Origin of the sequence: Williamsia soli (assembly GCF_017377795.1) — a bacterium.
GTDB classification, from domain to species: Bacteria; Actinomycetota; Actinomycetes; order Mycobacteriales; family Mycobacteriaceae; genus Williamsia; species Williamsia soli.
In genome coordinates this window covers 1-115,343 of sequence record NZ_JAFRDR010000003.1, presented here as the reverse complement: position 1 = coordinate 115,343, position 115,343 = coordinate 1, and the positions used below count along the sequence as shown (strand labels likewise).

Annotated in this window: 100 protein-coding genes and 2 pseudogenes (1 of these 102 running past the window's edge); 59 read left to right on the top strand and 43 right to left on the bottom strand. The window is 63.7% G+C overall.

Annotated elements, in window-relative coordinates; all coding sequences use genetic code 11:
* Positions 1-932: the 5' portion of a TetR/AcrR family transcriptional regulator gene (locus tag J3S28_RS09075; protein ID WP_207839810.1), read on the bottom strand. It extends 382 nt beyond the left edge of the window; the window shows 932 of its 1,314 coding nt (coding positions 1-932); its start codon is at positions 930-932; its stop codon lies beyond the left edge, outside the window.
* A 150-nt stretch (positions 933-1,082) separates the two neighbouring features.
* Here J3S28_RS09075 and J3S28_RS09070 point away from each other — a divergent pair, with 150 nt between their 5' ends.
* Positions 1,083-1,847 (top strand): SDR family NAD(P)-dependent oxidoreductase, encoded by a 765-nt coding sequence (locus J3S28_RS09070; RefSeq protein ID WP_207839808.1) that lies wholly within the window; start codon positions 1,083-1,085, stop codon positions 1,845-1,847.
* On the opposite strand, the gene J3S28_RS09065 is transcribed toward J3S28_RS09070, so the two are convergent.
* The 5 genes from J3S28_RS09065 to J3S28_RS09045 all read right to left on the bottom strand — a co-directional run bounded on the left by J3S28_RS09065 (position 1,808) and on the right by J3S28_RS09045 (position 6,753).
* Complete coding sequence (locus J3S28_RS09065; RefSeq protein WP_207839806.1) at positions 1,808-2,317, bottom strand: HNH endonuclease signature motif containing protein; 510 nt, start codon at positions 2,315-2,317, stop codon at positions 1,808-1,810. The genes J3S28_RS09070 and J3S28_RS09065 overlap by 40 nt on opposite strands.
* A 16-nt stretch (positions 2,318-2,333) precedes the next feature.
* A complete protein-coding gene (locus tag J3S28_RS09060; protein WP_207839804.1) occupies positions 2,334-3,551 on the bottom strand; it encodes a DUF222 domain-containing protein in 1,218 nt (405 codons plus the stop codon).
* Positions 3,552-3,608: 57 nt separating this feature from the next.
* Positions 3,609-4,619, bottom strand: a complete 1,011-nt coding sequence (locus J3S28_RS09055) for an NADP-dependent oxidoreductase (protein ID WP_207839802.1) — start codon at positions 4,617-4,619, stop codon at positions 3,609-3,611.
* 26 nt (positions 4,620-4,645) lie between these two features.
* Positions 4,646-5,884 (bottom strand): TetR/AcrR family transcriptional regulator, encoded by a 1,239-nt coding sequence (locus J3S28_RS09050; RefSeq protein ID WP_307796985.1) that lies wholly within the window; start codon positions 5,882-5,884, stop codon positions 4,646-4,648.
* A gap of 62 nt (positions 5,885-5,946) precedes the next feature.
* Positions 5,947-6,753 (bottom strand): SDR family oxidoreductase, encoded by an 807-nt coding sequence (locus tag J3S28_RS09045; protein ID WP_207839798.1) that lies wholly within the window; start codon positions 6,751-6,753, stop codon positions 5,947-5,949.
* A gap of 202 nt (positions 6,754-6,955) precedes the next feature.
* On the opposite strand from J3S28_RS09045, the gene J3S28_RS09040 reads away from it, so the two are divergent.
* Positions 6,956-8,278: an oxygenase MpaB family protein gene (locus J3S28_RS09040; protein WP_207839796.1), complete on the top strand. Its 1,323-nt coding sequence runs from the start codon at positions 6,956-6,958 to the stop codon at positions 8,276-8,278.
* A gap of 139 nt (positions 8,279-8,417) precedes the next feature.
* Here the strand turns inward: J3S28_RS09040 and J3S28_RS09035 are convergent, their stop codons facing one another.
* Positions 8,418-9,047: a TetR/AcrR family transcriptional regulator gene (locus J3S28_RS09035; RefSeq protein WP_207839794.1), complete on the bottom strand. Its 630-nt coding sequence runs from the start codon at positions 9,045-9,047 to the stop codon at positions 8,418-8,420.
* Between the two features lie 110 nt (positions 9,048-9,157).
* Here J3S28_RS09035 and J3S28_RS09030 point away from each other — a divergent pair, with 110 nt between their 5' ends.
* From J3S28_RS09030 to J3S28_RS08985, 10 genes are all read left to right on the top strand, one after another.
* Entirely contained in the window at positions 9,158-10,342 is a 1,185-nt protein-coding gene (locus tag J3S28_RS09030; protein ID WP_207839793.1) for an aromatic ring-hydroxylating oxygenase subunit alpha, read from the top strand.
* Positions 10,343-10,346: 4 nt separating this feature from the next.
* On the top strand, positions 10,347-11,114 hold the full coding sequence (locus J3S28_RS09025) for an enoyl-CoA hydratase/isomerase family protein (protein ID WP_207839790.1): 768 nt from the start codon (positions 10,347-10,349) through the stop codon (positions 11,112-11,114).
* Positions 11,111-11,746, top strand: a complete 636-nt coding sequence (locus J3S28_RS09020) for a PaaI family thioesterase (protein WP_307796984.1) — start codon at positions 11,111-11,113, stop codon at positions 11,744-11,746. Before J3S28_RS09025 ends, J3S28_RS09020 begins: the two co-directional genes overlap by 4 nt.
* A complete protein-coding gene (locus J3S28_RS09015) occupies positions 11,743-12,987 on the top strand; it encodes a CaiB/BaiF CoA transferase family protein (RefSeq protein WP_207839788.1) in 1,245 nt (414 codons plus the stop codon). Before J3S28_RS09020 ends, J3S28_RS09015 begins: the two co-directional genes overlap by 4 nt.
* Before the next feature lie 209 nt (positions 12,988-13,196).
* Complete coding sequence (locus tag J3S28_RS09010) at positions 13,197-14,738, top strand: class I adenylate-forming enzyme family protein (RefSeq protein ID WP_207839786.1); 1,542 nt, start codon at positions 13,197-13,199, stop codon at positions 14,736-14,738.
* Positions 14,739-14,758: 20 nt separating this feature from the next.
* Entirely contained in the window at positions 14,759-16,906 is a 2,148-nt protein-coding gene (locus J3S28_RS09005) for a molybdopterin-containing oxidoreductase family protein (protein WP_207839784.1), read from the top strand.
* Positions 16,903-19,140, top strand: a complete 2,238-nt coding sequence (locus J3S28_RS09000) for a molybdopterin-dependent oxidoreductase (protein WP_207839782.1) — start codon at positions 16,903-16,905, stop codon at positions 19,138-19,140. Before J3S28_RS09005 ends, J3S28_RS09000 begins: the two co-directional genes overlap by 4 nt.
* The gene (locus tag J3S28_RS08995; RefSeq protein ID WP_207839780.1) at positions 19,140-20,789 is read left to right on the top strand and encodes an FAD-dependent oxidoreductase; all 1,650 of its coding nucleotides are present in this window, start codon (positions 19,140-19,142) and stop codon (positions 20,787-20,789) included. The genes J3S28_RS09000 and J3S28_RS08995 overlap by 1 nt, the downstream gene beginning before the upstream one ends.
* A complete protein-coding gene (locus tag J3S28_RS08990; RefSeq protein ID WP_207839778.1) occupies positions 20,786-22,945 on the top strand; it encodes a molybdopterin-containing oxidoreductase family protein in 2,160 nt (719 codons plus the stop codon). The genes J3S28_RS08995 and J3S28_RS08990 overlap by 4 nt, the downstream gene beginning before the upstream one ends.
* On the top strand, positions 22,942-24,465 hold the full coding sequence (locus J3S28_RS08985; RefSeq protein ID WP_207839776.1) for a class I adenylate-forming enzyme family protein: 1,524 nt from the start codon (positions 22,942-22,944) through the stop codon (positions 24,463-24,465). Before J3S28_RS08990 ends, J3S28_RS08985 begins: the two co-directional genes overlap by 4 nt.
* Positions 24,466-24,558: 93 nt before the next feature.
* Here the strand turns inward: J3S28_RS08985 and J3S28_RS08980 are convergent, their stop codons facing one another.
* The 4 genes from J3S28_RS08980 to J3S28_RS08965 form a co-directional block, all read right to left on the bottom strand.
* On the bottom strand, positions 24,559-27,297 hold the full coding sequence (locus tag J3S28_RS08980) for a branched-chain amino acid ABC transporter permease/ATP-binding protein (RefSeq protein WP_207839773.1): 2,739 nt from the start codon (positions 27,295-27,297) through the stop codon (positions 24,559-24,561).
* Positions 27,294-28,001 (bottom strand): ABC transporter ATP-binding protein, encoded by a 708-nt coding sequence (locus tag J3S28_RS08975; RefSeq protein ID WP_207839771.1) that lies wholly within the window; start codon positions 27,999-28,001, stop codon positions 27,294-27,296. Before J3S28_RS08975 ends, J3S28_RS08980 begins: the two co-directional genes overlap by 4 nt.
* Positions 28,002-28,074: 73 nt before the next feature.
* The gene (locus J3S28_RS08970) at positions 28,075-29,265 is read right to left on the bottom strand and encodes an ABC transporter substrate-binding protein (RefSeq protein WP_207839769.1); all 1,191 of its coding nucleotides are present in this window, start codon (positions 29,263-29,265) and stop codon (positions 28,075-28,077) included.
* Positions 29,266-29,431: 166 nt separating this feature from the next.
* Positions 29,432-30,910: an acetyl-CoA acetyltransferase gene (locus J3S28_RS08965; RefSeq protein WP_207839767.1), complete on the bottom strand. Its 1,479-nt coding sequence runs from the start codon at positions 30,908-30,910 to the stop codon at positions 29,432-29,434.
* Positions 30,911-31,328: 418 nt separating this feature from the next.
* On the opposite strand from J3S28_RS08965, the gene J3S28_RS08960 reads away from it, so the two are divergent.
* The 8 genes from J3S28_RS08960 (at position 31,329) to J3S28_RS08925 (ending at position 39,695) form a co-directional block, all read left to right on the top strand.
* On the top strand, positions 31,329-32,198 hold the full coding sequence (locus J3S28_RS08960; RefSeq protein ID WP_207839765.1) for an SDR family NAD(P)-dependent oxidoreductase: 870 nt from the start codon (positions 31,329-31,331) through the stop codon (positions 32,196-32,198).
* A 7-nt stretch (positions 32,199-32,205) separates the two neighbouring features.
* On the top strand, positions 32,206-32,436 hold the full coding sequence (locus J3S28_RS08955; RefSeq protein ID WP_207839762.1) for a ferredoxin: 231 nt from the start codon (positions 32,206-32,208) through the stop codon (positions 32,434-32,436).
* Between the two features lie 18 nt (positions 32,437-32,454).
* A complete protein-coding gene (locus J3S28_RS08950; protein ID WP_207839760.1) occupies positions 32,455-33,684 on the top strand; it encodes a cytochrome P450 in 1,230 nt (409 codons plus the stop codon).
* A 112-nt stretch (positions 33,685-33,796) separates the two neighbouring features.
* Positions 33,797-34,975, top strand: coding sequence for an aromatic ring-hydroxylating oxygenase subunit alpha (locus tag J3S28_RS08945; RefSeq protein WP_207839758.1), 1,179 nt, complete (start codon positions 33,797-33,799; stop codon positions 34,973-34,975).
* Between the two features lie 31 nt (positions 34,976-35,006).
* Positions 35,007-35,954, top strand: a complete 948-nt coding sequence (locus tag J3S28_RS08940; RefSeq protein WP_207839756.1) for an N-acetyltransferase — start codon at positions 35,007-35,009, stop codon at positions 35,952-35,954.
* A 68-nt stretch (positions 35,955-36,022) separates the two neighbouring features.
* Complete coding sequence (locus tag J3S28_RS08935; RefSeq protein WP_207839754.1) at positions 36,023-37,186, top strand: acyl-CoA dehydrogenase family protein; 1,164 nt, start codon at positions 36,023-36,025, stop codon at positions 37,184-37,186.
* Positions 37,187-37,372: 186 nt separating this feature from the next.
* Complete coding sequence (locus J3S28_RS08930; RefSeq protein WP_207839752.1) at positions 37,373-38,890, top strand: class I adenylate-forming enzyme family protein; 1,518 nt, start codon at positions 37,373-37,375, stop codon at positions 38,888-38,890.
* A 199-nt stretch (positions 38,891-39,089) separates the two neighbouring features.
* Positions 39,090-39,695 (top strand): TetR/AcrR family transcriptional regulator, encoded by a 606-nt coding sequence (locus tag J3S28_RS08925; protein ID WP_084836094.1) that lies wholly within the window; start codon positions 39,090-39,092, stop codon positions 39,693-39,695.
* 17 nt (positions 39,696-39,712) lie between these two features.
* Here the strand turns inward: J3S28_RS08925 and J3S28_RS08920 are convergent, their stop codons facing one another.
* The gene (locus tag J3S28_RS08920; protein WP_207839750.1) at positions 39,713-40,516 is read right to left on the bottom strand and encodes a crotonase/enoyl-CoA hydratase family protein; all 804 of its coding nucleotides are present in this window, start codon (positions 40,514-40,516) and stop codon (positions 39,713-39,715) included.
* A gap of 144 nt (positions 40,517-40,660) precedes the next feature.
* On the opposite strand from J3S28_RS08920, the gene J3S28_RS08915 reads away from it, so the two are divergent.
* The 7 genes from J3S28_RS08915 to J3S28_RS08885 all read left to right on the top strand — a co-directional run bounded on the left by J3S28_RS08915 (position 40,661) and on the right by J3S28_RS08885 (position 49,048).
* Positions 40,661-40,984, top strand: coding sequence for a hypothetical protein (locus J3S28_RS08915; RefSeq protein ID WP_207839748.1), 324 nt, complete (start codon positions 40,661-40,663; stop codon positions 40,982-40,984).
* Positions 40,977-41,408 carry a Zn-ribbon domain-containing OB-fold protein gene (locus J3S28_RS08910; RefSeq protein WP_207839746.1) on the top strand — a complete coding sequence of 144 codons (432 nt, stop codon included), beginning with the start codon at positions 40,977-40,979 and terminating at the stop codon, positions 41,406-41,408. The genes J3S28_RS08915 and J3S28_RS08910 overlap by 8 nt, the downstream gene beginning before the upstream one ends.
* On the top strand, positions 41,405-42,589 hold the full coding sequence (locus J3S28_RS08905; protein ID WP_207839744.1) for a thiolase C-terminal domain-containing protein: 1,185 nt from the start codon (positions 41,405-41,407) through the stop codon (positions 42,587-42,589). Before J3S28_RS08910 ends, J3S28_RS08905 begins: the two co-directional genes overlap by 4 nt.
* Before the next feature lie 54 nt (positions 42,590-42,643).
* Positions 42,644-44,095, top strand: a complete 1,452-nt coding sequence (locus tag J3S28_RS08900) for an aldehyde dehydrogenase (RefSeq protein ID WP_207839742.1) — start codon at positions 42,644-42,646, stop codon at positions 44,093-44,095.
* A 1-nt stretch (position 44,096) separates the two neighbouring features.
* Positions 44,097-46,517: a CaiB/BaiF CoA transferase family protein gene (locus tag J3S28_RS08895; protein WP_207839741.1), complete on the top strand. Its 2,421-nt coding sequence runs from the start codon at positions 44,097-44,099 to the stop codon at positions 46,515-46,517.
* Between the two features lie 193 nt (positions 46,518-46,710).
* Entirely contained in the window at positions 46,711-47,535 is an 825-nt protein-coding gene (locus J3S28_RS08890) for a mycofactocin-coupled SDR family oxidoreductase (protein ID WP_207839739.1), read from the top strand.
* A 13-nt stretch (positions 47,536-47,548) separates the two neighbouring features.
* Positions 47,549-49,048: an aldehyde dehydrogenase gene (locus J3S28_RS08885; protein ID WP_207839737.1), complete on the top strand. Its 1,500-nt coding sequence runs from the start codon at positions 47,549-47,551 to the stop codon at positions 49,046-49,048.
* Between the two features lie 75 nt (positions 49,049-49,123).
* Here J3S28_RS08885 and J3S28_RS08880 read toward each other — a convergent pair whose 3' ends face one another.
* The 3 genes from J3S28_RS08880 to J3S28_RS08870 form a co-directional block, all read right to left on the bottom strand.
* A complete protein-coding gene (locus J3S28_RS08880; RefSeq protein WP_207839735.1) occupies positions 49,124-49,768 on the bottom strand; it encodes a TetR family transcriptional regulator in 645 nt (214 codons plus the stop codon).
* A 141-nt stretch (positions 49,769-49,909) separates the two neighbouring features.
* Complete coding sequence (locus tag J3S28_RS08875; protein WP_207839733.1) at positions 49,910-50,776, bottom strand: alpha/beta fold hydrolase; 867 nt, start codon at positions 50,774-50,776, stop codon at positions 49,910-49,912.
* 39 nt (positions 50,777-50,815) lie between these two features.
* Positions 50,816-51,607, bottom strand: a complete 792-nt coding sequence (locus J3S28_RS08870; RefSeq protein ID WP_207839731.1) for an SDR family NAD(P)-dependent oxidoreductase — start codon at positions 51,605-51,607, stop codon at positions 50,816-50,818.
* 103 nt (positions 51,608-51,710) lie between these two features.
* On the opposite strand from J3S28_RS08870, the gene J3S28_RS08865 reads away from it, so the two are divergent.
* From J3S28_RS08865 to J3S28_RS08850, 4 genes are all read left to right on the top strand, one after another.
* Positions 51,711-52,640, top strand: a complete 930-nt coding sequence (locus J3S28_RS08865) for a PDR/VanB family oxidoreductase (RefSeq protein ID WP_207840744.1) — start codon at positions 51,711-51,713, stop codon at positions 52,638-52,640.
* A gap of 29 nt (positions 52,641-52,669) precedes the next feature.
* Complete coding sequence (locus J3S28_RS08860; protein ID WP_207839729.1) at positions 52,670-53,512, top strand: enoyl-CoA hydratase-related protein; 843 nt, start codon at positions 52,670-52,672, stop codon at positions 53,510-53,512.
* A gap of 141 nt (positions 53,513-53,653) precedes the next feature.
* Positions 53,654-54,262 carry a TetR/AcrR family transcriptional regulator gene (locus J3S28_RS08855; protein ID WP_237341340.1) on the top strand — a complete coding sequence of 203 codons (609 nt, stop codon included), beginning with the start codon at positions 53,654-53,656 and terminating at the stop codon, positions 54,260-54,262.
* A 29-nt stretch (positions 54,263-54,291) separates the two neighbouring features.
* A complete protein-coding gene (locus J3S28_RS08850) occupies positions 54,292-55,110 on the top strand; it encodes an SDR family NAD(P)-dependent oxidoreductase (protein WP_207839725.1) in 819 nt (272 codons plus the stop codon).
* Between the two features lie 37 nt (positions 55,111-55,147).
* Here J3S28_RS08850 and J3S28_RS08845 read toward each other — a convergent pair whose 3' ends face one another.
* Positions 55,148-55,960, bottom strand: coding sequence for an alpha/beta fold hydrolase (locus J3S28_RS08845; RefSeq protein ID WP_207839723.1), 813 nt, complete (start codon positions 55,958-55,960; stop codon positions 55,148-55,150).
* Between the two features lie 166 nt (positions 55,961-56,126).
* Here J3S28_RS08845 and J3S28_RS08840 point away from each other — a divergent pair, with 166 nt between their 5' ends.
* Positions 56,127-57,251, top strand: coding sequence for an acyl-CoA dehydrogenase family protein (locus J3S28_RS08840; protein WP_237341380.1), 1,125 nt, complete (start codon positions 56,127-56,129; stop codon positions 57,249-57,251).
* 10 nt (positions 57,252-57,261) lie between these two features.
* Positions 57,262-58,416 carry a CaiB/BaiF CoA transferase family protein gene (locus tag J3S28_RS08835; RefSeq protein ID WP_207839719.1) on the top strand — a complete coding sequence of 385 codons (1,155 nt, stop codon included), beginning with the start codon at positions 57,262-57,264 and terminating at the stop codon, positions 58,414-58,416.
* Between the two features lie 4 nt (positions 58,417-58,420).
* On the opposite strand, the gene J3S28_RS08830 is transcribed toward J3S28_RS08835, so the two are convergent.
* The gene (locus J3S28_RS08830; protein ID WP_207839717.1) at positions 58,421-59,161 is read right to left on the bottom strand and encodes a GntR family transcriptional regulator; all 741 of its coding nucleotides are present in this window, start codon (positions 59,159-59,161) and stop codon (positions 58,421-58,423) included.
* 202 nt (positions 59,162-59,363) lie between these two features.
* On the opposite strand from J3S28_RS08830, the gene J3S28_RS08825 reads away from it, so the two are divergent.
* Genes J3S28_RS08825 through J3S28_RS08815 form a run of 3 tightly spaced genes read left to right on the top strand, consistent with a single transcriptional unit; the run spans position 59,364 to position 62,104 of the window.
* Positions 59,364-60,218, top strand: a complete 855-nt coding sequence (locus tag J3S28_RS08825) for an HpcH/HpaI aldolase/citrate lyase family protein (RefSeq protein WP_207839715.1) — start codon at positions 59,364-59,366, stop codon at positions 60,216-60,218.
* A complete protein-coding gene (locus J3S28_RS08820) occupies positions 60,215-61,213 on the top strand; it encodes a MaoC family dehydratase (RefSeq protein WP_207839713.1) in 999 nt (332 codons plus the stop codon). The genes J3S28_RS08825 and J3S28_RS08820 overlap by 4 nt, the downstream gene beginning before the upstream one ends.
* A 54-nt stretch (positions 61,214-61,267) precedes the next feature.
* Complete coding sequence (locus J3S28_RS08815; RefSeq protein WP_207839710.1) at positions 61,268-62,104, top strand: enoyl-CoA hydratase-related protein; 837 nt, start codon at positions 61,268-61,270, stop codon at positions 62,102-62,104.
* A gap of 19 nt (positions 62,105-62,123) precedes the next feature.
* Here J3S28_RS08815 and J3S28_RS08810 read toward each other — a convergent pair whose 3' ends face one another.
* Both J3S28_RS08810 and J3S28_RS08805 read right to left on the bottom strand, forming a co-directional pair.
* Entirely contained in the window at positions 62,124-63,395 is a 1,272-nt protein-coding gene (locus tag J3S28_RS08810; RefSeq protein ID WP_207839708.1) for a benzoate/H(+) symporter BenE family transporter, read from the bottom strand.
* A gap of 237 nt (positions 63,396-63,632) precedes the next feature.
* Positions 63,633-64,004 (bottom strand): cupin domain-containing protein, encoded by a 372-nt coding sequence (locus tag J3S28_RS08805; RefSeq protein ID WP_207839706.1) that lies wholly within the window; start codon positions 64,002-64,004, stop codon positions 63,633-63,635.
* A 406-nt stretch (positions 64,005-64,410) separates the two neighbouring features.
* Here J3S28_RS08805 and J3S28_RS08800 point away from each other — a divergent pair, with 406 nt between their 5' ends.
* Complete coding sequence (locus J3S28_RS08800) at positions 64,411-65,877, top strand: aldehyde dehydrogenase (protein WP_207839704.1); 1,467 nt, start codon at positions 64,411-64,413, stop codon at positions 65,875-65,877.
* 63 nt (positions 65,878-65,940) lie between these two features.
* Here J3S28_RS08800 and J3S28_RS08795 read toward each other — a convergent pair whose 3' ends face one another.
* Positions 65,941-66,849, bottom strand: a complete 909-nt coding sequence (locus tag J3S28_RS08795) for a LysR family transcriptional regulator (RefSeq protein WP_207839702.1) — start codon at positions 66,847-66,849, stop codon at positions 65,941-65,943.
* Positions 66,850-67,020: 171 nt separating this feature from the next.
* Between J3S28_RS08795 and J3S28_RS08790 the strand changes: the two genes are divergently transcribed.
* The 3 genes from J3S28_RS08790 (at position 67,021) to J3S28_RS08780 (ending at position 71,461) form a co-directional block, all read left to right on the top strand.
* On the top strand, positions 67,021-68,361 hold the full coding sequence (locus J3S28_RS08790) for an MFS transporter (RefSeq protein WP_207839701.1): 1,341 nt from the start codon (positions 67,021-67,023) through the stop codon (positions 68,359-68,361).
* 130 nt (positions 68,362-68,491) lie between these two features.
* Complete coding sequence (mdlC, locus tag J3S28_RS08785) at positions 68,492-70,078, top strand: benzoylformate decarboxylase (RefSeq protein WP_207839699.1); 1,587 nt, start codon at positions 68,492-68,494, stop codon at positions 70,076-70,078.
* A gap of 27 nt (positions 70,079-70,105) precedes the next feature.
* A complete protein-coding gene (locus tag J3S28_RS08780; protein WP_207839697.1) occupies positions 70,106-71,461 on the top strand; it encodes an FAD-binding oxidoreductase in 1,356 nt (451 codons plus the stop codon).
* Positions 71,462-71,539: 78 nt separating this feature from the next.
* Here J3S28_RS08780 and J3S28_RS08775 read toward each other — a convergent pair whose 3' ends face one another.
* Positions 71,540-72,049: a DoxX family protein gene (locus J3S28_RS08775; protein WP_207839695.1), complete on the bottom strand. Its 510-nt coding sequence runs from the start codon at positions 72,047-72,049 to the stop codon at positions 71,540-71,542.
* Positions 72,050-72,180: 131 nt separating this feature from the next.
* Here J3S28_RS08775 and J3S28_RS08770 point away from each other — a divergent pair, with 131 nt between their 5' ends.
* From J3S28_RS08770 to J3S28_RS08750, 5 genes are all read left to right on the top strand, one after another.
* Positions 72,181-73,533 carry an MFS transporter gene (locus tag J3S28_RS08770; protein WP_207839693.1) on the top strand — a complete coding sequence of 451 codons (1,353 nt, stop codon included), beginning with the start codon at positions 72,181-72,183 and terminating at the stop codon, positions 73,531-73,533.
* A gap of 73 nt (positions 73,534-73,606) precedes the next feature.
* Positions 73,607-75,022 (top strand): benzoate 1,2-dioxygenase large subunit, encoded by a 1,416-nt coding sequence (gene benA / locus J3S28_RS08765; RefSeq protein WP_207839691.1) that lies wholly within the window; start codon positions 73,607-73,609, stop codon positions 75,020-75,022.
* A gap of 2 nt (positions 75,023-75,024) precedes the next feature.
* Positions 75,025-75,540 carry a benzoate 1,2-dioxygenase small subunit gene (benB, locus tag J3S28_RS08760; protein ID WP_084836190.1) on the top strand — a complete coding sequence of 172 codons (516 nt, stop codon included), beginning with the start codon at positions 75,025-75,027 and terminating at the stop codon, positions 75,538-75,540.
* Positions 75,541-75,550: 10 nt separating this feature from the next.
* Positions 75,551-78,295, top strand: coding sequence for a benzoate 1,2-dioxygenase electron transfer component BenC (gene benC, locus J3S28_RS08755; protein ID WP_207839689.1), 2,745 nt, complete (start codon positions 75,551-75,553; stop codon positions 78,293-78,295).
* Between the two features lie 40 nt (positions 78,296-78,335).
* Positions 78,336-80,999, top strand: a complete 2,664-nt coding sequence (locus J3S28_RS08750; protein WP_237341339.1) for a helix-turn-helix transcriptional regulator — start codon at positions 78,336-78,338, stop codon at positions 80,997-80,999.
* 27 nt (positions 81,000-81,026) lie between these two features.
* On the opposite strand, the gene J3S28_RS08745 is transcribed toward J3S28_RS08750, so the two are convergent.
* On the bottom strand, positions 81,027-82,289 hold the full coding sequence (locus J3S28_RS08745; protein ID WP_307796977.1) for an alpha/beta fold hydrolase: 1,263 nt from the start codon (positions 82,287-82,289) through the stop codon (positions 81,027-81,029).
* A gap of 201 nt (positions 82,290-82,490) precedes the next feature.
* Here J3S28_RS08745 and J3S28_RS08740 point away from each other — a divergent pair, with 201 nt between their 5' ends.
* From J3S28_RS08740 to J3S28_RS08730, 3 genes are read left to right on the top strand one after another with little or no spacing between them, the layout of a single operon-like run.
* Positions 82,491-83,537, top strand: a complete 1,047-nt coding sequence (locus tag J3S28_RS08740; RefSeq protein WP_207840738.1) for a glycerophosphodiester phosphodiesterase family protein — start codon at positions 82,491-82,493, stop codon at positions 83,535-83,537.
* 49 nt (positions 83,538-83,586) lie between these two features.
* Positions 83,587-84,006, top strand: coding sequence for an efflux MFS transporter permease (locus J3S28_RS08735; RefSeq protein ID WP_207839687.1), 420 nt, complete (start codon positions 83,587-83,589; stop codon positions 84,004-84,006).
* Positions 84,000-84,224, top strand: coding sequence for a hypothetical protein (locus J3S28_RS08730; protein ID WP_207839684.1), 225 nt, complete (start codon positions 84,000-84,002; stop codon positions 84,222-84,224). The genes J3S28_RS08735 and J3S28_RS08730 overlap by 7 nt, the downstream gene beginning before the upstream one ends.
* A 108-nt stretch (positions 84,225-84,332) precedes the next feature.
* On the opposite strand, the gene J3S28_RS08725 is transcribed toward J3S28_RS08730, so the two are convergent.
* Entirely contained in the window at positions 84,333-85,514 is a 1,182-nt protein-coding gene (locus J3S28_RS08725) for an EAL domain-containing protein (RefSeq protein ID WP_207840736.1), read from the bottom strand.
* Between the two features lie 229 nt (positions 85,515-85,743).
* On the opposite strand from J3S28_RS08725, the gene J3S28_RS08720 reads away from it, so the two are divergent.
* Positions 85,744-86,076: an STAS domain-containing protein gene (locus J3S28_RS08720; protein WP_207839682.1), complete on the top strand. Its 333-nt coding sequence runs from the start codon at positions 85,744-85,746 to the stop codon at positions 86,074-86,076.
* A 471-nt stretch (positions 86,077-86,547) separates the two neighbouring features.
* On the opposite strand, the pseudogene J3S28_RS28290 reads toward J3S28_RS08720, so the two are convergent.
* The 7 genes and pseudogenes from J3S28_RS28290 to J3S28_RS08690 form a co-directional block, all read right to left on the bottom strand.
* A pseudogene (locus tag J3S28_RS28290) lies at positions 86,548-86,622 on the bottom strand (MBL fold metallo-hydrolase); the annotation flags it as partial.
* Positions 86,619-87,707 carry an S-(hydroxymethyl)mycothiol dehydrogenase gene (locus J3S28_RS08715; RefSeq protein ID WP_207839680.1) on the bottom strand — a complete coding sequence of 363 codons (1,089 nt, stop codon included), beginning with the start codon at positions 87,705-87,707 and terminating at the stop codon, positions 86,619-86,621. The gene J3S28_RS08715 and the pseudogene J3S28_RS28290, both read right to left, overlap by 4 nt.
* 101 nt (positions 87,708-87,808) lie before the next feature.
* The gene (locus J3S28_RS08710; protein ID WP_207839678.1) at positions 87,809-88,336 is read right to left on the bottom strand and encodes a cupin domain-containing protein; all 528 of its coding nucleotides are present in this window, start codon (positions 88,334-88,336) and stop codon (positions 87,809-87,811) included.
* The gene (locus J3S28_RS08705; RefSeq protein ID WP_207839676.1) at positions 88,329-89,336 is read right to left on the bottom strand and encodes an LLM class flavin-dependent oxidoreductase; all 1,008 of its coding nucleotides are present in this window, start codon (positions 89,334-89,336) and stop codon (positions 88,329-88,331) included. Before J3S28_RS08705 ends, J3S28_RS08710 begins: the two co-directional genes overlap by 8 nt.
* A 20-nt stretch (positions 89,337-89,356) precedes the next feature.
* A complete protein-coding gene (locus J3S28_RS08700; RefSeq protein WP_207839674.1) occupies positions 89,357-90,592 on the bottom strand; it encodes an NAD(P)/FAD-dependent oxidoreductase in 1,236 nt (411 codons plus the stop codon).
* The gene (locus J3S28_RS08695) at positions 90,589-90,909 is read right to left on the bottom strand and encodes a 2Fe-2S iron-sulfur cluster-binding protein (protein WP_207839672.1); all 321 of its coding nucleotides are present in this window, start codon (positions 90,907-90,909) and stop codon (positions 90,589-90,591) included. The genes J3S28_RS08700 and J3S28_RS08695 overlap by 4 nt, the downstream gene beginning before the upstream one ends.
* Positions 90,902-92,092 (bottom strand): cytochrome P450, encoded by a 1,191-nt coding sequence (locus J3S28_RS08690; protein ID WP_207839670.1) that lies wholly within the window; start codon positions 92,090-92,092, stop codon positions 90,902-90,904. The genes J3S28_RS08695 and J3S28_RS08690 overlap by 8 nt, the downstream gene beginning before the upstream one ends.
* 101 nt (positions 92,093-92,193) lie before the next feature.
* Between J3S28_RS08690 and J3S28_RS08685 the strand changes: the two genes are divergently transcribed.
* Positions 92,194-93,087 carry a LysR family transcriptional regulator gene (locus J3S28_RS08685; protein ID WP_207839668.1) on the top strand — a complete coding sequence of 298 codons (894 nt, stop codon included), beginning with the start codon at positions 92,194-92,196 and terminating at the stop codon, positions 93,085-93,087.
* Between the two features lie 236 nt (positions 93,088-93,323).
* Here J3S28_RS08685 and J3S28_RS08680 read toward each other — a convergent pair whose 3' ends face one another.
* The 4 genes from J3S28_RS08680 to J3S28_RS08665 all read right to left on the bottom strand — a co-directional run bounded on the left by J3S28_RS08680 (position 93,324) and on the right by J3S28_RS08665 (position 98,494).
* Positions 93,324-94,433 (bottom strand): alcohol dehydrogenase catalytic domain-containing protein, encoded by a 1,110-nt coding sequence (locus tag J3S28_RS08680; protein ID WP_207839666.1) that lies wholly within the window; start codon positions 94,431-94,433, stop codon positions 93,324-93,326.
* Positions 94,434-94,572: 139 nt separating this feature from the next.
* Positions 94,573-96,033: a 3-oxoacid CoA-transferase gene (locus J3S28_RS08675; protein WP_207839664.1), complete on the bottom strand. Its 1,461-nt coding sequence runs from the start codon at positions 96,031-96,033 to the stop codon at positions 94,573-94,575.
* A 141-nt stretch (positions 96,034-96,174) separates the two neighbouring features.
* Positions 96,175-97,296: an alpha/beta fold hydrolase gene (locus J3S28_RS08670; protein WP_207839662.1), complete on the bottom strand. Its 1,122-nt coding sequence runs from the start codon at positions 97,294-97,296 to the stop codon at positions 96,175-96,177.
* Complete coding sequence (locus J3S28_RS08665) at positions 97,289-98,494, bottom strand: homogentisate 1,2-dioxygenase (RefSeq protein WP_207839660.1); 1,206 nt, start codon at positions 98,492-98,494, stop codon at positions 97,289-97,291. The genes J3S28_RS08670 and J3S28_RS08665 overlap by 8 nt, the downstream gene beginning before the upstream one ends.
* Before the next feature lie 417 nt (positions 98,495-98,911).
* Here J3S28_RS08665 and J3S28_RS08660 point away from each other — a divergent pair, with 417 nt between their 5' ends.
* Positions 98,912-99,832, top strand: coding sequence for a LysR substrate-binding domain-containing protein (locus tag J3S28_RS08660; RefSeq protein WP_207839658.1), 921 nt, complete (start codon positions 98,912-98,914; stop codon positions 99,830-99,832).
* A gap of 65 nt (positions 99,833-99,897) precedes the next feature.
* Here J3S28_RS08660 and J3S28_RS08655 read toward each other — a convergent pair.
* The 4 genes and pseudogenes from J3S28_RS08655 to J3S28_RS08640 all read right to left on the bottom strand — a co-directional run.
* A pseudogene (locus tag J3S28_RS08655) lies at positions 99,898-100,062 on the bottom strand (IS256 family transposase); the annotation flags it as partial.
* A gap of 153 nt (positions 100,063-100,215) precedes the next feature.
* A complete protein-coding gene (locus J3S28_RS08650; protein WP_207839654.1) occupies positions 100,216-101,214 on the bottom strand; it encodes an NADP-dependent oxidoreductase in 999 nt (332 codons plus the stop codon).
* A gap of 35 nt (positions 101,215-101,249) precedes the next feature.
* Entirely contained in the window at positions 101,250-102,095 is an 846-nt protein-coding gene (locus J3S28_RS08645) for an alpha/beta fold hydrolase (RefSeq protein WP_207839652.1), read from the bottom strand.
* Positions 102,096-102,137: 42 nt separating this feature from the next.
* Positions 102,138-103,028 carry an alpha/beta fold hydrolase gene (locus J3S28_RS08640; RefSeq protein ID WP_207839650.1) on the bottom strand — a complete coding sequence of 297 codons (891 nt, stop codon included), beginning with the start codon at positions 103,026-103,028 and terminating at the stop codon, positions 102,138-102,140.
* Positions 103,029-103,156: 128 nt separating this feature from the next.
* Between J3S28_RS08640 and J3S28_RS08635 the strand changes: the two genes are divergently transcribed.
* Positions 103,157-103,741, top strand: a complete 585-nt coding sequence (locus J3S28_RS08635; RefSeq protein WP_207839648.1) for a TetR/AcrR family transcriptional regulator — start codon at positions 103,157-103,159, stop codon at positions 103,739-103,741.
* 54 nt (positions 103,742-103,795) lie between these two features.
* Here J3S28_RS08635 and J3S28_RS08630 read toward each other — a convergent pair whose 3' ends face one another.
* On the bottom strand, positions 103,796-104,437 hold the full coding sequence (locus J3S28_RS08630; RefSeq protein ID WP_207839646.1) for a TetR family transcriptional regulator: 642 nt from the start codon (positions 104,435-104,437) through the stop codon (positions 103,796-103,798).
* Between the two features lie 120 nt (positions 104,438-104,557).
* On the opposite strand from J3S28_RS08630, the gene J3S28_RS08625 reads away from it, so the two are divergent.
* The 3 genes from J3S28_RS08625 to J3S28_RS08615 all read left to right on the top strand — a co-directional run bounded on the left by J3S28_RS08625 (position 104,558) and on the right by J3S28_RS08615 (position 107,525).
* Positions 104,558-104,716, top strand: coding sequence for a hypothetical protein (locus J3S28_RS08625; protein WP_207839644.1), 159 nt, complete (start codon positions 104,558-104,560; stop codon positions 104,714-104,716).
* Positions 104,717-104,829: 113 nt separating this feature from the next.
* Complete coding sequence (locus tag J3S28_RS08620) at positions 104,830-106,644, top strand: linalool dehydratase/isomerase domain-containing protein (protein WP_207839642.1); 1,815 nt, start codon at positions 104,830-104,832, stop codon at positions 106,642-106,644.
* Entirely contained in the window at positions 106,641-107,525 is an 885-nt protein-coding gene (locus J3S28_RS08615) for an oxygenase MpaB family protein (protein WP_207839640.1), read from the top strand. The genes J3S28_RS08620 and J3S28_RS08615 overlap by 4 nt, the downstream gene beginning before the upstream one ends.
* Positions 107,526-107,624: 99 nt before the next feature.
* On the opposite strand, the gene J3S28_RS08610 is transcribed toward J3S28_RS08615, so the two are convergent.
* Positions 107,625-108,677 (bottom strand): ferredoxin--NADP reductase, encoded by a 1,053-nt coding sequence (locus J3S28_RS08610; protein ID WP_207839638.1) that lies wholly within the window; start codon positions 108,675-108,677, stop codon positions 107,625-107,627.
* Between the two features lie 190 nt (positions 108,678-108,867).
* Between J3S28_RS08610 and J3S28_RS08605 the strand changes: the two genes are divergently transcribed.
* The 4 genes from J3S28_RS08605 to J3S28_RS08590 are packed head-to-tail and all read left to right on the top strand — an operon-like array spanning position 108,868 to position 113,128.
* Positions 108,868-109,818 carry an alpha/beta hydrolase gene (locus J3S28_RS08605; RefSeq protein ID WP_237341338.1) on the top strand — a complete coding sequence of 317 codons (951 nt, stop codon included), beginning with the start codon at positions 108,868-108,870 and terminating at the stop codon, positions 109,816-109,818.
* Between the two features lie 7 nt (positions 109,819-109,825).
* A complete protein-coding gene (locus J3S28_RS08600) occupies positions 109,826-110,698 on the top strand; it encodes an SDR family NAD(P)-dependent oxidoreductase (protein ID WP_207839634.1) in 873 nt (290 codons plus the stop codon).
* Position 110,699: 1 nt separating this feature from the next.
* The gene (locus J3S28_RS08595; RefSeq protein WP_207839633.1) at positions 110,700-111,626 is read left to right on the top strand and encodes a ferritin-like domain-containing protein; all 927 of its coding nucleotides are present in this window, start codon (positions 110,700-110,702) and stop codon (positions 111,624-111,626) included.
* The gene (locus J3S28_RS08590) at positions 111,623-113,128 is read left to right on the top strand and encodes a flavin-containing monooxygenase (RefSeq protein ID WP_207839631.1); all 1,506 of its coding nucleotides are present in this window, start codon (positions 111,623-111,625) and stop codon (positions 113,126-113,128) included. The genes J3S28_RS08595 and J3S28_RS08590 overlap by 4 nt, the downstream gene beginning before the upstream one ends.
* Here J3S28_RS08590 and J3S28_RS08585 read toward each other — a convergent pair.
* The 3 genes from J3S28_RS08585 to J3S28_RS08575 all read right to left on the bottom strand — a co-directional run.
* The gene (locus J3S28_RS08585; RefSeq protein WP_207839629.1) at positions 113,125-113,958 is read right to left on the bottom strand and encodes a sugar phosphate isomerase/epimerase family protein; all 834 of its coding nucleotides are present in this window, start codon (positions 113,956-113,958) and stop codon (positions 113,125-113,127) included. The genes J3S28_RS08590 and J3S28_RS08585 overlap by 4 nt on opposite strands.
* A gap of 6 nt (positions 113,959-113,964) precedes the next feature.
* Positions 113,965-114,834, bottom strand: a complete 870-nt coding sequence (locus J3S28_RS08580; protein WP_207839627.1) for an SDR family NAD(P)-dependent oxidoreductase — start codon at positions 114,832-114,834, stop codon at positions 113,965-113,967.
* Positions 114,831-115,343: LLM class flavin-dependent oxidoreductase (locus tag J3S28_RS08575; RefSeq protein WP_207839625.1), on the bottom strand; the 513-nt coding region annotated here is incomplete at its 5' end. The genes J3S28_RS08580 and J3S28_RS08575, both read right to left, overlap by 4 nt.

The window sequence follows — 115,343 nt, the reverse complement described above, 5'->3', positions numbered from 1 at the left end:
CCGCCGGCAATCGACACGGCGATCTCTTGGAATAGTGCGATGAACGCGGCTTCTTTGCTCCCGAAATAGAAGTAAAAGGTCGCCCGGGAAATGCCGGATCTCTCCAAGATCTTGGCAACGCTGAGGTCGTCGAGGGATGTCTCCGCGAGCAGTGCCTTCGTCGCCTCCAGGATCACCGATGCCGTACCGGGTTCACCGGCTGTGGGCGACGTCTCGAGGTGCGGCGTCAGTGGCCGTTCGGGATCCTGGGAGGGGGCTTTGACTCGTTGCGCACGCGGGCGGCGACGCAGGCGGCTCTTGGGTCGCGCTGTGCCGTAGATGGCGGCGAAGACGAGTTCGATGATGGAATCGACAGCGGATTCGGGGCCCGGAAGCCGGGGGTCCAGTCCTCTCGTTCCGACGTAGAAGGTGCGCTGGAGAGCGCACACCAGAACGGCGCCTATGGTGTCCGCGGGAAATCCCTCTGGGGCATTGCCATTTGCGCGTTCGTAGGTGATCTGCTCGGCGATGGCCGACACGAACTTGTCCAGGGTGGAATTCCATGCGGCGGCGAGCGCAGGCTCGCTGTGCATGTGTTCGATCGCCGCACAGATGACGGCCCCGTGCTGCGACCACATCTCGATCGTCCGACGAAGAGTGGCGTCCATCGCTCGCGCCCGAGACTTACCCAATTCGGCCTGCCATGGTCCCTCGGAGTAGGTCTCCTCCAAGAACCGGGACAACATGGCGATCAGTACGTCGTACTTCGAAGCGAAGTAGTGGTAAAAGTTCGCACGTGATACCCCGGCGCGGGCGATGATCTGCGCGACGGTGATGTCCTGCAGGGATGACTCACTCAGCAGCTCTTCGGTTGCTGCGAAAACAGCGACCTCGGCCTTGGTCTGGCCATCGTGGGCACGGGGGCGGCGGCGGACCGCTGAATTGTCACTCACGTTCTGAGGATAGCGAATGTCTGGACACGATGACTGGACACACACGCATCGTGGCGACGAAGAAGGCGATTTGATCGCTGCGAATTGCAGACGCAGTGTTCGGTCACTATGTATGGTTGGTTCGTATCGCAATCGGCGGCAAGGAGTGTCATGGGTTCGTTCGAGGGAAAATCGATAGTGGTGTCGGGTGCGGGAGGTGGGATCGGAGCCTCGATCGCCAGGCGTTTCGCTGCACAGGGCGCGCGTGTCGCGGTCGCTGATATCAACGAAGCAGCAGCGAAAGACCTTGCTGCCGCCATAGGCAACGACGCGGTCGGACTCGCCGTCGACGTACGAGATGCCGCGGCATTCGAAGACGTGGTCGGCGCTGCCAAAGAGCGTTTCGGCGGACTAGATGTTCTCGTCAACAACGCGGGCGTAGCGGTCCTGGCACCCATTGCTCAGATGAAGGCAGAAGACTTCGATCGGATGATCGACGTGAATCTCAGAGGCGTCTTCAACGGGATCCGGGCGGCGCTGCCGCACCTGACCGACCGCGGCGGTGGGGCGATCGTGAACGTTGCGTCGTCGGCCGGCACGAACGGTATGCCCATGATCGGCGGGTACGCGGCCACCAAGGCTGCTGTCATCAATTTGACCAAGACCGCCGCAGTGGAACTCAGGCCCCTCGGCATCCGCGTGAATTGCGTTGCCCCGGCGTTCGTGAAGACAGCACTGTCCGATGACTTGATGGACGCTTTTCAGGAGGCGTCAGGGGGTGTGGATGCGCACGCGTTCTTCACGGCGAACCAGGGTCGCCTCGGTGTTCCGGAGGACGTGGCCCGCGCTGTCACCCACCTCGCCGAGGACGCGGGTGATTGGGTGACCGGCTTGACCTATGTGCTCGATGGTGGGTTCACGGCATCCCCGATGTGAGAGTGGGGGCCCGGTGGGGCCGGTGGTTCAATTCCGAGTTCTCGGGTGCGTTGTTGGAGTTGGGCTGTGCGGCGTGCGAGCATGACTTGGCGAGCCTCGATCAATGCCTCGTCGGGATGATGGGCACGGTTGACCCGCGGCCTCTGCTCGGGATCTAGGAATGCCGGCGGTATCCAGGCGCAGCGTCCGGCGTCGGGGCCGTCGGTGATCATGATCGTCTGCCACTGATGCTCACCCGGTCCGATCAGCTTGTGGTGCTGCGGGCATGCCGGGGCCAGGTAGGTGATGTCGGTGAGCCCACCGAGCATCCACTCCACGGTGTGGTGGGCTTCGGCCCACATCGCCGGAGCTGAGCATCCCGGGCATGAGCACCCCCGGTGCGCGGCAAACATCGCCAACCGCTGAGCCTCACTCGCCAACCGCTTCGCCCGACCCAGGAACAACGGTTCGTTGCTGTGGTTGGCGAACACCGCCAATGTCTTATCGCTACGCCCGAGCAGTTTGATGGGCGTCGCTGATCGGCAACACTGCGCCGGTCGCGGTGTAGACAACATCCCGCCCGTACGGCCGCATCGGGCCACCGGTCAACGTGGGCAACCAATCCGGGTCCTCCCACTGCGTCTGCGGACCGGCATACTCCGGCTCCCGCGCCGGTTCAGATTCTTGTTCAGGTTCCGGCTCCGGCTCAGGTTCTGGCTGTGGTTCTGGTTCTTTATCGTCTACGTCGTCGGCGGCATCTGCTTCCTGCTGGCGCAGGGCGTCGTCGAGTTGGTCTTTGGTCATGGTGATGATGAGCTGCACCGGCAACCCACGATGGGTCTTGCCGAGCTGACCCGACTCGAGCAGATACAACAGCATCGCCTTGAGAGCATCATGATTGCGCTGCGACTGAGTCCGCAGGTCCCTGTCCGCCGCCGCCTGCAAGATCGCTGGATCCAGGGCGGGATCGTCCGCGGCGCCGGACGGGGACAGCTCATCGTCGGGATTGTTCATCCCCGGCGCCGCCCACACCCCCAACATCACGTCCACCAACGCCGTCGTCGTCGGATCGAGATGCCCGGACACCTTCGCCATAAAATCCGTCGCCAGCTTACCCAGACCGAAACCCCGCTTCTTCGCCCGATCAACATCGTCAGCCAAGTGTCCGTCGGGATCGAGATAGTCCACAATCCGCTCACCGATCGTCTTCACCTGCCCCGGCGGATACTTGCGGCACAGATCCGCCAACGCCACCTCAGTATTTGCCCGCGCCACCGCATCAACCTTGTGCGGGATCGACGCCATCACCTCCAGCACCACCCCGACATGATCGAGATCGATCACCCCCGCCGCCAACGCCTGCGCTGTTTCCGGGAACCGCGGGCCGATCACCACACCACTCGGAGTCACCGACGGTGTCAACGCATCCATCGCCTCCACCCGGGCCCTGGCCGCACCCGGACGCATCCGCGTCATCGACGTCAACACCGCCGCCGGAGACGAACACCCCGCCACCGAATACGCCCGCCGCACAGCCACATCCCGCAACACCGGCAAACTAGCCGACTGCAACCGCCGCGCCGCGACCTCCAACCGCTCAGTCAACCGCACACACTCAGAATCAGACAACGCCGTCAGATCCAACCCAGCCACCAGAGCGATCGCAGCATCCAACCCCGCAACCGCACCCACCACCGGCGAATCGATGACAACACCATCAGACATACAGGCCCCCCAGCCCAGAAACACACGCAGACAACAACAACCTGAAAGGATTCGTCGTCAGAAAGTTTCTCTACCACCGACAGTACCTGAAGATTTCACTTGTGTCGAACACATGTTCCCATTCTTGCAGAAAATGATGAGAGGGCGCCCCCGCAGGCCGCCGGCTTCGACGAGGCGGTGCGCCCGGGCGGCGTCCTCGGGGGTGACCCTGGCCGCGACGTCAAGAAAGTCGAACGACCCTTCCGTGGCAAGGGAACTCAGTTCGAGTAGGCCGGCGGTGTCCTCGAGGCGGGCCCGGACCCATACTTCTCGCACCGAGATGCCTCGGCCCGCCTGCTCGCGAAATGTCCGCACGGTGGCGTAGACGCCCCCATCGCGGATGGCCGGGAACACGTCGGAGCCGATCAGTGCGGTGTCGAGAACGGCGTCGACCCCGCCTGGCACCGCGTCGACCACGCGCCGTGCGACATTCTCTCCGCGTTCGACAACCAGATCCGCGCCTCTACGGCGAATCGCTTCGTGCTCTGCGGGATTTCCGTCCGCAATGACTCGGAGGCCCGCTCGTTTCGCGAGAACGATGACAAAGGAGGCGAGGTAGCCGGCCCCGCCCGTCACCATGAGTGTTGCCCCGGCAGGCTGGTCGAGGACGTCGAGTGCCTCGAGTGCGGTCAGTCCGTTCATCGGCAACATGGCCGCCTGCTCGATCGAAAGATTCTCCGGGACAGGCGCAACCGCGGCCTGCGGTACGACTATGAGCTCGGCATGTGCGCCGCCCTCCGGACGGCGCGGCATCACGATCGCCATGACGGTGTCGCCGACCCGAAATCGATCGACGCCGGGGTCTACCGATTCGATGGTCCCGGCCGCATCCATTCCGGCGATGTACGGCGGTGCGAAGTCGGCGTATGCGGCGGCCACCAGACCACTACGCGTCGCGATGTCGGTTGGATTCACTGCAGCCGCCCGCACCCGGATCCGGACCTCGCCTGCTGCCGCCGGCCGGACGGTTACGGATTGCACCGCGAGCACGTCCGGGTCGCCGAACTGTGGGATCACTACTGCGCGCATTGGGGAACCTTTCGGTGGAGGGGTTGTCATCGACCGTAGATGGCCGAGGTGAGCAGGGCGCTCAACGACGAGATCACCTGCCCGAGATCGTCCAGGTGATCCTCACCGGCGAGGGCGCCGGCAATAGATCGTTCGACAGTCCAGAGCAAGACCGCGGCGAATTGGTCCGGTGGGGGTCCGGCGAGGGCGACCCCGTCGGTTCGGTCCTGGATCAAGATCGATTCGAGGATGTCGGCCATTGCTGACATGCCTTCTCGGTAGACCGTGCGAAGCTCCGCTCGTCGTGGCCATTCATGAAGTGCGCTCCGCATGATGGCCACGGCGTGGTCGTCGATCTGGAGCCACTCGGTCAGGGTGGTTTCGACCAGGGATGCGTTCGTGCGGTCGATGGTGTGTAGCCGTCGTAACCCGGCTGCGGCGGCTTCGGCCAACCCGCGATACAGCGCAGCGAACGCCGCGTTCTTGTTGTCGAAATAGAAGTAGAAGGTCGAACGGGAGACCTGGGCCCGTGCGGTGATTTTCGCAACGCTCACCTTGTCGAGTGGGGCTTCGAGCAGTAGAGAACGCAGGGCGTCGAGGATCGAATCTGCAGTGGAATCGGTCTGTTCGGCGCGCGCAGTCGATGTGCCATCGATCGCTCTCTCCAGGTGAGGCTGCGGCGAGAACACAGCAGCCGCGGGTGCCATATTTTGTGGCTTGCGGCCTTGAACCGCTGTGAGGGTGATCCATTCGATTGCCTCGACAGCGCTTTCGGGTGCCGGCAGGCGACGGTCGAGTCCGCGGCTGCTGACGTAAAACGTCCGCTCGATGCCGCACACGAGGATTGTCGCCATCGTGGCCGAAGACGCGGGAAAGGTGATCTCCTCGTGGATCCATTGCTGTGTAAGCTGCGCGGATACGGCGGTCACGAACTTGTCGAACGTCTCCTTCCACACCTGCGCCACCACAGGTGTCGTGTGCATCTGCTCGATGACCGCCCCGACGACGTCGCCGTGATCGGTCCACATGGCGATGGTGGGCCCGATGCTGGCGTGCATCGCCCGGGCCCGCGAGCGGCCTGGCTGGGCGTCCCAGAGCCCGGGCCCGCGATACGCGTTGTCGAGAACCGATGTAGCCAAAGCGACCAGGACATCGACCTTGCCGTCGAAGTGGTGATAGAAACTCGACCGGGAATGTGGAGTACGGGTGATGATCTCGGCTACGGTGATGTCCTGGAAAGGCTTGGTCTTCAACAGGTTTTCTGTGACCGTGAAAAAGGCTGCCACTGTGTCACCGGAGTCGCGAGACCTGCGCGGTGTTCCCGTCCTTCGGCTGACTCGCATCGCCGTCAACCGTTTCTGGAGGCACCGCAGCCGACGCCGCCGCCGTCCAACGGGATGATCGTCCCGGTGAGGTACTGCCCGGCGGCGGAGGCGAGGAAGATGCTCAATCCCGCGATGTCGTCAGGACGCCCGAGTCTCCCCAGTGGAATGGCACCCTTGACTCGGGCGAGCGCGATCGGGTCATCCATGACGAACTTCATCATCCGGCTCTCGAACGGCCCGGGGGCGATCGCGTTTACCGTTATCGACTCAGGGGCAAGTCTTTTCGCGAGATGTCTGGTCAGATGGTGGAGACCGGCCTTGCTGGCGCCATAACTGAAGCTGTCCATCTCCGGCACATTGATACCGTCGGTGGAACCGATGTTTATCACGGTCGCACGACCGGACTGCTCCGCCGAACGTCTCAATCCGGGCAGCAGTGCGACGGTCAGGTGGAAGACACCCTCGAGGTTGGTGTGCATCACCTTGTCCCAGCCGGCGTCGGGAAAGTCTTCCAGCGGTGCACCCCAGGTGACTCCGGCATTGTTGACCAACACATCCAGCTCGGAGCCGGTGCGAAGAATTTCGCTTGCGAGATCCCGGGCAGACGCCGGACTCGAGACGTCCCCGACGATCCCGGTGACCGAACCATCTTTGGACAGGTGTTCTGCCGCTTCCTCGACTGCCTCTGGCTTGCGCGAGGACACGACAACGTTCGCGCCGGCCATTGCGAATCCGCGCGCGATCATGTATCCGATGCCGCGGGTTCCGCCGGTCACGAGGACTCGGCGACCGGATACGTCGAACATGGTTGCTGTTGCTGTTGTGTCCATGGGAATCCTCGGGTTGGGGTTCGAGACTTCGCTCGCTCACGGTGACCATACACCGTGTTCGAACACTTAGATCGGACACGTTGACTGTGTTCTGGGACACAACTACCGTCACACATGGAACGAGATGCAGATCTCGCCGGAGGTCGATTCTTCGGCCGGCCGTCAGACACGAGATGAACCAGCACAAGGAGTTCGGAACATCATGACAACCACACAATCGACGCCTCGACGCGAGGGCTCTCTCGATGTTCCCGACGATTTGCCCCGGGGGATCGATCTGGGTCGGATCAACAACCGCAACGAAGCCTTGTTCAAATACGGTCGTGAATACACCGAGCGCATGACCGATCACGCTCTTCTCGGTGACGACCACGCCTATCGTGCATTTCTCGATTTCAAGGACAAGTCGAAGAACGCGACGTGGAAGATGTTCGAGCAAGCTCTCGATCACGGCATCGATTCGTTGGATGATCCTTCCGACGGTCTGGTCGGTCTGTTCCGGCAGCTCGATCACATTCCGGACTGGGTCGACTTCGATCAGCTCTATCGCGGCGCCGTCGCCTACTGGCGGGTCGGATCAGTGGCCGGAATGGTGCTGACGTATTCATCGATCGGCGCGGGATTCTCGATGTACAGCTCTACCAGACCGGTGTTGTTCAGCGGTCGGCTGAAAGATGCCGGCGCGGTGGGTGGCCGTCTGACGGAGAGCTTTCGCTATGTGGTCGCTGCCCATACGCCCGGCGGTATGCGCCGCGATCAGGATGGGTTCCGGCTGACGGCAAAGGTGCGGATGATCCACGCTGCGGTGCGTCACACACTCAGTCATTCTCCGCACTGGGACTGGGAGGCGTGGGGCCTTCCGATCAGCAATCTGGACTCGATGAACACCCAGGCCGGGCAGTTCGGCACCCAGTTCGTCGATGGTGTGCGCGCTTCGGGCATCAGAATCAGCGACAGAGAAGAAGAGGACATCTTTGCCTTGTGTCGATACGTGGGTTGGGTGATCGGGGTTCCGGAAGCGGTACTGCACACCAACCCGGACGACGCGCGCATGAAGGTGAACTTCCACAAGCTCATCGAACTGCCTGCTGACGATCTGTGCCGAGACGTGGTGAAGACCATCATCGAGTACAGCACCGAGAAGCCGCCGGGTGACGTGGAGATTCTGCCGGCACCCGTGGCGGCCTTCATGACCACCGAGCGTCGCCGGCATCTGGCGTGGGGACTCATTCAGACGTGGCAGCCCGAATACGTCAACGAGATGCTGGGTGTGGAACGTACACCGTGGCGGTTTGCCTTGCCTGCGGTCCGTCCTCTGGTCTCGGCCTTCGACAAGGTGTCACGGCTGCTGCCGCACGACGATGAGGCCAAGGCCTTCAAGACCTTGCAGGTGTTCAAGGGTGCTATTGCGGTACCCGAGGGTGACGGGAAATCGGCCGAAGTGGCTGATCCGGAGACTCTGACCGCTGACATCGCGGCCAACAAGGGCAAGGTTCCCCGCCGAAACCCCCTGACAGTGAGTTGATACTGCTCGTGCTGGCGAGGCGGCGCCGCGCCCGCCTCGCCAGCACGGGTTTCTGTAGTCAATAGATAAGATCGTGGGGCCGTTGTCGAAAAGCCCACCAAGATATGGATTTACAACCGCCGGCAGCGGCTACACGAGATTATTGACCGGCCTGAGGGTTCTCGGCCTGGCCCCGAGGGAGCAGGGCGGGAACGAAAAATTCTCTGAGCTTGGTCCGAAATCGATCGATGTCGCCCGCCTCGTCGCCTTGGCTGATGTGGAGCATCTCGAGTTCGGAGATCCACTCGCAGAGCAGGGGTAGGTCCAGGTCGGCACGAAGTTCGCCACGCTCCTGCGCTGCGAGGAGAATCGGTTCCCATAGTTCGCGGGTGAGCTCGACCGCTTTGCCGGAGGTCACCAGAAGCGAGTTCGCCAGCGCCATCGCCGCCGGAGAGACCAGCATGTGCACCATGGGATCCCGGAACCCGCGAGTGACGTTGTGGCAGATGCCTTCTACGATCTGTTCGCCGATGGTCGGCCACGCGGCGATGTGGTCCCGCGCGGGTCCGAAGTTCATCCGGGCGCGCCGGGCAACCGATGCCATGATCAGGCTGTCGCGATCGGAGAAGTAGCGATAGACGGTGGCGCGCGACAGAGTGGCTGCTCGGGCGACATCCTCCATCGTGGTCTTGCCGATGCCGAATTGCTCGAAACACGATTCGGCCGCCACCAAGATCGTCGTTCGGATCTCGGCCGTCGGGTCGTTCTCCGGCTCCTTGTCGTTGGTCACGGCCCTACGGTAGCGCGAGTCACGTCGACGACCGTGAGACGAAACACGAAACCTGTCTTATGTCGCGTGAAACAATAGACACTTAATGTCTTATGTGCCACCCTCGATGTATGCAACGGGAAGACAAGATCGAACTGACCCAGCGGCTGATCGCGCATGTTGACAACAACTCGACCGACTACGCGGACGACGTTCTGCGCGTGCCGTTCTCGGCGTTCAACGATCCCGAACTCGCGGAGTCGGAACGCCAGGTCGTGCGGCGGTTTCCGCACATCGTCGCGCACCTGGACGAGTTGCAGAAGGCCGGCGACTTCATCACCACCACGCTGATCGGCACTCCTCTGCTGGTCGTGCGGCAGCCTGACGGCAGCGTGAAGGCGTTTTCGAATGTCTGCCGGCACCGAGGTGCGAAGGTCGAGTTCGCCGAATCCGGGTGCAAGCGCATCTTTGCGTGCCCGTATCACAACTGGTCATACGGCCGCGGCGGCGATCTGCGAGGGATGCCGCACGCCGAGGGCTTCGAGGGTGTGGATCGAAGTGAGTACGGTCTCGTCGAGTTCCCCTGCGAGGTGCGACACGGTTTGGTGTGGGTGGTCCCGACGGTCGGAGTCGAGTTGGATATCGCGGCGGTACTCGGCGAGAAGCACGACGCGGAGGTCATCGATACGGGAATGGCCGACTCCTACCAGGTTCGCAAGGAAACCTGGAGACTCGACATGAACTGGAAGATCGCCGTCGACGGCGTCCAGGACTCCTATCACCTGTGCCAGCTGCACACCAAGACCGTCTGCAACTACCTCGAAGGCAACATCACAGCGCTCGATGTGGTAGACCGCTCATGGCGACTGGTGGTGGCACGCAAGTCGATCACCGAGGTGCGGGATGCCGATCCGGACAGTTTCGACGTCCGCGACTACTCGCTGGCGAACTACACCGTGTACCCCGGGACCATGCTGGTCACCGAGCCGAACCACTTCGAGATCTGGACCATCGTTCCCGACACCGACGATCCGAATGTCAGCTACTGCACCATTCGACTGTTGTCCCCGAAGAAGCCCGAGACGCCTCGCGAGGTGCGAATCCTCGAGAAGAACTGGGAGCTCTTGATGGCGACCTTGCACGACGAGGATTGGTTCGTGACCAAGACGATCACGGACAACGCCGCACACGGGCAGGTGAAGGAACTGATCTACGGTCGAAATGAACTGCCCGGACAGCTGTTTCACAATATGGTGGCGAGTGATGTCGTAGAACTGGAACGAGAGCGTTCGGCGCAGACCGCGGCCACCGGGTAGGAAGATGGCTGCCGACGAACACGGTCCTGCACTGCTCGCAGAACACCCCGCGCCGGGTGTGCTCCGCCTGACACTGAATCGCCCACAGGTGCACAATGCGATGTCGGTTGCGCTGCAGCGAGATCTCGACGACGTACTCATGGCCTCGGCGGACGATGATGACGTGCGCGCGGTGATCATCACCGGTGCGGGGGCAGACGCGTTTTCTGCGGGTTACGACCTCAAAGAACTCGCTGAGATGTCCCCGGCGCACACCGCCTCGGTCATGCTCGAGCGCGATGAGTTGCTCTGGCGGTACCTGACTCTTCCCAAACCGACTGTCGCAGCCATTACCGGTGCCGCGTTCGGCGCCGGGACCATCATCGCCGCGTGCTCCGACCTCCGGGTCGGTGGACCCTCGACCCAACTCACCGTGTCGGGCGCGCGGTATGGCGGGGCGAGCCTGACCTGGCTGCTGGATGACCTCATCGGTGCGGGTCGTGCCAGGGATCTGCTCATGACGTCGCGCACCGTCGAGGGTGAGGAGGCCTACCGGATCGGGCTGCTCAGTCGCTACGACAGCGACATCGCGGCGCAGGCGCTTCACACAGCCATCGAGCTCGCCGCGCAACCGGCAGCCGGACTCCGCGACCTCAAAGCACTGCTGCTGGACCGGCACGGCCGCGATCTCCGCGCTCGATTCGACAGAGAGAACACGCTGGCGCGACGGGCCCTGGGAACCAGATCTGTCGCAGAGATGTTCGCGGGATTCTTCTCCGGTGGCGGAACGTGAACACCCCCGGCTGGGACGATCCTTTCGTGCCCTCGGCTCCGGTCCACGACGAGTTCGCAGAACTGATCGAGGCGCTCCGCGACGTGCAGGAGGCGATAACCCGATCGCGGCCGGATGCGGCCGTCGCTGAGGCGGCGGCCGAGTCTTTGCGCGCTGTTGCCGCCCGGATGCGGGATTTCGAGGTCGACGAGGATGATCAGATCTCTGGAAAGCGCTGGGATCTGCCGGGGAGTGGGCGCGCGCTGGGGCCGCCTTTGCATCTCGACACCGCGTCCGGGAGTTCTGCGGTGGGACGAGTCACGGTCGGCCGCTTCCATTCGGGTCGCTATGCCCTCAACGGCGGGATCACGCCACTGATCTTCGATGAGATCATGGCGCGACTGGCGAACAGCTCGGGCAGGCGATGGGCGCGCACCGCGTACCTGAATGTGAACTTCCGGGCGCCGGCGCCGTTGCACACCGAACTGACGGTGACCGCTGAACTGGTGGGTCAGGAGGGACGCAAGCGCCTCGTGCGCGGCGCCATCCATTACGGCGATGTGCTGGTGGCGGACGCTGAAGGTCTGTGGGTCGAGCTCAAACCCGAACAGTCACACAATGTCTCGAACATCACGGAGGTAAGCGGACGATGAGCGGATTCTCGTTGCTCAACGGCGTACGGATTCTTGAAGTCGCGCAACTGGCGCCGGCGTCCCTGGGTGGGCATCTGGCCGATCTCGGAGCCGAGGTGATCAAGGTGGAGTCGGGACCGCTCGGCGACCCGGTTCGGGTGGGTGGCAATCGCGCGGTGGGCGGCCCCGATGGCCCGGCATTCATGCATCTGCGGTGGAATCGGGGCAAGAAGTCGGTGGCTCTCGATCTGCGCACTCCCGAGGGTCGGCAGGCGTTCCTGGACATCGCCCGTTCGTGTGACGCAGTGATCGAAGGGATGCGCGGAGGTTATCTCGACTGGCTGGAGATCGGTTACGAGGCGCTGCGACAGGTCAATCCGAGAATCGTCCTGTGCACGGTGTCGGGTATGGGCACCGACGGACCATACCGCGGTCTCGGCAGCGGCGGCCCCATGTTCGACGCCTACGCGGGTCTTCGCGAGGTACGCACACCGGATGAACCCCCGACCGAGGGCATGGCCGGTTCCACCACCCCGCCGATTGCGATGTACGCACTCGGGGCCTACGCGGCGATGGGCCTCCTCGCGGCGTTGCACAAAGCGGGCACGACGGGGGAGGGGAGCCACGTCGAAGTCTCTGGAATCGACGTCGCCGCCGCCTGGATGCCGGATGGCGTTGATGCCGAACTGAACCGATCACGTTCGAGCCCACGGCCCACCTGGTTACCAGACGGGCGCCTGCCGGATTGGCCGAGACTCGAGGCCTACCGCACCAGTGATGGAGAGGCGATTCTCTTCGGATCCCACGTCGAGAAGTTCTGGCGCAATTTTCTGATCGCGGTCGGGCGCGAGGATCTCGCCGATGTCGACCTTTCGAGCGCAGACCCGGAGGCGCCGGCGCGGGCGGAGCGGGTGTGGCGCGAGCTGACCGGAATTTTCGCTCAAAGGACACGTGCGCAGTGGGTCGAGCTCTTTCTCGAGCACGAGATCGCCGGGGGCCCGGTCAACAGCACTGCCGACATGCTTGCCGACCCTCATTTTCGCGCGCGAGACAATACCTATCGCGTTGATCACCCCGACGTCGGCGATCTCGAGTTCGTGGTCAGTCCGGTGCGGGTCGACGGAGAGAAGTTTGCCCCGGCTCTCCCGCCGACGGTGGGCGCCGACACCGACGAGGTACTGCGGACGGTCGCCGGCTACAGCATGGGCAGGGCAGCGTCGACCAACGTCGCGGCGAGCGAAATGACATCCGTTACCGACTGACGGCCGGCTTGAAGAAGACACGCCCACGTGTAATCCCCTGCGTGGGTGTGTTTTTGGCGTCTGACGTAGTTCGGCACCAAGGCAGTGCCCAGTACATCGCATCTTGCGTCAATTACCTACTGATGTTAGTTTTAACCAGGCGGAAGTGAGCACGGTCACAACGCCGACGGCACGGCCGGGTGAATCGGCCGAAGACGAGGAGCGCATTGATGAACTTGGCAGACCTGACCCGGTTCTGGGGTAAGACGCGGCCCGCGCAGCAGGCCATCGTGTTCGGAGACACCGCTCAGACCTGGGCCGAGGTCGACACGATCACCGATGCCTTGGCACGCGGGCTGTCGGCACGTGGTGTGCGCAAGGGTGATCGCGTCGCCGTGATGATGCTCAACCGGCCTGAGCTCGCTCACGTCATCCTGGCAACTCTCAAACTCGGTGCGATCAGCGTGCCGCTGAACTTCCGTCTCACCGCACGAGAACTAGCACCGATGGTGGTCGATTCGGGACCTCGAGTCGTGATCGTCGAGGATGAATTCTCGTCCCTGCTCGAGGTCGCCACGACGCAGGCCGATTTCGAGACCTTCGCCATCGGCGGAAGTGATCACCCGTCCTACGATGTGCTGATCGACACGGGCGCAGCGCCGACGGTCTGGATCGACGCCGACGACCCGGCTTTCATCTGTTACACCTCAGGGACCACCGGTGTACAGAAGGGTGCATTGATCACCCACCGGAACGCGATGACCCCGGGCCTGTCCCAAACCCTCACATTCGGATTCTCCTCCACTGATCGGGTGCTGTGTTCCGCGCCTCTGGTGTACACGGGTTCGGTGCTGTCGGTCTTCATGCAGTTGGTCGTCGTTCCCGGCGCGACCATGGTGCTGCTGCGGGAGTACGACCCTCAGATCGCACTCGAAACGCTCGAGCGTGAGCAGATCACGGCCGCCACAACCGTTCCCGTGATCTGGGAGCGGATGACCACCCTCCCGGGATTCGACGGGCGCAAGCTCGCCGACTTCACCTTCGCGGGAACAGGCGGCGCGCCGGTGAGTCTCGATCTACTCGACTTCTACCGCTCGCACGGCATCCCGCTGACGCAGTGCTATGGCCTGACCGAGGCGTCGGGGATGGTGACCACCCTGCAGTACGAGGATGCTCGGTCCCGCCCAGGATTTGCCGGATTGCCGATGGTGGGAACCCACGTCCGGATCGGCGATCCCGGTGTCGATACCCCCTCCGGTGAGGTCGGCGAGATCCTGGTTCGCGGCGAGCACGTGTTGCGCGAATACTGGCGCAAGCCCGAATCGACCGCGTCGACCTTGGTCGACGGTTGGCTGCGCACCGGCGACCTGGGGTTGAAGGATGACTCGGGATTCCTGAAGATCGTCGACCGCAGCAAGGACATGCTCATCTCAGGTGGTCTCAACGTCTACCCGGCCGAGATCGAGAATGCGTTGCACGGAATCGAGGGCCTGGTCGACCTCGCGGTCATCGGTGTGAAGGACGACCGCTGGGGCGAGGTGCCGATGGTGGTCTTCCACAGCGATCGCTCCGCTGACGACATCGTGGCCGACATCGCACTGGTCGCCGGCGAGCAACTCGCAAAGTTCAAGCGCCCGAAGCACGCAGTCGCCCTGGACGAGCCCCTGCCGCGCACGTTTTCCGGAAAGTTGGCCAAACCGAAGTTGCGGCAGCGGTTTCCGGCGGTCCCACAGGAGGCACTGGCCGTCCAGGGAATACCGACGCAGGCCTGACGGCGTCGTCGAGGGTGCGCATGCTCGCCAACACGTCTCGCCACGTTTCCTACTGCCGCTTGTGCGCCTCGTCGTGCGGGGTCCTCGTCGATGTGGAAGACGGTCGGATAGGCCGGATACTCGGCGACACCCAGCACCCGATCTCCGGTGGGTACACGTGTCCGAAAGGCCGTCGGGGCGGCGATCTGACCCACAGCCCAGACCGACTGACCACCTCGCTCCGAAGATCGGACAGGACACACGTCGACGGGGCCGGACACGTGCCGATTGCCACGGCAGATGCGGTCCGCGACATCGCGGCACGCCTCGATGAGGTGATTGCCCGGTACGGACCTGATTCGGTGGCCCTGTTCACCGGGACTCAGCACAATTTTGCTGCACTCACCCCGCTGATGGCGCGCGCGTGGTTCCGTGGCACCGGATCTCACAAGCTGTTCTCCACCATGACCATCGACCAGTCGGCGAAATGGGTTGTTGCTGAACGTATGGGGTCGTACCTCGGCGGTAGGCAACGAATCGAGAATGCCGACGTTTGGCTCCTTGCCGGGACCAATCCGGTCGTCTCGGGCAACGGAGGCGATGGGGACGGAGCTGTGGTCCAGAATCCGTCCTGGACGTTGCGGTCCGCTCGCGAGCGTGGGCTCCGCCTCATCGTCGTGGATCCGCGGCGCACCGAGACCGCCGCACTGGCCGATATCCATCTGACCCCCCGCCCTGGTACCGATGCGGTCCTGTTCGCGGGGCTGTTGCACGTGATTCTCGCGGAGAGCCTGCATGACCACCACTTCACTGCGCAGTATGTTGCGGACTTGCCGCAGTTGATCGGGGCCGTCTCGCAGGTGACGCCGACTGTGGTTCAACGAATCTGCGCCGTACCCGCCGAGCAGGTCGTCGAGACGGCGAGGGTTTTCGCGGGTGGTTCGCGGGGGATGGCGACCAGCGGTACCGGGGTGTGCATGGGCCCGCACTCGAACGTGGCCGAGCACCTGCTCGCGGCCCTGAACGTGGTCTGCGGCAGGTTTCTACGGGAAGGCGAACCGGCCGACGACCGTGCGGTGCTCACCCGGCAGGTGCCGGCGCGGGCGGAGGTCGCCCCGGCCGAGCGCGCTTACCGTAAAGGCTTTCGCAGCCGAATCGGTGGGCTGCGGGCGATTCGCGGGGAACTGCCGTCGGGCATTCTCGCCGACGAGATCCTCGAACCGGGCCCAGACCGGGTCCGCGCGCTGATCGTCTCCGGCGGCAACCCGGCGGCAGCACTACCTGATCGAGACAAGACGCTCCGGGCCTTGCGGTCGCTGGACCTGTTGGTGAGCATCGACCCCTGGATGTCTGACACCGCTCGACTGGCGGATTACGTGATCGCTCCGACGACGATGTACGAGCGTGCCGATCACACCATGATCATGGAGCCGTTTTTCCCGACCCCGTTCGCCCAATTCACACCCGCTGTGGTGTCGCCGCCGGCCGGGGTGGTCGACGACTGGCGCTTCTTCTTCGACCTCGCGGCCGCGTCGGGCCAGCCGATCAAGTTCGCGGGACGGCAACTCGACCCCGGCGACCCGCCAACGGCCGATGATCTGCTGGCGATGGCGGCCGAACGGGGCCGGGTTCCGGTGAACGATCTGACAGCCGCACCTCACGGGCGTCTTGCGCCTCGCAGCGATGCGATCGTCGGCCCTGCCGACCCGGACCGGGCCGCACACCGCCTGACCCTGATGCCTGACGACGTCGCCGCCGAGTTGCGCTCGGCGTTGGCCGAAACGACTGCCGCTGTGCGGTATCCGTTCCTGCTGACCGTACGACGCATTCGCGAGGCGGTGAACTCCACCGGCACCAGGGTTCCGGGGCTGGTCCCTGGTGGGATCAATCCGGTCTCCGTCCATCCCCGCGATCTGACTGTCCTCGGACTCCGCGACGGTCAGGACGTCGAAGTCCGATCGTCGTCGGGAAAGCTTCGGACCTGCGCGCGGAGCGATGCCACCCTCACTCGCGGAACAGTGGCGATCACCCATTGCTTCGGGAGCATCGACGACGGGGAGTCCGGTGCCAACGTCAACGCTCTCACCGGTCGCGGCCAGGGTGTGCAGGCGATCAACGCGATGCCGACGCTGACCGCCGTGCCGGTAGCGATTGCAGCGATCGAAGATCACGAACGGAGGACACCGTGACCGTCTCCGTGAAAAGGCCTACTGGACATCGGATATGTCCACTCTGCGAATCGACCTGCGGGTTGCTGGTGGAGCTCGAGGGCAGAACAGTTGTCGGTGTGGCGCCGAACCCCGACGACTTGCTGAGCGGCGGACACAGTTGTGCCAAGGGTTTGGGTCTGGGCCGGATCGAGGGCGACTCGGACCGCATCCGGACGCCGTTGCTGCGCGCCGACACCGGCGGTTTCCGGGAGGCGACGTGGGATGAGGCATTCGCCGAGATCGGCAGACGCCTTCCCGAATTCGTTGCCGACCCCGGCAGTTGCGCCATCTATCACGGCAATCCTGCCGCGCACCACCTCGACGCCACCTTCTACCTGGGTGAGCTGATCAGCGCGGTCCGTACGAAGAACATCTATTCACCGGCCAGTGTCGACACCTGGCCGAAGAATCTGGCGCACATGCTGCTCTACGGCGGTGGGCTGGGACTGAGCCTGCCCGACATCGACCGCACCGACTACTTTCTGGTCCTGGGTTCGAACCCGATGGTGTCGAACGGCAGTACCGTGACAGCACCCGGTATGGAGCAGAGATTGCGTGCTCTTCGGCAACGGGGCGGCACGCTTGTGGTGGTGGATCCGGTTCGCACCCGCACCGCTGAGGTCGCCGATCTCCACGTGCCGATTCGGCCGGGTACCGATGCCTTGTTCCTGCTCGGACTGCTCCACGTCATTGCGGCAGAGGGTTTGATCCGGCCTGATCGGATGCCGGACGTGGTGGACGGTCTCGACGAGATGCTCACCCTCACTGCCGATTATGGACCGGATGTGGTCGCGACGGCGTGCGGCATCGACGCGGAGCTGATCCGTACGGTCGCGCGCGATTTCGCCGGTGCACCTTCAGCGGTGGCACACGGCCGGATCGGTACTTGCATGCAGGAGTTCGGAACTCTGGCCAACTGGCTCGTCGAAGTCCTGACCATCGTCACGGGGAACCTGGACCGACCAGGCGGTGCGATGTTCTCGCTCCCGCCGGCCGGCGGTCAGAACACATGGCCGGTGTCGAGACCACCGAAGCTCATGTTCGACCGGTGGCGTTCGCGGGTGCGTGATCTCCCGGAGGCGATGGGGGAGTTGCCGGGTGTCTGCTTCGCAGAGGAGATCCTGACCCCCGGGCCCGGCCGGACCCGAGCTCTGATCACCCTCGCAGGTAACCCGGCGCGCTCGCTCCCCAACAGCGCTGCGATCGAGCGGGCCCTCGGCGCCCTCGATTTCATGGTGTCGATCGACTGCTACGTGAATGAGACGACGCGCTACGCCGACGTCATCTTGCCGCCGCCGCCGTTGGTGACCCGTGGGCACCACGATGTGACGCTGGCCCACTTCCAGATCCGAAATGTCGCCCGGTACACCCCGCCGTTGCTGGATCTCGCCGACGATGAACGCGCCGAGTGGCAGATCCTGCTGCGGCTGGCGGCAATAGCGAAGGGGACTCCGGAACGGACGGTCGAGGAGATCGATGACGACGTGGCTGTCATCGCCACCCGCCGAGCAGCGAAGCTCGCCGGCTGCGAACCGGACGCGGCGGCGATGGCCTCCGGGTCACGCCGCGGTCCGCTTCGCCTCCTGGACCTTCGGCTCCGCAGCGGGCCCTATGGCGATCGGTTCGGTCTCGAACCTGCAGGCCTGACTCTCGAACTGCTGGAGCACAACCCGAACGGCATCGACTACGGCCCTCTGACTCCCCGGCTGCCTGAGGTTCTGCGGACTCCGGATGGTCGGATCAACCTGGTCCCACCGATGATCACCGCCGATCTGCCGAGGTTACGTGCGTCAGTGGACCGCCCCACCGACGACCTCTTGCTCATCAACCGACGGCAGCGACGGGGGATGAACTCGTGGTTGCACAACGCGCTTCCGCAGCCGGACGGTGGGCAGTGCGCGCTGATGATGGACCCGCACGACGCCGCGATGCGCGGCCTGGTGGACGGTGACCGGGTGGCCGTCACGTCCTCCACGAACACTGTGCTCGCCGAACTGCGGGTCGACGACGCCATGCGCACCGGCGTGGTGAGCATGCCGCACGGATGGGGACACAGCGGACCGGGCCTGCGGACGCCACGATCGGAGGCCGTTCCCGGAAGCAACTACAACGCTTTGGTGGATGACTCCACCGAACTCGAGGCACTGACCTCATCACCCATCTTCAACGGAGTCCCGGTCAGCGTGACCCGACTGAGCGAGGAGCGATCCTGATGGCCTACGTCGTCACCCAGAACTGCTGCAACGACGCCACCTGCGTCGCTGTGTGTCCGGTCGACTGCATTCACCCCACGCCCGCGGAACGGGACTATTCGCGCACCGAGATGCTCTACATCGACCCGTCCACGTGCATCGACTGCGGAGCCTGCGCAGACGTGTGTCCGGTGGATGCGATCGTGCCCGGGGACGCGATCGCTCCAGACGTCGACCGATACCGGGAGATGAATGCCGATTACTTCCAACGAAACCCACGAGCGACGGACTCAGGGACGCATGTGCAACCGCTACCCCTGACGCTCGCGACAGCGCGTGTCGATGATCCGCCGGCGCTGCGGGTTGCGATCGTCGGTTCGGGACCGTCCGCGTTCTACGCGGCCGAAGAATTGCTCGCGCGCCGCGACATCGCCGCAGAGGTCACCATGTTCGAGCGGCTCCCTGTGGCCGGTGGGTTGGTCCGGTTCGGGGTCGCGCCGGATCACTGGCGCACCAAGACCGTGGACAAGGTGTTCAACCGCACCGCGAGCCGCACGGGCTTCACGTTTCATCTGGGCGTCGACGTCGGACGGGACCTCAGCCTCGACGAGGTCTTGGCCCATCACCACGCGGTGATCCACGCATCCGGAGCATCGGGTGACCGGCGGCTCGGGATCGCCGGCGAAGATCTACCCGGCAGCGGCTCGGCGCGGGAGTTCGTCGCCTGGTACAACGGGCATCCCGACCAGGCCAACGCCTCCTTCGATCTGTCGACGAGACGGGTGGTGGTCGTCGGCAACGGCAACGTGGCCCTGGACGTCGCACGCATCCTGGTCTCCGACGCAAAAGCTCTACGGCGGACGGATATTGCTGACCATGCGCTGACGACGTTGGCCGACAGCGCGGTCGAAGAAGTGATCGTTCTCGGCCGTCGGGGTCCCGAGTTCGCCGCCTGTACCACCCCAGAACTGCTGGCCCTGGGCTCCCTGCCCGGAATCGACGTCATCGTCGAGGGCTCGGTGACGGCCGGACCGGACGCTCCGATCAAGACGCAGATTCTCGCCGAGTACGCCCGGCGGCAGGCGACGCCTGGCAATCGCCGCATCGTCTTTCGTTTCGGGTCCACGCCAGGAGCGCTCATCGGTTCTGACCATGTCGAGGCACTACAAGTGACCGATACCGCAGCCGGGACCACCAGCCGTATCGACTGCGGATTGCTCTTGCGGGCAGTCGGATACCGCGGCAGACCGATCGACGGACTGCCTTTCGACTCCGCGACCGGCACAGTGGTCAACGTCGAAGGGCGCGTTGTCGAGCCGACGACCGGAACTGCAGTCGCGGGGCACTACGTGGCCGGCTGGATCAAACGAGGTGCGACCGGGGTGATCGGCACCAATCGTTACTGCGCAGCGGAGACGGTCACCACACTGCTCGACGATCATCGCCGGGGCGTGTTGGGTGCGCCGTCGGGGACGCTAGCCGACGTCGAAGAGCTGGTGCGGCAACGTTGCCCGGATGCACTCAGCGGTGCGGACTGGCGGACAATCGACCGCTACGAGCGGGAGCGGGGCCGCGAGGTCGGTCGGCCACGTATCAAGATCGTCGATGCGCACGAGGCGGTGGCGGTGGCCGGTGCGAGCAGATCGTCGTCTGCGGCAGTCGTCGGATGAGCGGGCCCGCGCCGAGCCAGGTGCATACCTTCTGCCGGATCTGCGAACCTGGGTGTGGAGTGCTGGCCGACGTCGCCGACGGGGCGGTCGTCCGCCTACAACCAGACCACGATCACCCTGTGCACCAGGGATTCGCCTGCCACAAGGGTGTGCATTACCTGCAGGTTCACGACGACCCGGACCGGATTGACAGACCCCTGAAGCGAATCAACCCGCGAAGCGAAGAACGCGGTGTCTTCGAGCCCATCAGCTGGGATGAAGCGGTGAGGGAGATCGCCGGGAAGCTGGTGCAACTCCGTCGCGACCACGGTCGCGATTCCATCGGTATCTACCAGGGCAACCCTTCTGCCTTCAATGGTGCCTACTACGCGAACGCAGCCTCGATTGCCCGCGGATTCGACACCCGGATGCGGTTCAGCGCCGGGACACAGGACACGTCCGCCAAATATGCCGCAAGTGAAGCGATCTATGGGGCATCGATGGCACATCCGATCCCCGATCTGCTCCACACCGACTATTTCCTGTGCCTCGGCAGTAACCCCCAGGTGTCGCACATGACGCTCATTCACATCTCGGATCCGATGGCGAAGATCAGAAATGTGAAAAAGCGGGGCGGTACAACACTGTTCGTCAATCCGCGCCAGATCGAGTCGTCGGGACCCGACACCGGCGAGGTGCTGCTGATCAAGCCGGATACCGACTTCTACTTCCTGGCGGGGATCCTGCACGAGATCGCCTTTCGGATCGGTTTCGATCGCGACGAGGTGGAACGCCACGCGGAGAGGATCGACGAACTGCTCGACTTCGTGGCGCAGTACCCGGTCGAGCGAGTTGCCGAGGTCACCGGAATCGACGCCGGTCGCATCAGCACCGTGGCGGATGAGTTCTGTGGGGCACCGACCGCGAGTGTCTATATGGCCACGGGCGTCAATCAGGGCAGGCAAGGTGCCCTGGCCTACTGGATGCTCACGATGGTGAGTCTGCTGTCCGGCAACCTGGGACGCCGCGGAGGCAACATCTACTCGCGCGGCGTCGCCGACGTGGTCCAGAACTCGAAACGCAGACGCGAGGATCCGTTCTTCACCGGCCCACTGGGCACCATGCGAACCGTGAGCGGCGATCTGCCCGCAGCTCTGCTGCCTGACTTCATCGAGAATCCAGACGATCCGATCCGCGCGTTGATCGTGGTGTCGGGCAATCCGTTGCTGTCGATCGGCGGGGGAGCCCGACTGCGTGAGGCTTTCGAGGAGCTCGAACTGCTCGTCAGCATCGACCTGTATCGCACGGTCACCGGCGAGATGGCGGATTACGTTCTGCCCGCCACCGATTGGCTGGAACGCGAAGACGTGAACTTCCTGAACACCATGGGTGTCGCGATGGAACCGTACGTGCAATACACCCCTGCCGTGACAGCGCCCGCGGGCGAGCGCCGCGATGACTGGTGGATACTCTCGCGGATTCTCCAAGAGATGGGTGTGGCCACGCTCCTTGACGATCCGAGCCCCGATCCCTATGCGATCGTCGATACCCTGATGAGCGATGCAGGTCTGTCCATCGATCTTTTGAAGACATTGCCGTGCCAGACAGCGGTGTTACCCGAAGCCGTTCCTTCTCAGGTCTTCAGCATTGCCGTGCAGCACGAGAACGGTCTGATCGATTGCTGTCCGGCCGTATTCGAGAGTGCCCGCAGAGCTGCGGCCGATCTGTACGCTGAGCTGCTCGCCGAACCTGTCGGGCAGCTGAAGCTCATCACCCGCCGCACCAACTTCATGGTCAACAGCTGGTTACACAACGTCCCGGTACTCAAACACGGTGTTCATCAGGATAATCCGCTGTGGATCAACCCCGTCGATGCGTGCCGGTTGGACATTGTCGACGGGGACACCGTCCGGGTAAGCAATCGGTATGGCGCCATCGACGCGGTGGCCGTGTGCGACGACACCCTCAGAACGGGTGTCGTGGCAATGACACACGGTTGGGGCCAGCGCACCGCCAGGAGTCTCGACGTCGCCCGTAGACACCCGGGGGTGAACGCCAACCAGCTCGCGCCGACCGGTGCGGGAGCTTTCGATCCACTGAGCAATCAATCGCACCTGACCGGAATCAACGTAGAGGTGTCCCGGGACACTCGGACAACAGCAGGAGGAAACCGATGAGTGGCACCGTGATCGATGCGCTGACCTACTGGGCACGGGCGGTGCCAGAACAGGTGGCGATCGACTTCGCCGGTGACGAGGTGACCTACAACGAGCTGGGCAGCTGGATCGACACAGTGGCACACGACCTCGCATCGAGGGGAGTCAGGGCGGGAGACCGCGTCGGTCTGCTCGGGAAGAACTCGCTGGAGTGGTGCGTCGCAGCGTTGGGGGCGATGAGGGTGGGCGCGATCGTGGCGCCGTTCAACCAACGTTTTCTCGCACGCGAACTCGAAGCCCTCGTAGACACGTGTGAACCGGTGGTGGTGTACTGCGACTCGGGATTGCGCCCGCGACTCGACGAGGTGCGCACCGTTGGACAGACCTTCGCGGTCGCGGAGTTCGAGCGGGATGTCCGGCCGCTACGGGGTGCCGCCACCCCCGCGTTCCGAACCCCGGTGGCCGAATTGTCGGATCCTACGGCGATCGTGTTCACCAGTGGCACAACCGGCGCTCCGAAAGGTGTCATCTTCACCCACGCCACCATCGCCGGAATGATGCATCAATGGGCAATGCAGGAACCGATAGGACACAACGGCTTACGGCCACTGTTGGCAATCCCGCTGTTCACCGCGGGAGGCATCATCTGGGGTATTGCTCGTACCGTGCTGCATGGGGGCACCTTGCTGCTACAACCTGGTTTCGATCCCGCAGTTGCCCTGCGCGTCTTGGTCGAGTCTCGCGCGACCACCTTCACCGGACCGCCGATCCTCTGGGAGCAGATCTCCCGGGTTCCGGGCTACGACGACGCAGATCTGAGCCACCTGACCACCGCCCACGTCGGGGGTGCGCGCGTGTCACCGTCGTTGGTCGGCACCTGGTTGGCCAGAGGTGTGCAGTTGCGGCAGCTGTACGGGCAGACCGAGATCGGCGGATCGGCAACGGTGATGCCGCGTGATGAGGCCGCCGAACACCCGGACAAGTGCGGATGGGGAGGGATCTTCACGAAGATCCGGGTAGTAGATGCCGAAGGCAAGGATTGTGCGCCGAACGAACCGGGGGAGATCTTGCTGCGCGGTCCGGGCATGATGCCGGGTTACTGGCGCAACGACGAGGCGACGCGGGCGGCCTTTGTCGACGGTTGGCTGCGCACGGGCGATCTCGGGAAGCTCGACGAGAACGGGTATCTCACGTTTGTCGATCGCCTCAAGGACCTGATCATCTCCGGTGGACTCAACATCTCACCTGCAGAGATCGAGCATGTGATCAGCCAGCTGCCGGGTGTCGAGGAGGTTGCCGTGATCAGCGTGGACGACGAGAAGTTCGGGGAGACACCGGCTGCGATTCTCGCGAGGGTCGACGGCCTGACCGAAGCTGACGTGGTCGCCCACTGCAACGATAATCTCGCCGACTACAAGGTGCCCAGATATGTGGTGTTCACGGACGGGCCATTGCCGCGGATGGCCAGCGGCAAGATCTCGAAGCCGAACCTGCGGCAGACCTACGCCGGTGTGCCGCAGCTGTACGCGAAGGTCCGGTGACGATCTCGCCGCGCCCCGTAAACCCAGGCGTTCCAGGCACACCCAGGTGTTGCAACACCTGGACGTGCCTGGAACGAGTGGGTTTGTCCGGAACTACTGGCGGATGACTTCGGCCGTGTCCTCCGCCGACGCCACCGGCTCCCCGAGATACGCTGCGCGAACCGCTTCGTCACCGCGGATCTCATCAGGTGTGCCCGCGGCGATCGTCCGTCCGAAGTCGAGGACGTGAACCCGGTCGGCAGTCCGGAGCACCATGGGCACATCGTGTTCGATGAGAAGGACGCCGATGCCCCAATCATCGGCCAGACGCCGGATGAGATGTCCGACCTCGCGGCTTTCCTCTTCGTCGAGCCCGGCGGCGGGCTCGTCGAGGAGCAGGATCGATGGCCTTGTCGCCACCGCACGGGCGATGGCGACCAGCCGCCTCCGCCCGTAGGACAGTTCCTCGGCCCGCACGTCCAGCACATCGCTGAGGCCGAGTTCCTCGATGGCTGCCAGCACGGTGTCGGTGGGACGCGACGGTCCCGGATAGAACAGATTGGTCACGTAGGCCAACAGGTCTCGCGAATCCGAGGCCGCCAACAGATTCTCGCGGACGGTCAAGTCGTTGAAGAGTTCCAGCGACTGGAACGACCTCGACAGGCCGGCGCGGGCGCGCCGGTGTGGCGACCAGGACGTCATGTCCTGCTGATCCCATCGGACGGATCCGTCGGAGATCCGGTTGTAGCCGGTCACGGCATCGATCAAGGTCGTCTTACCGGCCCCGTTGGGTCCGAGCAATCCGACGACCTGGCCGGGGCTGACGGTCATCGACACCTCTGAGAGGGCCGTGAAGCCACCGAAACGTTGTGTGACGCCGATGATGTCGAGCGTGTGTGGCGTGACCTCCGCCTTGACACCCGTCGACCGCACGGGAACCGTCTGCGCCGCAGTTGTACGCCGCCGGGTCGGTACCTTCTGCCAGAGTTCGGCCAGCAGCGTCTGCGCACGATCGACGATGCCGTTCTGACTGCCGATCAAGGTGACGAGCAGCAGGAATCCGGTGATCAACGGTAGGTACTTGACGAAACTCGAATCGGCGCTGGTGGTGGCGTCGCCGAAGAAGAGGACACCGACGCCGCCGGTGGCCAGCGTTGCCCCGACCATCGGTCCGAGGACGTACCCGGCGCCTCCGATCACGGTGAGCACCAAGACGTTGATCGACATTTCGGACGGGAACAGTTGCTGGTAGAGGATGGTGGAGTAGCTGAACCCGTACAGGGCGCCGCCGAGTCCGGCGATACCCGCAGAAATGGTGAACGCGTACAACTTCGATTGGAAGACGTTGACACCGACGGCTGCTGCCGCCCGTTCATTGGTGCGGACGGCGAGCAACCGTCGCCCGACGCGGCTGCGGCGCAGGTTTGCGACGACAAGGGCTACCACCACCAGAGCGACAAGGCAGATGGTGCTGTAATTGGCCGGATGGGTCACCGGGTCGACGTCCAGACCGAGGAAGGTCGGGGAGTCGATCTTGGTCTGGGCGTCGCGGCCGGTGTAGTCACTGTTGGCGAAGACGAGTTGGTAGATGACGAAGCCGAGGCCGAAGGTGATCACCGCGAGATTGACGCCGCGGGTGCGCAGGGCCGGTAGTCCGATGACGAATCCGACGATCATGGCCACCAGGACGCCGGCGATCAGCGCCGGTTCCATCGGCCAGCCCTGTGCTGCGGCCAATCGGCCTGCGGCATAGGCGCCCACACCACCGAGCGCGAACTGTGCCAGTGAGAGTTGGCCGGCGTATCCGGTGATGACCACAACGGACAGTCCGACGATGGCAAAGGTGATCGAAACGATGATCGCGGGCTGCCAATCGTCCGGCACGGCAAAACGTACGATGACGAAGGCGAGTACAGCGGCGATCAGAACCGGCACCGGGCGGATCCGGCCGGTTCCGACGCGGGGTAGCCGGTCGGTGATCATGCCGCGCACGGGCAGTCCGCGGCCACGAACCACCAACACCAGAATGATCACGATGAACGGCACTGCATCGGCCACGCCGGTCTGGTCGATGTAGCGGGTGGCGAGCGCTTGCCCCATCCCGATCAGGAGACCGCCCACCACCGCGAGCGCGTACGACCTGAACTCGGCGAGGAGCGCCGTGGCGAGCGCCCCGATGATGAGGGCGCTCATCTGGGTCACCGAGATGAAGCCGGACGAGGTCGCCGGGAAGAATGCACCTGCGACGGCGGCGAGAGCCCCGGCAAGGCCCCAGGTGAGGGAGGCGAGAAGGTCGGGCGACCAGCCGAGGGCTGCTGCGGCTCGGGGATTTTCGGCTGATGCGGACAATGCTCGTCCGACTTTGGTGCGGTTGCTGATCGCGGCGAGGACAACCGCAGAGACGACCGTGATGAGCAGAAGGTAGATGTTTTGTTTGCCGATGAGCAGGTCGTCGGTGAGGCTGATCGAGTCGGTGGACACCGGGACATCGACGGTGCGTTGCTCGGCCCCGTACTTCAGCAGGACCCCCTGCGTCACGATCGTGAGTACGCCGAGTGTGGCGATGACCCTGGCGAGCGGGCTCGCCGAGCGCAGGGGTCGCATGACGAGGAAGTGCACGAGTATCGCTGTCACCGCAACGACGACCATGGCCACCACGAGCGCGATGTAGAACGGCAGTTCGGCCTCGGTGCGCAATTGGAAGACCGTGTACGCACCCAGGAGGGCGAATGCTCCGTGCGCGAAGTTGATCACGCCGGAACCGCGATAGATCAGGACCAAACCCATCGCCAACAGCGCGTAGATGGAACCGGTCCCCAGGCCGAGAAAGGCAAAAGTGAGTATGTCCATCATGATTCCCCGGTCAAGTAGTGTTGTGCGATTTCGTCTGCTGAGCCGCGGAGGTCTGCGGCGGGTCCGTCGAGCACGACCCGGCCGCGCCGCAGAACATACGCGTGGTCGGCGATCTCGAGTGCGTGCCGGACGTGCTGCTCGACCAGGACCACAGCAACGCCGCGGTCGGCGGCCTCCCGTAGCACTTTCAGTAGCCGCTGCACGATCAATGGCGCGAGGCCGAGTGAGAGTTCATCGGCCAGGAGTACCTTCGGTTGCCCGGCCAGTACGCGACCGAGGGCAAGCATCTGTTGTTGCCCACCGGACATCAGTCCGGCCTTTTTGCCCAGGTGTTCCCGCAATTCGGGAAAATACTCGAGAGCGGCGTCCACCGACCCTCGACCCAACGAAAGATTCTCTCGCCCGGTCAGATTCATGAAGACACAGCGTTCTTCGGTGAGGTAGCCGAGTCCGTGCCGGGCGCGGTGATCGAGGCTGCGACGTTTCGAGTCTCCGAGCACCTGCACGTCTCCGCTCATCGGGGAGATCTCGCCGGCGATGGTCAGCAGTGTGGTGGTCTTGCCCGCGCCGTTGGCGCCGAGCAGCGACACGATCTGCCCGGGTTCGACCCGGATGTCGAGGTCGTGGACAGCGGGCGTCCCGCCATACCCGGCTGTCAGATGATCTAGATGTACCGCGGGTACTGCGGTGACGGTTGTGCTCATTGGCTGTCTTTCTGGGCTGGAGAGGGGATGCGGCCCTGCCGAGATCGGAGGCAGGGCCGCACCGCGGGTAGTACTACTGGCCGAAGAACGGACCCAGGTCTTCGAAGCCGCCTTCTTGGGCGACCTCTCCACCGTCGGCCGTGATGTAGACGACGTTGCGGTTGAAGACCCGGTTCAGGCCCGGAACAGCGAACTCGGTGGTGAAGTCGACCGGTGCCATGAGTCCGCCGGCGTCGATGTCTTTGGCGCCGTTCATCGCTGCGGTGACCGTTGCTGCTGTGATGTCGGGTTGTCCTGTCATCACGTCGGCGAACACCCGGTACGACGCCCAGGTGTCCTGGTTGTACGGACCGGTCCAGTCGACATCGTCGGTGGATGCCTTTGCTTCGTCCCAGACCGGGTTGCTGGCGACCACGAAGTTGCTCGCCGAGCCCGCGCCCTCGAATGCCTTGCCCGCCTGGGAGAGCACCGTGTCGTTCAGGCCTCCCGACAGGATGTAGTACCGGGTGTCGACACCGACGCTCTCGCCCGCTTTGGCGACGGCGACGGTCTGATCGTTGGGTAGTCCGATGATGGCGCAGTCGGCTTCACCTGCAGACTTCGCGACACTGCCGAAGTCGGTTGTTGTTGTCGGGACCTTGATGTTGGTCGCCGGCTGACCACCCGCCGCGGTCAGGCCGAGATTGATCAGATCGACGGCCTTACCTGTGGTCGGTGTGTCGTACAGGACGGTGGCGACGGACGTGCAGCCGTCCTTCACCGCTTTGGCTGCGATGCCGGCGAACGTGGGGGCGCCGGACAGCAGGGGGAAGGAGTTCTTGTCGGCCAGTTCATTCGGCGAGAATCCAGGAGCGCCGATCCAGGGGATGCCGGCTTGATCGAGGATCGGGTTGATGGTGGCGCCGTTCGTGGTGAAGCCACCCAGTACCGCGACCACGTTCTCGGAGACGGCCTGGCGTGCACATTCTGCCGCCTTGTTCGTGTCGTTTCCGTCGTTGCAATTGATGACCTTGACCTCGTGCCCGTTCAGACCGCCGGCGTTGTTGATCGAGGTCGCCGCCGCCTTCGCCGCGTCGTGGATTTCTGGCTGATTGATGGCGGCGGTGTCGACGGGGGCGATGGTCATCACCGTGACCGGGTCGCCGGTGAAGGTTTGATTGGACGAGGTTGGGGTGTCACTCGAGCTGTCGTCTCCGCAAGCGGAGAGTGCCAGGACCAAGCTGGCGCTGGCCGCGATGACGAGGGTTCCGGATCTGATACGCATGTTCTTCGCTCCTGATCTTCGGACGATGATGTCCGGAGTGGTTTACGTCACCATGTGACGAGAGCGAAGCCTACAGTCATTAGATTTAAACAATCTAGTGTTTCAGAAAAATTGCCTTGAACTGCTCCTACTTGGCTCATGTCTGTAGGTTTATGCACTCAGTGCCTCAACTGAAGGTGGCGACCCTGCCTTCGCCCACCGTGACATTCATGCCTGCGGGCTCGGAGTCGAGCATCTGTCGGACCTGGTCTGCATCGTCGATTGCGGCAAGGGTTCGGCCACCCGTGGGTGTTCGCACCGCGATCAGACCCGTTTCGGGAGAGCCGTCGCGGTCATAGGTGACGGTCCACGATTCGATTGTGCCGCTCCCGCGCCACGTGTGATCGGCGACCACTGTCGGTAGTCGATCGACCTCGGATTGGGTATCCGCCCAACGGAACCCGTGCTGGGGAGGTTCAGTGCTGTAGATCCCGAAGGCATGTTTTGTCAGGTAGCCGCCGTTGGCGGTCACCAAGCCGCTGCTCCCGGGATTGGCGCGGAGCCTTTCCGCCATCGTCGCGATCGAGTGCGACACGTAGTTGTTCCACGGCCCACCGGCGAAGCTGAGACCGCCGGTGACGGTCAAGGGGCGATCTGATCCGCTAAGTGGCAGGCCGAGCTCGGTGGCCGCGATCTGGACGGCGGATGGAAAACACGAGTAGATGTCGACGAAGTCGACGTCGTCGATGCCCATGCCGGCCAACTGCAGGACCTCACGGCCCGCGATCCGGATCGCGGGGGATCGGTCGAGTCGGTGACGTTCACTGATCGCGTAGGTGTCGTGAGCATCGGTGCCCGCGATCGGGAAGATCCAGTCTTGCTGCGGCACACCAAGAGATCGTGCCTTCGCGACTGACGTGAGCACCAGGGCGGCGGCCTGTTCGACGGAGTTGTTCGAGTTCATCAGCTTGGTGTACGGATCGCAGATCAGTCGATTGTCGGGGGACGGCGTCGCGATCTCATCGGCGGTGAAGGGGGTGCGGACCCAGGCGTGATCGTTCTCGACGGCAACCGCGTTGAAGGTCGACCAGAGCTCGGCGATCTTCTGGGAGTGTTCGGACGCGGTGCTGCCCGAGGAGAGTCTGATCGCCTGTTCGAACAGGGGGTATACGTGCGCCGGCCGATCGAGGCCGCTTTGTTCCTCGGCGTGACCGTTCATCGGCACTGACCCAACTGTGTTCTGCGCCCTGGGGACATCATCCTGTTGCTGTGTCCAGTCCGGCCGCCGGCCCTGCTTCTTGAGGCGCATCCTGGTTCGCCAGGTCTCGGCGCCGCCGATCAAGACCACGCTCGCCTTACCCGCTGAGATGTCCGTGCACGCGCGATTCAGCAGGGTCTGGGGCCCGTTGCCGCCGTCGCCGACGTATTCGGTCGTGGTGGGTTCGGCACCCAGCCGCTGTCCGAGTAGCAGGCCGGGGTCGCGGTAGCGCCACGAGAGCATCCGGACGAGTCGAATGGAGTCGACGGCTCGCAGCACCGTCTCGGACGCGCCTGCACGCGCGGCTGCCGCGATGAGATCCACCGGTTCGAGTAGGGGTGAGGTGTCATCGCGCTGGTTCACCTGTCCGTAGCCGATCAGCACCGGGGTGGTGGGGTCGAGGGCCATTGGTCTACCTCCGAGTCGTGTAGCGGGGACGGTCTGTGCGCTCACCGTCCCGAAAACTAATGGCGTGAGTTTACGTCTGCCGCTGATGCGAAAGGATGTGTCGTGATCTCACCACGCAAAGTTACACAGGACGAAATATGTCTCAGTGTTCCCGAAATGTCGGTTGAGTTGCATTTACGGGGCCCTCTGATCGCGAAGCAATGCGCTTGAAGTGCATATTTGTGCCCAACGCAGCAGATGACAAATCGTGATTGACGTCTCAAACCTATGGTAGTAAGGTTTGTCGATGTCAGCTGAAAGTGACCTAGGCCACTTGCCGCGGACACCACTTGGCGCCGGCCACACGCCCCCTGGCGCCACGATTTCGAAGGACCTGGCCCGCGTCGTCGCGGCCCGTCCCAACGATGGAGGAAACATCATGAAGCTCGAAGGCAAGGTCGTACTCATCACCGGCGCCGGATCCGGTCTCGGTCGGCAGGCGTCACAACTGTTCGCATCCGAGGGGGCGAAGATCGCGGTGGTCGACATCGACTCCGAGCGGGCCGAACACACTGCGAAGTTGGTCGAGCAGCAGGGTGGTGACGCCATTGCGATCACGGCGGACGTGGCGCAGAAGAGTCAGATCGTCGCAGCCGTCGACAAGACGGTCGAGCATTTCGGAAAGCTGGACGTCGCCTGGGCCAACGCCGGCATCGTGTCGCGTGGCGGTGTTCCTTCGGTTGCCGGTGGCGAACAGGTCGAGTTCCAGGACCTCACCGAAGAGGACTGGCACGCGGTATGCGGCGTGAACCTCAGTGGTGTCATCTACACCGCGCAGGCTGCTGTGCCTGCGTTGCGGGCCAATGGTGGCGGCACCATTCTCGCGACCTCGTCCGCTGCGTCACTGCTGGCCTATCACAGCATCTCGATGTACTCGGCGACCAAAGCCGGGGTCAACGCGCTGGTGCGCGGCCTCAGTCTGGATCTCGGGAAGTACGGAATCCGCGTCAACGCGATCGCTCCGACCCACGGGATGTCGCCCAACTTCCTGATGGATGCCGGCGCGCCGGTTGTCGGCCAATCGTACGAAGAGATTTCGGGGCCCTGGGACCCCGTGGTGTCGCCTATCTCGCTGCGGCTCAATCGTCCGCCATCACTGATCGACAATGCCAAAGCCGCTCTGTTCCTGATCTCTGACGATTCGGCGTACATGTCCGGGGTGGTTCTGCCCGCAACCGATGGCGGCACCCTCGCCCGGGTCGGCATGTGGTTCGACGAGGATCTGCGGCCAGAACCTGTGGAGAATTAGGACGCCGATGCCAGTCGACGATGCGGGTTTCACCCTCGAGGTAGATCGGAAGGCCTGCGCGGGTCACGGAATGTGTTATGGGACAAGGCCAGAGCTCATCGATTGCGACGACGAGGGCTACCCGGTCATCACAGATCCGAACATCGGACTCAGCACCATCGATTCCGCCCGAGACGCCGTCGCGGTGTGCCCCGAGCGGGCACTCGAACTCGTGCCTCGAAGCACGTCACACGCCTGAACAACAAGCGAGGAACCCATGACAACAGTTGAACAAGCTCCGGCCGACCTGGTCGTCGACTTCGACATCTACGACCAATCCATCGCTGCACCTGTCGATACCGTGCAGGCTCAAGTCGCTGAGTTGGCGAGCAAAGGTCCCGTCGTGTACTCGACGGCCCACGGCGGCCACTGGATCGTGACGCAGTACCGGGAGATCCAAGAAGTGCTCCGCGACCCGGAGACCTTCTCGAGTTATCCCAACAACCTCGTCACCGATGAGTCGTTCGGCAAGTTCATCCCGGTGGAGATCGATCCGCCCGATCACACCGGATATCGCCAGGCGATGCAGCCCCTGTTCAGTCCGGGCCGGATGAAGGAGCTCGAAGAGAGCATCCGCATTGTGGTGAACGAACTGATCGACAAGTTCGAGTCCAGGGGTGAAGCCGAGTTCATCGGCGAGTTCGCTCACGAGTTGCCGACCCGGGTCTTTCTCGCCCTCATGAACTGGCCGCTCGAGGATGCCGAGGTCTTCACCGAGGCGACCAACGTCATGTTGCTGGGCAAACCGGGTGGAACTGAAGAGGAGTCGAACCAGGCACGGGCACTCGCGGGCATGGAGATGCTGGGATATTTCCAGAAGATGGTCACCGACCGCCGGGAGAACCCCGGTGACGACATCACGTCGACGCTTGTCCACACCGAGGTGAACCTCGAGGCCGGTCCGCGACTGCTCACCGACGAGGAGCTGACCCGGATGTTCTTCTTGCTGCTCATCGGTGGTCTGCACACAGTGCAGGGTTCGTTGGCGTGGAGCATCATTCACCTTGTCAACAACCCCGAGCAGCGTCAGGAGATCATCGCCGATTCCTCACTGATCCCTTCGGCGGTCGAGGAGATTCTTCGGATCGAAGCTGCGGTCATCCCGGGGCGGCGTGCCACGAAGGACACGACGCTCGGCGGAGTTCATATTGCCGAGGGAGATCAGGTGATCTTGATGCTGTGTGGTGCGAATCGGGACTCCGAAGAGTTTGACAGCCCGACCGAGCTGGACATCCAGCGGCATCCGAATCGGCATCTGTCGTTCGGGGGTGGGCCACACCGATGCATCGGCTCGCATCTCGCCCGCATCGAGCTCAGACTCGCACTCGAGGAACTGCACCGGAGGATTCCGGACTATCGGCTGGTGGACGGTGATCCGCCGATCCTGCATGCGAGCCAGGTTCGCGGATGTGTCCGTTTGCCGATCACGTTCACGCCGAGTTCGTAGTCGGACCGTCCGAAGACTTGTCCGCTTAAACTAAAGGCTGTAGATTTAAGATCATCAGCCCAGCCGGCGCGTGCTGCTGCACTCGCTGCACCCCTGCGATCGGGAGGATCACATGACCACTTCACTACCGCGCCAGGACCGCATACGTCGGGCCCTGGAGCTGTTGCGCAACGAGACGACCGACAAGTTCGACGACATCGTCGACTTCGCGCCCGAAGAGTTCACCGATCCCCAACTCGCCAAGCAGGAGCGTGACCAGGTCTTCGGGCGGGTTCCGTCCATCGTCGCCCATTCGTCGGAATTGGTGAAAGCCGGCGACTTCATGACGCTGCAGATGCCACGGAACAACATCCTGGTGGTCAGGCAGAAGGATGGCAGTGTTCGTACCTTCGTCAATCTATGCCGCCATCGCGGTGCACTGCTCGAGGAGCAGGAGAAGGGACGCTGCCGGATCTTTTCGTGCGCCTACCACCGGTGGTCGTACGATCCTGACGGATCTCTTCGAGCAATCACCAGAGACTCGACCTTCGGAGAGGTCGATCGTTCAGAGCACGGACTGATCGAGCTCCCCACCGAGGAGCGCCACGGCTTCGTCTGGATCGTCGACAACGCCGACGCGGAGATCGACGTGGCGGCCTGGCTCGGCGCAGAGATGGACGAGATCCTGGCGGGCTACCAACTCGGAGAGCTGGTGTCGTTCCGGTCAGCGGGATTCGACGAACCCGTCAACTGGAAGATCATGCAGGATGCCTTCCTCGATGGCTATCACATCCAGTACGCCCATCCCAACACAGCGGGAAAGATCATTCACACGAACGTGATGGCCTTCGAGGATTTCGGCAGGCACTGCCGCTTCATCGCACCCCGTAAGACCATCGACCGTTGGCTCGAAGAGGATCCCGGCGACGAGTTGCTCGACAAGTACGTCACCGAGACGCACTTCCTGCTTCCCAACAGCACCCTGCTGCGGCAGCCGGATCATTTTCAGCTCTTGACGTTCCGGCCGCATCCGACAGATCCGGGGCGGTCGGTGATGGAACAGCGTCTGATGGTGCCCAAGGTCGAGGTGAGTGGCTTCACCGAGGAGCACTGGAACAAACGGTGGAACAAGAACTGGGACATCCTGTTGGCCGTGTTGCACGAGGAGGATTTCCCGCTGTTGCGCCAGTCCCAGAAAGGTATGGGTAGCGCCAGTGCGGGCAAGATGATGCTGGGCCGGAACGAGGTGGCCAATCAGGTCTTCCGACGCGAGATCAAGAAGCTGATCGCCGACGGCGCTGCCGCCGAGTAATGGACGCGCCGAAATCCGAGGGTGTGCGGAGATGATAAGTTACCAGTGGCGGGCCGAGCTCAGCGACCACGAAGCCGTCGAAGTCCGCAACCTGCTCGAGTCCGCGTCCGGCTACGACGCCGAGGCCGAGTTCTCTACGATCGATTTCTCGGATGTCGAACATGATCTTGCGCAGGGTGATCCGAACCGGCGATTGCTGCTGATACGCATGCTGGCACGTCAGGTCCGGGCAGGGGAGGACGAAGAACCCGAGTGCCTTGCCGGAGTGCTGCGGATGGTCGTCGATCGCCACGGCGTCGGCGATGTCCAACTGGTGGTCGCACCCGAACTGCGGTCTCTGGGCATCGTCACACTCTTCGTGGAACAGGCTGGTCTCGACGTGGGAGTCGAGGGCGGCTGGCTCGGTAGTGGTGCGCGTTCGTTACGCGCGTGGGCACAGGGCAATCATCCTGCCGCCGGCCGGCTCTCGGACCGCCACCTCATTCCCCGGATACAGCGGGTGTGGAAGCTGATTCGTCCGGTCGAGGAACCCGTCGATAGTTCTCTTCCACTCTCGCGGGTGAGCGCCGTCGGTGCCGATGGAGACCGCGCGGGATCCTTGGCTGCCTTCGTCGAACGCGCGGCCGAAACGGCCGTGCCCTGCCCGGGACTGATCCGCGACCTGAGCCAGGATCACAAGACGGTGTTGATCGCCGAGGATGAGGGCGGTCACGTGGTCGGCGCACTGACGTTGAACACGAACCCCGTGGTGTCGGACGAGTTCGGTAAATGCGTTGTCGTGGAGTATCTCTCGCGAGACCCCGCCAACGATGAGCCGGAGTTGACCAGGGCTCTGCTGACATCGGCTTTCACCCATACCGCGGACGCCGGACTCGAAGGCGTGATCGTCTATGTCGACTCCGAAAACGCCGCACTGGTCAATGCGTGCCGACTGACCCGCTTCCAGCATGATCGAACCGACGTCCGCTTCGGTCTCTGAACCCGCAACCTCCAGGCCGCAGCCCGCAGTCTGAGACAACTCATTTCAGTTTCACCGCAAGGAGAATGATGCAGTCCGATCTGTTCGAAGCCGACCACGAGGCGTACCGCGAAACGGTACGCGGATTCGTCGACCGCGAGGTGGTGCCCAATCTGGAGCGCTGGGATGAACAACGGCTGATCGATCGCGACACCTGGCGTGCGGCAGGCAAGCTCGGGCTGCTCGGACTGTCGATACCCGAACAGTTCGGTGGCGCGGACGAGCAGGACTACCGGTTCCGGGTGGTGGTGATCGAGGAACTCGCGCGGGTGGGAGCGGCATCGCTGCAATCGGGGTTCTCGACCAACGACGACATCGTGCTCAACTACTTGCTGCGTCTGGCCGACGAGGAGCAGCGCGCGCGTTGGTTGCCGGGCTTCGCCTCCGGAGAATCGATCGGTGCGATCGCCATGAGTGAGCCCGGTACCGGAAGCGACCTCCGGGGTATCACCACCTCCGCGATCAAACGCGATGACGGATGGCTTCTGAACGGAACGAAAACCTTCATCACGAGCGGAATACTCGCCGACCTGGTCATAGTCGTGGCCCGCACCGACCCTGATGCGGGTTCGCGTGGGTTCACATTGCTGGTGGTCGAAGAAGGGATGGAGGGCTTCAGCCGCGGCAGGCAACTCGACAAGGTGGGGCTTGCTGCTCAGGACACGGCCGAGCTGATCTTCTCCGACGTCTGGGTGCCGGCTCGTAACGTCCTCGGACAGGTAGGTGGGGGATTCGGGCACCTGATGGACAGCCTGCCGCTCGAACGCTTGGGGATCGGACTGGCCGCGCAGATGTCGGCCGAGGCGGTACTGCAGTGGACGGTCGACTACGTCTCCGAGAGGTCCGCGTTCGGAAAGAAGATCTCGCAGTTCCAGAACACCGGCTTCGTTCTCGCCGACCTGGCGACCAGAATCGATCTGTCGCGAGCGTTCCTCGATCGGGCAGTGCGCCAACACAATCGAGGTGAGCTGAGTGTCGTCGATGCGGCAAAGGCGAAGCTCGCGGCCACGGAGTTGCAGTGGGACGTCATCGACACGGGTGTCCAGCTGCATGGCGGATACGGCTACATGAAGGAGTATCCGGTCGCCAAGGCGTTTGTCGATGCCCGGATCCAACGGATATACGGCGGCACGAACGAGATCATGAAGGAGATCATCCAGCGTGATCTGTTCGCCGCTGCCGGCGGTGTCTGAACCGGCAATCGGGGATGCAGGGCGGCGTCCGCGACAGAACCTTGACAGTGATCTACGCCACTTTCTAAACTATTGACTGTAGTTAAATTCGGGCGCTTCCGGTTCCCGGACACCCGATCCGTATCGGCCGAATTCTATTACGCACGCTGCGTGCACGTCGCCGATGCACAACCCTGAGGAGAACACATGGCCGCCACAATCGGATCGGCTCTGCACTGGTGGTCGCGCGCGGAAAGTGATCGAAGCGCGATCATCGTCGACGACGAGTCGGTGACGTACCGCGAGCTCGCGGGCTGGACGAGCCGGATCGCGCGCTCGTTGGTCGATCAGGGTGTCGCACCCGGTGACCGCGTCGGGCTGCTCGGAGCCAATTCACTACAGTGGCCGGCAATGGCATTGGGCATCTTGAAGTCCGGCGCGGTGCTGGTCCCACTCAACAGTCGTCTCAAACCAGCGGAGTTGCGCAAGGTTGCCGACGACGCCGGAATCACCAAAGTGGTTGCGGCCGAGAACCTGCAGACAGAGGCGTCCGCTGCCAGCTCACTGGGACAACCGTACGACATCATCGGGTTCGGCGAACTCGCCGAGCTACGGACGGGAGTTCATGACGACTTCAGAGTAGACCTACCCGAGGACGAGCCGACGACGATTCTGTTCACGAGCGGATCGACGGGTATGTCGAAAGGCGTGATTCTCACCAACCGCACCTTGCTGAACATCGTGCTGGAGAACACGCTGACCGACGAGGGATTCCGGCCGCAGACCACCACGCTGCTGGTGCTGCCGCTGGCTTTCACCCCGGGCCTGGTCTACGGACTGCTCATCACCACCGTGCTCGGTGGGACCCTGGTGGTCGAGAGGGAACTGAATCCGGCGAGAGCGGTGCAGCTCATCGAAAAGCACTCGGTGAAGGCGATCTTCGGCGTGCCGTTGATCTTCGAGGCAATCTCGCGCGCGCCTGAGTTCGCGGACGCAGATCTTAGCTCGCTGCGGACAGCGATCGTGGGTGGCGCAGCGGTACCCACGCCGTTGCTCAAGCGATGGGCCGACAAGGGGGTACTCCTGCGGCAGATCTACGGGATGACCGAAGCCGGCGGCGTCGCCACTGCCACGCTGCGTGACGAGGCGATGGACTACCCGGATCGCTGCGGCACCGGGAACATCTTCACCGAGGTGACGGTGATGCGACCCGATGGGACGCTCGCCGATGCAGACGAGGAGGGTGAGATCGTCGTTCGTGGCCCCCTGGTGACCCCGGGCTACTGGCAGGACGAGGAGACAACGGCGGAGGCAATTCGGGACGGTTGGCTGCACAGCGGAGACCTCGGCACCCGCGATTCCGAAGGGCGGGTGCAGTTCGTGGACAGGCTCAAGGATCTCATCATCTCTGGTGGTATCAACATTTCTCCAGTCGAACTCGAGCGGGTCATCTCGCAGATCGACGGAGTCGAAGAGGTGGCGGTCATCGCTGCGCAGGACGACCGTTTCGGTGAGACACCGGCGGCCATCGTCAGCGTCTCCGGTGGGGTGGACGAAGCGACGATCATCGAACACTGCAACACCCTGGTATCGGATTACAAGGTGCCGCGGTACGTCGTGATCAGGGACAATCCGTTGCCGCGGCTGCCCAGCGGCAAGCTTGCGAAACTGGCTATCCGCAAGGAGTACAGCGACGTGAACACTCGTTTCGACAAGATCAGGTGATCTGAGCCGCCTATGGGGCGGCCTGAGGAGACTCTGCACACGGCGAGACCCTGTCCGGTCTCGCCGTTTGTGTGTCCGCCGGCTGATGGGGGTGTGGGACGTCGACAAGCCGGCTGGAGCAGCCCCCGTGAGATGATGGACGAATTCTGACAGGTGTATTGATGCGGTGCGAACGCCCGCCGCGAGAGACAGGAGCGACATGGCTCGCCGCAAGACCGGAATCGTCTTGTCCGCCGATATCGACGAGGCCCGGTCGCAAATCCTCATGGCGGCCCAATCGGTGTTCCTCCGCTACGGGATCAACAAGACGACGATGGACGACATCGCCCGCGAATCGGGTGTCTCCCGACCGACGGTGTACCGGTACTTCAAGGACCGCGATTCGCTGATCTCGGCGTTGATCGAGATGCGCTCACGACTCCTGTTCGCTCGCGCCCGGGAGTTCGTGCAGAGCCAGCCGACCTTCGACGACGTCATCGTCGAAGGTCTGATCTTCCTCATCGACAACGGTCGACGCGATCCGATCGTGCGCATCCTGGTCAGCCCTGAGCGGATGGAGTTGGCCACGGCACTGGTCGGTAGCTCAGACCTCGCGGCCAAACTCACCCGGGAAATGTGGGAGCCCATCCTGCTGGCCGCACAGGAGCGAGGTGACGTCCGGACCGACGTGAGTATCGATGAGATCAACGAGTGGTTCGCTCTGCTGCAGTTCATCCTGGTCGGCCGGCTCGATTTCGCTCGCGCCGATGATCCCGCGCATCGCAAGCTCATCAGGACGTTTGTTCTGCCCTCGCTTCGGCCCTGAGTGCAGTTGTGGCGACCTCATCTGCCTGACCAGATCGGATCGCGCTTTTCGGCGAAGGCGCGCGGCCCTTCGGCAGCGTCGGCGCTGCTGAACACAGTGCGAGCCTCGGCCTTGTTGGCGTCCCAGGCCGCACGCTCATCAGGGATGTCGCCGTCGATGATTCCGCGGGCGAGGCGTTTGGTCGCCTGAACGGCAACGGGGGCGTTGGCAGCGATCTGCTCTGCCAGCGTCGTCGCAGCGGAGAGCAGCTCGTCCGCCGCCACCACGCGGTTGATCAGGCCGAGCTCGGCCGCGCGTGCGGCGTCCATCGACTTCCCGGTCAGCAGATATTCCATCGCCAGCTTGGGGGGTATCTGGCCGGCGAATCGAAACGCACCGCCCGCGGCCGCATAGATTCCGCGCTTGACCTCGGGAAGTCCGAACTGGGCGGTCTCCGCTGCGATGGCCAGATCTGCCGCGAGGACCAGCTCCGTACCGCCGCCGAGCGCAAACCCGTTGACTGCAGCGATGATCGGCGTACTGATCGGGTGCTCGACGACTCCGGCGAAGCCCCAGCGCCTCGCATCGCGATCGGTCGCGTCGATCCGCTCACCGGCGGCCAGTGCCTTGAGGTCTGCGCCTGCGCAGAATGCCGATGTCCCGGCACCGGTCAAGACAACGGCCCTGATGTCGCGGTCGGCGTCTGCGTCGTGTAGCGCTCGTCCGAGGAGATCGGTGACTTCACGATTGATCGCATTGCGTGCCTGTGGGCGATTGATGGTGATGATCCGGACATGATCTCGAGTTTCGATCAGTACAGCTTCCTGCGACTCGATGCTCATCGCTGCTCCGTTCGCGGTTGGTTGGTGTGCCGCACGATACCCAGGCCATGCGGACGTGGGAAGGCGTTGACCCGATTAATCTATAGGCATAAGGTTAAGTCATGGAGCGATCGATCCGCGGCGCGGGTGTGAAGGAGTGAAGGGGTGAGCGTGCCAGAGTTCACGGTGTTGTACGAGAACCATGTCAAGAGTGTTGCGGCTGGTGACATGAAGGCCGCATTGGCTGACATGGTGCAGGAGAACATCCCCGCCGTGTTCGACGGGGTGCGGGTACCCCGGGGACGCGTTCTCGAGTACGAGATCAAGGACATCCGGACCGAGGGCGACCTCCGTGTCGGTGAGGTGGTCTACGTGACAGCCGACGACGGCACGATTGGATTGCGATCGACCTGGGAGCTTCGCGGCGACGCGTGGAAGGCTGCGGCGCTGGCCAATTTCGCGGTCCCAGGGGTCACCGGCAATGAGTGACGAACCCTGGGGCCCCTCGGCAGACGGTCTCGACCAGCCTTACTGGGACGGTTTGCTCGACGGCAAACTTCGGTTACAGCGTTGCGGGGCGTGCGCGCAGTGGATCTGGGGACCGCAATGGATGTGTGGAACGTGCCATACGTTCGACCCGCTGTGGGAGGACGTCGAGCCCGTGGGCACCGTCTACAGCTGGAGCCGCAGCTGGTATCCGTTCATCACCGAGTTGGCCCACCGGACGCCGTACATCACGGTGCTCGTCGAATTACCGGGAGCCGGGAACCGTCGAGTGTTGGGAATCCTGCTCGGAGACGAGATGCAAAACGTCCGTATCGGCGATGCCGTATCCGGCGAATTCGTTCGCGACGAGGGCTCGACCTGGCCGCTCTTGCGCTGGCGTCGGGCGAATGTGGGGGCAGCTGTATGAGCGCGGTCGAACTGCGCGGCGCCGCCGCGGTGGTCGGAATGTCTGAAATGCACTACAAGCGTGGACAATCACCACACGGTGAGTTCCGCATGACCCTCGAGGCCATCGTCGGTGCATGCGCGGACGCGGGAATCTCGCCCCGGGAAGTCGACGGGTTCGTGTCGTACGCCGGGGGAGGGCAGGACGGCGCGATGCTCGGTGGCGCACTCATGGTCGATGACGTGAAGTGGTCGAACATGATGTGGGGCGGAGGTGGCGGTGGTGTCGCGGCGGCCCTGAACAACGCCTCGGTGGCAATCGCAACCGGTCAGGCCGACTGCGTGGTGGTCTACCGGGCCATGTCCCAGGCGGACACGGGCCGACTCGGATACGCCAAGTACTTCTACGGGTCGCATTACCTTGCGCACGGCGTCGGTTCACCGGCCCAGATCTGCGCCTTGAGGACGCAACGACTGCTCGAGCACGATGGTGTTCCACCAGAAGGCCTGCGGGCCTTGGTGCTGGCCGCCTACCGGCATGCCCAACAGAACCCGACCGCACAAGGGTATGGATCGCCTCTTGACGTGCAGACCTACGAGTCCTCCCGGCTGATCGCCGAACCCTTTCACCTCTTCGACTGCTCGCGAGAGAGCGACGGTGCCGTGGCGATGTTGGTGGTGTCGGCCGAGCGTGCAGCATCGATTCGCCCGGATGCGGCATACCTGCTCGCCGGTGCACAGGGTGCGCCCGGAGGTTACTCGTCGATCATCGACAACGACGACCAGTACGTCTCGGCGGGTTTCGCGGGTGCGGGCGGTCGGCCTGGAGTTGCCGACAGGCTCTGGCAGAGCGCGCGATTGGGTCCCGAAGACGTCGATGTCGTCCAGGTCTACGAGAACTTCAGCGGACCCGCCGTGGCGGCATTGATCGATCACGGGCTGGTGCCGAGTGGACCCGCGGCAGGGGATGTGTTGACCGTTGACAACCTCACTGCGGGAATAGGGAAGTTGCCGGTGAACACCAGCGGAGGCAACATCGCCGATTCCTTCGTGAACGGGATGGGCCTCGCTGTTGAGGCGGTCCGGCAGATCCGCGGAACGTCGACCAACCAGGTCGAGGGTGCGCAGACCTCGCTTTTCATCGGAGGCCCGATGGCGCCGCTGGTCTCGTCGACCCTTTTCGCGCACCGCGACGTCCTCTGACCCCGGTCGCCGAAGCAACGTCATCTCCCTCGCACACCCGAAACGGAAGACACATTGAGTAGCAACAGTCTCGACCGCAATCACCTGTTCATCGGCGGCCGGTGGGTGCAGCCCGTACACGGGGTTCGCACCGATGTCGTCGAGGCGGCCACGGAGAAAGTGCTCGGCACGGTCGCGCTCGGTGGGGCTGCCGACATCGACGCGGCCGTCAGCGCCGCGCGAAAGGCGCTCCACGGTCCGTGGGCCACGCTGAGCAACGCCGAAAGGGCGGACGTGCTCGACAGGTTCGCGACGGCGCTGAAGTCGCGGGCGAAGCCCACTGCCGCACTCGTCAGTCGCGAGAACGGCATGCCGATCTCGTTGTCGATCGGCGTCAACGGGTACAGTCCGGCAGCAATGCTCGGCTACTACGCGGGCTTGATCAGAGGAACCGACGTCGACGAGACCCGGACAGGTCTGTTCGGTGGCCGGACGGTCGTTCGGCGGGAACCGGTCGGCGTCGTCGCGGCGATCACCCCGTGGAACTACCCGCAGCCGTTGGCGATGATGAAGATCGCTCCCGCGCTGGCCGCCGGCTGCACGGTGGTGCTCAAGCCCGCACCAGAAACATCCCTGGATGCCTACGTCTTTGCCGATGCCGCGGACGAGGCCGGATTGCCGCCGGGCGTGTTGAACATCGTTCCCGCCGGGCGCGATGATGGTGCTCATCTGGTCGCGCATCCGGGCGTGGACAAAGTTGCCTTCACGGGATCGACAGCGGCGGGCCGAGCGATCGGAGAGACGTGCGGCCGGTTGTTGCGCCCGGTGACGCTGGAACTCGGTGGCAAATCTGCCGCCATCGTCGCCGCGGATGCCGACCTGGCCGAATTCGCCGCCGGGCTGGCCGAGGTCTCGTTGGTGAACAACGGGCAGACCTGCCATGCGAGCACGCGAATCCTGGCCCCACGCAGCAGGTACGGCGAGGTGGTGGACGCGGTCACCGAGACCGTTCGCGCTTTGCGGATAGGCGATCCGCTCGAGAGGAACACCGATGTCGGACCGCTGGTGAGTGCGGCACAACGCGAACGTGTCCTCGGATATGTCGAGGCCGGACGAGCGGCCGGTTACCAGATCTCGGTGGGCGGCGGCGTACCCGCAGACCAACCGCAGGGCTGGTTTGTCGAGCCGACTGTGTTTGTGGGTGTGGATAATTCGGCGACCATCGCGCAGGAGGAGATCTTCGGACCGGTGCTGACCATCACCCCGTACGAGACCGAAGACGACGCCGTTGCGATCGCCAACGATTCCAAATACGGCCTCGGCGGCACCATCTGGACCTCAGATGAGGCCCACGGCTACGAGTTGGCGGCCCGTATCGAGACAGGCACGGTGGGCGTCAACCACTACGCGCTCGAATTGGCCGCCCCGTTCGGCGGGGTCAAATCCTCCGGTCTGGGAAGGGAGTTGGGACCCGAGGGGCTGGCTCCGTACTTCCGGTCCAAGTCGGTGTACTTCAAGGATCGCTGATATGACCAACGCTCAGGCTCTGCCACTGTCGGGCATCAGGGTCCTCGACCTCGTCGAGGGACTCGGTGAATCGTGCGGACGCTACCTCGCGGACCTCGGGGCCGAGGTCATCCGGGTCGAACCTCCGCATGGTTCACGCTCGCGCCGTACGGGTCCCGTCATCGACGGTGTCAGCATCCCGTTCGCGCTCCGCAACGCGGGCAAGCTCGGGATCACTCTCGACCTGGCGGAGGTTGCTGATCGTGATCAGCTGCGAGACCTGGTCATCGACGCCGACATCCTCCTCGAATCGGCTGCGCCCGGCACCATGACCGACCTGGGCCTGGGGCCGGATGATCTGCGAGCCCTCAATCCCGCTCTGGTGTACGTCTCGATCACCGGGTTCGGACAGACCGGACCGTACCGTGAGTGGATTGCGACAGAACCGGTGCTCTACGCACTGGGCGGTGTGTTGTCTCGGTCTGGCGCACCGGGTGAGGTGCCGCTGTTGCCGCCCGCGGGGCTCGTCGAGGGTGCCGTCGGCGTTCATGCTGCGTGGTCGGCACTGCTGGCGTACTACCAGGGTCTGGAGACAGGCGACGGCGACGTGGTGGACGTCTCGGCGTACGAGGTCGTCGTCCACGGCTTCGATCCGGGATTCGGAACACAGGGTTCGGCGGCTGCCGGACGGTCGGAGGACTATCCCCGAGGTCGTCCGGACGCGGCCAATTTTTACCCGGTCTTCCCGTGCGCCGACGGGCACGTGCGTATCTGCCTACTCGCAAAACGGCAGTGGCGCGGGATGTTCGAGTGGTTGGGAGAACCATCGCAGTTCGCAGACCCCAAATACGACACCATCCCGGCCAGATTCGCCGCGGCAGACCGGCTCGATCCGCTCATCACCGAACTGTTCGCGGGCCACACCCAAGCCGAACTCGTATCGGAGGGGGCTCGTAGGGGCGTTCCGGTCGGAGGGGTCCACACCCTCGCTGAGGTGCTGACGACCGAACACTTCGCGGAGGCCGGATCGCTGATCGACGCCGAGATCGCGCCGGGAGTGCGGACCCGGATCCCGTCGGGTTACGTCGGGATCGACGGATGTCGGGCCGGGTTCGTCAGTCGCGCACCGCTGGTGGGCGAGCACAATCGTGCCCTACCACCGGCTCGGGGCCTGCGGGTCGAACCGACTGGGTCGACGGATCGCTCGGCGCCGCCGCTGGCCGGACTGCGGGTTCTCGACCTCGGTGTGATCGTGTTCGGTGCCGAACTCAGTCGCCAATTCGCCGACCAGGGCGCAGATGTCATCAAAGTGGAGAATGCGAACTATCCAGACGGTCTGCGGCAGTCGAAGCGTGGTTCCGCACTCGCTGCGTCGGTCGCCTGGGGGCACCGTAACAAGCGCAGTATCGGACTGGATCTGCGCAACCAGGGTGGACTCGCGCTGTTCAAAGAACTTGCGGCGCAAGCCGACGTGGTGCTGGCCAACTTCAAGCCCGGGACGCTGAATTCGATGGGACTGTCGTACGACGAGTTGGCGGCCATCAATCCGCGCATTGTCGTTGCCGAAGGCAGCGCGTTCGGTAGCTCGGGACCATGGCGCACCCGGCTCGGGTACGGACCGCTGGTGCGTGCCTCGTGCGGCGTGTCCGCGATGTGGCGTTATCCCGACAACGCCGAACTGCTCTGCGACGGTTCAACCGTCTACCCCGATCACATCGCCGCCCAGGTCTCCGCGGTGGCGGTGCTGGCGACACTGATCGAACGCGGCACGTCGGGTCGCGGCCGAGCCGTAGAGGTCGCGCAGGCGGACACCGCCCTGATGCAACTGGGCGTCCAGCTGGCGGCGCAGGCGCTGTCACCGGGCACGGCGGGTGTGCCGGGCAACAGCGACCCTTACGCGGCCCCGTCCGGTGTGTACGCGTGTGCCGGGGATGACGAGTGGTGTGTGGTCTCGGTGACCGAAGACCTGCAATGGGCCCGGTTGTGCGAGGTGGCCGGTCTCGCCGATCTGGCGGCAGATGAAACCCTCGAATCAGTCGCCGGTCGCCTGGAGCAACGGTCCCGAATCGATGACGCTCTCGGACAGTGGATGTCATCGCGATCGCCCGCAGAAGCGATGGCGCAGTTGCAGTCCGCCGGCATCCCGGCAGGGGTGATGCACCGACTTCCGGAGCTGCTCGAGGACCCTCAGCTGACAGCGCGCGATGCCTACCGCCGGCTGGACCACGAACTGCTGCCCTCGGGATTGCCGGCAGCCACTCGGGTGGCAAGGTTCCGTCGCATACCCGATCCGCCGATGCGGCAGGCGCCGCTTGCCGGTCAGCAGAGCAGGCAGATCTGTGCTGACGTACTCGGGCTCGATGGCGGTGCCATCGATGAACTCATCGACAGCGGCGTTCTGCAGGTTGCCGTCGACATCGCACCCACGACACCGAGGTCCTGACCGATCAGCGCATCCGACGCAGAAGCGAAGGCGCACTTGTGAGAACGTCCGAGACAGCGACGTGGAAAGTTTTTCGGCGAATCGGTCATAAACCGACAGTCTATAGGTTTACCATCGATAGGAGGCGAGCCGCGACGAAGAGCGTGGACCGCCGGTGGCGACAGGCGCCGCAGCCAGCGAAAGAGGATTCCCCATGACACGACTCGAGGGCAAGGTCGCCTTCATCACCGGCGCTGCCCGAGGGCAAGGCCGATCGCACGCCATCAGGCTGGCGGAGGAGGGCGCGTCGATCATCGCGATGGACATCTGCGATCAGATCCCGACGGTCTTCTACCCGATGGCGACGACCGACGATCTGGCAGAAACCGAACGACTCGTGAAAGAAGCGGGTGGCTCGATCGTCACGTCGGTCGGCGATGTGCGCGACATCGCCGACGTGCGCCGAGCGTACGACGCCGGCGTCGAACAATTCGGCAAGGTCGACATCGTACTTCCCAACGCCGGCATCATGCCCGTCATCGGAGACGGCGAAAAGCCGCAGGCGTGGCATGACGCGATCGACGTCATGCTGACCGGCGTGTGGCATGTCCTCGAGGTCACCGTTCCGGGACTGATCGAGCGCGGCGAGGGCGGGTCCATCGTCATCACCAGCTCGGCAGCCGGGCTGACGAGTATCGGGCTGAACACATTTCCCGGGCAGGCCGGCTATTCCGCAGCCAAGCACGGCGTGGTGGGACTGATGCGGTTGTACTCGAAACAACTGGCCAAGCACTCGATCCGCGTGAACACGGTACATCCGACCGGCGTCAACACCCCGATGGTGGCAAACGCCGAATATGGGGCGTTCGTCAATGCGAACCCCGAGGTCGCCAACGATGAATCGTACAAGAATCCCATGCCCGTCGAACTCATCGAGTCTGTCGACATCAGCAACGCGATCGTCTTCCTGGCTTCTGACGAGGCCCGCTACGTCACCGGCGTGACCCTCCCCGTCGACGCCGGCTACAACAACCGCTGATCGAAGGAGCACCATGACCACCATCGAAACCCCCACCGACTCCATGCCCGGGATCGCTGACCGAGAGCAGGTCTTCATCGGTGGCGAGTGGGTGGAATCCACCGGCGAAGAGTGGATCGACCTGGTCGATCCCTGGACAGAACGTAACGTGGCCAGAATTCGCACTGCCACAAAGGAAGACGTTGCTCTCGCGGTGAATGCTGCCCGTACCTCGTTCGATTCGGGCGAGTGGGCTTCGAAGTCGATGGCCGAGCGCGCAGATGTCATCGACAAGATCGCCGATCGCCTCGAGGCTCGCGCCGAGGAGCTCGTCCCGATCGGGGTGGTCGAAGTCGGTATCCCTGTCGTGGTCAGCACCATGACCCAGCAGATGGTCGGTGGCCTGTTCCGCGCAGTTGCCGCCGAAGCGCGGAACTTCGAGACACGCGAGGACCGGACCCGTGGCGACGGGGGAGTCTCCCGCATCCTCAAGGAGCCGACCGGCGTTGTCGCCGCCATCATCCCGTGGAACGGCCCGATCGGCACGGTGGCCTTCAAAGTCGCTCCCGCGCTTGCCGCGGGATGCTCCGTGGTTCTCAAGACTGCGCCCGAGGCTCCGCTGTCGACCTCGGTCTTCGCCGACATCCTCGGTGAGCTCACTGCTGAGGGACTGATTCCGCGCGGGGTGATCAGCGTCCTGTGCGCCGATCGCGAGGTGTCCGAGTCCCTGGTCACCAACCCCGAGGTCGACCACATCACGTTCACCGGCAGCACCCTCGCCGGCCGACGCATCATGGCTCTGGCAGCAGACCGGGTCGCCAAGGTCTCGCTGGAACTCGGCGGCAAGTCAGCGGCGATCATCCTCGACGACGCCGACATCAGCGATGTGCTGCAGTCACTTCCGATGGGCGGGTGCATGCAGAGCGGGCAGGCGTGTATCGCGCTCACCCGAGTGCTGGTGTCGAACAAGCGTCACGACGAGCTCGTCGAAGCACTCAAGGCGGCCTACGGCGGCATCCCGATGGGCAATCCATGGGAGCAGACCAACTTTCTCGGCCCACTCGCGATGGAACGTCAGCGCGACCGGGTGGAGAGCTACATCGCGTCGGCGAAAGAAGACGGCGCCACCGTGGTTCTCGGTGGGGGTCGCCCGGCCGGCATCGATCACGGGTACTTCATCGAGCCGACCCTGATCGACGGCGTCCGCAACGACATGAAGGTGGCGCAGGAGGAGGTGTTCGGCCCGGTGATCTCGATCATCACCTATGAGGACGAAGCCGATGCCATTGCCATCGCGAATGATTCGATCTACGGACTCTCCGGTGCGGTGTACACCACCGACCTCGATCACGGATTCGAGGTGGCACAGAAGATCCGGACCGGAACCATCAGCGTCAACGCGGCCATCATCGACTTCACCCTGCCGTTCGGTGGCTACAAGCAGTCGGGTATCGGACGGGAAGGCGGTGTGGAGGGCCTCGAAGAATTCTTCGAGATCAAGACCGTTCACATGCCGGCGCCCGCCGCCGACTGACCCTGGCCGAGACAAGGAGGCGGTGCTCACCCACGTCGGTGAGTACCGCCTCTTGGGGTTATTTCGTGCCGGCGGCTATGCGGATTCGACGATGTCGAGCTCGTGATCGCGCATGATGCCGTGCAGGAAACTGCGGATCATCTCTTCGAAGAGCTGTTTGGAGTTGTACTCGTTGGCCGCGAGTGCCTCGGTCAGCAGCGGCTGGGAGTGCTTGTCGACGTTCGGGAAGATCGTCGAGCGGGTGCTCTGCTTGCGTACGGCTTCCATCATCACCGCGCCGATGGAGATGGTCTCCATGCCGTCCAAGATCTGCACGTGTAGCTCGATCGGGACTCCGGAGTCGAGCAGGAACTGCGCCACCTCCTCGTAACTTCCGGTGAGGACGTCCCGGGGGAGATAGTTCAGCAACAGCGGCGCAGCATTCCGATGCCGCAGTATCGCGCGACGGAAGTTCAACCCGAGCTGGACGAAATATTCGGGCCAGTTGGGACCTGGTTTACGACGAGGCCGGGCTACGTCCGCACCTGCTATGTGGCGAGCAACGGCCGACAGGATCTCCGACTTGTCCGAGAAGTGATGGTAGAGCGAGGGTGCCCGCACGCCGAGTTGCTTGGCGATGCGCGGGAGGCTCAGAGCGTCGAGTCCGTCGGCATCAATGATCTCCAACGAGGCCTCGACGACGGTCGCGCGGCTGATGAGCGGTGTTGATGGCCGGGGCATGTCAGATGATTTCCCGCGAGGCAGCGGTGACGCGGACAGAGTGCATGTGTAGTGATACTAGTCCTCCCACCTCCACGATCGCGGCAGGACGACGCCGCGCGATGGCACCCAAAACCTTCAGCTGGTAGGCGGGTTGCCGGGTCATCGCGTTGTCGGCGGAACGTCGGCGTCGAGGAATTCGACCAAGCCTTGACTGAGTACGCCGTTGTCGTCGCCGCTGACCATGTGCCCCGCCCCGCCGACGTCGATGTGCTTCGATCCGGGGATGGCTTGGAGTAGATCCTCCGCGCCGTCGGCGCTCACCACATCGGATTGGGCTCCCCGGATCAAGAGCGTGGGTACCGTGATCGATTCCGCCGCGTGGCGTGCCCTGATCTCCCGTGCAGCGGCGACGTGGGGCCCGTTCTCGCTGTGTTCGAGCAGGCGCGGATCCCAATGCCAATACCAGCGGCCATCGCGTTGGCGAAGGTTCTTCCTCAACCCCTCTTCACGTGGGGGCCGGGCGCGCGTCGGGTTGTAGGCGACCACCGCATCGACGGCATCTGCGAGCGTGTCGAAACCTCCGAGGCCGGACTCCATGAACCTCCGGATTCGTTCGATGCCTGCGGCCTCTGCCTTCGGGGTGATGTCGACGAGAACCAGGGCCCGTCCGAGCTGATATGCCGCCTGGGCGGTGAGCGCTGCCATTCCGCCCATGGAAGCCCCGACAAGAATGGGACTCGTGTCGAGAGACTCTGCGACCGAACGGATATCGCGGGCGTGCGCGGAGCTGCTGTAGTCGCCGTCGTCTGCCCATTGACTGCCGCCGTGGCCGCGAGCATCGATCGAATATGCGGTCCAGCCGTGCTGGGCGAGGCGAATGCCGGTGCTCTGCCACGAGTGCCGCGTCTGTCCGCCACCATGGAGCAGCAGGACGTCGCCTCGGCTGACTCCGGCCGGTGACCATCGGTCGGCAGCGAGGTCGACGCCGTCGCCGGGCAAGCGCACGTGGTGGTCTACTGTCTGCATCTGTTGATCCCTTGTGTGGTGAATGCTGCGTGCGGTGGGTCAGTGTCCGGAGGTGCCGCCGTCGACGGCGAGCGTCGAGCCGGTGATGTACCCGGCGCCGCGACCTGCGAGAAAGACCACTGCTGCGTCGATCTCCTGCTGCGTAGCGGTTCGGCCCAGCGAGCAGCCTCGGAGGAACTCTGCGAGCGTGTCCGAATCCATGTCGCCGATCATGTCGGTGTCGACAAAGCCGGGCGCTATCGCGTTGACGCGGATGCCTTTACGCTGCGCCCACTGGTTCGACAGATCGCGTGTCAAACCGATCAATCCGGCCTTGCTCGACGCATAGGCGGCCTGCGGTAGCGCTGACTTGACCAGACCGAGCATGCTCGAGATGTTGATGATGCTCGAGCCGGGCTGCATCACGCGAGCACACGACTGGGCCATCCAGTACGCCCCGAACAAATTGACCTCCAACACTTTCCGGTAGTCATCGGGGTTCTCTCGAGTCGCCGGGGCAGCATGTGTGACGCCGGCATTGTTGACGAGGATGTCGATTCGTCCGAACTCGGACATCGTGGCGGCGGCGAGGTCATCACACTGCGCTGGGTCGGTGACGTCGGTCGGGACAACCAAGCACTGTCGTCCGCGTTCAGCGACCGATTCGGCAACGTTGTCGAGTAGATCTCTGCGCCGGGCCGCGACGACGACATCGGCGCCGGCCTCGGCGAGCGCGCGGGCGAACCCTGCCCCGAGTCCGCTGCCCGCACCCGTGATCACGGCGACCGAACCGTCGAGCCGGAACAGGTCGAGAATCGAACTGCTGCCTGAACTGTGCACTGTGGCGACCATCCTCTCGACTGCGCTACCATTTAACTAACGTCATAAGGTTTAATACCAGACGCGACGAAAGCGAGGTGAGCCGGTGGTCGACGAGATGAACACCATGCGTCCGATGAAGGTCATCGGCAAGCGCGAGGTGGCCGACGGGGTGGTGACCCTACAGCTCGCCGACGCCGATGGCGGCCAGGCACCGCGCTGGACCCCGGGATCGCATATCGATCTGGTGCTCGACGACGACCTGGTGCGCCAGTACTCACTATGCGGCGACCGGTCGGACCCGGCGTCGCTCACCGTCGCCGTCCTCCGCGAGGCGGGCGGTCGGGGCGGTTCGATTCGCGTCCACGACAAGGTCGAGGTCGGCGACGCGATCTCGGTCAAAGGCCCGCGCAATCATTTCGAACTCGTACAGGCCGATTCGTACCTGTTCGTAGCCGGCGGGATCGGCATCACCCCGATCATCCCGATGGTGCGCGACGTCGAGACCTCCGGTACGCCGTGGAAACTGTTGTACGGCGGAAGGGCACGCGGCAGCATGGCCTTTGCGACCGACCTGGCACAGGAGTACGGCGACCGGGTGCAGTTGCGGCCACAGGACGAGTTCGGGTTGCTGGATCTGGTGTCCGAACTCGAGCAGGCGGTGCCGGGGACTGCGGTGTACTGCTGCGGGCCGGAACCCCTGCTGCTAGCGATCGAGGCCGCGTGCGCTGCTCGCTCCGATGTGACGTTGCACGTCGAACGCTTCTCGCCGAAAGCTCAGCCCGCAGACGCCGTCGACGGTACGTTCGATGTCGAGTTGCGCACTTCAGGGAAGACCATCGCTGTCGGCGCCGACCAAACCGTGCTGGACGCCGTGCTGGACGCGGGGGTGGACGCCGACTTCTCGTGTCGTGAGGGCACCTGCGGAACCTGCGAGGTCGCAGTACTGGGCGGTAGGCCCGATCACCGGGATTCGGTGCTCGACAAGGATGAGCAGGAGGCCGGCGACGTGATGATGATCTGCGTCTCGCGAAGCCTCGATCCGACACTGGTCATCGATCTGTAGCTGTGAGTTCACGACATGAGAGGAACCCTGTGACCGAGGCGAGCACCGAGAGCGTTGTCGAACTGGAAAGGCGGGGTGCCGTCGGGGTGGTGTGTCTCAATCGCCCGGACCGCCTCAACGCGTTCACCCTCGAGATGCGCACGCGCATCATCGCAGCGTTCGACGAGTGCGACGCCGACGACTCGATCCGGGCGATCGTGCTGACAGGTAAGGGACGAGCCTTCTGCGCCGGAGCGGATCTGGAGGCGGGCGGCGACACCTTCGTCCTCGACGACGACCCCGAGACCGGAGGCGCACCTGCGGACTCCGGTGGAGAGGTGGCCTTGCGTCTCTACCGGTCGACCAAGCCCGTGGTGGCTGCGATCAACGGTCCTGCAGCAGGCGTAGGTGTGACGATGAGTCTGCCCGCTGACATCAGAATCGCCTCGGAGACTGCCAAGTTCGGATTCGTGTTCACGCGTAGGGGTCTGGTGCCGGAGGCCTGTTCGACGTGGTTCCTCCCGCGGGTCGTCGGCATCTCCACGGCGCTGGAATGGGCGCTCGGCGGCAAGATGGTATCGGCGTCCGAGGCTCTCGAACGAGGTCTCGTGCGGGAGGTGGTGCCGGTTGACCAGGTTCTCGACCGGGCGATCGAGGTGGCAACCGAGCTGATCTCGGGCACATCGCCGGTGTCTGTGGCTTTGACCAGGCAGATGATGTGGCGGATGCTCGGCGCCGACAGCCCGGAAGTGGCTCACCGGGCGGAGTCCGAGGCCATCTACGTACGCGGAACGTCCGACGATGTTCGCGAAGGGGTTGCGGCGTTTCTCGAGAAGCGGGTTCCGGATTTTCCTCTACAGGTGTCGGCCGGACTCCCACAGGTCTTCGACTAGGCGGTGATTGTCGGATCCCCGGTACGGATAGGGGAGTAGCGTCCCGAGTTCGTCGAGATTTCAGCGACACTTGTCGTTTAGTGATAGTTTTGCAGTGTGGTGAGTACCGCGGCGGAGACATGTGGTGTTGGCGAGCGACCGATGGCTCGCAGCCTGGATCCGCGAGCTGTCCGCACCCGACGCAAGTTGATCGACGCGTTCGGCAAGCTTGCTGAGTCGGCCAATCCTGCCGACATCTCCGTGTCGGCGCTGACGGAGGCTGCAGGAGTTCACCGTTCGGCGTTCTACAAGCATTTCGCCTCACCCGATGATCTGGCGATTCACCTGCTCCACGATCTGTTCAGCGTCATCAGCCATGCGGATGTGGTGATGCGGAGTGAGTTCGCGGTCAACGGGTTCGATGCGAGTCGCAGCGCGATGTTGGACATCGTCCGGTTCGTCGGCGCGCGTCGGTCGACGTATGCGCCGCTGATCGGTTCCCGCGCCCCCGCCCCTGCTGTCCAGCGCGTCACGGACGCTTTCGCGGAGCTGACGGTCGAGGCCCTCGAGCAGATGTCGACGCGCCCGTCCTCGGTCGATACGCAGATCGTTTCCCGATTTCTGGCGCATGGGGTGATCGGCGTGGTCGGTCGCTGGCTGGACGATGCTCGTTCGACGTTGTCGGACGAGCAGGTGGTCGAGCAACTGATGCTCTGCTTCCCGGGTTGGCTGACCGCGTCGTCCGAGACGACCGGTCACCCACCACAGTAAGAACACTCCGATGATGAAAGAGGGCAACGATGCCGACATTTGAGAACAAGATCGCGATAGTCACTGGCGCGACGACCGTCGAGCCAGGGGGCCTGAACATCGGTGGCGCGACAGCGACCGAGCTGGCCGCGGGCGGAGCGAAGGTGGCGCTCGCCGACATCAACCTGAAAGGTGCGCAAGACCTTGCCGATCAGCTGAATGAGAAACACGGCCGCGAGGTCGCGATCGCCGTGGAGACAGATGTCCGGTCTGAGGAACAGATCGAGCGTCTGGTGGCCGTCACCGTCGAGAAGCTGGGTGAACCCTCGATCGTCATCAACATCGCCGGCATCTTTCCCGCCGAGGACGGCGACGTCGCCACGATGACTGTCGAGGCGTGGGACGACGTCTTCGCGGTCAACCTGCGCAGCGTCATGCTGCTGAGCAAACACGCGCTGCCGTACCTCCGCAAAGCCGGCGGCGCCATCGTCAGTACCGCATCTACCCACGGATCCGCGGGCGATACGAGTCTGAGTGGCTACGGATCCTCGAAGGCTGGGGTGATCGCACTCACCAAGTTCCTCGCGACCCAGTACGGCCGAGAAGGCGTGCGCTGCAATGCGGTCAGTCCGGGTACTACGTCATCCCCTCCGGCCCAGCAGCTTCCTGAAGAGATCAAGGACATCTTCCGTCGGCAGAACCTGAACCCGGAGATGCCGACGCCGGAGCAGCAGGCCAAGGTTTTCGCATTCTTGGCGTCGGACGATGCGGCCGGCATCAACGGCCAGGAGGTCAAGGTCGACGCAGGACTGCTCTCGCACCAACCCATGGTCGCCGACATGCTCGCACTCGGCGCCACCACGGTCTGACCGCAGGCCTGGCACTGACGATCAATCCCGCCAGGTCCTATAGCCCGTCGTCGAGGAACTGCCGAACCTGGGCTGAGACGGTGTCGGCGAATTCGTCGAAGAAGCCATGTCGACCGCCGGTGGTGACCTCTACGCGAGAGTCACGAATGGCGTCACCGAGACTGTGCGCGTTGACAACCGGTGCCATGAGGTCGTCGCTACCGTGCAGGATCAACGTCTGCGACCGGATTTCGCAGAGTCGATCGCCGGCGTCGTGGCCGCCGCTCACCTTCAGATGTAGCAACTGCGCACGGGATGACATGTCAGGGTCGCCGAGCAGGTGGCTGCGCCGCCCCGTCGCGAACCACGCCGGCGTGTACATGAAGTCGAGGAGGGCGTGCGTCCGCGCGTGTGAATCATGCTGTGCCAGAGCGCGTCGCACGCTGTTGTCCCGCTCGACCGCGAGTGTCCCGCCCGGGGTGGTGCATGCGAGCACGAGCTGGTCCACCACGGCGGGATGGTTGATGGCGAGCATCTGCGCTACCCGGCCACCCATCGAGGTGCCGTAGACGTGGGCGTAGTCGGCGCCGACGGACTCGAGCACCTGCGCGGCGTCAGCGGCGAAGAGCGCGGTCGACCAGTCGGGAGACTCCGGGGCGCGGGTGGTTCCCGTGCCTCGGTAGTCGAAGGTAATCGTGTGGAAGCGCTGCTCGAAGTGGTCGCGCAGACCTGTCCACCAGTCGTGTGAATTGGCTTGACCGGACAGAAGGAGCAGCGCCGGTCCGTCGGCGGGTCCGCCTTCTCGTACGGCGAGCACCGCTCCGTCGGTGGTCTCCACGGTGCTGTGGCGCAACCCAACTGTTCGGCTCATAGTCGTGCGAGAATATCGTGTTCAAAATGTACGGCCAATTCGCGTCGGCAGCACAAACCCATTACCGGGGGTGGGTTGACTTCGGGGGCGACGCCGAGCAATATGGCCGTACAAATGTTTCGGCTTGGAGGATCACGTGGGTTACAACCTGAACGACGAAGAAGCAATGCTGGTGCGGACTGTTCGCGACTTCGTCGACCGCGAGGTGAAGCCGTCGGTACGGGAGGTCGAGAAGGCCAACGAATATCCGGAGAAGTGGATCGAGCAGATGAAGCAGATCGGCATCTACGGTCTTGCGATCGACGAGGCCTACGGTGGGTCGCCGGTGTCGATGCCCTGCTACGTCGCCGTTACCGAGGAACTCGCTCGGGGCTGGATGAGTCTGTCCGGTGCCATGGGTGGACACACCGTGGTGGCCAAGCTGATCGCGCTGTACGGCACCGAAGAGCAGAAGCAGAAGTACCTGCCTGTGATGGCCACCGGTGAGATGCGGGCGACGATGGCATTGACCGAACCGGGCGGCGGATCGGATCTGCAGGCCCTGACGACGGTCGCCAAGACCGAGGGCGATGACCTCGTCATCAGTGGGTCGAAAACGTGGATCAGCAATGCCCGTCGGTCGGGGGTGATCGCGTTGCTCTGCAAGACCGATCCCACAGCCCAGCCCCGGCACGCGGGAATCTCGATTGTGCTGGCCGAACACGGACCGGGGCTGACGGTGTCGCGGGATCTGCCCAAGCTGGGTTACAAGGGTGTCGAGTCGTGTGAACTCTCCTTCGACAACTACCGCATCCCGCAGACGGCCATTCTCGGCGGCACCCCGGGCAAGGGATTCGCGCAGATGATGAAGGGCCTGGAAACCGGCCGCATCCAGGTGGCTTCCCGTGCGCTCGGTGTTGCGACGGCAGCGCTGGAGGATTCGCTAGCCTATGCGCAGCAACGCGAGAGCTTCGGTAAGCCGATCTGGAAGCACCAGTCGATCGGCAACTACCTCGCCGACATGGCGACGAAACTGACCGCCGCCCGGCAGCTCACCCGTTACGCCGCAGAGAAGTACGACTCCGGCGAACGATGCGACATGGAAGCGGGCATGGCGAAGCTGTTCGCCTCCGAGATCGCGATGGAGATCGCGCTGAACGCGGTTCGTATCCACGGTGGCTACGGGTACTCGACCGAATACGATGTCGAACGCTACTTCCGGGACGCGCCGCTGATGATCGTCGGCGAGGGCACCAACGAGATCCAGCGCAACGTGATCGCGGGCCAGTTGGTATCCCGCGGCGGAATCTGACGATACCGCCATGACATCAGCGCAGCCGCTCGCCGGAATCACCGTCGTATCACTCGAACATGCTGTTGCCGTGCCGTTTGCGACCCGTCAGCTCGCCGATCTCGGTGCTCGGGTCATCAAGATCGAGCGCCCCGGCGTCGGCGACTTCGCGCGCGGCTACGACCGCAGCGTGCACGGCCAGTCAAGCTACTTCGTCTGGCTCAATCGCGGTAAGGAGAGCCTCGAACTCGACGTCAAAGATGCAGACGACCGCAAAGTTCTCGACGTCCTGATCGAGCGGGCCGACGTGTTCGTCAGCAATCTCGGGCCGGGAGCCATCGACCGACTCGGTCTCGACGCAGCCACAGTGCGCGAGGGTCACCCGGATCTGGTGCACTGCAGTGTGTCCGGATACGGGACCGACGGGCCATACCAGACGAAGAAGGCGTACGACCTGCTGATCCAGTGCGAAGCGGGGGTGCTGGCAGTCACCGGATCACCGGATGAACCCGCCAAGGCCGGTCTCTCCATCGCCGATATCGCCGCCGGGATGTACACCTACACAGGTATTCTGACCGCGCTCTACCATCGGCAGGCGACAGGGGAGGGTGCATCGCTCGAGGTCGCCATGATCGATGCGCTCGGGGAGTGGATGAGTCAGCCGGCCCTCCTCGCGGGCTTCTCGGGGACGACCCCGCCACGCACCGGTGCCCGCCACCAGACGATCGCCCCATACGGCCCCTACGAGTGTGGTGACGGACAGGCCGTGTTCCTGGCGGTGCAGAACGACAGGGAGTGGGCCTCGCTGTGCTCCTCGGTGCTCAGTCGCCCTGAACTCGCCACCGATGAGCGGTTCATCCACAACCCGGACCGCGTCGAGAACGCTGCGGTATTGAACGTGCTCATCACCGATGCGCTGCAACGCAGTTCGTCGGCTGACGTCATCGAACAACTCGATCAGGCCGGTATCGCGAACGCCCGGATGCGCACGGCAGCCGAACTACTCGATCACCCGGCACTTCGAGAGCGCGATAGATGGCGCGACGTCGACATCGAAACCGGAACTGCCCGCGGTCTACGGTCCCCGGTGAGTATCGCCGGGTCCGATGAGGTCCCGTTGGGGTCGGTACCCCGACTGGGCGAGCACAATGATCTGATCCGGCGGGAACTGGGTGTTCAGGTGTGACCGCTCAAGCGCGTTGCAGCGTCACCCGATAGGTGTAGTGCTCCGGTAGGTAGTGACTCACCGACAGTTCCCGGGCGACGCCGGCGGCATCGGTGTAGAGACGATCGATACGCAAGACCGGGTGTCCTTCGGTGCAGCCGAGGTGCGCGGAATCCAGACCGTGTGCGGCGTCGACCGTGATGGACTGCGCTGCTTCGGAAATCGGCGAATCGAGATGGGGTTCGAGCAGGCCGATCATGGTGTAGGTGCTGACTGCACCTTCGGCCACTTCCGGCGCACTCAGGACCAACCGTGCGGTGTTCTCGGGCAGGTGCACGGTGGTGAGGACAAACGGGATTCCATCGTGGATGCGCCGGAAGACCATGGTGTAGACGACGTCGCTGTCGAGGCGGAGCCGACTCGCGGCTTCGACGTCGATACGGCGCGTCAGCGCGCTGACCACTTCCATCGTCGTGTCGGTCGACAGGTTCAGCAGGTCTTGAATAGAGCCTTGCTGACGGAGATACCGGCCGCGGGATTCGTTGACAAAGGTGCCGCGCCCTGGGACCCGGTAGACGATGCCCGCTGCGACGAGGTCGACGAACGCGCGCCGCACGGTCTGCCGGCTGACCTCGTAGCGTTCAGACAGCTCGGCTTCGGTGGGTAGTTTCACGCCGTTGTCGTACAGCCCACCGGCGATGTCCTGTCGTAGTTGATTGGACAACACCTGATAGGCGGGTTCGGTCTCGCGCTTCTTACCGGTCATGGTTCCTCAGATGCTATGCAGGTCATGCGCCTACACCAACCTGATCACACGTCGTGTCGGGTCTGGGCGTGATCGACTGACACGCGTATTGTACGGCCATATCAAGCCCACACTCAGCGTTTGGAGGCGAGGCCTTGACATTGTTGGGCAATCCCGCCAGTATTTGGCCGTACATATCTTTGTCGAAGTGAGGTAGTAGTCGATGCAACGACGCAGATCGGTGTTGGTCGTACCCGGGTCCGACCGCCGGAAGATCGACAAAGCTCTGACCCTTGAGGTCGATGAGGTGGTGCTCGACCTCGAAGATGCCGTGGTTCCGGCGCAGAAGGACGCAGCGCGGGCACTGGTGATCGAGGCGCTGGCGGGCGATGCGTCGCCCAGCGGTCCGCTGCTGTCGGTCAGGATCAACAGCATCGATTCTCGCTGGGCGCTTGATGATTTGGCCGCGCTGTCGACGACCGGGTCCGGGTTGACGAGTGTGGTCGTGCCGAAGGTCGAACGCGCCGAGCATCTCACCGCAGCCGCCCAGGCGTTGGGCACGCACCCGGCCGAACTGCAGGCACTGATCGAAACGCCGGCCGGCCTCACCCATCTCGACGACATCTGCGGCGCCACCGAGCGCCTGGCTGCGATAGTCATCGGTTATGCCGATCTCGCGGCAGCGCTCGGGCGCGAGCGCAACCTCCCGCCGCATCGATGGTCGGCCGTTCAGGACCGAATACTGATCGCCGCCCGTACCGCCGGTATCGCGGCCATCGACGGACCACACCTGTCCATCGCTGATGACGCGGATTTTCAGGCCGCGACCCGTTGGACGCGCGAGCTCGGTTTCGACGGCAAATGGGTCATCCACCCGGCCCAGATCGGCTTCACAGCGCAGGAATTCACTCCGACAGCCGATGCTGTCGCCGAGGCGAAGCAAGTCCTGCGTGCTCTCGCGGACGCCGAATCCAAGGGCGCTGGAGCTGCTTCGCTCGATGGTCAGATGCTCGATGAGGCCATCGCGGTGTCCGCGCGGCGGGTGCTGGCGCTGGCGGAAGGCGCTGAGGCGCGATGACCGAACCAAACCCCATCGAGGTGGGCGGTCCGTACTTCGACGAGCTGGTAGTGGGTCAGGTATTCGACACCGCGCCGTCGATGACGCTCACGGACGGCGCCGCGGCGATGCATCAGGCGATTCTCGGGGACCGGCTACGGCTACCGCTCGATGCGCACCTGTCCGCGGCCGTCACCGGCCGGTCCACCGCGCTGGCTCACCCCGGGCTGGTCTGCGATATAGCCATCGGCCAATCCACCCTGGCCACCCATCACGTCAAGGCGAACTTGTTCTACCGTGGCCTGCGGTTTCACGCGTTTCCGCATATCGGCGACACTCTCTACACCCAGACCGAAGTTGTCGGTCTGAGGGCGAACACCGTCAAATCGGGCAGGCGTCCGACCGGGTTGGCCGCGCTGCGGATGGAGACCGTCGACCAGAACGGCCGCAAGATCTTGGACTTCTACCGGTGCGCCATGATCCCGTTCTCGGATTCACCGCGCGATGGCGGCGAACCGGCGACCGATGACCTGTCGGCCATCGGGCCGGCCGACGAACCTGCGTACGGGATCCCGGAGGGCTGGGATCTCTCGGGGATGCCGGCGACCAGCGCGGGCCTTGCTGGGACCACGTTTCACAGCAGCGCCGATGTTGTCTCCAGCGCACCGGAATTGGCCCGATTGTCACTGAACATTGCCGCAACACACCATGATTCACGAGTCAACGGTGGTGCTCGGCTGGTGTACGGCGGGCACACCATCGGAATCGCACTGTCGCAGGCGACCAGGGCGCTACCGAACCTCGTCACCGTCCTCGGCTGGAAGTCGTGCGATCACCTCGGCCCAGTGCGGGAGGGTGACACCATCACGAGTCGGCTTCATGTCGACTCGGTGGAATCGATCAGCGGAGGAGCAACGCTACTGCGGCTGCGGTCGATTGCCGACGTCGTGGGCGGCGAAGATGGGCCGATTCCTGTCCTGGACTGGCGGTTCACAGCACTTGCGGCCGGCGGGTAGCGGCGGCGGGTCTACCGTGTGATCCAGAGCACCTGGACCCGAGGAGGAGACGTTGTGACCGCATGGAACTCAGGCGTGGTGGAACTGGAGCGCCGGGGGCCGATCGCGATCGTCCGGCTGAATCGGCCCGATCGCCTGAACGCGTTCACCAGCGAGATGCACGACCGGATCATCGAGGCGTTCGACGAGTGCGACGCCGACGACTCGGTCCGGGCCGTGGTGATCACCGGTGCGGGTCGGGCGTTTTGTGCGGGCGCGGACCTCGGCGGAGGTGGCGACACCTTCGTACTCGATGACAAGGGGTCCGGCGAAGCGCCGCCCGATGAGGGTGGCCGGGTCAGTCTGCGCATCTACCGGTCACTCAAGCCGGTGATCGCGGCCATCAACGGTCCGGCGGCAGGTGTCGGCGTCACGATGACTCTTCCCGCCGACATCCGCATCGCCGCGGACAACGCAAAATTCGGATTCGTCTTCACCCGCAGAGGCTTGGTGCCGGAAGCCTGCTCCAACTGGTTCCTGCCCCGCATCGTCGGGATCTCCACGGCACTCGAGTGGACCATCGGCGGCAAGATGGTCACGGCCACCGAAGCATTGGAACGCGGGTTGGTTCGTGAATTGGTGCCCGCAGATCAGGTACTGGATCGCGCCATCGCTGTAGCAACCGAGTTGACAGCAGGTGTGTCACCGGTGTCGGCCGCACTGACCCGACAGCTGATGTGGCAGATGCTCGGCGTCGAGAGCCCTGAGGTCGCGCACCGGGCCGAATCCAAAGCCATCTACATCCGCGGTACCTCCGACGATGTGCGAGAAGGAGTTACCGCGTTTCTCGACAAGCGTGTGCCGGAGTTCCCGCAGCGGGTATCCGAGGGGCTGCCACCGATCTTCGGGTAGCGACTGCGGCGCGCGCGGTTCAACCGCGGTCGTCGAGCAACCGGGTGACGACGACTCCGGCGACCAGCCCCCAGAAGGGGGCGCCGAGCCCTGCGACCTGAATACTCGAAATCGTCACCAGCAGTGTGATCAGCGGGCCCAGTGGCGGACGTTTCGATGTGTCCTCTGGTGAGTCCCTGAATGCTCCGACGAAGGCCCCGCGCAGGGCTTCGAACATCGCCAGTCCGGCCAGTGCCGCGACGAAACTCATTGGCACAACGGTGAGCAGCCTGACCAACATCGGGGCACTCAATCCGACGCCGATGGCCAGGACACCGCACGTGATCCCTGCTGTGTACTGGCGGTGCCGTTCGCCGACCGCGGTGAGCAGGGCGTTGGTCGGCCCGGCCAAACATGTGGAGATCGCGCCCAGGGGAGCCGCGAGCACCGACCAGACACCGCACAGGACCGTGACCACCTTCATCGGTGGGTGGTGACCTGCGGCAGTCAAGACGGCGGCGCCCTGCCCGTTCTGCACAGCGATGACGGTGATCGACAGCGGAACCACCAGCTGTCCGCACGCCGGCCAACTCCACACCGGTGCAACGAATTCTGGAGCGGCGACCAGCGGTAGCGACGCCGCCGCCGCCCCGAGTGGTTCGAATCCGCCGGTTGCTGCCAACGCGCCGAGACCGACGACAAGCGCGATGAGCACCGCGGGGACTTTGGCCGCCAACGCGGAGGATCTCGTCACCAGCAGCCATGCCACAACCATCAGTCCGGCGACAAGAACGTCAGAGGTTACAGCGCGGACCAGGCCGGTTCCGAAAGAGAGAAACGCCCCGGCGACCATCGCCATCACAACGCGGTGGGGGATCAGGGCCATGAGTCTCGCGACCAGGCCAGTCGCCCCGAGGACAGTGATCAGGATGCCGGTCGCGATGTAGGCACCGACCACCTCGGGCCACGTCAACGACTCCAGAGCCTGGCCCACGAGAACCGTGCCGGGGATTGTCCAGAAAAAGCTCAGCGGTAGCCGGTACACCCAGCTCGCGACGATCGTCAGAAGCCCGTTGAGAACGAAGACGCCGAAGATCCACGATGCCGTCTGGGACGCGGTCAGAGAACCGGCCGACGCCGCACCCATTAACACCGCGACGGGTCCGGTGGCGGAGAACAGCACACCGGTCGCGCCCGCACCGACGTATAGGCCGCCGAAATCGGCGACCAGCTGCCGACGACTTGGCGGTCGTTGCGCCGGACGCTCGAATCCGCCTGCTGTGGGGCGAAGTTCAGCTTCAGTGGAGCTCATGGGTCGTCACCGGTCGTGTGCCAATTCTGTTTTATCGCCGAAATAGTGAGGCCCGGGGATGACTGTGGACCCCGTCGCAAGGGTGTACGCGACGGCTTTGATCGTCGCTGAGTGTGCTCCACATCACATCAGGGTTTTGCCTAGGGCTGACCTAGGGGCAGGCACCCGCGCGGCGCTGTCGTCAGCGGCGAGGGGCCTAGCAGTTACACTGCAATGCCGACATATCTGAGCCTGGAGCTAACCCTGCATCGCCCGCCGCACCCCGTCGAGTAGTTCCTCGAACGCGACTTTCGGTGCGAAGTCCACGTATTCGGACTCTTCGATCGCTCCAGGGATGTGACCTGGGGCCCAGAAGAAGACATCGCCGGCGACGTATACGGTTCTGTCGCCATTCGACGTGGTGTAGATCGACCCTCTGAGTACATAGCCGTAGTGCGGGCATTGGCAGTGCCCGTTCTGGAGTAGCGAGAACGCAGCGGTGAAGTCTGCGCCGGCGGGCATTTTCACGTAATTCACGATCATGTCGTCACCGAGGTCTCGCATTCGCAACTCGAATCCGGTCTCGTCCTGCATGACGACTTCCAGATCAGCGGGGTCAATGGTGAACATCGGGGATCTCCTGGATCATGCTGGCGGGTGGTCGACGTCAGTGCCCATTGTCGGGTGGCTGGGTCTTGTCGACTGTCCGCATTTTCGGACACCGGCGGTGCTCAACTTCGACAGCAGGGCGCCCACCGGTGGATCGGTCCTCAAATCGTAGGCGTGCGGCAGCGAAAATGCGCACGACAAATGCCTAGTCCTGCACCGGGGTGCGTCGCGGTCTGCGCGGGATCGATGGCGGTCAAGCCCTGTGGAGGCCGAGCGAAGTGTTCGCTGCACTCGGTTGCCCCTTGACTGTGCGCGTGACGCAGCGCACAGTTGTACGTATTGCGATCAGTGCGTACGCAAAGCGTACGCGAGTATGCGGCTCGACAAGTTCTATCAACGCCAGCCCTGAGAGAGGTTTGACACCAAGATGAGTATCAGCACGCCGTCCGCGACGGTCACCAATTACGACAAGCTCTACATCGGTGGGGAGTGGCGTAGTCCTTCGGGGTCAGCGCGCATCACCGTCATCTCACCGAACACCGGCGAGCTCATCGGGGAGGTCCCGGACGGCGCGGAGGGGGACATTGATGCGGCGGTCGGTGCCGCCCGGCGGGCTTTCGATGATCCTCGGGGGTGGTCGGGTATCGCGCCCGCTGAGCGCGCCGGTCATTTGGAGCGTTTCGCCACCGAAATCGAGAAGCGCAAGGACGAGTTCGCTGAACGGGTGTCGTCACAGAACGGGATGCCGATCGGTGTCGCAAACCAACTGGAGGCGGTCTACCCTTCGACGCTGCTCCGCTACTACGCAGGCTTGATCGGTGAGCAAAAAGAAGAGGTTCGTGACGGCATGTTCGGCGGGAAGGTCGAGGTGCAGCGTTCGCCGATCGGGGTCGTCGGGGCCATCGTGCCCTGGAACTTCCCGCAGACGCTGGCGTCGTTCAAGTACGCGCCGGCGCTGGCGGCCGGGTGCACGCTGGTCATCAAGCCGTCGCCGGAGACCGTGTTGGATGCGTTCTTGCTCGCCGAAGCGGCTGACGCAGCGGGTATTCCGCCCGGTGTCATCAATATCGTTCCCGGTGGTCGTGAGATCGGCGCCCATCTGGTGTCGCACCCGAACGTCGACAAGATCGGGTTCACCGGTTCGACTGCGGCCGGCAAGTCGATCGCTGAGACGTGTGGCCGACTGTTGCGGCCGGTCACGCTCGAGCTGGGTGGCAAGTCCGCGACGATCGTGCTCGACGATGCCGAGCTGGATCTGGCCGCGATCGGCAACGATCTGTTCGTCGCGACGCTGGCCAACAACGGCCAGACCTGCTTTTTGGGAACCCGGGTGCTGGCACCGAAGTCGCGGTACGCCGAAGTGGTGGATGTGTTGACGGCGTTCGCCGGATCGATGACGATCGGCAATTCCCTTGCGGCGGATACTCAGATCGGCCCGATGGCCACAGAGCGTCAGCGGGATCGGGTCGAGGGTTACATCGCCAAGGGACGCAGCGACGGCGGCCGGGTGACAACCGGTGGCGGGCGGCCGTCGGACCAGGACCGGGGCTGGTTCGTGCAGCCGACCGTCTTCGCTGACGTCGACAACACGGCGACCATCTCCCGTGAAGAGATCTTCGGCCCGGTGCTGTCGGTCATTTCCTATGACGGCGACGACGAGGCGATTGCGATCGCCAACGACTCCGACTTCGGATTGGGCGGAACCGTGTGGAGCGCCGATCCCGAGCGGGCTCTGGGCGTTGCTCGTCGGGTGCAGACCGGCACCATCGGCCTCGGTCGTTACATCCCTGATCCGGCAGCACCTTTCGGTGGAGTCAAGCACAGCGGTATGGGCCGCGAACTCGGACCAGAAGGTCTTGCCGCCTACCAGAACCTCAAGTCGATCTACCGCTGAACCACCGGTCCGCCGAGGCGCCCTTCGGGGCCCTCGGCGGACCGGTCTCCACGTCCTGTTCGGCTATTTGGCGGACTGTGGCGATGTGAGAGCAGAGAGAATGAGTGTGCGGAGCCATTCGGTACCGGGGTCCGGGAGAATCCGCCTGAATGTATAGAGCCCGATTTCGACGCCCGGAACCGAAAAGGGTAGCGGAAATGTGCGCACGTCGGCCAGCCGCTCGAATTGGGCACTCACCGATGTGGGAATGATCGACAAATAGGGCGTACTTTCGATCAATTGCGGAAGCGGAGCGAAGTGTGCGAGTCGAACAGCGACGTCGCGGGTAACTCCTAAAGCGGTCAAAGATTTGTCGACGTCGGTATGACCGGTGGTCATGTCGACCGCGACGTGCCGCTCGCCTAAGAACACCTCGAGCGACGGCTCTGTGCCGACTCTCGGGTGATTCGACGTGCAGATCCCGCAGTAGGTGTCTTGTCTGAGAAGGTCTCTGCGCAAATCATTTCCGGGTAGATGCGGTGTGCAGATGGCTGCGTCGGCGTGGCCGTGTCGGAGTTCGTCGTCAACGACGTCGGTGTTGAGCGGGATCACCGTGAGAGAGACGTTCGGGGCCGATGTCGCCACCTTTGCCAGTATCTCCGGAAGGAGATTTATTTCGCCCAGATCGGTTGCGTGTAGCCGAAACTTGCGTCTCGACGTCATGGGATCGAACGTGCCGATCCCGCTGAGGGTGCCGTCCATGACGTCCAACGCCTGGCGCAGTCGCGGATAGATGTCGACCGCGAGCGCGGTGGGCCGCAAACCATCCGGTGACCGTCCGAAAAGATTGTCGTTGAGGTGTTTTCGCAGTCTCTTGAGAGCATGACTCACCGACGGCTGGGTCAATGACATGTGCTCGGCTGTTCTGGTCACATTCCGTGTCTCGTACAGCAGCACAAACGTGCGGACGAGGTTCAGGTCGAGTTCACTCACGGTTCCACGATAGATCACGCGCATGACGGTATTCCCAACATTCATTGGGCTAATTCAAAGTGTTGTCCTACTGTGATCCAGACCACGGAAAACAAATTGATTCTGTTATCTCACAACAGCCAGAGCCTTAGATTCTTTGTTTCCAAGCGTGAACCAATCGAGGAGTAAGAAATGATCACAGAATCTCGGGCGGCCTTGGGCCGCCCTGTCCATTCGCGGGCCAAGGTCGTCCTGTTGCTGTGCATGGCGGCAGTGATGTTCGAGGGGTACGACCTCGTGGCCTACGGAACCACGCTGCCGAAGATGCTCGATGACGGCATGTGGGGCATGGACGCCGCGACGGCAGGTGTGATCGGTAGCTACGCGCTTGTCGGAATGCTGCTGGGATCTCTGTTGACCGGCATCTTCGGGGACAGGGTCGGCCGCCGCCCGCTGATGATTGCGTCCACCGCTTGGTTTTCTCTCTTCATGGGTGTCAGCGCGATGGCGCCCAACGCGACGGTCTTCGGTGTCTCCCGGTTCTGCGTCGGTCTCGGTGTCGGTGCCCTGATTCCGATCGCGGCTGCAACGGCGGTTGAGTTCGCCCCCGAGGGCAAGCGCCATACATACAGCGCAATCGTGTGGTCGGCATTCCCCGGTGGTGGGGTTCTGGCTTCGTTGCTCGGACTGGTGTTGATCGAGCCGTTCGGGATTCGGGTCATGTACTGGATCGGTCTGGTGCCGTTCGTCGTGCTGGTTCCCCTGATGCTGTGGCGTCTGCCGGAGTCGCCGGCCTTCCTGCTAGCCCGCGGCCGAAAAGCGGAAGCGGATGCGACCGCCGATGCGGCGGGAATCGAACGCCCGGAACCGCCCGCTCCCGCCGAGAAGGTCGGCCCCCTCGGGTTGTTCACGCCCCAACTGCGCACCGCCACTCTGCTGTTCGGCGTCCTGAGTGCCTGTGGACTACTGCTCACCTACGCGCTGAATACGTGGCTCCCCAAGCTGATGAAATCGTCCGGTTTCGGTAGTGAGTCCGCCCTGACCTTCCTCTTGGTCCTCAATGCGGGCGCCATCATCGTTCCGTTGTTCGCGTCGAGGGTGTCGGACCGTGTCGGTCCCCAGCGGGTCACGGCTGCATCGCTCGCCGCCGCCGCGATCGCGATCCTCTTCCTCAGCATGGATGTCGATTCCTGGCTGCTGTATGTGCTGGCGTTCGTCGCCGGCGCAGGCACCATCGGTGCGCAGGTTCTCATCTACGGTTTCGCTGCGGCCTACTACCCGGCGTCGAGTCGAGCTGCCGGCGCTGCGTGGGTGGCATCCGTCGGACGCATCGGCGGCATCGCTGGTCCGACGTTGACGGGCTTCGTCATCGCCGGGAGTTCCAACGTCGCCCCGGCGTTCTACGTGTTCTCGGTGATCGCGGTCATCGGAGCTGTCGCGGCGATACTGGTGCCGCGTCAGCGTGCCGCGCAGGTGTCTGCCGACGTCACCGCTGGGCCGGTGTCGCTCGCGAATGTCGGTGATCAGAAGTGAAAAGGACACCGGCGATGGGCCGGGCTGCGGTTATTCACAATGTCTATGGCAGCCTGCACAGGATCTATTTGATCGATGACTGCGATGGTTCTAGCGTTGATGACACGAACTAGTCGGAGGTGAGGTAACGATGGCAACGACCAGTGAAGCCACATATGCACTGCTGCGTGCGCACGGTTTGACAACCATCTTCGGAAATCCGGGCTCGAACGAATTGCCGTTCCTCTCAGGAATGCCCGCAGACTTCCGCTACATCCTTGGCCTCCACGAGGGCGGGGTGGTGTCGATGGCGGACGGGTATTCGTTGGTCCGCGGGGAGGGCGCGTTCATCAATTTGCACGCTGCCTCCGGCTCGGGCAACGCCATGGGCGCACTGACGAACTCGGTGTACTCTCACAGCCCGTTGATCGTCACGGCAGGACAGCAGGTTCGGTCCACCATCGGGCAAGAGGTGATGCTCGCGAACGTTGATGCGCCCAGCCTCATGCGCCCGCTGGTGAAGTATTCCGCCGAGCCCACCTGCGCGGAGGACGTACCGCGCACGATGAGTCAGGCCATCAACCTTGCGACCTCAGCGCCCCGTGGCCCTGTCTATGTCTCGGTGCCCTACGACGATTGGGCGAAGGACGCGGCGGAGGACAGCGCGGAGGAATTGAGCAAGCGCGTTGTCCATTCAGGTACAGGCCTTTCCGAGACGCAGCTGGATCGACTCACGTCGCTGTTGGCGGAGGCCGAAAACCCGGTCTTGATACTGGGTCCCGCAGTCGACGCACAGGCAGGAAACGACGATGCGGTCACCCTCGCGGAGAAGCTGCAGGCGCCGGTCTGGATCGCACCATCACCTTCTCGGTGCCCCTTCCCGACGCGGCACCCTGCGTTCCGGGGGGTGTTGCCGGCTGGAATTGCTGATCTCGCAGCAGCTCTGGACGGGCACGACCTCGCAGTGGTGATCGGTGCTCCGGTGTTTCGCTATCATCAGTATGTTCCCGGCCGGTACCTTCCGTCCGGCACATCACTCGTGCACCTCACCGACGATCCGTCGGAAGCCTCACGCGCGCCCGTCGGCGAAGCGTTTGTGGTGCCCGTCGGGGCGGCGCTCGCGGCACTGGCCGAGTCGGTTCCCCCGACGCAGCGAGAACCGCTGCGGCCCCTGCCTGATTTCGCCGAACCCGAAGTCCACGCCGGTGGCCTCGATCCGGCCCACCTGTTTGCCCGAATCCGGACTCAGGCCCCCGACGACGCGATCTACGTGAACGAATCCACGTCCACGTCAGATGCATTCTGGTCGCAGATGGACCTGAGTCAGCAGGGAAGCTACTTCTTCCCGGCCTCGGGCGGTCTCGGATTCGGCCTGCCGGCCGCGGTGGGCGCGCAACTGGGTTCGGCGGATCGACAGGTGATCGGCCTGATCGGGGACGGGTCGGCAAACTATGGGATCACTGCGCTGTGGACGGCCGCGCAGTATGAGATCCCGGTCGTCGTCATCATCCTCAAGAACGGGACGTACGGCGCACTGCGGGGATTCGGTCGATTGCTGAAGACAGGGGAGACCCCCGGCCTGGATGTCCCGGACATCGATTTCGTCCATCTCGCAGAGGGATACGGCGTCAGTGCGGTGTCGGTCGACAACGCGGACGACTTTGATTCCGCGTTCAAGGAGGCTTTGAGTGTTCGGAAGCCTCGCCTGATCGAAGTCACCACCACCTACACAGCCTGACCAGAGTCGGTCGAGGAGGTCCGAACAATGCTCACCGAACTACGGAAACAGTTGCCCGCCGAAGCCGTCGTCACCGATTCCGATGTGGTGGAGGGGTATCGGCGCGATAGTGCAGATCTCGTTGCCGCAGGGACGCCGCTCGCGCTGCTGCGGCCGTCGAACACCACCGAGGTACAGACCATCATGGCCTGGGCCAGTGCCACCGGGACCATCGTGGTGCCGCGTGGTGCTGGAACGGGACTTTCGGGCGGCGCCACGGCCATCGATGGCTGCGTCATCGTATCCATGGAGCGAATGACCATAATCCGGAACTTCGACCCCACCAATGGAACGGTCACGGTGGAAGCCGGCGTGATCAACGCGGACGTCGGCAGGGCGGTCGCCGATCGAGGCCTGTTCTATCCGCCGGACCCGGGGAGCTTCGAAGTCTCGACCATCGGTGGGAACCTGGCCACCAACGCCGGTGGTATGCGGTGCGTGAAGTATGGGGTGACCCGCAACTCGGTGCTCGGTCTCGAGGTTGTGCTCGCCGATGGACGACTCCTTCGTACCGGCGGAAAGACCATCAAAAATGTTGCAGGGCTGGACCTCACCCAACTGTTCGTCGGTTCCGAGGGCGTGCTGGGGATCATCACCGCGGCGACACTGCGCCTGCGTCCGACTCCGGTCGCCACTGCGACGTTCGTGGCGAGTTTCGCTGATCTGGAGGCCGGGGGAGAGGCGCTGAACGCCATCTTCGCCTCGGGGGCCACCCCGAGCATGCTCGAGATCATGGACAACGCCACCATCAACGCCGTCGAGAATCACCAGCGGATGGACCTCGACAGGAATGCGGCGCTGCTCATCCTCGGCCAGACCGATGGGTCAGATGCGGAGCGGCAAGCGGACGAGATCGTCGACGTCTGCGAAAAGCACGGCGCCGAACTCGCTATGGCGACATCTGATCCGCAGGAAGGCGAGATGCTCATGCGGCCACGGCGTCTCGCCGGGTGGGCGACAATGGAGCAGTCGCCGACGGTGATCGAGGATGTGGGAGTACCCAGGACCAGACTGCCCGAGTTGCTCGGGAAAATTGCGAAGATTTCGGCGGACACCGGGCTCAGCATCGCGACGGTGGGGCACGCCGGCGACGGCAACGTACATCCGATGTTGCAACTGCCCGATCTGAGCGATGCATCACGGGCACGTGCGATGGAAGCGGCGGACCAAATCTGCGCTGCCGCATTGGAACTGGACGGAACGATCACCGGCGAACACGGAATCGGGGAACTCAAGCGTCATTGGCTACCGAACCAGCTCGACGAGGTATCGCTCGACGTACAGGCGAGCGTCAAAAGATCGCTGGATCCGTCTGGGATCCTCAATCCGGGGCGTGGGTTCTGAGAGCACCCACTATCGTGGCGAACCAGGACTACAGATGCGTGGGCTTTCGGGACCGAACATCGCGTAGGTGGAGTACATCTACTGTGGGCGGTGGAAGACGGCCAACTGCGCGCCGGCAGCCACCAGACCTACTCCGGCCGCGACCGCGGTCGCCTGGCCCGAGGTGAGTTTGGTGTCGAGCCCTAAAGCGCGGTCGACACTGAAGCGTCCTGGCCCGATGGCGGCAAGCGCAATTGCTGCTACGGAGAGATTCGCAACGTACTCCCAGCCTTCTGAAGTGATGAAGAAGCCATTGGGCTGGTGAACCGACCGCGCTGCGACGGCCATGGTGCCGACGACGGCGGCCGCAGCCAGCGGGGTGCCGGCTCCGGCGACGATGGCAGTGCCTGCGCCGACCTCGACGACGGCGGAGGCTTGCGCCTGGAGTTTCGGTTGTTTGAAGCCGATGGACCCGAACCAGCCGGCAGTGCCCTCGAGGCTGCGGCCGTGTTTGACGCCATGGGCGATCATAGTGCCGCCGATGGCGGCGCGGAGCAGGAGCTGCACTGCGGTGTGGTCTGACGTCGGCTTGGTGAACAGACGTGTCATTGTCTCGAAACCCTTCGCTGTATCGGATGGCTCATTGCAGAACCCAGGTCGACACTAGGCAAGACCCTGGTGTGACGAACACCACAGACCTCCATGCTCTGTGAAGCAGCCCATCAACATCGGGAGTTCTCGTGACTACCTCACCACCGACCTGGTCCGGACCGGAACACCGCAAGAGTGTTCTGTGGATCGTCGCCCTCGCCACTGCCGCCATCGTCTTCGATGGCTACGACCTCGTCGTGTACGGCACCGTCTTGCCCACTCTGCTCGATGATCCGTCGCAACTGGGCAATCTGTACCCGGGAACGGCCGGCGCACTCGGTTCGTACGCACTTGTCGGCGTGATGGTCGGCGCCCTCGCGGCCGGCACTGTCGGTGACCGGATCGGCCGCCGTCGGACGATGCTCATCAACATCGTCTGGTTCTCGGTCGGAATGGCCGCGACGGCCACTGCGCAGAGCATCCTGTCGTTCGGCATTTTGCGCTTCCTCACCGGGATTGGCGTCGGTGGACTCGTGGCCACGGTGGGTGCGATGATCGCCGAGTTCGCGCCCCCGGGAAAGCGGAACCTGTACAACGCCATCGTCTACAGCGGGATCCCGGTCGGTGGCGTTCTTGCCGCGACGCTCGCGATTCTGTTGGAGGACCACATCGGCTGGCGCGGTCTGTTCTGGATCGGCGCGCTACCGCTCGTCGTTCTGCTCCCGCTGGCGATGCGCAAGATGCCGGAGTCGCCTCGCTGGCTGATCTCTCGAGGACGCCCGGATGACGCGCGAAACGTCTGCAACGTTACCGGTATTCCGTTCCCCGACGATACGGTCGCCGCGCCCGCCACCGACGGTGTTGGATTCGCCGTGCTGGCGACCAAGAAGTACGTCACACCAACCGCCTTACTGGGATTGATGAGCTTTTCCGGTTTGCTACTCACCTACGGGCTCAACACCTGGCTACCGCAGATCATGAAGAACGCGGGCTTCGACGCCAAAGGCTCGCTGGCCTTTCTCTTGGTCCTCAACGGTGGCGCAATCGTGGGTGGTCTCATCGCCTCCCGGCTCGCCGACAAACGTGGCCCACAACGGATTGTGGCCACCAGCTTCTGCCTCGCGACGTTCGCGTTGATCTGCCTGACCCTCGGATTCCCGCTGCCGATCCTGCTCGCGGCGGTCGCCGTCGCCGGGACGGGAACGATTGGGACGCAGGTCCTCATCTACGGGTACGTCTCGAACTACTATCCGACCAATGCTCGGGCGGCCGGGGTGGCCTGGTGCGCCGGATTCGGACGCCTCGGCGGCATCGTCGGCCCGATGATGGGCGGTCTTCTCCTCGGTGCCGGGATCAGCTCCGCCAGCGCCTTCTACATCTTCGCCGGCGTCGCGCTGGTCGGTGCCGGGGTCACCATGCTCGTGCCCGCCAACACCGATGACGTCGTGCCGGAGCCGGCGCGCCACACCGCCGCAGCCGCGACCCCCCTGGGTAGTGACTAGGTCAATGCCTAGTGTGACCCACGCCACTGAATGCGAATCTGGCAACAGCCCGCTTTGAACCCGGAGGTACATCATGAGCGCACCCACTGCCGACAATCTCGGCCACATCGCGACGGTTCTGTCCGACGCCGTCATCGACGACCACGACGCCGGGATCTTCCGCGCGAACCGTCGCATCTTCACCGACGAAGACGTCTTCGAACTGGAGATGAAACACATCTTCGAGGGCAACTGGATCTACCTTGCCCACGAAAGCCAGCTCCCCAACCCGGGCGACTACTTCACGACCTACATCGGCAGGCAGCCGGTCGTCATCACCCGCGCCAAAGACGGTGAGATCCACTGCCTGATCAACGCGTGCGCACACCGCGGAGCCATGTTGTGCCGACGTAAGACGGATAATCGGATGACGTTGACCTGCCCATTCCACGGCTGGACGTTCCGCAACGACGGCACGTTGCTGAAGGTGAAAGATCCCGACGGCGCCGGCTACCCCGAGACGTTCGACGTCAACGGATCTCACAACCTGACGAAGGTCGCGCAGTTCGACAGCTACCGCGGGTTCCTGTTCGGCAGCCTCAACCCGGATGTGCTCACGCTGGACGAGCACCTCGGCGACACCACCAAGGTCATCGACATGCTCGTCGACCAGTCGCCCGAGGGGCTCGAGGTACTGCGGGGGTCGTCGACCTACACCTTCGACGGCAACTGGAAGGTGCAGGCGGAGAACGGCGCCGACGGCTACCACGTCAGCGCGGTGCACTGGAACTACGCGGCGACGACCTCGCGGCGCGGCACGGGGGAGTCGAAGAACGACACCAAAGCGCTCGATGCCGGCGGCTGGGGTAAATCCGGTGGCGGCTACTGGTCGTACCCGAACGGGCACCTGTGCCTGTGGACCTGGGCGGCCAACCCCCAAGACCGTCCGCTGTGGGACCAGATGGATGAGCTCAAGAAGCAGCACGGAGATGCCAAGGGCGAGTTCATGGTCAAGGGCTCCCGTAATCTCTGCCTGTACCCGAACGTGTACCTGATGGACCAATTCTCCACGCAGATCCGGCATTTCCGGCCCATCGCGCCGGACAAGACCGAGGTCACGATCTACTGCATCGCCCCCAAGGGCGAAAGCGACGCAGCCCGGTCGCATCGGATCCGGCAGTACGAGGACTTCTTCAACGCCTCCGGAATGGCCACCCCCGACGACCTCGAAGAGTTCCGCTCCTGCCAGCTCACCTTCCGCGCGCAGGCTTCGCCATGGAACGACATGAGCCGCGGCGCCGAGCACTGGAAGAACGGACCGGATCCGGTTGCGGAATCCCTGGGAATGAACGGCGTGATCTCGTCCGGGCTCAAGAACGAGGACGAGGGTCTGTACCCGGTGCAACACGGCTACTGGCTCTCGGCAATGCACACCGCCCTGGACAACGAACGTCTCGCCGAATCCGACGGTGTCGCGTCTCGCAACGGCACAGCTACGAAGGAGGCATGATCATGACCACCACCGAAACCTCCAGCACCCTGATCACGCAGAATGCGATCGAGCAGTTCCTGTACCGCGAGGCCCGATACCTCGACGATCGGGAGTTCGAGAAGTGGCTCGAGTGCTACGCCGACGACGTTGTCTACTGGATGCCGTCCTGGGACGATGCCGACCTGCTGGTCGAGAACCCGCAACGCGACATCTCTCTGATCTACTACGGCAACAAGGGTGGTCTGGAGGATCGTGTCTTCCGGATTCGGACAGAGCGTTCCTCGGCGACATCGCTTCCCGAGCCGCGCACCAGCCACAACATCAGCAACGTCGAGGTGATCGAACGACGCGGAGACCTGGTCGACGTCCGGTTCAATTGGCACACCATGTATTTCCGTTACAAGACCGTCGACCCCTATTACGGGACGTCCTTCTACACGATCGACTTCTCTGGGGAGCAGCCCCTCATCCGGCGCAAGACGATCGTCCTGAAGAACGACTACATCCACCACGTGGTGGACATCTACCACTTCTGAAGGGCGCATCATGACAACCACCCAGGAGGCACCCGCCGACACGGGCGGTCACCAGGTCGCCCTCTCTTTCGAGGACGGCGTCACTCGATTCATCAACTGTCGCACCGATCAAACGGTCGCGGACGCGGCCTACCGTCAGCGAATCAACATCCCGCTCGACTGTCGAGATGGGGCTTGCGGCACGTGCAAGGCGCTGTGCGAGTCAGGTGACTTCGACGGCGGCACGTACCTGTCTGATGCCTTGTCCGACGACGAGGCCGCAGCCGGGTACAGCCTGCCCTGCAGCATGAAGCCGCGGTCCGACCTCGTCCTGCAGATCGCGGCAACGTCAGCCATCGCCAAGACCGAGGCCGCCACATTCTCCGGGAAACTTACGGAGCTGGAGAGGATCTCGCCGACCACCGTGCGATTCGGCGTCGAGATCCCTAACCGGTCCGATCTGGTGTTCTTGCCCGGCCAGTACGTGAACATCTCGGTGCCTGGCACCGATGTCAAGCGCTCGTACTCGTTCAGCAACGGCCCGCACGAGGAGCGGTTGACCTTCCTCGTCAAGCTTACTTCCGGTGGCGCCATGTCGGACTACCTGACCGAGCGGGCGGAAGTCGGTGACGCACTGACGTTCACCGGCCCCCACGGATCGTTCTTTCTTCGCGAAGCCGATCGGCCGGTGCTGCTGCTCGCCGGCGGAACCGGTTTGGCGCCGATCCTCTCGATGCTGCGCAAGCTCCGCCGCGAGGGAAGCGAGCGCACCGCCCACCTGATCTATGGGGTCAGCACAGACGACGATCTGGTCGAAACCGCTGAACTCGACGAACTCGCCTCCACGCTCGATGGCTTCACCTGGGATCACTGCGTGTCCGACAAGGCCACCACCGCGGTCAACAAGGGCTACGTGATGAGTCTGATGAAGCCGGAGCATCTCCACGATGGCGATGTGGCCATTTACCTCTGCGGCCCTCCGCCGATGGTCGAATCGGTCCGGGGGCACGTCAAGGACTCCGGTATCGACCCGACCGGGTTCTACTACGAGAAGTTCGCCCTCGCGGCAGCGCCCGGTACGCCCGACACCGCATCGGTGACAACGGCCGAAGCCGAACCCGAGATGGTCGAAGAGCTGCTGTTGTCTCCTGATGCCCGGGCGATCGCGGGCCAGGAAGTGCTGCACGTTTCGACCCTGGAGGCCTGGCCGGAGTCGGTCACGGTCTCCGATCACGGCGACGTGCTTCGGCGCATCGCCGGACAGCTGGTCTCACCCCGGTTCGCCGACGGCGACGAGACATCCTCCGGCCCAGTTGATCCGGACGCGGGCCTCATCTCCGGTCTCGATACCGGGGCTCGCACCATCGCTGGACAAACGGTGTTCCCGGCAGTCGAGGCCGTCGCCATGACGCCACCGGCTCCCGACGACACCCCAGCGGCACCGGCCACCTCTCCGGCACCGGCTACATCTGTTGAGCGGGCACCGATCACCGTCGGTGACGGTGGGTACGAGATCGGCGAGGATCATCCGGCCGTGCACGAATCCGATGCGATCTTCGAAGCGCGCCGAGCACTGGAGTTGGGTGCTCTGGAGGTGACATTGGGTCGCCTGAACAGCAGGCAGCTGGCCGGGTACAGGTTGCTCGCCGAGTCGACGCTGCCACACGTCGAAGACGATCATTTCGTGAACGCGGCGGAGTACACCGAGACGAATGCCGCGTTCCACGACTACCTGTTCACATTGACCGGCAATCAGCATCTGCTGCAGGCATATACGGCGCTGGGTGTGAAGGGTCGGATGAGCGAGGTGCTCCGGAACGCCACCTGGTGTCACCCGCTCTGCGCGCAGGACCACATGGACATCGTGTCGGCGTTCGAGGCGGGGGACCGCGAGGAGGCGCGGGCATTGATCGTCGCCCATGCCGACCGGTCCAAGCAGACGATGCGTCGGGCGATGGCCGACAATCTGGCCGCGCAGGCGCCGCGATTTGTGACACCCGGTAGATTCGCCGGCAAAGTCGTTGTCGTCACGGGAGCGGCGCAGGGCATCGGCGAGCGTATTGCCCGTCGGATCAGCTCCGAGGGCGGCAAACTCGTGGTTGCCGACCGTTCCGAAATCGTCAAGGAGCTGGCCGACGAACTATCTGTCAACGGCCCCGAAACCTGTCCTGTCACAGCAGATCTTGAACACTGGGAGGGCGCGGAAAATCTCGTCCAGCAGTCGTTGTCGGCATTCGGACGAATCGACGTCCTGATCAACAACGTGGGCGGCGCGATCAATTTCAAACCGTTCATCGAGTTCACGGACGCCGAGATTCGAGCCGAGATCGATCGCTCGCTGTTCACGACGCTGTACGCCTGCCGGGCCGTCTTGCCGTCGATGGTCGAGCGGGGCGACGGCGTGATCGTCAACGTGTCCTCGGCAGCCACCCGGGGAATCAACCGCATCCCGTATTCGGCAGCAAAGGGCGGCATCAACGCCATCACGGCGTCACTTGCCATGGAGTACGCCAATGCCGGAATCCGCGTGGTCGCGACGGCGCCGGGCGGGACGGAGGCGCCTCCGCGGCGTATTTCGCGCGGTACACCGGAGCCGAAGGACAGCACCGAGCAAGGCTGGTTCCAGGCGCACATCGACCAAACGCTGTCGTCGTCGCTGATGCACCGGTACGGCACCCTCGACGAGCAGGCAGCGCCGATCTGCTTCCTGGCCTCGCCGGAGGCGTCGTACCTGACCGGGACGGTGTTGCCGGTCGCGGGCGGTGATCTGGGCTGAACGCGCAAGTCGGTGGTCGGTCGACGATTAGGCTTGATCGATGAGATCGGCGACGGTGTGTGTGGGACGAGAAGGCGAACTCGCCGCGCTCGCCGGGCACCTGTCGGAAGCTGGTACCGGTGACGCCACGATCGTGGCCGTGACGGGCGAACCGGGCATCGGGAAGAGCTCGGTCGTGCGATGTCTCGCCGAGCACCACAAGGGACCGGTGTGGCGGGCGCGCTGCGCATCATGGGAAACGGAGACTTCTGGCGCAGTTCTCCACCAGCTGTTTCAGCAGGATCTGCCCGGCTCGCCGATAGTCGTCGCCGACCAGATTCTTGATCACCTGGAGTTCGAGGACGGCACGGGCGGCGTCCGTCTCATCGTGATCGAGGATGCCGAGTTCGCCGATGAAACCTCGCTCCACGCGCTGGTGTCCGCGGTGCGCCATCATCGGGGTCTACCACTGCTGGTGGTGCTCACCGTGGGAGATGCCGACTCTGCTGCTACGACGCTCGCCTCGGACGTCATTGTGATGTCTGGGTTGGCGGTCTCTGATGTCGCCGAACTCGCTGGGAATCACGGGTACACATTGCATCCGGCCGTCGCTCAGGCCCTCACCGATCACACGGGAGGGAGCCCGGGACACGTGGTCGCGTTGCTTGACGAAGTCTCGGACTCGGTGTGGACGACACCGGGGTCGTCGCTGCCGGCACCGAGGCATGTTGTTGCAGACGTCCGCGAGCGGTTGTCGCGGTGCGGTGCGCAGGGACAGGCATTGGCGATGGCCTTGGCCATCCTCGGTGAGGAAGGCTCGCTCACCGAAGTCGCGCAACTGGCAGATCTGACATCTCCACTGGCTGCCATCGATGAGGCTTCCGCGGCTCGTCTGGTGACCCGGTCGCTCGAACCCGGGCGGATCTACGAGGTGGATCTGATTGATTCGATGACGCGCGTTGCGCTGGTGGAGCTGATGGGCGCGCACGCCGCCGGGGAAGCGCACCAACGCGCCGCCGAAATCGTGATCGACCGTGGACGCAGCCTGATCCACCGTGTCAGTGCGACTCCGATGCCCGACGCCGAACTTGCTGACGAAGTCGAAGCGCTGGCCCTGGAACGTGGTGCCGGTGGGGCCTGGGCCGAGGCGGCTGGGCTCTTCCAGGAAGCGAGTCGCCTCTCGCTCGATTCAGTGCTGCGTGATCAGAGGCTCATCCGCACAGCGGATTCGCTGGTCGCAGCTGGCGACGTCACGTGTGCGCTCGCCTTGGTTCCAGTCCTCGAGGCATTGCGGGAGACACCGCTGCGGGACGCCGTTCTCGCGTACCTCGCAATCGTTCGCGGTCGCGCCGCCGAGGCGGAACTCCGTCTGGGTCGTGCCTGGGACATCGTCGATCCCGAATCCGATCCCGATTCGGCGGCGCTGATCGCTCAACGGTTCGTCCTGCATTCATTGAGTCGTTGCCGGAGTGCAGAATTGGTCGAATGGGCCGACAGAGCGCTGGAGCTCGCAGACTACGACTCGCCGGCGGGTATCGAGGCCGCCGCCATACGTGGTCTCGGTCTGGGCTCGTCAGGCCGGCCTGATCTGGCCGCCGAGGCGTATGCGAGCCTTTCCGAACGGGTGCACCACGGAGTCCAGGCTCAGCGGGTGACTCTGGGGCGCGGGTGGCTACAGCTGGCCCAGGATGATCTCGACGGGGCCAGGAGCACACTGGAGACGGCGGTGGCCACCGCGCACCTGGGAGGGTCAGCGCGAATCACATTGTGGGCGTACGGGTGGCTCGGACGTGTGCAGTTCCTCACCGGTGACTGGGATCAAGCTCTGCGGACCGTGGCTGCCGGTCGTGTGCTTGCGGAGTCCAGTGGGATCGTGTTGGCGACGCCGCTCTTGGAGTGGACCGTCGCACAGATCGGCGCACTTCGAGGCACGTGGCAAGATGCCGACGCAGCGGTGCAGAGAGCAGGCGCCGTGACACAAGACTACGAGATCATGAGAGCGCCGGTGTTCTTCGCGCGAGCACACATCGCCGAAGCGTCCGCCGACTACGGCGCCGTGGTCAGAGCGCTCGACGAAGTCCGCAAGATGTCGTCGACCACGTCTTTGAGACACCCCGGATTCTGGCCGTGGGCGGACATACTCGCCAACGCGCTGGTTGTGGACGGCAAACTTGATGCCGCCGAGGAGTTCCTGCAGTCTCAAGAATTGGTTGCCGACGAGATGGGCCATCGATCCACCCAGGCGCGGCTCGGCTACGCGCGCGGCAGATTGCTCGGCGCGACAGGCGATCTGGTCGGTGCCCGACGATCCTTCGAGCGTTCACTGTCGCTGCTCGACGGGCTGCCGCTGCGATACGACCTGGCCCGCGTGAACTTCGCCTACGGGCAGACCCTGCGACGAGCGGGCAAGCGCGGAGAGGCCGATCCGGTGCTGGCAGCCGCACGCGACATCTATCAGTCCCTCGGGGCGACCACACTGGTGGAGCGCTGCGAGCGTGAGCTCCGCGCGGGCGGCGTCAACGCCAAGCTGCCCCGGGGCGACATCAGCCTCACACCCCAGGAAGAGGCTGTGACCAGGCTTGTCTGCCAGGGTTTTACGAACCGCGAGGTAGCGTCGGAGCTGTTTGTGTCAGCAAAGACGGTCCAGTATCACCTGACGCATGTATACGCCAAGCTGGGGATTCGGTCACGGGTCGACCTGGCTCGGGTGTACGGCACGGACTGACACTTTGCCGGCGGAGGAGCCCGTCACTCAGACGTTGCAGGCGCCGCGCACCGGGATCCCGGCGAGCCGGTCGCGGATGAAGCCGAGCCCGACCGGGTAGTCGACCGCCGACGGCGCCAGGTGATTGTTTCCGCTGCCCTGATTGACGGCCGGTAGCTCGTTGGTGTTCAGGACGGCGGTGCCTCCTTGGGCGCACCAGTCGCGAACCAGTGCGACGGTCTGACCGTAGGGGATGAAGTCGTCGTGCCGGGCTCCGGTCACCATCACCGGTATGGAGGGGACGCGGCGTCCGATGCGCTGCTCGTCGGCGACTGTGCGCGCCACCGGGACGTCGCGGATGACCTCGTCGAGCCTGCGACCGTCGGTGGTCCACTCTGAGGTCGAATGTCCGCCGTACTTGCCCCGCGAATCGAGCAGGCACTCAGTCGCGACATCGGCCAGCACCGCACGACCGTGATCGTTCAATCGGCTGCCGAGCGGTTCGCGCAATTCGGGATACCGGGCCAGGAAGCCGTTGATCGTGTACCCGATCGCGGCAACCAATCCGGTGCCGTCGATGTGCTCCTGCACGGCCAGCAGATCGGCAGGTGGCGAGCTGGCATACCCGGCAACCAGATTCAGCTCGGGCGCGTATCCCGGTCCGAGCTCTGCAGCCGAGGCAACCGCGGCTCCGCCTTGCGAATGACCCCACAGCAACACTGGCTGGTCTGGTGTCGCGGCCGCGCGTGCGCCGTCCAAGATGGCGTGACCGGACTCTGCGCGGTTTGCGTACGTGTGCGTTCCGGGAGTCCCGAGGCCGACGTAGTCGGTGAAGAACACCCGAAAGCCTTGCGCCAGGAACGTCGACGCGAAGATCCCCTCGTAGTTGATGTGGGTGCTGGTCCCGGTGTGCTGGAACCCGGTGTCGAAGATTCGGGACGGCGCACATTGATCGCCTTGTCCCTGGGTGCCGGGGCCGATGACGGCCAGTGGTTGTGGACCGGGCCCGCCCCAGCCGACCCGCGGCTCGAGCATTGTGCCGGATACGGGAATCGGTGCGCCGTGCACGTCGGTGGTGGAGTAGATCAGGCGCTGACCCGCGCCCGCGCCACCTGCCGCCACCAGCGGTTGAGACCGCAGCACTGCACCGGGAGGACCTGGAACGAGCGAGCTGGTGTCGTAGAAGTGGTCCAGACTCGCCCCGTGGTCGTCGGGTGCCGACGTCGCGATGCCCGGGATGCCGAATCCTATTGCCAGGGAGGTCAATACGGAAACGACGACACTCTTCCTGCGTCTGCTGCTCAGGTGCACGTTAGGGACCCTAACCGCCGTCCGGGTCGTGCTCAAGGGTTCGAATCGGCGGGGTCCTGATAGTGACTGCAGGCTTGCCAGTGGTAACAGGAAGTGAATTCGAGATCGGTGCGGTAGCCGCGTCGGACCGGCCGGGATAGGTTCGCGGTGTCGGGACAACTGCGTGTGGGGAGATGTGTGAGCAAGCGATCTGCGTTGACGATGGTGGCTGCGGCGGCTGTGGTGGCTGCGCTCGTGTCGTGCTCGGAAGACGCCGGTGACAGTGGCACGGCCAGTTCTTCGGCGTCTGTGGCGCCGGCGTCGGGCGAATCGTTCGATCTCCAGGCTCACCGGGGTGGCCGAGGTGAGTACACCGAAGAATCCCTGGAAGCATTCGACAAGGCGCTGTCGCTCGGTGTCAGCACCCTGGAGTTGGACATCGTGCTGACCAAGGACAAGCAACCGCTGATCTGGCACGATCCGAAGATCGACGCGACCAAGTGCAGCGACACCGCACCGGCAGAACCCGGCGACCCGCAGTTCCCGTACGTCGGAAAGCTTGTTCATGAGCTGACGCTGGCTCAGGTACGAACGCTCGACTGCGGCAAGGTGCTCGAGGGTTATCCCGATGCACAACCTGTGGTGGGCAACAAGATTGCGGTACTCCCCGAATTGTTCGAGCTGGTCGACGAGCGCGGCGCCGACGCCGTGCGGTTCAACATCGAGACGAAGGTCGAGGGCGAGAACCGTACCGAGTCCGCGACGCCCAAGGAGTTCGTCGATGTGATCCTGTCCGCTGTCACCGCCGCGGACAAGGTCGACCGGGTGAGCATTCAGAGTTTCGACTGGCGCACCCTGCCACTCGTGCACCAGGCTCAGCCGTCGATTCCACTGGTGGCGCTGTGGGACGAGACCACGTGGAAGCAGGACTCGCCCTGGCTCGGTCCGGTGGACTACGACGCGGCCGGAGGCAATGTGATCGCCGGTGTACAGACGATCGACGGGGTGTCGGTGCTCTCGCCCGGTTACGTCGATCCTTACCCGGATGGACAGGTTCCGCCCGCCGGCTACACCCTGGTTGCGAACCGGGATTTCGTGACCCGCGCACACGATGCCGGATTCACCGTGATCCCGTGGACCGTCAACGACGCCGCCGTGATGAACGCCCAGATCGAGGCCGGTGCCGACGGGATCATCACGGACTATCCGACGAGGCTGCGTGAGGTCATGTCGGAGCGGGGTATGGCAGTGCCACCACCTGTCCGGTAGCTGCTTCTTCGCTCGGAGCCAAGTACGGTCCCGTCACCACCTTCCGCGCATGCTGGTGGCCAGGGCTCGTCCTGACAATGCGAAGCAGCCGTCGTCGGTGATCAAGCCGATCCCGGTGGCGCTGATGATCATCGGTCTCGGCGTGACTGTGTACGCCATTCAGCAGGCGGGCACCTGGGGGTGGGGATCGACCAAGACGCTCGGACTCCTGACCGCAGGCATCGTCGTCACGGTGTTCTTCGTCTGGTCGCAGCTCCGGGCGTCCGACCCGCTTGTGCAGGTCCAGTTGCTCGCGCGCCGGGCATTCCTCGGCAACGTGACGGTGCTGTTCGCAACCCAGTTCAGTCTGCTCGCGATCGTTCTCTACTCGACTCTCTACGTACAGGATCTGCTGGACTACAGCCCGATGATGGCCGGAGTCGCGGATCTGCACCGCGTACTCCAGTTGCGACAATCCCCAGCATGGTGATCACCGGGTTCGGCCTGGGCCTGGTGTTCTCGCCGGTCAACACAGACGCCCTGGGCCGGGTCGGGGCCGCCGACCGAGCGCAGGCCTCGGGCATCGTGCAGACCGTTCGTCAACTCGGCGGCACCCTCGGTGTCGCGCTAATCGGAGCCATCATCCTCGCGCAACAGCATGAAGGAACGCAGGTCGCGCATTCCAGCAGGAGATCATCGACCAGTTGACTCGTTGAGATTTCTACTCCAATAACGCTGTACCAGAAGCAATCATCTGAGATCCACAGAGGGCGGCTCACGCCGGTCCTCGGCGGCTGTCACGCGGCGCTGGGGTGGTCAGCGGGTGTGGGTGAAGCGGGTGAGAATGGTGTGGATGGCCTGGGTGACGGTGAGTCGGTCGAAGGATTGGATGAAGTCGAAGGTTCGTTCGAGATCGGGGCCGTTGTCGTGGAGGTCGCGGGCGGCGAGCAGCGCGCAGAAGTGGGGGCCGAGGACGGCGATGGTCCATTCGTTGACGAGGTCGTCGTCGGGGTGCAGGGGTGCGTGGTGGACGTTGCCGTCGCTCATGGGTGTGAGGCCGACGCCGTAGACGCCGGCGAAGCCGGTGACGGTGGCGAGGTCGTGCCAGCGTTGGGCGGTGTGGGTGGTGAAGTGGCGGGCGTGTTGGAAGGTGCCGACGACGATCATGGCTTGTCCGGCCGCGGTGGCTTGTGCTTCGAGGGATTTACTCATCTGTACCAGAAGCCTTTTGGTGCCGCGGCGCGGTTGGCCGGCGGCGGCCGCCAGCTTGTAGGGCGTGGTGCGACCGGCGGCCGGGGTGGACCACACCGGCGCTTGGGGCAGGGGGACGAGTGAGTCGATGGGTAGGTCGGCGGGGTTGCTGACGGAAGGGTAGAGGGCTCCGGTGCCGTAGGTGGCGCCGATGGTGTGGGCGGCGAGTCGCCGGTGGTCGTCGTCGACGCCTTCGGCGACGACGACGGCGTGGGTGCGTTCGACGTGGGCGGCCAGTGCGTGGGCGAGTTCGGCCATATCCGGGTCGCCCGTGCGTGCGAGCAGCTCGGGGCCGGTGATGATGATGTCGGGTTCGATCAGTGCCAGCATCGCGATCGCTTGGGGTTCGACGCCGAGGCCGTCGACGCAGATCATCCGGCCCTGGCCCCGCGCGGCGCGGATGGCTGCGAGCATGTCGTGGGGACGGGCGAGCAACTGAGCCGGCGACACCGACAGCACCAGGCGCTGTAGCGCCGAGGCCGGGGTGAGAGCCTTGAGTGCGTCGGCAGGTACTGAGGTGAGGTCGATGGCTATCAGCACCGGCAGTATCTCGGAGATGTGGCGGGCCGCGGCAGAGTCGGCGAACACGATTTTTTGCTGGTCGAGGGCGGTTTTCTGTTCCATCAGCCGCGTTGCGCGGCGCAGTGCATCCGCCGATGACAGGGCGCTGCCTGCCACGCCGCGCACCTGCAGTTCCACTGCTGCGAGCGCGCCATCGGCCAGGCGCCGTACTGGCGCGAACTGCATGACAACCTCCAACGAGATGTCTCCGGCGGCCATCACCGACGGCCGAGATCCCGGCTGGGACACCGCGCGTTCCATCATGTCAGTACACGCTACCTGCCGGGTGTGACTGTTTCGTTACCTATGGTTCCGGTTGGGCATCGACACCCGCGGCGCTCTCTCCGGTCAGGTCCGGCCTGGGTTAGGTTTCTGATCGAGACGATGTGCACACCCCGGGAGTAAAGGACGGACGATGAACGCAGCGCTTGATACTTCAGCCACCATGTCGGAGCCGGGTGCATGCATCGATATCGAGGTCGAGGAGGCGGGGTCGGCGCTGGCGATGGTGCGGGTGCGCGGCGAGGTCGACATGCTCACCACCGGCCGCTTGTCCCAGGTTCTGCACGAGGCGGTGAGCCGGTTCGATGAGGTGGTGCTGGACCTGTCGGCGACAACGTTCCTGTCCTCGGCAGGTCTCGATGTCATCGCCACTGCCACCACCTCCGGCGGGGACGCACTGCGGATCTTCGCGCCCACCGCCCCGGCCCGCCGGACGTTCGAGATCTGCGCCCCACACCTGCTCTGACCCCCATCGGCACCCTACCTTCGACCACGCCAATGATGTCTCGCGCGCCACAGTCGCCGACAACGGCTACCGTCGCCGGGCATACGGCGATGCTGTGTGTCAGGGCACGGTAGACGAAATTAATTACTGCACAATCTATTACGGTGAGAATATAGATTACGTCGGCTCAGGGCTCTGCCTTGACTGGGACGATGTCACGGCGAACTCAGGGCGCCCGATACGGGAAACACTCATTCGACGTCGGTGCCCTGCGCGGACCGAGCAGACGCTGATCGTCGACTGCGATATCTGGGGATGTCGCGTGGAGTACTGAGTTCTTCCAACACTTGCCCAAATATGTTGATGTTCCAGCGGGGGCGGCCGTCTGAGGGCCGGTCGGAGTGACCCAAACCGACTCCACATGACGCACGGATGCCCTGGTTCGTCGGGCGCATCTTCGTCCATGGGGCAAAAGTTTCGACGGTCACGCATGTTGTCGACGTCCCAGGTTCCGCCGTCGAGGCTGAACTGGCCGGACGTGACGACGTTCTCGATGCGTACGGTCACAGGATCACCACCGAACGGAGCACTTCGCCTGCCTCCATCTTGTGGAATGCGGCTTCGACATCGTCGAGGCCGACCCGTTCGGAGACGAACTTCTCCAAGGGCAACCGGCCCTGCTGGTACAGGTCGACGAGCATCGGGAAGTCGCGTTCGGGTAGACAATCGCCGTACCACGACGACTTGAGCGCACCGCCGCGGGAGAAGAAGTCGATTAGCGGGAGTTCGAGCTTCATCTCCGGCGTCGGTACGCCGACGAGCACGACGACCCCGGCGAGATCTCGCGCGTAGAACGCGGTCGTGTAGGTCTCGGGGCGACCGACCGCGTCGATCACGACGTCGGCGCCGTTGCCGTCGGTGAGATCCTGGATCGCGGTGACGACGTCGTCGACCTTCGAACCGTCGATGGTGTGCGTGGCACCGAGGTCGGTGGCCCATTCGAGCTTGCGGGCGTCACGATCGACCGCGATGATCTTGGTTGCGCCGGCCAGGCGGGCGCCGGCGATGGCGGCGTCACCGACACCGCCGCAGCCGATCACCGCGACGCTGTCGCCGCGGACGACGCCGCCGGTGTTCATCGCCGCACCCAGGCCGGCCATGACGCCGCAGCCGAGCAGTCCCACGACCGCCGGGTCGGCGTCGGCAGCGACCTTGGTGCACTGCCCTTCGTGGACGAGGGTCTTGTCGGCGAACGCGCCGATCCCCAGCGCCGGGGTCAACGCGGTGCCATCGGCCAGGGTCATCGGCTTGCTCGCGTTGTGGGTGTTGAAGCAGTACTGCGGGCGTCCGCGTTTGCAGGCCCGGCACTCACCACACACCGCACGCCAGTTCAGGACCACGAAGTCGCCGGGCTCGACGAGGATGACCTGATCACCGACGGTCTCGACGATGCCCGCAGCCTCGTGCCCGAGCAAGAACGGGTATTCGTCGTTGATCCCACCCTCGCGGTAGGCCAGATCTGTGTGGCAGACCCCGCACGCCTGGATCTTCACCACCACATCGCGTGGCCCCGGATCGGGGATGGTGATCGTCTCGATGGTCGTCGGAGCACCCTTGCCCGCCGACACCACACCACGAACCTGCTCTGCCATGACCGCCTCTCATAGGACGTCGATTGTGTACTTCGAGATTGGAATCTGTTGCGCCAATGGTTCATTGGCGCTCAAACCTGTGGCCAACGCCGAAGTTAGCTTCAGCTGGTTTGAGTGCCGATGAGGATGGCGGCGAGTGTGACGATGCTTTCGGTCCGGTTGCGCCAGGCATGGCGGGTGGCGTTCTGAACGACCAGATCTCCGGGATGCAGGTCGGTGGTGACCCCGTCGTCGAGTTCCAGGGTGACGACACCGTCGAGCACCAGGGTGTAGTCGATGGTCGGTGTTGTGTGCATCCCATCCGGTTCGAAGGTCTCCGCCAGGCCGGGAGAATGCTGCAGTTGCTCGGCAACATACCCCGGCCCGTCGAAGGAGGGATGTGCCATCGATGAGTCCGGTGGAAGCGTCAAGATGATCAGTCGGGTTTGTCCGGGAATCGGCAGCAGCGACTGCAGAACCGCAGTCGGATCAGTGCCGTCAGGGCTCACGGGGACAGCGGGGTCTGTAGACCATGCAACGGTGGAAGAGAATCCAGGGAAGGATGCAAAGTCGTGCGTGCGTGGTGGTTGACCATCATCGACGATGACGGACTTACCCGATGCATCATGACCGGTGACGACTCTACGCATGCTGGGTCTCCTTGGTGGTGAGTGAATGGCGAAGCTCGGCGGCTTCTTTGAATGCTTTGAGTTCTCGGGGTATGTCGGTACCTGCGGGTTGATACAGCACTGCACTCGCGCCCGCATCCTCCAATCGTTGCAGGATGGCCGCAATCTCGGTGCGGGTCCCGGTCATCGTGCCCTGCCGGATGACGTCTCCGGTGATGAACTTGACGTCGGTGGCGTTGGGTTCGATCAGGTGGCCGCGGTACAGCTCGAGGTGACGCCGGTTCGCCGGAACGGATTCGATTGCGGCCGCGTAGCCAATGGCTTCGGGCATTCCGGCGAGCGGCCCGTGTTCCCCCATGTGCAGAGCCAGCGAGGCACCCGGACCTGCAGCGTCGAGGACACGAGGCGCGTCGATTTCTTCGCCATCGTCGAGGACTGTGCCGTAGTAGGTGAGGTTGCACGCACCGTCGTAGGGAACGGGATTGTCACCGTGCGTGGGGTTGGTGACCACACCCGCACCTAGCCGCTGGGCGACGCCGAAGCCTTTGGGGCCGTGCGCGCCGATCCAGAATGTGGTGTCGATGGGATAACTGATGCCCGACGCTGGACTGTGCATGAGACTGAGTGTCTTTCCCTCCCATTCGATCTCGTTGCCCTCAAGGAGCTCTTTCAGAGCGAGTACGTATTCCTCGACGTAGGCCCACCGGGATGGCTTTCGGCCCAGGTAAGTGGAGCTGGTGAACCCGGCGCCGACGCCGGTGTCGAATCGGCCGGGTGCGACGGTCGCAAGGTGGGCGATCAGCGCGGCGTTCGCTGTGAGGTGCCGCAGGTGCGGTGTGAAGACCGAGACCCCCAGCCGGATCGTCGAGGTGCGGGCAGCAGCCGCCGCCACGGTCGCGCCGGTGTCTGCGTAGGAGACGGGGACGTCGTAGACCCACGCTCGTTGGTATTCGAGTTCTTCGGCCAGGACGATGTGGTCAGGTGTGGCGAGCGCGGGTGGGAAGACGCAATTGATTTCCATGGTGTTCTCCTCGTTGAGAGTCAGACGGTGATGGCGACGGGTGGAATGAGTGAGCGCACATCGACGACGGCGGTGAGCTCCTCGGCGGTGGGCGACACGCCTGCTGCGAGTAGGCGGCGTGCGACCACGTGATCGGAGGGTCGATTGACCGATTCGACGGCTCGCAGCCGCCCGTCGGTGTACCGGTAGACCGAAAACTTTCCCAGCGTGGGATCACCGCGCAGGATGTCGGTGTCAGATCTGTCGGTGTGTCCGGCGATTTGCAGTTTCATCGGCCCTTGGTGACTCCAGAACCAAGGGACGACGAGATACGGGTCCACCGTCTCGCCGGCGATCTGGTTCGCCACCAAACGCGCGTGATCAGTGGCTGCTTGCACTGATTCGAGTCGTATTCGACCCGAGACCGCGTCGGGGAAGTTCGCACAGTCTCCGATGGCAAAGATATTCGGGTCGCTGGTGCGCAAGTAATTGTCGACGACGATTCCGTTGTCGACGCCAAGGCCTGCAGCCGAGGCGATTTCGGTGTTCGGGCGGACACCCACGGCCAGCACCACAGTGTCTGTGTCGATGCGCTTTCCCGTGCTGGTCAGAACTGCCGATACCCGGTTGTTGGTGCCGACTATCTCGGTGAGACCCGTCCCGAGGTGCAGTGCAGTTCCCCGCTGCCGGTGGAACGCGGTCAGGTACTCACTCATGGTGGGTGTAACCGCGCGCTGAAGGATGCGATCAGCGATGTCGAGCACACATGACTGGATTCCGAGCTTCTGGGCTGCCGCCGCCATCTCCATTCCGATGAAGCCTCCGCCGACAGCGGTGATGTGGTCAGACGACACCATCTCGTCACGCAGTCGTTGGGCGTCATCGATCGTGCGTAGGACATGAACTCCGCGAAGAGCCTTGCCGGGCAGGTCGGGAACGAGTGGACGGGTGCCGGTGGCGAGTACCAGAACGGTGTAGTCCAGCGTCTGACCGTCGTCGAGCAGCACCGAGTGTTTGTTGCGGTCGATGGTGACCGCCGTGCGTCCGAGCTGCAAGCGGATGTCTCGGTCGTGGTAGAAGTCCGCCGGCCGCAGGTTCAGGTCGAGCTGTGAATCGGGATCGATCAGATACTGCTTCGACAGGGGTGGTCGTTCGTACGGGAGGTGAGGTTCAGCGCCGACGAGGTTGATGCTGCCGTCAAAACCACGGTCTCGCAGGCTCGTGGCAACTGTGGTACCCGCTTGCCCCGATCCGACGACGACCACTCCGGCAGTCATAGGTCCTCGGCAGGAACATAGACGACCATGCCGTCCAACTCATCGGTCACGGACAGTTGGCAACTGAGCCGACTACTCTCCATTCGTGGTGACAGCGCACATTCGAGCATCTCGTCTTCTTCTTCGCCGACCTCGGGCAAGGGAGATGGTGTGAACTGGATGTGAATGTGGCAGGTGGCGCACATTGCTTGGCCACCGCATTCCGCCAAGATTCCTGGAATGCCCGCACTCACAGCAGCTTTCATCACACTGACCCCGGTCGGAGCATCGACCGGCTTGACCTCGCCGTCCGGCTGAACGAACCTGATCTCAGGCATGGGGGTGTTCCGCCGTCCATGTGGCCGGAAGGGTCAGTGGCCCACGAAAGACCCATCCGTCCATTCGTACGGTGTCGGGTTCGACCAGGGTGAGGTCCGCGAGGCGACGGAATATCGTCGGCAACGCAATATCTGCTATCGAGATCCGGGCCACCCAGGTTCCCAGGCAGAAGTGTGGACCGCCGCCGAACGCCAGATGGTTGGCGCCATCTCGATGCACATCGAATTCGTCGGGACAGTCGAAGACTGCCTCATCGCGGTTTGCCGAGGCGATGCTCACGCCTACTTTGTCACCGGCTTTGAGCGTCTTTCCGCCGAGTTCCACGGTATCGGTCACCTGGCGGGGATACATTCCGATGGGAGCGATCCACCGAACGGCTTCTTCGAAGACTTTGCGCCAGCCTATTTCTCCGGCGATCACCTGTGCTTGTTGGTCAGGATGAGCGAGCAATCCGTACATTGCCACAGCCGTGGCATCACGGGGCTCGTTGATCCCGCCGCCGATGAAGATCTTGACGTTGGTTCGGATTTCGTCGTCGGTCAGCGCGCCATCGGCGTGGGCCATCGAGGAAATCACGGTCGGCTCGGCAATCTGCCGAGCGTCGGGTAACGCGTCGGTGACCGCCTGATCCAGTTCGGCGCGGGCGATCTCGCAGCGTCGCCACACCTCAGGGTCCTCGGCGTAATTGCCGCAACCATCGATGAACGCCTGCGACCAGCGCTGCATGTCAGTAGCGGTGGCATTGCGCAACCCGAGAATGGTCGCGAGATTGGTGGCGGCCAGCGGGCCGGCGAAGTCCTTCACCAAATCGGCTTTGCCGTCTGTGATGAATCCATCGATCAACTGATCGGCGTTGGCTTGAAACGCTGCGGCCCAGCGGTCTTTGATCATCTTCGGGCGGACCGGGCCTTCCGCAGCCTTCCTGATACGGCGATGCGGGTCACCGTCCTGGCGCAGGAGCGTGTTCCCGATGGCCCGCGTCATCATCGACGGCTCCTCCACTGAACTGAAGAGTTCAGGATGGCGTTCGACGAACATCACGTCTTCGAACTTCGTCACCAGGTAACGGCCCAGCTCGGGTACCCAGGCGACCGGTTCCTCGGTACGCAGCCGGGCGTAGGCCGGGTACGGATCGGCAGCGAGTTCGGCGATCCGAACTCCGGCCGCAAATGACGTTGTCATGGCTTTCCTTTGTGTCGTGAACCATCGGGATCGTTCAAATATGACACTGATCACAAGATGTGAAAAACTGGTTTTTACGACGTTAAAGATTGGTTCTGCTTATGCCTTCTGATTTCACCCTCCGCCAGGTCGAGTACTTCGAGGCTGCTGCACGTCTGGGCTCCATCAGTGCCGCTGCGGTCGCCTGTCATGCCTCACAAGCAGGGGTGTCGCTGGCCATTGCAGATCTAGAGAAGAAAATCGGGGTTCAGCTGCTGGTCAGGTTGAAGGCGAAGGGTGTGGTGCTGACCGAGGCGGGTTCCCGTGTTCTGTCGGATGCCCGCCGTCTTCTCGAAGCGGCGAGCGAACTGAAACGAGATGCACATTCGCTGAGTGAAGCTCTGCAGGGCACCCTGACGGTGGGCTGTTATGTGACTCTCGCACCGTTTGTCATTCCGCCGGTGCTCGACGACTTCGCGTCCTTACACCCCGAACTCGAGGTCAACGTCATCGAGGGTGCTGGTGAAGAGATGCGGGTTGCGCTCCTCGAGGGTCGCTGCGAGGTTGCGTTTCTGTACAGCGGGGACAGCAACACCTCACTGTCGACAGCGGCGGTCAATACCGCTCGGCCTTACATCATCCTCGCCGGCGACCACCCACTCGCACACCAGCCGGATGTGTCGTTGGCAGAGGTCGCCGACCTGCCGTTGATCATGTTCGATGCACCCAGTGCGCGAAACGCCGCTCAGATGCTGCGAGAACAGGGACTCACGCCGCGCATTCGTCACGTCACAGGAAACATCGAAGTCGTGCGGTGCCTCGTTGCGCGAGGGCTCGGGTACTCAATCCTCGTTCAGAGGTGGCCCGTGGACATCAGCTACGAAGGTAAGCCATTGAAAGCCATCGATATTCGCGACGAGACCGAAGATCGACAGGTTGTTCTGGCGTGGCCGGAAGCGTCGAAGCTCACCAGGCGCGCGGAAACACTCATCGCCACCGCGAGTCATCTTTTCTGACTGTCGGTGCTGGTGGCTCGGAGAAGGTAGAAACCAGCGAGGCAAAGTCGAGGAACAATCGCATCACGGAGAAGCTGGTGTCGTTTCAGGCCGACAGGTATCCTGCCGGGATCAGCATTCAGGCCGAGCCTTGACGATCCTGATGTTGTTGCGGTCCGGTGTCTTTAGGAGCTTGAGCCAGACCTTCCTGATGCCGGTGACATGTCGGCTGGAGATGGTCTGGCTGCTGCCCGCGATCAGGGGGTCAGGATGAAGTTGGAGAAGCCGCCGTGGCGCGTCGGAAGGTTCTCGAGGGCTTCGTTGATCTTTTCCAGAGTAAAGGTGTGGTGTTCGAGGACGGACAAATCAAGTTGTCCGGTGCCGGCGAGGTCTGCCATGTCTTGGGCTTCGGCGGTGGAGAACCAGAGGCTGCCCAGGATGCTTAATTGTTGGCACATCACCGAGATCATGTCGATGGCGGGACGTTCCATCATACCGCCGATGTCGACGGCGATCCCGCCACGGCGCAGGGTGCTGAGCGCCTGCAGGTAGGCCTCGGCGGGGGCTTCGGGCGCTAGTGCGTCGATGACCACGTCGACACCGTCCCCATGGTTGTGTTCACGGGTCCAGGTGCGTAGGTCTGCGGTTCCGGCGGCGACGACATGAATACGGTCCGGGGCGATTTTGCGGACGTCCTCGAGGAGGTCGGCGTTGCGGCCCGTACCGAAGATACGGGTGGCTCCCATGGCCAACGCGCTCAGCGCGGTGCCGAGTCCGAGGGTTCCGGAGATGCCGTCGATGAAGATGGTGCTGCCGGGGCCGACGCCGGCGCGGCGTAGCGCGGAGAAGCCGGTGCCCAGGTATCCGAACCGGGCTCCCTGTTCGAAACTGACGGTGTCGGGAAGTTTGACCAGATTGCGTTGCGGGGCAGTGAGATATTCGCTGAATCCGCCGTAGGGATAGGCGTCGAATCGGCGTTGTCCGTCGGGGCCGAACGCGAAGTAGCCCATGAAGGTGTAGGAGTCGCAGTTCTGATCTTCGCCTCGCCGGCATGCGCGGCAGGCGCCACAGGACAGCCCGGGGTTGACGTAGACCCGTTCTCCGACGGTGACGTCGGTGACGTGGCTACCGACCGCGGTGACCACTCCTGTGGTGTCGAGGCCGAAGACCGCGGGCAGGTTCGGGAGCGGCAGTTGCGGGAACCACTGGTGGTAGGAGGCCAGGACGTTCCGCAGGTTGGGAACGAGGTTGCAGGCTTTGACCTGGACGAGGACGTCGGTGGGTCGGGGCTCGGGCACGGGGAGGTGTTCGACGACCATGGGTTCACTGATCTCGTGCAGGCGGGCGACGCGCATGGTGGTTGACATGGGGTACTCCTAAAAGGTTGGGGTTAATTGTTTTTGGCCATGGCGGGGCCATCCCTGGGGTTCGGGGTTGCGGTGGTGAGTTGTCAGAGAGGGTGGCTGACGAAAGACGACCGGCGGGCTGTGTCGCTCGACGAGAGTGCTAGTTCAAGTTGACGGTGAAGGTGGGTTCGGTGGCGGCGCGGATGTCGTCGACGGTGATTCCGGGTGAGAGTTCACGCAGCACCAGGCCGCCCGGTGTGATGTCGAAGACGCACAGGTCGGTGATGATGCGTTCGACGACGGCCAGGCCGGTGATGGGAAGACTGCAGGAGTTCACGATTTTGTAGGAGCCGTCTTTGGCGAGATGTTCCATCAGGACGACTACTTTGCGAGCTCCGGCGACGAGGTCCATCCCGCCGCCCATGCCTTTGATCATCTTTCCGGGGATCATCCAGTTCGCGATGTCGCCGCCGGCGGAGACCTGCATGGCGCCGAGGATCGCGGCGTCGATCTTTCCGCCGCGGATCATGCCGAAGCTGGTGGCGGAGTCGAAGATCGAGGCCCCGTTGCGGACGGTGACGGTGGCTTTCCCTGCGTTGACCAGGTCAGCGTCTTCGTCGCCGTCGAAGGGGTAGTGGCCGGTGCCCAGCACACCGTTTTCCGACTGCAGGACCAGCTCGACATCGTCGGGCACGTAGGCGGGAACCAGCGTGGGCAGGCCGATACCGAGGTTGACGTAGTCCCCGTCGGATAGCTCTTTCGCTGCCCGGGCGGCCATTTGCTCCCTGCTCAATCCCTTGCGCGGTGCTGGCTGATCATGCGCAGCCTCAGATGCTGGCTCGACGGGGGCGTTTCGTGCACGCGTGGTCCGCTTTTCGATGCGTTTGTCGGCGGCTTGCTCTGGGGTGAGGGGCAGTACCCGGTGCACGTAGATGCCGGGCAGGTCCACGTCATCGGGGTCAATGTCGCCGGCCTCGACGAGAATCTCGACCTCTGCGATGGTGACCTGGCCGGCCATCGCAGCCAGTGGATTGAAGTTGCGGGCCGACTTGCGGAATACCAGGTTGCCGTGGCGATCTCCCTTCCATGCCCGGACCAGTCCGAAGTCGCAGGTGATGGCCTTTTCGAGTACGAAGGGTCGGGTGCGGCCGTTGAATTCCATGGTTTCGACCGGCTTGGGAGGGCTTTGGGTGACGACGTCGCCGTTGGGGCCGAACCGCCAGGGCAGGCCGCCGTCGGCGACTTGGCTACCTACGCCGGTCGCGGTGTAGAACGCCGGTATGCCCGAGCCTCCGGCGCGGAGTTTTTCGGCGAGAGTTCCTTGGGGTACGAGTTCGACTTCCAGTTCGCCCTGCAGATATTGGCGTTCGAACTCTTTGTTCTCGCCGACATAGGACGCAGTCATACGGCGAATGCGTTTGTGTGCCAACAGCAATCCCAGGCCCCAGTCGTCGACGCCGCAGTTGTTGGACACCGCGTGCAGGTCGGTGGTTCCCTTGCGTAGCAGTGCGTCGATGAGCACGCTGGGTACGCCGCAGAGCCCGAAGCCTCCGACGGAGAGAGACGCTCCGTCGTCGATGCCGGCGACCGCGGCGTGGGCAGTTGTGACGACTTTGTCCATGGGCGGGCCCCTTTCGTTATGTTGATGGATATGGCGTGGCGCCCTGTTGACGACCGGGCGCGACAGCGGTGCCGCGGAAGATCGCCGGAGCAGGGATACAGTGCTGGCGCTGCTCGGGCCACCAAGGTGCTGTCTCGGTATTCAGTCGAGCCAGGCGATGATCGAGTCCAGCGTCTTGACCACCAGATCAGGCCGGCCATCGAAATAGTGGCCCGCGCCGTGGACCGCGAGCAGCTTTTTGTCGGAGTGTGTGACGCCCTCGTAGAGGGCGGTGGCCATCGAGGGGAAGCATCCGCGGTCGGCGGTGCCGTAGGCGACGAACACCGGCACCGTGACGTGCTGGAGGCAGTCGGGGCCGTAACCGTGGGTGTCCTCGACGCTCCACTGCGACAGCCAGGACCGTAGGGTGCTGAAGCTGCCCAACGTCACCGGCCGCAGGTTCGCCGATTGCGCATCGCCCCACAGCGTGCCCGGCTCGCGGTCGGAGGGGTCCAGGGTGACATCGACAAAGCGGGGGTCCGCGCAGGTACCGTGCACCCGAAAAGGTAGATCGGGCACCGCATCTGCGTAGCGGTCGGTGAGTTCGGCGAGCTGGCCTTTGACCCAGCCCGTGATCCGGTTCATCCGGGCGCTCTGGCCGGCGCGGTAGGCCTCGACCCACTCGGGGTCGAGCGGGACCTGGCGGTCCGCGAAAAGATCGAGGTCGCCGGCACGGGTGAAGGGATCGTTTTCGTCGACGATCGACGGGTCGAGCCATCCCTGCAGGAGGTCGGCGCGGCCCGCATGGGCGTTGAGCATCACCAGCGCATCGACCGGGGGCAGCTCGGCGCGGGTCAGGTCGCTTCCGCCGCCGCCGGGTGCATCGGTGATGGTGGGGGATTCGGCTTGCGACTGGTAGAGAGCGGCGAGACCGCCGCCACCGGAGTTGCCCACCAGGACAATGCGTTTGTATCCCTCGGTGCAGCGCAGGTGCGTGATGATCGAGCCGAGGTCTTCGATGCAGTTCTCGAGAATGACTTGGGTGTCGTTGCCCGCGTAGCGGGTGACCACACCGACCGCGTCGACGCCGAGGGCCGCTGTCGGGTCGAGGGCATAGTGTCCGACGAAGTTGGAGCTGGGATGACAGAACACCAGCACGGTGTCAGAGGTGCCGGAGCCGGCGCGTTCGCGGCCGCACCACAGCGTTCCGGAAGCGCGGGCGATGCCGGAGTAGACGTCCCCGCCCATCGCGGACTGCATGGGGACCGGCAGCAGCTCACGCATCGGTCGACCCCGCTGAAGTGGTTTGCGGTGCTGTTTCTTCGAGGGTCGCCCAGGTCAGTGGGTAGTCGGGGTCGGTGCAATCGTTGACCACACCGGCCAGGTGCAGAGGCCGGTGGGTGTCGATCATGACCTGATATTCGTTGGCCCGGGTGGCTCCCAGTGCGCGTTCGGTGTTGCCGGGGTGTGGTCCGTGGATGAAGCCGGCCGGGTGCACGGTAATCGAACCGAGTCCGACGCCGGTGCCAGTGCGGGTTTTCGCCTGGCCCTTGGCGTAGAACAGGACCTCGTCGCTGTCGACGTTGGAATGGAACGGGGGGATCGGTACCGAGTTGGGGTGGTAGTCGAGCATCCGCGGGACAAAGTTGCACATTACGAAGCCGGGCGCTTCGAGGATCTGATGCTGCGGCGGCGGCTGGTGCAGGCTGCCGGTGATCGGTTCGAAGTCTCTGATGTTGAAGCTCCACGGATACATGCCGCCATGCCATCCGACCACGTCGAACGGATGGTGTTTGTGCAGATTCCGGGTCAGTCCCGATCGTGTGCGCACCACGACGGGGACATCGGTGCCTTCCCCGAAGACCAGTTCGGTGGGCCGCCGGATGTCGAGCTCGCAGTACGGGGTGCCCTCGATGAACTGCCCGCGATCGGAGAGGTACCGCTTGGGCGGGTCGATGTGCCCGACGGCCTCGACGAACAACAGGCGCAGCTCGTCGTCACCGGTGACCGTCCACCGGTGGATGGTCGAGGTCGGGACGATGACGTAATCGCCTTCGCTGATTTCCAGGCGCCCGAAGGTGCTCTCGAACACGCCGCTGCCGCTCTCGACGTAGGCCAGCTCGTCGCCGGTGCTGTTTTTGTAGAGCGTGCTGTCTTCGGTGGCTACCGCGTAGGCGATCCTGACGTCGTCGTTGGCCAGCAACAGAACTCGGTCCAGTGCCGCATCACCCTTGATGGGCAGACTGTGCGGGGTCAGATGCAGCGGCGAGAGGGGGTGATTGGCGTGCAGCCCCTCATCGACGACTGTGACTGCCTCGATCGCGGTGAGCGCACTGGGCGGATTGCGGTGATAAAGCAGGGAAGTATCGCCTACAAAGCCGTCTTCGCCGATCAGCTCTTCGGAATACAACGTGCCATCGGGCTGCCGAAAAGCAGTGTGCCGCTTGCGGGGGATGGAACCGACCTGTGTGAAGTAAGGCATGAACGTGATGCTTCCTTGTTGGGCCGAACACTCAATGTGCTCGGCGAACTCAAACTGTTGCGCGGCATACTCTGCGATGACCCCGCCCCGACAGGCCCGGCCGCTGCAGCGGTGTCAGGCAGGTGCAGTGACGGGTGCGTCGTCGACCATGACGTCGTACACCCACGCACGCTGATAGCCGAGTTCTTCGGCGAGGACGATCTGATCCGGGGTGTTCATGGACGGCGCGAAGACGCAGTTGATTTCGATGATTTTGAGCTCCTTGTCCCACAGCGATGGGGTGGCGTCGACTGTGTGGTGCGGCGCTGCCTGAGTAGTTGGTGTACGGGCACCACGTGTTTCTGTCTAGAACCACAGTGACACCCCTCACAAGGCATGTAAAACTATAAGAATCAACGTCTGCGTTAAGGAAATGTGATGGCCGTGAAATACACGCTTCACCAGCTCGAATACCTCGTAGCTATCGCCGACACGGGATCAATCAGCGCGGCTGCGGCCGCATCGCACGCTTCTGCAGGGGGAGTGTCTCAGGCAATTGGGGAGCTCGAGAACCGTCTCGGGACAGCTCTGTTCATCCGGCGCAAGGCCAAAGCGGTCACCCTCACCGCCGCCGGAGCGCGAGTCCTGGCAGACGCGCGCCGTATCCTCGCAGCCGCCGAGGAGCTGCAAGCCAGTGCCGGAGCTACCCAGAACGAAATCACCGGCACACTATCGGTCGGTTGCTACTCCACCTTGGCCCCGTTCGTCATACCGCCAATGCTCGACGACTTCGGTGGCCATCACGACGGCCTCGACGTCCAGGTCCTCGAAGGCTCCGCCGACGAGATCGTCGGAGCCCTCACTGACGGTCGATGCGAAATCGGATTCCTCTACGGCAACGATCTCCGCGATGGGCTCGACTCTACCGTCGTCCGGACCACCAAGCCCTACGTCATCCTCGCGGCCGACCACCGGCTCGCAAGCCACCCAGCAGTACGCCTGGCAGACCTCGCCGACGAACCGTTGATCATGTTCGACGTCCCCAGCGCCCGCAACGCCGCCCAAATGCTTGCCTCCCTAGGACTCACCGCGCGAATCAGACACTTCAGCTCGAACATTGAAGTCGTTCGCGGACTCGTCGCGCGCGGCATCGGATACTCCATCCTCATCCAACGCTGGCCCATCAACATCAGCTACGAAGGCCGGCCCGTCGTCGCCAAACCCATCATCGATGTCGCCATAGAACGAAGAATGGTCCTGGCCTGGCCGTCTGGACTTCGGCAGACACGACGGTCTCTCGCCCTGATTGAGTTCTGCCGCAACGAATTCTTGGATGATCCCACCGACCTGACTTTCTGACCCCCTCAGATTACGATCGCGCGCCTGAACTCTCGTCGCCGGACGCGAAACTGAACGCCACTGTTGACTTCAGCATCCAAGGTCTCCCGAACGTTCTTGGTGAGTAGATCGAGAAACCCGTACGGGCCCATCAACTCCGCGCCCTGCTTCTTGGCCTGAGCCAGCAGTTGCTCGGCCAACTGCTTCTGATCCATCTCAGTCTCTGCCACGGAATCTCGTGTTTCGGTCATCGTCGATGGTTCCCACCAAAGGTTAGCTCGGCGCGTGGAACCAATGACCGGATCAACCGTCATTCGACAGTCCCGCGGTGCCCGAAGTGGTCGGCCAAAGACGCTGATTGCCATGGCGGTTCGCCGTCGCCACGCGACGACGACGGGAAGGTCTCAGTTGTGGGTGATGACGACTTTGCCGGCTTTTGTCTTACCGGCTTCGACATAGGTGAGTGCTTCGACGGTCTTGTCGAACGGGAACGTGGAGTCGATGACGGGTCGTAGGTGGCCGGCGTCGTAGAGTGCGGCCAGAGTGCGGAGTTGCTCTCCGCTGGATTGCGTGAAGAAGAACGAGTACCGTACGCCGCGCTTCTTTGCTGCTGCCCGGACTTTGCGGCTGAGCAGGGACAGGATGACCTTGAAGGGTGCAGGGGCGCCGAGTTGAGTGGCGAATCCCGCGTCGGGTGGGCCGGTCACACCGACAGCTAGGCCTCCGGGGGCGAGGACGGTCAGGGTTTTCATGAGGTTGTCGCCGCCGACGGCATCGATGGCGAGGTCGTAGCCGGAGAGCACGTCGGCGAAATCGGTGGTGCGATAGTCGATCACGACGTCGGCGCCCAAGCTGGTGACCAGATCCGTCGACGCGCTGCCGGCGGTCGTGGCCACGTGTGCGCCGAGGTGTTTGGCCAACTGGATCACGGTCGACCCCAGACCGCCGGCGCCGGCATGGACGAGGACTTTCTGGCCGGGCCTGATGTGGGCCTTCTCGACGAGCATCTGCCATGCGGCCAGGGCGACAAGCGGAACCGCAGCCGCTTCTTCGAACGAGAGTGTCTTCGGCTTGTGGGCCGCGTCGTCCTGGTGGATGGCGATGTATTCGGCGAACGTTCCGACCCTCAGGTCGCGGGGTCGGGCATAGATTTCGTCGCCGATGGCGAAGTCGGTGACTTCGGCGCCGATGTCGGTCACGACGCCGGAGACGTCGTGTCCCAGGATGACGGGCATCGGGTATTTGAGGAGTTGTTTGAACTCGCCGCTTCGGACCAGTTGATCGAGTGGGTTCACGCTGGCGGCAATTACTTTGACGTAGATGTCGCGCGGTCCGAGGGTGGGTGTGGGTACTTCGGCGGCGTGAACTGGGCCTTTGTATCTGTCGATGACGAATGCTTTCACCAGGTGCTTCTTTCTCGAGTCGGTTGATTACTGGGTCAGGTGTTGTCGGGGCCGTCGAGGAACTCAAGGACCTCGGGTACGAACTCGCGGTAGTGCTGGAAGACGCCGCCGTGGCCGGAGTCGGGGTAGATCACGACTTTCGCGTTGGGCAGTCGGTTGGCCAGATCCACCGAGTGTTCGCTGGCGACCATCACATCGTGATCGCCGTTGGCCACCAGGACCGGTTGGGTAATGGCCGAGAGGTCATCGGGTGCGGCTTTGCCGCCGGCGATGATGGCCCGCAGCTGTGCCAGGCGTGCCTGCACCGAGATGGTGGTGTCGCGGTCGGTGGTGCGTTCGGCGAGCCGGTCGAAATACGCTGCGGCAGCTCGTTTGCCATCGGGGGTACGTGGGAAGAAGAGGTAGTTGCGGGCATCTTTCCGGGTGAGGGCCGCTTTGAGGTAGGCGCCGCCGACGATGGTGGCCATCTTGTCGATGCCGCCGCCGCCACGCGGTCCGGTGCCGGCCAGCACGATCTTGCGCACGAGGTCGGGCGCCCTGAGCGCGACGACCTGGGCGACGGCGCCGCCGAGGGAGAAGCCGAACAGGTCGACCTTGTTCAAACCAAGGGCGCGGATGAAAGCTATGGCATCGGTGGCCATGTCATCAATCGTGGTGGGAACTTTCGATCCGGATCCACCGACTCCACGGTTGTCGAAGGCGATGACCCGGTGTTTGTCGGCGACGCCGTCGATCACCCGGGGATCCCAATCGTCGAGGGTTGCGGTGAAGTGGTGCAGGAACACCACCGGCACACCGCGGGTCAGGCCGAGGTCGCGATAGACATAGCGGACGCCATTGACGTCGATGCTCTTGGTGGGGGCGTTCTTCCAGGCGGTCATGCCGCAACTCCTTCAGAGGTCGAGTGCAGGTTGCAGGTGCGGCTACGCCGCGAGGAACTCCAGTGCAGCGGGAACGAATTGGTTGTGTGCCTGGAAGATTCCGCCGTGTCCCGCGTCGGGGTAGATGCGCAGGGTGGCGTTCGGCAGACGGTGGGCCAGGTCGTAGGAATTGCTGGTCGGCACCATCCGATCGTCTTCGCCGTTGGCAACCAGAACGGGGTGGGTGATTGCGCTCAGATCGGCCGGCGCCGCGGTGCCCCAGCTGTGGATCGCGCGAAGCTGAGACCGGAAGGTTCTCAGCGAGATCTTTTGGTCGCGGTGGGTTGTCCGTTCACCCAGGCGGGCGATGAACTCTCGCGACTGTGCCTTGCCGTGGGCGCTGCGAGTGAAGAACAGGTGCTGTTTAGGATCTTTGCGTCTCAGGACGGCTGTGATGGAGTCTGCGTAGGTCACGCGGGTGACCTTGTCGATACCCGCGCCCCCGGCTGGGCCGGTACCGGCGAGGATGATTTTGCGGACCAGCGCGGGGCGCTCGGCGGCGATGACCTGCGCGATGAATCCACCCATCGAGAAACCGAACAGATCGACTTTCTCCAGGCCCAGGGCGTCGATGAAGGCGATTGCGTCGTGGGCCATCTCCTCGATGGTCTCCGGCGTTCTGCCGCCCGATCCGCCGACGCCGCGGTTGTCGATGACTACCACGCGGTGTTGCGCGGCGATGCCGTCGACGACGCGTGGATCCCAGTTGTCGAGAGTGGCACCGAGGTGGTTCAAGAACACCACCGGGATTCCTTCGGCCGGCCCGTAGGCGCGGTATACGAAGTCGGTGCCGTCGACCGAGATCGTCTGGTTCGCAACGGTTGTCCATGATGTGGCCGGTGCTACGCCCGGCGATGCGAGTTCGTTGCTGTTGTTGACGTTGTGGCCTGTCATGTGTGCCTCCCACGGTGGTAAACAGATCTGTGTACCCACACGGTAGGACGCCTGAGGGCAGATGTAAACAGATCTGTGTACTATTAGTGGGGCAGGCAACAGTTCGAGTTGATTGATCGGTGGGTTCGATGGCAGAAGCAACAAACACCGACAGCCCAGGCCGGGGCGGTCGGGGGGCCCGGGACCGCATTCTCGCGAGCGCGGCCGAACTCTTCTATGTGGAGGGGATCAATGCAACGGGTGTCGACCTGATCGCCTCTCGAGCCGACGTGTCCAAAAGGACTCTCTACAAATACTTCCCGAGCAAGGCCGCGTTGGTGGAGCAATACCTCGCGTTTGTTCGCGAGATGGTCACCGACCCTCGGGCGGCCGACGCAGACGGGCCGCGGGAGCGCCTGATGTTGCTGTTCGAGGTCCCCGAACCCGGTGAAGGTCGGATGCGTGGCTGCCCGTTCCACAACGCTGCCGTCGAAGCTGCCGCCGTGATGCCAGAGGTCGCGGACTTCGTGCAACTGCAGAAGCAGGCGTTCGCCGCCGCAATCATCGAACTGTGCCGCGAATACGGCGCTACCGATCCCGACCTGCTGGGGCACCAGATCGCGCTGCTCTACGAGGGCGCAGCTGCGCTGTCGACATCCCTCAACGACCCGCAAGCGTGGGCGTATGCACGAATAACCGTCGAGGCGCTACTCGATCAATCGCGAGCCGACTGACCTATACCGTTGTCGACCTGGATGTGCCTTCCTGGGATGGCCATCTCGGCTGGTTCAGCCTGGTGGGTCGAGCTCGAGAATGCGGTTGACCGCGTCGACGCCGAGGGCGGCGAGCGTGGCCACCAGCTCCCCGCGTTCAAGCGTCACGTCGCCGCGCAGCCAGAGCGCGACCCCCTCGGTGGTACCTCCGACCAGCACGCGGGCGATGAGCTGAGCTCGTGGGTCATCGGCACGGTCGTTGGCGAGGAGGGTTAGCAGTTGGCTCACGAAACGGGCCACTGCATGATCTCGCGCTGCGCGGAGCCCGCGGTTTCCGGGCGCCTCGAGATACAGACGTGCGACCCGTGGATCGTCGAACGCGATGAGGATCTCTTCGACCGCGACTTCGATCAGTCGGGCTCTCGACGCTTCCCTGTCGAGTTTCGCGGTTGCTGCGGCGATCCGATCGGCCGCCTGTGAGAGCACGTCGGTCAGTGCCTCTCCGGTGAGATCGTCGAGATTGGAGAAGCTCAGGTAGAGATGCCTTTTCGAGACCGATGCGTGCTCACAGATCGCTCCTATGCTCAGCGATTCGATACCGCCCTCGTGGACGAGGTCGAGGACGGCTTCGATCAGCCGATGTCGGCGCAATAGTCGGCGCTCTGTAGCGCTTTGCCCACCGTAGTGTCGCCCGGCGGGCTCGGTGGTCGGCGTCACGTGCTCATAGTGCCAGTGCCGGTGACCCGCTGTCCTGTGCCGGTCCGAACGTTGACGGCGAGCGGCTACCCACCTAGGCTAACCGAAACCGAAACGTTGCGGTTTCAGATGGAGGTCCCGATGCTGTGTTGCGCTATCTTGCTGCTGCTGATGATTGGCCTGCGCAAACTTTTCGTCATCGCCTCGTGCACCGGGCGAGAGGTCTCGTCGGCGACGGCGATGCCGCCGGCCGCACGGCGGGTTGTCACACCGGGGCTGCAGATCTCGGTGGTCCGGTGATGAGGGCGACGCCGGTTGTGCGGCCCGGTCGGTGGGTTCCAGCGCGTCTGTTGCCCACGTCGCGGCCGTTGCTGTCGCCCGTGACCCGAGGAAAGTTCCGCAGAGTTGTTGCGGTGTACGCACTTCTGTGGACCGGTGGCCTACTGGTCACCGCCATGGGCAACCATGTGGCCGGCGTCGCGGCCATGGGGCTGCTGTTTCCCGGCGGCGGTCACCTGGCATCGGGGCATGTCGCGCACGCGGCGATGGCAGTGGCCGCGTTTGGGCTCGCTGTTCTGGTGTGGTGGATGATCGGTGCGGTCATCGCCCCGATCATCGTATGGTTGGCGTTCCTGCTCGAAGCGGCTGTCACTCATTCTCATGCTCACCTGTCGGTCACTTGGATCGCTGTCACCGCCGGCCTGGTTCCGGGTGTGGTGGTCGTTGCGTTCGGTGTTCACGTCCTGCGTCACCGTCATCAAGTGGCAATTGCGCGGTCGCTGAACACCGAACTGGCGGATGTCACGTACTTTCGGACGGCGGTGCCGTCGTCTCCCGAACCGCCGGTTGGGGAGGCTTCGGCAGATGATCTGGCACATTGTCGCTTTGCGCTCGACCTTGCGTTGCAACCATTGTCGGAGTTCGCCGGGTTCGATCGCCGCGACCAATTCCGTGAGGCAGCACTTCGCTATCAGCTCAGTGTCCTGGGCTACGCGCTGTCGATGTACCGCTACACGCGGACCCCGGCGTTCTCCGGGTACCTGGCCGAAGCGCAGGAAAGGTCGATCCTCAAAATGGGGGACAAGCGGGTCTGGGGCTACTGGGCGCTGGAAAATGCCTGGGGTCGACTGTCTCTCGGCCGCGATCCGGTCGACAACCACGACAACGTGATGCTGACCGGATGGCAAGGAGCCGCGGTCGGGATGTACGAGAGCTTCGGCGACAACCGATTCTCTAGGCCAGGAGGCCTGACCTACACCTGGTCCGACAGTCAACAGTATCGGCACGACTTCCACGACCTGGCCGAATCCATCCACCGCAACATGCGCCGGTCGGCTTACACACTGTTCTCCTGCGAACCACGCTGGATCTATCCCGTCTGCAACACCTTTGGAGTGAACACGCTCATCGCGCATGATCGGTTACACGGTACGGACTTTTATACCGATCTCAGCGACGCGATCGCGCGAGCGTACGAACAGGATTTCACCCGCCCGGACGGCAAACTCATCGGTGTCCGCAACGAGAGCCTGGGGCTGTCATGGAACATCTGGGCCAGCGAAGGCGTCAGTCTGCCGACGACCTACTGGATGAACGCCTTTCTGCCAGATCAGGCGCATCGGGCGTGGTGGCTGACGAGACGAAACTCGTTGGAGCTCGATGGGAAGCGTTTTCTTCTCCCGCGGACGGCGGCCAACCGTTGCGACGTCGGCAACTACTCGTTCGGTAGTGACTCGTTCGCCCAGACTTTTCTCTCGCTGACTGCTCGCGAGATGGGAGATGACGACGTTGCAGACTCCGCGTTCGCGTACGTCGATGCGAAGGAACACGTCGAACGCCAGGCGGGCGTCGCACGGTACGAAGGATTGTCCACGCAGGGCAACCTGTACTCGCTGCTCTCACGGTTCGCGCGGCCGGCGGCCAATCGGGACTTGATTGGTGCGGGCCTTCCCGCCCATTGGCTCGCGGGCCCTCGTCTCGCCGAGGCCGCATACCCGGATGTTCTGGTGGCCCGCGCCGTCACCGATGGTCAGGCGCTGGACTTGGTCCTCTATCCCGGCGATGGTGGCGTTCGCACGACGCTGGTAATCGATCAACTCCGACCGGACCGCCGATACGCGGTGGTGGGAACCCTCGACTCGACGGTCGAAGCAGACCGCCACGGCCGAGCACGCATGGATCTCGACATCGAAGGACGCACCGTCGTCCGAATGGAGCCCACCTCATGAAACTACGTCCCGGTCACCTCGTCTCCCGACGGATCAGCACGTTGGATCCGGTCGTCGACGCCGCCGAAATAGCTCGGCTGTCCCTGGTGACCCTGCACGGCAATCCATCTCTCACCTACGCCCTGTTCACTGTTGCGTTCATGAAACAGGTGGCGGTTCCGACCATGGCGCGAATTCTGTACCGCCGCGGAGGTGGGGACATCATGCAGTTCCCGGCGAGGCGCAACGACGATACCCTGCTGTTCTTCGGGCAATTACTCGATCACGGACCGACGTCGCCGACCGGACGGGCCTGGATCGCGCGCCTGAACCAGATCCACGCGCATTTCCCGATCCGCAACGACGACTCGTTGTACACGCTCTCGACCCTTGCGCTCGATCCACACCGGATCACCTCGGACCTCGCGCATTCTCCCTTCACCCCAACAGAATTGGAAGCACAGTGGCGCTTCTGGCGTTCGGTGGCCGAACTGCAGGGTCTCGACGGCCTGCCCGAAACACGCGAAGCGCTCGAAAGATGGGCACGGTCCTACGAGCAACAACAGTTCGCACCGACCACTGAGGGTCGTGCCGTCGCTCGCTCGCTGATCGAGGCGTTCGCAGAGCGTGTTCTGCCCCAACACCTGAGGCCGTACGCGGACCACATCATCTCGGCGTTCTGTCCACCGAATCTCCGGCAGGTTCACGACCTACCGCACCCCTCACGGCCACTGCAACTCGCGACCCGAGTGGCAGTCGCGACGTACGCCGGGTCCACGCCGCTGCGCCTGGTCGACCTCGACCGATCTATGGTCAACACATTCGGAGTCCGAGAATACGGCGAGCGGCCGCCGTCAGAGGTTGGCTACCAACGGTCAAAGCGCGAGGACCAACCCAGCTGAGAAGGCGAGCGATGACCAGGGCTTGAGCGGTGTCACGTCACCACAACTCCCGCGCAGCCGATAAGCGGTATCCATGTCGGCTCGGAGTCTCGCGGCGGGTTATTCGACGACCATGTCGATGCTGTCGGAGACAGGGACGGACTGGCACGCGAGTCGTACGCCCTTTCCCATTTCGTAGTCGTCGAGCGTGTCGTTGACACGCATCTCGACGTTGCCGGCTTTGAGTGTGAAAGCGCATGCGCCGCAGTTGCCTTCGCGGCAGACGAAGGGAGCGTCGATGCCATGGTCGAGCATCGCATCGAGGAGAACGGTGTCGGGTGGGCAGTGGAAGGTATAGTCCTCGCCCTCGACCTCTGCGGTGACCGGCGTTCCCACGTCCGTCGCGCCGGGGGGACCGGCGACCGACGTATGGAACGGGTTGGCCTGGATGGACGTGAAGACCTCACGGTAGATGGCATCGGGGGAGAGTCCCGCGGCAACGAGGGCGTCGTGCGCGAGGTCCATGAATACCTCAGGGCCGCAGAGGTACGCATCCGAGGCGGGCGATGAAGGTACCAGGTTGCGCAGTCCGATCGCGGTCGGCATGCCGTGGTCGGACTCGAGCCAATGGATCACCTCGAGGCGGGTTGGATGGCGTTCGACAAGGTCGTCCAATGTCTCGGCGAACATCACCGATTCTGCCGATCTGTTCGCATAGATCAGCACGACCCGCTCGTGGTGGGCTGCCAGCGCAGTTTTGAGGATGGACAGTACCGGGGTGATACCGCTGCCGGCCGCGACGAGCACGAGTGGTCTGTCCCACCTCGACGGCACGAATGAGCCCGCGGGCCGTAGCGCCGACAGGGTCAAACCGACGGTCGCGTTGTCACAGAGCCAATTGGACGCGTATCCGCCCGGGGTGCGTTTGACAGAGATCGCCGGTCGAGCGTCGCAATCCGGGCTGCTGGAGAGCGAGTAGCACCGTGCTACCGAGCGGTCCTGCTCATGCGGGATCTCGAGGGTGAGGAATTGTCCGGGTCGGTAGTCGAACGGCGCCGGACGGTCGGTGCCGGGGGTGGACAAGACGAGGGTGACGGCGTCTGGCGTTTCCTCGATGACGTTCTCGACCTGCAGTCGAAGGGTTCGTGCACTGGTGGCCGAATCGGTGGTCAAGAGGCATCCTTTCGTGCATTGTCTGCACTCGACCAACGCTGGTCGGCTTGCTCCGGGATCAGGTCCGCTGATCTGTCTCTGAACCGTACCATTGACAAATGGCACAGTTTCCGATGATGCTGTGGTTATGACAACGAGAGGCGCCGTCGTGCCACCGCGAGGATCCCGGCGGTCCCGGTGTGCGGCGCGGATGACGGCGTCGACGCTCCGTCCGATCGCGTCCCGGCTTCCGTACGACAAGGGTGGTGTACAGGTGGCGCGGGTACTCGTCGAGGTCGCAATGCGTGTGTGCGGCAGTCGATTGCGTGGGACCAGGGTCACAGCGATCAGTGACGACGGTGTCGTCGGCGAGTGGGTGGATGCCACCAGACCCGGATTCCCGGACGGGAGTGTGTCGGGAGCGGCGGGCGGGGTCGTGCTGTACCTGCACGGCAGCGCCTATGCGATCTGTTCGGCGCGCACGCACCGTGGCCTGGCATCGCGGCTCTCCCGGGAAGCAGGCCTGCCGGTGTTCGTGGTGGACTACCGACTCGCACCCGAGCACCCGTTCCCGTCTGCCGCAGACGACGTCGAGCGGGCATATCGGTGGCTGTTGGGGCGCGGTTATGACCCGGGCAGCATCGTCGTCGCGGGAGATTCCGCAGGCGGGCACCTGGCGCTCGACCTGGTGATCGACAATGCCCGGCGGTCCGTACCCCAGCCTGCCGCGGTGGCGCTGTTTTCCCCACTGATCGACCTGACGTTTGATTTGGCCGAGGGCCGCGAGCGTGTGCGGCGCGATCCGATGATCTCCGCTGCCGGTGCGCGGGCGCTGACCACGCTTTACACATCCGGTCACGAACCCGATATCCCGCGCCTGCGACTGGCGGTCGAGGCCGGGACGGCACTGCCGCCTTTCCTGGTGCAGGCCGGCGGCGCCGAGATGCTCGTCGCCGACGCCGAATATCTGCGCGACCTCGTGGAAGCCAACGCGGGAACGTGCACGCTCGAAATCTGGCCCGATCAGATGCATGTATTTCAAGCGCTTGATCGCATCTCTCCGGAGGCGACGCCCGCGTTGCGGCGGGCGGCACAGTTCCTCCGCACCGAGCTCGATCACAGCGCAGCCTCCATCGACCAGTCCGCTCTACAAGAGAAATAGAGAAATCATGTTCGGATTCCGATCTACCCCGTCGCCGTCGTACGGCGCCGACGCCGTGGTGACAGGCGCGGGAAGCGGCATCGGCCGCGCCTTCGCCATCGAACTCGCCCGGCGAGGTGGCCGCGTCGTATGCGCCGACATTTCCCTCGAACGCGCCGAAGAGACCGTCCGACTTCTTTCAGGCCCCGGCTACCCAGTGCAGTGCGACGTCGCCGATCAATCGCAGGTGGAAGATCTCGCCCTGTTCGCCGAACTCGAATTCGGCGGTGCACCAACGGTGGTGATCAACAACGCCGGCGTCGGCATCGGCGGACAACCGGTGGGAAACGTCGGCCTCGAGAACTGGAATTGGGCCCTGGGCATCAACTTGTGGGGCGTCATCCACGGATGTGAAACCTTTGTTCCTCAGCTGCGCGCGGCCGGGCGCGGCGGTGTCATCAACGTCGCGTCCGCTGCGGGGTTCGCCGCCGCGCCGACCATGGGTCCGTACAACGTCGGCAAGGCCGGAGTCATGTCGCTTTCGGAAACCCTGGCGGCAGAGTTGTCGGGGACCGGTGTGCGCGTGAGCGTCTTGTGCCCGACGTTTGTCAAGACCAACGTGGCCGTCGACGGCCGTATCACTGCGCAGTCGTCTCAACTCGCGCAGAAGCTGATGCGATGGACCGGATTTTCGCCCGACCGCGTCGCCGTCGGCACGCTCGATGCCTTCGACAAAGGCCGCCTCTACGTTGTTCCCCAGCTTGATGCCAAGGCGATCTGGTTGGCCAAGCGACTCACTCCAGCCCTCTATGCCCGCGGTGCCGGGCTGCTCAACCGACTGATGCCGGCTGAGCCGGCCCCGCGCACCCAACTCCAAACAGCTTCAACGACAGGAAAGTGATATGACACAAAACTTCGACTTCGACGCCATGCTGGACAAGATCAAGGACAAACAGTGGGCACTCGCCGACATCGAGTGGGACGCACCGGGTGCGGAGTTGATCAGCCCCGAGTTGCACGCCAAACTCAAGCCGTTCATGTCGGATCTCATGTGGATCGAGAACGTCGGTGCTCGCGGCTTTGCGGCCATGGCGCGCAAGGCCCCGACCGAGACCCTCCGAGACATCTACCGCCACTTCCACGCTGAGGAGCAAAAGCACGCCAACGCCGAGCTGGCGCTGATGCGCCGGTGGGGGATGCTCGAGAACGACGAGATCCCCCAGCCGAACGTCAACGTCAAACTGATCATCGACTGGTTGGATAAGTACTCCGACCAAACGCCTCTCGCTGTGCTCGGCACAGTCATTCCCATGCTCGAGGTCGCTCTCGACGGCGCGCTGGTGAAATTCATCGTCGACGAGATCGACGACCCGGTCTGCCAAGAGGTGTTCAAACGCATCAATGCCGACGAGTCACGGCATCTCGCAGTTGATTTCGAGGTCATCGAGCTCCTTGGTCATGCGAAGATGCGCAAGATCATCGTCGAGACCGTCGGCGCGTGGATGCACCCGTCGCTGATCATCGGCACCCTGCGTTACATTCCGTTGCTGAACAAGATGCGCGACAACATTGTTGCCATGGGTGTCGACGAGGAACGTCTCTACACCGCCATGAAGCGATTCAAGAAGGTCGGTGAGCGCACGCCCTTCCCGAAACGCTTACCCATGTACCGCTTCATCGCCTGGCACGGATCGGTGGTGATCAATCGTGACCACCCGTACCACTATTTGGCCGATTCGATGGTCACCCTGACCGCCAAGTACCCCAAACGCCTGCTCCGCGCCCAGCCCACCTGGTCGAAGGAACTGACCTACGAGCCCGTCGCATGAGCGGCCGTGAAGTGTTGTCCGTTGCTGTCATCGGCGGCGGATTCGCCGGTGTCGGCGCGGCGATCCGACTCAAACAACGCGGGATCGCAGACATCGCCATCTTCGAGCGTGGCACGCGTCCAGGGGGGACATGGCGCGACAACACCTATCCCGGTGCAGCGTGCGATATTCCGTCGCGGCTCTACTCCTACAGCTTCGCCCCGAATCCGGATTGGTCGCACACCTACTCCGGTAGCGCGGAGATCCTCGCCTACGTCGATTCGATGATCGCCAAGTTCGAGCTGGGTTCGTACTTCCGATTCGAACACAACGTGGCCGATCTGACCTGGCATGAGGACTCGTCGTTGTGGGAGATCACCATCGACGACCGTGAGCCGGTCCTCGCGCGCGCCGTCGTCATGGCCTCGGGTCCCCTTGCCAACGTGAGCCTCCCGAACATTCGCGGTATCGACTCGTACGAGGGTGAGAAGATCCACAGCGCCCGGTGGAACCATGACTACGATTTCGCCGGTAAGAAGGTTGCCGTCGTGGGCACCGGCGCGAGCGGCGTGCAGATCGTGCCGGAACTGGTGCGCGTAGCGGACTCGGTGAAGGTCTTCCAACGCACACCCGGGTGGGTTCTTCCGCGTACCAACTTGAGCACACGTCGGGTCACGCGCGAGGTGTATCGGCGTCTGCCGTTCACACAGTCGCTGGCCCGCAAAGCCTGGTTCTGGGGCCACGAATCCGTCGCCTTGGGCGTGGTGTGGAAGTCCCCGTTGACCCGCGTGGTCGAGGGGGTGTCCAAGCTGCACCTACGCGCGCAGGTGCCTGATCCATGGATGCGCCGTCAGCTCACGCCAGAGTTCCGGGCCGGATGCAAGCGATTGCTGATGACCAGTCAGTACTACCCGGCTCTGCAGAAAGACAACTGCACCTTGGTGACCTGGCCGATCGCCAACATTTCTGAGAAGGGCATCCGCACCGTCGAGGGCATCGAGCACCAGTTCGACGCAATCGTTTTCGCGACGGGATTCGACGTATCGAAGGCGGGCACTCCGATTCCGATCACCGGACGAGGCGGCCGCGTTCTCGCCGAGGAATGGAGCGCAGGCGCATACGCCTACAAGTCGGTTGCCGTCTCGGGATACCCGAACATGTACTTCACCTTCGGTCCGAACTCCGGCCCGGGCCACAGCTCAGCGCTGGTGTACATGGAAGCGCAGATCGACTACATCGTCGACGCCATCGCCACCGCAGTGAACCAGAACTTCGTCCTCGACGTCCGCGCGGAGGTGCAGGCGCAGTACAACGATGAGCTGCAACGACGATTGACCAAGACCACGTGGAACTCGGGCTGCTCGAGCTGGTATCTCACCGAAGACGGCTTCAACGCCACCATGTACCCCGGCTTCGCCACGCAGTACGTCAAACAACTCGAGACGGTTGTCTTACCGGACTATTCGGTGACGGCCGCGAACACGGCAGGCGTGGGTGGTGATGTCCTGGTCGGGACTGCTTAGTCGATCATCCTGTCGCATGTCTTCTTCGCATTCGCGGCGACGTGCGCGGCCGGAGCGCCGCGCGCGTCGGCGGAAATCACCTCGGGGCCGATCAACGCGCCCTCCCGGAGGTAAGGGACGACCGCCGCAAACATGCCCGTCACGTCCATCTCACCGTCGCCCGGGAAAAGTCGGTTGTTTGTTGCTTCATCCCAAAGATCAGCTGCGGGCGTGCGGGGCCCGTCGTTGAGTTGAACAGATGTGATGGCGCCCTTCTGTAACGCCGTCAACGGTTCTCTACTATCGGTGGACCGTCCGAAGTGCCAGCAGTCGAACACAATTCCCACATGACTACAGTCGCTGTCGGCAATCAACGAACGTGCGTATGGGATGTCGCGGACCGCGCTGAATGGCATTGGTTCTAGCTGGACAACAAGCGACTCGCTGTGTGCCGTCTCGTAGATCGCTGCCAGTGAATCAACGAGCAGGCCGTGATCGCGGGGGAGTCCCGACGTGTCGACCGCAGAGATGGTGCCTGCTCCAACGGTATGCGCCAAGTCCAAACACTCTCTGGGTGAGTAGGTGTGGAAAACTTCTGACATGCGCAGCTGGGCAGAAGAACTCGTGCCGCCAGAATCCAGCGGTAGCCAACTCGTGACGGGATCCAAGCAAGCCAGTGCTATGCCGTGGTCGTCCGCAAACGCTCGCAACCGTCTTCCGTGCTGCACTGTGCTGCCAGGTGGGCCCACCTCCATCGGTGCAATCGATAGAGCGGTGAACCCGGCGACCGATGCGTGCTGAATCTTCTCTTCGGCGGTCGCAGGTGCAAGTGTTCCGCCCCAAAGGATCACGAGCGACTACCTCGGCCGCACGAGTGCTGAGGCCTCAATGCCTGTGATCTTGCGTACGAGCTTCCGCCGTACGCCGTAAGGCGCCCAACGTGCCAGAGCGGCCATCAATTTGTCGTCGCCGCCGATCCTGGTCCGGAGAGCACCGGAATCGCTCTCGAGGGCATCGCAGATGTCGAGCGCACCCCGCTCTGCGGGTCGGGCTCGCCCGCCCAGGCGTTCCATCCGCACCATGGCAACCGAACCTAGCGAGGCGTACGCGCTGTCGGGATCGATCAGGACCTCGACGTTGGATCCGAACGCGGTGTCGTGGTTCCCGGGCTGAACGATACGAACGTCGACTCCGAAAGGCGCAAGCTCGATATCGAGGGCTTCGGCCCACCCTTCCAGGGCCCATTTCGTCGCAGCGTAGATCGAGTACATCGGATGGGCCGTGTTGACCGCGTTGGAGGTGATCACCGCCACGGTTCCGCTGCCACGCGCGCGCAGCGCGGGCAACAACCGCTGGGTCAGGTCAGCTGCGCCGAAAAAGTTCGTCTCGAAGAGGTGGCGAACCTTGTCGAACGGCATGTCCTCAAAGAACGCAGCGGTGGTGTAACCAGCGCAATGCAGTACGAGGTCAGGAACATCACCTGCGGTGAGAAGCCGGTCGACTGCCTCTGCCCGAGACATGGAATCGGTGACGTCCAACTCGACAACGTCGATCGATGTGGCCGGAAGTTCTGAAACTTTCGCCAGATCGAACAGATGCTGCGCTTTGGACGGGTCCCGCATCGATGCGGTCACACGCCATCCGCGTAGCGCGAGTTCTACACTGATGAGTGCGCCGAATCCACTGGAGGCGCCGGTGATGAACGCGTGTTTCGGGTTCTCGGTCACTGGTGTGCCTTTCCTGCCACCAGCTTGCGCAGGCGGGGCTCGAGGTCTTTCTGGAAGTTGGTCAGGAACCGTTGCTGATCGTGACCGGGTGCGTGGAAGACCAGGTGGTTCAGGCCCGCGTCGGTGTAGGCCTTGACCTTCTCGACGGCCTCGTCGGGATCGGAGGCGACGATCCAGCGTTTGGCGACCTGCTCGATCGGCAGCTCGTCGGCGAGACGTTCCATCTCCGTCGAGGAGTTCACGCTGTGCTTTTGCTCCGGCGTCAGCGACAGCGGCGCCCAGAACCGGCAGTTCTCCAACGCCAGCTCGGGGTCGGGATCGTAGGAGATCTTGATCTCGATCATCCGGTCGATCTCCTCGAAGTTCCGCTCGGCCTTCTCCGCGCCCTCTTTGACCGACGGGATCAGCTTCTCGGTGTAGAGCTCCATACCCTTGCCCGAGGTACAGATGAAACCGTCACCCGACCGGCCTGCGTAGCGGGCCACGACCGGGCCACCGGCAGCGATGTA

Coding starts and splice junctions, on each gene's coding strand:
- J3S28_RS08965 (WP_207839767.1), bottom strand. CDS start 30,910: ATGGCCCTCGACCCCACCACCCCGGTGCTGATCGGCTACGGACAGGTG.
- J3S28_RS08730 (WP_207839684.1), top strand. CDS start 84,000: ATGGTGATCACCGGGTTCGGCCTGGGCCTGGTGTTCTCGCCGGTCAAC.
- J3S28_RS08790 (WP_207839701.1), top strand. CDS start 67,021: ATGATCACAGAATCTCGGGCGGCCTTGGGCCGCCCTGTCCATTCGCGG.
- J3S28_RS08875 (WP_207839733.1), bottom strand. CDS start 50,776: ATGCAGACAGTAGACCACCACGTGCGCTTGCCCGGCGACGGCGTCGAC.
- J3S28_RS08925 (WP_084836094.1), top strand. CDS start 39,090: ATGGCTCGCCGCAAGACCGGAATCGTCTTGTCCGCCGATATCGACGAG.
- J3S28_RS08880 (WP_207839735.1), bottom strand. CDS start 49,768: ATGCCCCGGCCATCAACACCGCTCATCAGCCGCGCGACCGTCGTCGAG.
- J3S28_RS08810 (WP_207839708.1), bottom strand. CDS start 63,395: ATGAGCTCCACTGAAGCTGAACTTCGCCCCACAGCAGGCGGATTCGAG.
- J3S28_RS08595 (WP_207839633.1), top strand. CDS start 110,700: ATGACACAAAACTTCGACTTCGACGCCATGCTGGACAAGATCAAGGAC.
- J3S28_RS08720 (WP_207839682.1), top strand. CDS start 85,744: ATGAACGCAGCGCTTGATACTTCAGCCACCATGTCGGAGCCGGGTGCA.
- J3S28_RS08615 (WP_207839640.1), top strand. CDS start 106,641: ATGAAACTACGTCCCGGTCACCTCGTCTCCCGACGGATCAGCACGTTG.
- J3S28_RS08725 (WP_207840736.1), bottom strand. CDS start 85,514: ATGCAGTTCGCGCCAGTACGGCGCCTGGCCGATGGCGCGCTCGCAGCA.
- J3S28_RS08800 (WP_207839704.1), top strand. CDS start 64,411: ATGAGTATCAGCACGCCGTCCGCGACGGTCACCAATTACGACAAGCTC.
- J3S28_RS08640 (WP_207839650.1), bottom strand. CDS start 103,028: ATGACAGGCCACAACGTCAACAACAGCAACGAACTCGCATCGCCGGGC.
- J3S28_RS09030 (WP_207839793.1), top strand. CDS start 9,158: ATGCAACGGGAAGACAAGATCGAACTGACCCAGCGGCTGATCGCGCAT.
- J3S28_RS09045 (WP_207839798.1), bottom strand. CDS start 6,753: ATGGACACAACAGCAACAGCAACCATGTTCGACGTATCCGGTCGCCGA.
- J3S28_RS08625 (WP_207839644.1), top strand. CDS start 104,558: ATGCTGTGTTGCGCTATCTTGCTGCTGCTGATGATTGGCCTGCGCAAA.
- J3S28_RS08780 (WP_207839697.1), top strand. CDS start 70,106: ATGCTCACCGAACTACGGAAACAGTTGCCCGCCGAAGCCGTCGTCACC.
- J3S28_RS08685 (WP_207839668.1), top strand. CDS start 92,194: ATGCCTTCTGATTTCACCCTCCGCCAGGTCGAGTACTTCGAGGCTGCT.
- J3S28_RS08855 (WP_237341340.1), top strand. CDS start 53,654: ATGGCTCGCAGCCTGGATCCGCGAGCTGTCCGCACCCGACGCAAGTTG.
- J3S28_RS08680 (WP_207839666.1), bottom strand. CDS start 94,433: ATGTCAACCACCATGCGCGTCGCCCGCCTGCACGAGATCAGTGAACCC.
- J3S28_RS08645 (WP_207839652.1), bottom strand. CDS start 102,095: ATGACCGCCTGGAAGAACGCCCCCACCAAGAGCATCGACGTCAATGGC.
- J3S28_RS08805 (WP_207839706.1), bottom strand. CDS start 64,004: ATGTTCACCATTGACCCCGCTGATCTGGAAGTCGTCATGCAGGACGAG.
- J3S28_RS08690 (WP_207839670.1), bottom strand. CDS start 92,092: ATGACAACGTCATTTGCGGCCGGAGTTCGGATCGCCGAACTCGCTGCC.
- J3S28_RS08985 (WP_207839776.1), top strand. CDS start 22,942: ATGAGTGGCACCGTGATCGATGCGCTGACCTACTGGGCACGGGCGGTG.
- J3S28_RS08895 (WP_207839741.1), top strand. CDS start 44,097: ATGACCAACGCTCAGGCTCTGCCACTGTCGGGCATCAGGGTCCTCGAC.
- J3S28_RS08675 (WP_207839664.1), bottom strand. CDS start 96,033: ATGGACAAAGTCGTCACAACTGCCCACGCCGCGGTCGCCGGCATCGAC.
- J3S28_RS08850 (WP_207839725.1), top strand. CDS start 54,292: ATGCCGACATTTGAGAACAAGATCGCGATAGTCACTGGCGCGACGACC.
- J3S28_RS08605 (WP_237341338.1), top strand. CDS start 108,868: ATGACGGCGTCGACGCTCCGTCCGATCGCGTCCCGGCTTCCGTACGAC.
- J3S28_RS08870 (WP_207839731.1), bottom strand. CDS start 51,607: ATGGTCGCCACAGTGCACAGTTCAGGCAGCAGTTCGATTCTCGACCTG.
- J3S28_RS08820 (WP_207839713.1), top strand. CDS start 60,215: ATGACCGAACCAAACCCCATCGAGGTGGGCGGTCCGTACTTCGACGAG.
- J3S28_RS08845 (WP_207839723.1), bottom strand. CDS start 55,960: ATGAGCCGAACAGTTGGGTTGCGCCACAGCACCGTGGAGACCACCGAC.
- J3S28_RS08775 (WP_207839695.1), bottom strand. CDS start 72,049: ATGACACGTCTGTTCACCAAGCCGACGTCAGACCACACCGCAGTGCAG.
- J3S28_RS08710 (WP_207839678.1), bottom strand. CDS start 88,336: ATGCGTAGAGTCGTCACCGGTCATGATGCATCGGGTAAGTCCGTCATC.
- J3S28_RS08735 (WP_207839687.1), top strand. CDS start 83,587: ATGCTGGTGGCCAGGGCTCGTCCTGACAATGCGAAGCAGCCGTCGTCG.
- J3S28_RS08890 (WP_207839739.1), top strand. CDS start 46,711: ATGACACGACTCGAGGGCAAGGTCGCCTTCATCACCGGCGCTGCCCGA.
- benC (WP_207839689.1), top strand. CDS start 75,551: ATGACAACCACCCAGGAGGCACCCGCCGACACGGGCGGTCACCAGGTC.
- J3S28_RS08705 (WP_207839676.1), bottom strand. CDS start 89,336: ATGGAAATCAATTGCGTCTTCCCACCCGCGCTCGCCACACCTGACCAC.
- J3S28_RS08600 (WP_207839634.1), top strand. CDS start 109,826: ATGTTCGGATTCCGATCTACCCCGTCGCCGTCGTACGGCGCCGACGCC.
- J3S28_RS09025 (WP_207839790.1), top strand. CDS start 10,347: ATGGCTGCCGACGAACACGGTCCTGCACTGCTCGCAGAACACCCCGCG.
- J3S28_RS08945 (WP_207839758.1), top strand. CDS start 33,797: ATGACCACTTCACTACCGCGCCAGGACCGCATACGTCGGGCCCTGGAG.
- J3S28_RS08825 (WP_207839715.1), top strand. CDS start 59,364: ATGCAACGACGCAGATCGGTGTTGGTCGTACCCGGGTCCGACCGCCGG.
- J3S28_RS08885 (WP_207839737.1), top strand. CDS start 47,549: ATGACCACCATCGAAACCCCCACCGACTCCATGCCCGGGATCGCTGAC.
- J3S28_RS08665 (WP_207839660.1), bottom strand. CDS start 98,494: ATGCCTTACTTCACACAGGTCGGTTCCATCCCCCGCAAGCGGCACACT.
- J3S28_RS09060 (WP_207839804.1), bottom strand. CDS start 3,551: ATGTCTGATGGTGTTGTCATCGATTCGCCGGTGGTGGGTGCGGTTGCG.
- J3S28_RS08695 (WP_207839672.1), bottom strand. CDS start 90,909: ATGCCTGAGATCAGGTTCGTTCAGCCGGACGGCGAGGTCAAGCCGGTC.
- J3S28_RS09055 (WP_207839802.1), bottom strand. CDS start 4,619: ATGCGCGCAGTAGTGATCCCACAGTTCGGCGACCCGGACGTGCTCGCG.
- J3S28_RS08930 (WP_207839752.1), top strand. CDS start 37,373: ATGGCCGCCACAATCGGATCGGCTCTGCACTGGTGGTCGCGCGCGGAA.
- benB (WP_084836190.1), top strand. CDS start 75,025: ATGACCACCACCGAAACCTCCAGCACCCTGATCACGCAGAATGCGATC.
- J3S28_RS08865 (WP_207840744.1), top strand. CDS start 51,711: ATGAAGGTCATCGGCAAGCGCGAGGTGGCCGACGGGGTGGTGACCCTA.
- J3S28_RS08635 (WP_207839648.1), top strand. CDS start 103,157: ATGGCAGAAGCAACAAACACCGACAGCCCAGGCCGGGGCGGTCGGGGG.
- J3S28_RS08935 (WP_207839754.1), top strand. CDS start 36,023: ATGCAGTCCGATCTGTTCGAAGCCGACCACGAGGCGTACCGCGAAACG.
- J3S28_RS08740 (WP_207840738.1), top strand. CDS start 82,491: ATGGTGGCTGCGGCGGCTGTGGTGGCTGCGCTCGTGTCGTGCTCGGAA.
- J3S28_RS08715 (WP_207839680.1), bottom strand. CDS start 87,707: ATGGCAGAGCAGGTTCGTGGTGTGGTGTCGGCGGGCAAGGGTGCTCCG.
- J3S28_RS08950 (WP_207839760.1), top strand. CDS start 32,455: ATGACAACAGTTGAACAAGCTCCGGCCGACCTGGTCGTCGACTTCGAC.
- J3S28_RS08980 (WP_207839773.1), bottom strand. CDS start 27,297: ATGATGGACATACTCACTTTTGCCTTTCTCGGCCTGGGGACCGGTTCC.
- J3S28_RS09040 (WP_207839796.1), top strand. CDS start 6,956: ATGACAACCACACAATCGACGCCTCGACGCGAGGGCTCTCTCGATGTT.
- J3S28_RS08940 (WP_207839756.1), top strand. CDS start 35,007: ATGATAAGTTACCAGTGGCGGGCCGAGCTCAGCGACCACGAAGCCGTC.
- J3S28_RS08700 (WP_207839674.1), bottom strand. CDS start 90,592: ATGACTGCCGGAGTGGTCGTCGTCGGATCGGGGCAAGCGGGTACCACA.
- J3S28_RS08905 (WP_207839744.1), top strand. CDS start 41,405: ATGAGCGCGGTCGAACTGCGCGGCGCCGCCGCGGTGGTCGGAATGTCT.
- J3S28_RS08975 (WP_207839771.1), bottom strand. CDS start 28,001: ATGAGCACAACCGTCACCGCAGTACCCGCGGTACATCTAGATCATCTG.
- mdlC (WP_207839699.1), top strand. CDS start 68,492: ATGGCAACGACCAGTGAAGCCACATATGCACTGCTGCGTGCGCACGGT.
- J3S28_RS08990 (WP_207839778.1), top strand. CDS start 20,786: ATGAGCGGGCCCGCGCCGAGCCAGGTGCATACCTTCTGCCGGATCTGC.
- J3S28_RS08670 (WP_207839662.1), bottom strand. CDS start 97,296: ATGCGTGAGCTGCTGCCGGTCCCCATGCAGTCCGCGATGGGCGGGGAC.
- J3S28_RS09010 (WP_207839786.1), top strand. CDS start 13,197: ATGAACTTGGCAGACCTGACCCGGTTCTGGGGTAAGACGCGGCCCGCG.
- J3S28_RS08750 (WP_237341339.1), top strand. CDS start 78,336: ATGAGATCGGCGACGGTGTGTGTGGGACGAGAAGGCGAACTCGCCGCG.
- J3S28_RS08830 (WP_207839717.1), bottom strand. CDS start 59,161: ATGACCGGTAAGAAGCGCGAGACCGAACCCGCCTATCAGGTGTTGTCC.
- J3S28_RS09015 (WP_207839788.1), top strand. CDS start 11,743: ATGAGCGGATTCTCGTTGCTCAACGGCGTACGGATTCTTGAAGTCGCG.
- J3S28_RS08955 (WP_207839762.1), top strand. CDS start 32,206: ATGCCAGTCGACGATGCGGGTTTCACCCTCGAGGTAGATCGGAAGGCC.
- J3S28_RS09005 (WP_207839784.1), top strand. CDS start 14,759: ATGCTCGCCAACACGTCTCGCCACGTTTCCTACTGCCGCTTGTGCGCC.
- J3S28_RS08960 (WP_207839765.1), top strand. CDS start 31,329: ATGAAGCTCGAAGGCAAGGTCGTACTCATCACCGGCGCCGGATCCGGT.
- J3S28_RS09070 (WP_207839808.1), top strand. CDS start 1,083: ATGGGTTCGTTCGAGGGAAAATCGATAGTGGTGTCGGGTGCGGGAGGT.
- J3S28_RS08840 (WP_237341380.1), top strand. CDS start 56,127: ATGCTGGTGCGGACTGTTCGCGACTTCGTCGACCGCGAGGTGAAGCCG.
- J3S28_RS08920 (WP_207839750.1), bottom strand. CDS start 40,516: ATGAGCATCGAGTCGCAGGAAGCTGTACTGATCGAAACTCGAGATCAT.
- J3S28_RS08660 (WP_207839658.1), top strand. CDS start 98,912: ATGGCCGTGAAATACACGCTTCACCAGCTCGAATACCTCGTAGCTATC.
- J3S28_RS08910 (WP_207839746.1), top strand. CDS start 40,977: ATGAGTGACGAACCCTGGGGCCCCTCGGCAGACGGTCTCGACCAGCCT.
- J3S28_RS08590 (WP_207839631.1), top strand. CDS start 111,623: ATGAGCGGCCGTGAAGTGTTGTCCGTTGCTGTCATCGGCGGCGGATTC.
- benA (WP_207839691.1), top strand. CDS start 73,607: ATGAGCGCACCCACTGCCGACAATCTCGGCCACATCGCGACGGTTCTG.
- J3S28_RS08835 (WP_207839719.1), top strand. CDS start 57,262: ATGACATCAGCGCAGCCGCTCGCCGGAATCACCGTCGTATCACTCGAA.
- J3S28_RS08995 (WP_207839780.1), top strand. CDS start 19,140: ATGGCCTACGTCGTCACCCAGAACTGCTGCAACGACGCCACCTGCGTC.
- J3S28_RS08970 (WP_207839769.1), bottom strand. CDS start 29,265: ATGCGTATCAGATCCGGAACCCTCGTCATCGCGGCCAGCGCCAGCTTG.